The sequence below is a fragment of the Iodobacter fluviatilis genome, assembly GCF_900451195.1.
Classification (GTDB): Bacteria; Pseudomonadota; Gammaproteobacteria; order Burkholderiales; family Chitinibacteraceae; genus Iodobacter; species Iodobacter fluviatilis.
Genome location: NZ_UGHR01000001.1, coordinates 3,047,552 through 3,162,894, shown reverse-complemented (window position 1 = coordinate 3,162,894; position 115,343 = coordinate 3,047,552). Strand labels below are relative to the sequence as shown.

The following is a 115,343-nucleotide window of genomic DNA, read 5'->3' as shown; positions in this document are numbered from 1 at the left end:
AGGGCTTGAACATTGTCCGCATCGTTGTTCAGTGTGTAAGTCCACTTGCCATCGCTGCCCAGCGTCAACTTGCCGTAAGTGCCTGCGGCATCGGTTTGCGGCACAAAGCTCGCGCCGCCGGTAGCGGTGAGCGTGCCGGTGCTGCTTTGAACGGTGTCTTCTTGTACTGCGCCGTGGCCGACAGTGGCGGTTTCGTTGGTCCCGTTGACGGTCACAGTGATGGTGCTTTCTGTGCCGTCGACGGATTTAACGGTGAAGGTTTCAGTCTTCACATCGCCGTCTTTCAATGCCTGAACAACGGGATCGTTATTGTTCAGCGTGTAGGTCCACTTGCCATCGGTACCAATGCTGAACTTACCGTAAGTACCGTCGGTGTCAGTCTGAGCTTGGAAGCTGGATTGACCAGCGTCTTTATCATCCACCAGCAAGGTTCCGCCGGTAGTCAGAACGGTGTCTTCTTTCACTTGGCCCACATCGTCACCTGGCTTATTAGGTGTGATCACGGCTGCATCGTTTGTACCCACGATCGTCACAATCACATTCGAAGTTGTGCCATCAGCGGATTTAACGGTGAAGGTTTCAGTTTTTGTTTCGCCTTCAGCCAAGGCCTGAACATTAGCTGCTGCGTTATTCAGAACATAAGTCCACTTGCCATCCGCACCAATGCTGAATTTACCGTAAGTGCCATCGGTGTTGGTCTGTGCCTGGAAGCTGGATTGGCCAGCATCTTTGTCATTCACCAGCAAGGTTCCGCCGGTAGTCAGAACGGAGTCTTCCTTGACCTGGCCAGCATCGTCACCTGGCTTATTCGGTGTGATCACGGCTGCATCATTGGTGCCGACCACCGTCACAACCACATTCGAAGTCGTGCCGTCTGCAGACTTAACGGTGAAGGTTTCAGTCTTGGTTTCGCCCTCAGCCAAGGCCTGAACATTGGCCGCAGCGTTGTTCAGAGCATAAGTCCACTTGCCATCGGTACCAATGCTGAACTTACCGTAAGTGCCATCGGTGTTGGTCTGAGCCTGGAAGCGGGATTGGCCAGCGTCTTTATCATCCACCAGCAAGGTTCCGCCGGTAGTCAGAACGGAGTCTTCTTTCACCTGGCCAGCGTCATCGCCTGGCTTATTAGGTGTGATCACAGCTGCATCGTTTGTACCTAGGATCGTCACAACCACGTTGGAAGTCGTGCCATCAGCTGATTTAACAGTGAAGGTTTCAGTCTTGGTTTCGCCTTCAGCCAAGGCCTGAACATTAGCTGCTGCGTTATTCAGAACATAAGTCCACTTGCCATCTGTGCCAATGCTGAACTTGCCGTAAGTGCCATCGGTGTTGGTCTGTGCCTGGAAGCTGGATTGGCCCGCGTCTTTATCATCTACCAGCAAGGTTCCGCCGGTAGTCAGAACGGTGTCTTCCTTCACTTGGCCAGCATCGTCACCCGGTTTGCTTGGGGTGATGACAGCTTTGTCATCCAGACCTTGCACGTCGATGCTGATGGTGGTCTTTGTGCCGTCGCTCAGCGTGACGTTGAAGGATTCAGTCTTGAACTCGCCAGTTTTAAGGGCTTGCACATTGTCGGCATCGTTGTTCAGCGTGTAAGTCCACTTGCCATCGCTGCCCAGCGTCAACTTGCCGTAAGTGCCTGCGGCATCGGTTTGCGGCACAAAGCTCGCTCCGCCAGTGGCGGTGAGCGTGCCCGTGCTGCTTTGCACGGTGTCTTCCTGCACCGCGCCGTGGCCGACGGTGGCGGTTTCGTTGGTCCCGTTGACGGTCACAGTGATGGTGCTTTCCGTACCATCCGCCGATTTAACCGTGAAGGTTTCAGTTTTTACATCGCCATCTTTCAAAGCCTGAACAACCGGATCGTTATTGTTCAGCGTGTAAGTCCACTTGCCATCGGTGCCAATGCTGAACTTGCCGTAAGTACCGTCGGTATTAGTCTGAGCCTGGAAGCTGGATTGACCAGCGTCTTTATCGTTAACAAGTAAAGTGCCGCCGGTAGTCAGAACGGCGTCTTCCTTGACTTGGCCCGCATCGTCACCTGGTTTGCTAGGGGTGATGACGGCTGCATCGTTTGTACCCACGATCGTCACAACCACATTTGAAGTTGTGCCATCAGCTGATTTAACAGTGAAGGTTTCAGTCTTGGTTTCGCCTTCAGCCAAGGCCTGAACATTAGCTGCTGCGTTATTCAGAACATAAGTCCACTTGCCATCGGTGCCAATGCTGAACTTGCCGTAAGTGCCGTCGGTGTCGGTTTGTGCCTGGAAGCTGGATTGGCCTGCGTCTTTGTCGTTAACGAGCAGTGTGCCGCCGGTAGTCAGCGTTGTATCTTCTTTGACTGAGCCCGCATCGTCACCCGGCTTACTTGGGGTGATTTCGGCGGCATCATCTTTACCATTGATGGTGATGACGACATTGTGTTGTGTGCCGTCAAGCGACTCTACAAGGTAAGTTTTATTCAGGCTGTCTTTGTCGCTCAGGCTTTGCACTGCATTGGCTGAATTATCCAGCGTGAACGACCAAGTACCATCTTTTGCGATGCTGAAGGTGCCGTATTCGTTGGTCACCGTTTGTGGTTTCATTTCTGATTGACCAGCATCTTTATCAGCAACCGTCAGCTTGCCGTTGGCAATCAGTACGCCGTCTTCCTGCACGGTGCCCTGGTCATTGCCGCTGATATTTGCAGGGTCGTCAGTAGGGGTGACGCCCACATCGACGGTGATAATGGCCGTGCCGCCTTTGCCGTCATTTACGGTAACCGTAAAGCTGTCTTTGCCGTTGTAATCCGGAGCAGGAGTGTATTCGTAGCTGCCGTCTGGCTTAACGGTAACCGTACCGTGCGTTGGCTGATCTTTGGCTGTAAAGGTGAGCGGATCGCCGTCTTTATCTGTAGCCACCAGTTTACCGGTGATGGGCGTGTCTTCTGGGGTGGTGATGGTTTGATTTGTGCCAACGGGCGCGTCGTTTACCGGATCAACGGTTACATCAACAGTCAAGACCGTCGTGCCACCTTTGCCGTCATTGACGGTAACAGTAAAGCTGTCTTTGCCGTTGTAATCCGGAGCAGGAGTGTATTCGTAGCTGCCATCTGGTTTAACGGTAACTGTGCCGTGTGTTGGCTGATCTTTGGCTGTAAAGGTGAGCGGATCGCCGTCTTTATCTGTAGCCACCAGTTTGCCGGTGATGGGGGTGTCTTCTGGCGTGGTGATGACCTGATTTGTGCCAACAGGCGCATCGTTTACCGGATCAACGGTTACATCAACCGTGATCGTGGCAGTACCGCCTTTGCCGTCATTTACGGTAACCGTAAAGCTGTCTTTGCCGTTGTAATCTTGGGCTGGGGTGTATTCGTAGCTGCCGTCTGGCTTAACGGTAACCGTGCCGTGCGTTGGCTGATCTTTGGCTGTAAAGGTGAGCGAATCGCCGTCTTTATCTGTAGCCACTAGCTTGCCGGTGATGGGTGTGTCTTCTGGTGTGGTGATGACCTGATTTGTACCAACAGGCGCATCGTTTACCGGATCAACGGTTACATCAACCGTGATCGTGGCAGTACCACCTTTGCCATCATTTACGGTAACAGTAAAGCTGTCTTTGCCGTTGTAATCTGGGGCAGGGGTGTAGATATAGCTGCCGTCAGGATTAACCGTAACTGTGCCATGTGTGGGCTGATCTTTGGGGGTGAAGGTCAGCGTGTCACCATCGGGATCAGTAGCGGTTACTTTGCCTGCAATCGGGGTGTCTTCTTTGGTGCTGATTTGAACCGGTACTGCTAGGGGATTGCCGTTGATATCTGTAGGCTGAGGCAAATCATTAACCGGGGTAACAGTAACAGCAACCGTGGCCGTGCTGCTTGTACCGTTAGCATCGGTAATCGTGTAAGTAATTTGATCATTGCCATTGAAATTGGCATTGGGTTTGTAGCTTAAAGTGCCGTCCGGATTAATGCTGACCGTGCCATTATTAGCAACGGCGGTATTTACTTTTAAATTAGTGCCAATGTCATTGCCAAGCACATTGATGCGGCTTTCGCCGTCTTCTTCAAGGGTAACTGCATCATTTACGGCTTGAATGCCCGGCTGAACCGTGCCTGGATTTAGAGGTAAGTCTGTTGCTGCAAAGTTGTTATTGCCAAAATTAAAGGCCAGCGGTTCCACCCCTTCAGCAATCCGTAATAGTTGTACAAATGAGTGGCCTTCACTTGCACCTGCACCATTTAAACCGGCTGCGGTGGCTTCTAATTCAGTGCTTAAGTCTTGTCCATTTGAAATTGCAGCGGCAATTTTTGCGGTCGATTCGGCTAAATCGCTGATGGCTGCAGTGGCTGAATCGGCCGGAGAGGTGTTTAGTATCTGTGCATCGATTTGCACCGTGCGGGCCGGGCCGATATCAACGAGCTCGCCATTAGGCAGCTGTAGCTGAACATGGCCATCATTGGCCGTAACTAAAATCTGTTGTTCATCAATTTTCTGGCCGGGCAGGAGTGGGACAGTTTTTCCACTTTCATCGCGAAGATAAGCTTTACCGTCAATTTGAACGATTGTAGCGTGCGCTTTAGTGGTATTAGTCTGTTCAGCCATGAGGTATTAACCAGAAAATGAGGGAATTGGGTCAGCATATAGAGCTTTTGTAAGCTCTAATACTGTACTGAAGTACAGTGTCATGGCCTGCTGTGGCTGATATCACTCATGAACGCAGATTTTTTGGCATTAATTTATTATAAATAACGAAATTTATGCCATTTTTAATCAGAATTTTGTTTTGTAAGTTGCTGTTTTTATAGATGATTAAATGGGTTTTTCTGCAGTTTGTAAGTGCAGGGCAGCTGGGGGTAAAAAAAGCAGAGTAACCGTGATGGGGGCTCTGCTGGTGGCTTGTGCTCAAGCCTCAGTGATCAGCTCTTTAGCAATCTTGATGACCACTTTTTTGATCGTCATTGACTGATGACTTGCCCGGCAGGGCTTGTGTAACTCGCCAGGGTAAAAAATGGCAAACATGCCGGGGGTGAGATAAAGCCGGGATTCGCCTTCTATGGCCGATACAAAGGCAATGTCTCTTTCTAAAAGTTGATCGTGGGTTTTTGCCAGTGTCTCATTGGCCGGGGCGTAGCCGATCAGCTCTTCGCCTTCATATAAATACTGGATATCAAGATAGCGGGCATGAAACTCGGGTTTGCCTTCATCCCATGCTTGCGTAAGTGGTGTTTGTACCAAAGCAAACATCCTTTCACCATCAATAGGGTAACGGCCGGTTTCCATACAGGAGAAATCTGTGTTGCGCAGATATTGAAGTGCGGTTTCTATCGCGGCGGGCAGGGGCAAGCCAGCTTGATGCAAATGGCCCAGATACATGGTGTTCTCGTTGCTTTATGGAATGTGCGCATTATATCTGAGTGATTTTGCCCACGATGAGAATAAGGCAGATTGCAAGATGCTTAATCATGGCGTAATCTTTTTGGATGTGCATGTTTTGTGTCAGCTTAGTGTTGGATATTCACATGTTAAAAAACCTTTTTGGCCCCGATCTTTGCGCTAAAAGCGAATTTATGGCATAAGGCACACTGCTGTTTGCTTATACCGGACTTTGGAAAATGAAAACCCCGAAAAGATTAGAACCGCTTGTTCAGAATGGACTTGTTGATGAAGTACTCCGCCAGCTGATGAGTGGCAAAGAAGCCGTGGTTTACGTAGTGCGCTGTGGCGACGATGTGCGCTGCGCCAAGGTTTATAAAGAAGCGAACCAGCGTAGCTTTAAGCAAAACGCCGCGTACCAGGAAGGCCGTAAGGTTCGCGGCTCACGCGATGCCCGTGCCATGGAAAAAGGCAGTCGCTATGGCCGCAAAATGGCCGAAGAAGTCTGGCAAACCGCCGAGGTGGATGCCCTGCACCGCTTAGCTGCGGCAGGGGTGCGTGTGCCTCAGCCTTATAATTGCTTTGAAGGCGTGCTCCTGATGGAGCTGGTGACCGATGCCGCAGGCCATGCTGCCCCACGATTAAATGATGTTGTGCTGAGCCATTCAGTGGCTTTGGCTTATCACGCCATGCTGATTAAGCAAGTGGTATTAATGCTTTGTGCTGGTGTGATTCATGGCGATTTATCTGAATACAATATTCTGGTTGATGCAGATGGCCCGGTGATTATTGATTTGCCGCAAGCGGTGGATGCAGCAGGCAATAACAGCGCGTTTAGCATGCTGGAGCGTGATGTGGGTAATCTGGCCACTTACTTTGGCCAGTTTGCGCCAGAGTTACTAACAACAGATTACGCTTTTGAGATCTGGAGCCACTACGAGAAAGGCGAGCTGCATCCTGATGTGGCACTGACTGGCCGTGCCCGCCGCAGCGAGAAGAAAGCCGATGTACGTGGCCTGATGCGTGAAATTGACAGCGTGAAGGAAGAAGAGCTCAACCGTCGCCGCTTTCAGCTAGAAGAAGATTAATCAAGTCTTTGTAAATGGATTGTGGGTGCCTACCTTACCCTTGATGCGTTAAGTTAAGACAAAGTAAAGAAGTGATCTTTATAGGGTGTGCACGTTGTTTTTCTTGCGCACCGTTTTCTGCGCTCCGACTACGTCGTTGTGCACCCTATAAAAACTTGATGTAAAAACTGGGTGGGTTTCACCCGCCCTACAAAAAATGCATGGGCAAGGTTTAGCCATTGAACCAATGCCCCGTTGTTATGCCTACAGTAAATCCACCTGTTAAATCCCCTATGTCACTTCATTTTGTTATTTCTTATGCCGACTGGCCCGATTCGGATCAGTGCCGCTTTATTACCACCGGCCTAGATTTGCCCGCAGCGGCGCTACTGTGTGGCCGGGGCGAGCGCCTGCCTGCGCACAAGCAAACAGTAGAGGCATGGCTGGCAGGGCGGTTTGGTATGGCGCATTTGCCTTCCGCAGCTTTAACGCTGGGCTTAGATCAGCCAGCTGCAAAGGCGGGCTTTTGGCTCAGGGCCGATCCGGTACATCTTAAAATTGAGCGGGATGGGCTGCTGTTGTTTGATGCGCACCATTTTCAAATTGCTCAGGCCGAGGCCGATGCGCTGGTCGCCGGGCTGAATAGTGTCTTCGGCGAAGACGGCATGTTGTTTGTGGCCGCCACACCCACGCGCTGGTATTTGCGTTTACCCGCTGATCCACAGCTGGTATGGACATCACTTGATGCGGCCATTGGCCGCGATATCAATACTCTCTTGCCCAAGGGCAAGGATGCGTTGCAGTGGCACCGCTTGCTGAATGAAATTCAGATGTATCTCTATACCCATGCTGTGAATGATAAGCGCAGCGATGCACAAACCATCAATAGCCTCTGGCTGTGGGGGGGCTCTGATTACCCCGTGCTTGAAACGCCTGTCGTGCCCGGGTTACCCGTCTATGCGGATGATTTACTGCTGCGTGGCCTGATGCATATTGGTGGCGCTGATGTGCAGCCATTGCCCGCCAGTGCCGCAGCACTGCCTGATGGAGATGCATTGGTGATGCTCGATCACCTGCGGCTGGGGGCTTGCTATGGCAATGCTCACGATTGGCGGGAAGGCTGGCTTGCATTAGAAAAAAATTGGTTTGCACCGCTCTTGGCAGACTTAAAATCGGGCAAGCGTAAATCGCTGGCGATCACTTTCCCCGAGCTGGGCCTCGCCCTGCAAACAGACCGATCCTTACGCTGGAAAATCTGGCAAAAGCCGAAATTTCCCTGGGATTTTGCTCCTGGCTAAAAAGGTCTGTAGACACAGAGCAGATGAAGAACACAGAGCACATAGAGAAAATCGTAAGTGTTTAACCTTTTCAGGTTTTAATTTGAGTCTTAAAAGATTTTAAAGGATTCGTTCCCTATTGGAGGAAGGCAAACCTATTTACTTAAGCAAAATTAGTGAGGCATGATGTTTTCGTAGGTTGGGTTAGTTGATTTGTTCGCCCATTTTTGGCGAACAAATCAGCGTAACCCAACACTTAGGCTTAAAAGAATGTTGGGTTACGCGATAAAGCTGCTAACCCAAGCTACGAATTCCGTTTAAGTAAATAGGATTGGTTGAGGAATACCTTTTTTTTCTCTCTGTTCTGCTTTCAAACTCTGTGTTCTCTGTGCCCACAGAAGTTCGTTTTAGAAGTTTTTATACCCGTCACTTTGAGTCAGCCATGACCACCATTTCCCCCCGTATTGTCCCATCCGCTGCCGAATCTCTGCTTTGTGAGCAAGGCTTATCCCCGCTGGAGGCGCGTTTGTATGCGGCTCGCGGTATCAGCAGCCGCTCCGAGTTAGAGCACGAGCTGGCGCATTTGCTGCCTTTTCATGGCTTAAAAAATATCATTGGGGCAGGTAAGCGCCTGGCCGACGCGATTGCGGCAGGCGAGCGCATTCTGATCGTGGCCGATTACGATGCCGATGGCGCAACCGCCTGTGCGGTGGGGATGCGGGGCTTGGCGATGCTGGGGGCGGTGGTCGATTTTGTGGTGCCGAACCGATTTGAATATGGCTATGGCCTGACGCCAGAAATCGTCGAGCTGGCGGCGCAAAAATCGCCGGGTTTAATCTTAACGGTTGATAACGGCATCGCCAGTGTGGCGGGTGTGGCGGCTGCACAGGCACGCGGCATTGATGTGCTGATTACGGATCACCACTTACCTGGCGATGAATTACCCGCCACGCTGATTGTGAATCCTAATCAGCCGGGCTGCACGTTTGCCAGTAAAAACCTGGCCGGTGTGGGGGTGATGTTTTATGTGCTGATGGCGCTGCGGGCCGAGCTGCGCGAGCGGCAAGTTTTTGCAGGCATCAAAGAGCCAAATCTCGCCACCTTGCTGGATTTGGTGGCGCTGGGCACGGTGGCCGATGTGGTGAGGCTGGACGGCAATAATCGTATTCTGGTTGAGCAGGGCTTAAAGCGTATGCGGGCAGGGCGGGCCAGTGCGGGTGTGCTGGCTTTGTTTGCGGCTGCAGGGCGCTTGCCTTACAAGGCATCCTGTTTTGATCTGGGTTTTACCCTGGGGCCAAGGCTGAATGCGGCGGGGCGGTTGGATGATATGAGCCTCGGCATTGCTTGCCTGTTGGCCGATTCGGAAGCGGCTGCTACGCCTCTGGCCAAAGAGCTGGATGGTATGAATCGTGAGCGGCGCGAGATTGAAGTGGGCATGCGCGCCGAGGCCGAGGCGATTTTGGCAGGCATAGACGCAGAAGATGCTTACAGCATTAGTCTCTATCAGGGCGATTGGCATCAGGGCGTGGTGGGGATTATTGCCTCCAGAATGAAAGATAGATTTCATCGCCCCACCATTGTGTTTGCCGATGGGAACGATGATGAAATCAAGGGCTCGGGCCGCTCTATCCCCGGCCTGCATCTGCGCGATGCACTGGATTTGGTCTCTAAACGCCATCCTGATTTAATCCTGAAATTTGGCGGCCATGCCATGGCGGCCGGCCTAAGCCTGCGCCAGGCCGACTTTGCCCGCTTTAAAGCCGAGTTTGAAACCGTGTGTAAGGAGCTGATGGATGCAGGCACGCTGGAGCGAAAAATTGAGACCGACGGCGAGCTGGCCACCGAGTGCTTTGCGCTGGACGTGGCCGAAACGCTGGACAAGCAAGTATGGGGCCAGGGCTTTCCCGCGCCGGTGTTCCAGGGCGAATTCACCGTGGTTGAGCAGCGCCTTGTGGGCGAGCGGCACTTAAAACTCAAACTCGCTAACCCGCATGGTTTGGTGCTGGATGCCATGCGCTTTGGCCATGCCGATCCGCTGCCACCCAAAATCATGGCCGTGTACCGCATCGGCGTAAACGAGTTTCGCGGCAACCGCGTGGTGCAGCTGCAAATTGAACATGTGAGCGATTAGCAGTTTAGTGTTGGTGGTGTACTCCTTGTTAGGTGAGTAAGTCTTTATGCCCCCATTCTGATTCGCCATGATTCCCTGCCAGGCCATCGTCTGTTTGCTATGGTAAAGAGGGGGCGCAGCTATGCGCCAAAGCGTGTTTGGGTGTGAACAAGGGGCTGGCTGAATGAAACCAACTTTGTGGTATTTATGGTTGTTGGTCTTAATCAGTTTAACGGCCTGCGGAGGGGGAGGCGGCGGCTCTTCAGAGAGTGTGGTGCCAACGCCTGTTTCGCAAGTTGTAACCGCCACACCCATCCCAACAGCGATCCCCACCGCGCAGCCTACTGTTATTCCCAGTGTTACACCTACCGCTATTCCTACTGCCGCACCCCTGCCCACTGCGGTGCCCACTTTTTTACCCAGCTCCAGCCCCAGCCCTACATTAACGCCCACACTGGCCCCGGCTCCCAGCCCTTCGCCCAGCCCTGTTCCAACCGCTGTGCCGGTTACGGCCGCCAATGCGGGCCTGATCATCAGCGAAGTATCCACTAATGATTCGACCAATGCCGGTGCGTGGGTGGAGATCCATAATCCGGGCAGCAGCGCCGTTTCCCTTAGCGGTGTCAGCTTGCGTACCCGCTCTGGCCTACGTTCATCGCCATTTACCGTTTCCAGCTTGCCAGTCAGCTTTAGCCTGCCTGCTGTTACGCTGGCTGCGGGAGGGTATTTAGTGGTGATCGCTAAAATTGACGATAGCGTCAGTGACAGCAGCCAAGCGGTGTATGTCAGAAATGGCGAGGCTGTGCCTTTTTGGGATGCCAATGGCGCTGCAGAGCTGACTTTTGCAGGGGCTACTTTAGATTTTGTCCGCTTTGGCAACAGCAGCCATGCGCCACTAAGCAGCGGTGCATGGGCAGGCACCAATGTGGCCGCCATGCCAGCGACTTCGCTCGATTATGGCAAGTCTTTGGTACGGCCTTTTCCGCTGCAGGCCAATAGCAAGAGCGCCGCAGACTGGTTGCAGGTTTCTTTTGCTACGCCCGGCGGGCGCAACGATGTGCCCGCCACGGCGGTAGATAGCGATAACGATGGCATTCCTGATAGTGCGGAAGTAGCAGGGGGCACATTGGGTGGCTTAGATTTATTTGCAATGGGGGCAAGGGCAAATCAGCGCGATATCTTTGTACAAGTGGATCATATGATTTCCAGCGATGCCGGCATTACCCCGCGCAAAGAAGCGCTGCAAAAAGTAGTGGATGTATTTGCCGCCAGAGGTTTTAGTATTCATTTTGATACCGGCAGCCTGTATGCCGCCAGCTTTAACCCCGCCTTATTTAATTTGGGTGGCGGGCTTGCAGGCGGATCCAATGCCGTAAGCTATGCCCGTTGTTTAACTTTAGACAGCAAAACAGGCTGTGCCTCTTTATACAGTTATAAATCAGCAAGTTTAGATATCCGGCGCAAAACGATATTTCATTATCTGATTATGGCTAATTCCCAGGAATCAGACGGATCGGCAGGCTCTTCTGGCCTAGCAGAAATTAATGGCAATGATTCTATGGTGACATTAGGCAGCTGGGGGCTATCCAGCGGCTCAGGTAGTAATACTAATTTATTGCTCAATTATCAAGCCAGCACCATTATGCATGAATTAGGTCATAATTTTGGCTTAGAGCATGGTGGAAATGAATCTAATAATTACAAGCCCAATTACTATAGCGTGATGAATTACCTCTATCAATTACCAGGGCTGGGATCTGATCCTAAAACAAACAGCGCCGTGCAGCGCTATTACTTAAATAATAATGCGCTGGGGTTTAGCTGGGGAAATATTTGTAATATAGACGCTAGCCCATGTGGTACAGAATATAAAATGGATTATTCCGATGGCAGCGGTATCAGCTTAAATGAAAGCAGCCTGCTTGAATCCGCCATCATTGGCCGTGGAAATAATGGCGGGTTTTATGCTGATTGGAATACCAATGGCACACAAAATGCCAATGCCTATGCAAGAGATATTAATCAGGATTCTAGTTTTTCAGTATTAAGCGATTACAACGACTGGGCCAATCTCAATATTGCCTTTGCCCGGCAGAGCACGGGCAATAGCGGGGCCAGCCTCTTATCAAGGCGCGTATTTATCCCATCACGAGTGCTTAGCCAAGACAGGCAAACAACAGCAATTGAGCAGCGCCCTGCTTTAGAGATGATTAAAATGATAAATAGCCTTAAACAGAGGGCGCAGTAATTGTCTGGTTGGAGATTGATTACTTGTATGTAAGAAATTAAGCGGCTGATTCAGGCGAAGTGCATTCTTGAAAACGGTAGAGAAATGTTGTTTTGTGATGGTTTTAATTACTTACAAATACCAAAATTTTTTTGCTGCGGCGTGGCAAATCCGCAAGCAGCAAAATTTGCCCCTTAAAAGTGCTGATGAGCTTGCCTTTTTACTCGCCGCGTTAGAGTGGCAAGACCACCCCTCACTCTGCCGCCCGCATCACGCTTTGGGCTTTGCTCGCTTTTATTATGATAGCCCTTGCTTGGGCCTGCCTTGTCAAGATTGATATTGTGGCTGTGGAGCCTAGGTAGGAAGAGAAATTTCTAAGAATGCCAAAGTAGTAAATTTTAGGGTTCATTATTAAATAATGCATTGCACTGTTAGCTGGTGCCCTGTAAGCACGAACTTGACAGACATTGACATTAGCAAGATTTCAGGTCGCATTGAGTTATCCACGTTGAAACGATATGTCACATATGAGACATGTGACATCGGAATGACGTTTGGGCGACTTTTAGTTGTTTCCGCTGAGTCAACTTCGGAAGAAGGGCGTAAAGCAATCACGGGAAAAACTGTCTTCTAAAATTGTTGCAGGTGATTTTTTACTTATTCCAGTAAAAATCATATGAATTTAAGTGAGTGGCCGGCATGGGAATCTTCAGCAGAATAAAGAAGTTAATAGGCTTGGAGCAGCAGGAAGTGTTTCGTCGCTGGCCTGCTTCTGAACTTGAAGAAAAGAAGGTATATCTAGAGAATAAGCTTTCTGAAGAGTTCACGCCTGAAGATCACTATCTATCTGCAGAATGGATCATTCAGCGATACCTGCCAGAAGGTGACGATCCCACACCTGAGCAATGGTCTGAAATAATAGCTGATATTCGGCAGAAAATTGACATCAATCTAAAAAATGCTGCTGTTGGTGAGCTTGTTAAGATTGAGTATGTTCAACTAGAGCCATATGTTATAACCAAAGAAGACTTCTTGAAGGATGTTGTCCCTACCTTCTCAAGATTTGATCTGTTGCCCGACCCCTATCTGAAGGATAGTCAAGGAAGAGAGCTGTGGACTGTGCTCTTTGAATTTACTCAGCAATATTCATACAAGTATGGTGAAGCCAAAGATACGTTGATTTTCTTCTGTGATGCCTTCCAGGCAGAAAAGCTTGTTCATGATCTAGGGCGAACCTATACAGCACTACGATGCGCCCAGATTGAAGGTTCTGCAAAGTTGGAGGTAGTTTGCTCTAGTAAGCAATGCTCAGACTGTATGAGCTTGGATGGAAATAAGATGGCCGTTGAAGAGCTGCTTTCTGCCTTTAAAAATGAGGCTCCTTTATTTCCTCATCCATTGCATCTTGAAGATGAAGTTAGTTGGTGTCCTGCTCCATATCTATCACCAGAGATCCCATTGAGGATGGGGGATGACACTGAGTTTTATGAGGTGCTGATGAAAATCCTAGAGAGGTAGTATGTTGGCATGCAAGGTTGGGATAACGTTCTATTAGCCCAACATCTAATAAAGAAAACTTTATGCGATATTGAAGAAAAAATATAGTCAGAGCCATGTGTTTTTTACCTTCAACCTTGCTGATAGAAAAAGTACTTAATTGATTGATAAAAATGATTTTCATTTGGAATGCAATGCAAAAAATACGGGAATTTTATCCTTTAGGGCTTGTTGAAATTGGATTGTGAATGAAGTGATTTTATAAAATAAGGGCGTTTTTTTTATTCTTAGCAGGGAAGAGTAATTTGCCGATTTCGCATCCAATTGCTATAGGATGATCAGTAAAAACTTTAGGGTTTTTTAATCGGAGGTTGGCATATCAGTTGAGCTGTAAAGCAGGCATCTTTGTTTGCTTTTTATGTCTTTGGAATAATTCATATTCGTGGGATTAATCAACCATGAGCTTTTACTGTCATGGAACTAAGCATTGTTTGGGTTTTTATTTATTTTTAGTCAGTTTTTAGTAATTTTATATAAGAAAATGATTGGTTCGGTAATGACATTGGTGTAGGCTGCGCAAGCATTAGCAAATCCTTAAGCTTTGGCTGTGTTTTGTAGCCGCGTATGGGGATAGTGTCTTCTTTGACCAAGTCATTTTTGAGAAAGTAAATGAATAACGATCGTTTTCAGCAGTATGGCGTGCGTTTGGCAGGTTTAAGTTTGAGTGTGATATTAGCGGCTTGCGGTGGCGGAGGGGGAGATTCAGGCAGTGCATCCCCTGCTACGACATCTGTGCCAACGCAGCTTCCCACTTTAGTGCCGACGACAGTGCCGACGCCTGTTCCAACGGCTATTCCAACTTTGCCGCCCGTAAGCCTGTTGCCAACACCCACGCCTGCACCGGGGCCAACTTTAAGCTCAACATTACTTATTAGTGAGGTTTCAAGTAATTATGATTCTGGGAAGGGGGCGTGGTTAGAGATTTACAATAGCGGTGTTCAGGATGTATCTCTTAATGGGGTAAGTTTGCGTACTTCATCTTGGTCTGACTGGACGTCGTTTGATTTGCCAAAAACAGTGGTGATTAAGCCGGGTGCGTATTTTATTGTGGCAGGCAAAAGTGATGATGCCATGCAGAGTACAGACCAAATTGCTTATGTGAGTAATCAGTCTAAGGTGCCCAATTGGACTGGTAGCAGTGGTGCAATCGAATTAGTTAAAGGGGGCGTTACGCTTGATTTTGTTCGCTTTGGTAGTAGCCAGGCTCAGCCATTGTCGGCAGGCGCTTGGACAGGGGGAAGTGCTGTAAGTATGCCTGTTTGGGATTATGGCCATTCCCTAGCCCGTACGGGGCCGGTTAAAGGCAATACGCGCAGTGCGCAGGATTGGATAGTGGTGCCGTTTTCTACTCCCGGTGGCCCTAATGATGTGCCTGCTTATGCCACAGATAATGATCACGACGGTATCCCGGATAGCGCTGAAGTTGCAGGTGGCACCTTTGGGGGGATTGATTATTTTGCAATGGGGGCAAGAGCAAATCAGCCGGATATCTTTATTCAAATTGATCATATGAAGTCAATGGATTTAGGAATTACACCGACAAAAGAAGCGCTGCAAAAAGTGGTGGATGCTTTTAAATTACAAAATATTGCAGTGCATTTTGATGTGGGTAATTTATATAATGCAAAATTTAATCCGGTAGACTTTAATTTAGGCGGAAGTCGTTTAAATTCAAGAAATGAAGTGGCTTATAAAACCTGCTTAGGTATCGATTCATCGGAAGGTTGCGCATCTATCTATGACTACAAAAATCTGAGTATGGATATACGTCGCAAGCAAGCTTTTCATTATTTGTTGATGGGTAACTCACAAGAGCTTGATGGCAGATCTGGTTCTTCAGGTCGTGCTGAAGTTGTAGGTAATGATATTATTGTTACTTTAGGTTCTTGGGGCTTGAATGCAGATTCTGCGGGGGAGATTAATGAATTAATTAATTTTCAAGCAGGTACTATTATGCATGAATTAGGTCATAACTTAGGCTTGAAGCATGGTGGTAATGAAGATGTTAATAATAAGCCTAATTACTATAGTGTGATGAATTATCTATACCAAATGAAGGGTTTAGGTTCATCGCCTAAATCAATATCGGCCGTAGAGCGTTATTTTTCTAATAAAGAGGCAAATGGCTTTACTTGGGACTCCCGCTGCAAGCTTGAGGGTGGCCCATGCTCTAGTAGTTTCCGTATTGATTATTCCGATGGAACGGGCCGTACCTTAAATGAAAACAGCCTAAATGAAGCGGATTTAATTGGGCGTGGCGTGTTTACAGGTGTCTATGCAGATTGGGATTTAGACAATAAGCAAAGCGCGGTTAATTATGCTTTGGATCTGAATGATGACGGCACTAAAGGGCTTTTGCGTGATTACAATGATTGGGCTAATTTAAATTTAGCTTTTGCACGTGTAGAAAGTGGCAATAGCGGCGTATCCATGCAAAGGAGCAGTAAAGTGGCAGTTAATCCAATTCTGAACGATAAGCAGCGCTGGGCGGTAGAAGCCAAGCCATCGGCGGCCTTCTTTGCTGCGATGCGTCGTCGTGCCCGCTGACTGGGTTTGGGCCCTGCTGTGTGTGGCAGGGTTTGCTCAGGGGGCCGCGCTGCAGATCAGCGGGGCAAGCGCGATGAAGCCCCTTTCTGGTGAAGTGGAATCGGCCAGGCAGGAGGCGGGGGCGGCGTACTTTAAGCTGGCTGAGGGCGAGGCAGTGGTTGCGCCCTGGCCGCTGGCATGGCGTGCCTTGCCTGAAGGTACGCAGCTGCTGGCAGAGCGTGCGCCTCATCCTGCCGGGCCGGTTAGCCGTTTGCGATTGCTGAAAGGTGATCAGCCATGGCTGGAAATGATTGCGGGTGGCTATGCAGGCACCGTGGTGCAGGATGGCTGGCGGCTGGGGTTTAAAGAGGGCAAGGCCTTGCTAGTGCAAGGTGATGAAAGCCAGCCATTTTTACGCAGAATGCGAATGAAAGATCAGGCCGGAGTAAGCTGGTGTTTGCGCCTGCTGGCTACGCATGATGCGCCGAAGGTGGCCTCTGGCATGGCGCAGGAAGCGCAAATCAAGGCCGATTGGCTGCGCTATTTGCCACGCAAAGGGCGATGCGAGTGATGTGTGGGGTGATTTGCTGATTTAAATGCGGGGCGGGCACGATGTTGTGCCCGCCCCGCATTTTTCAGTGCCTAGGTTTTGTCCCCTAGCCTTAAATAAAGTAATTCAATACGCCGTCTAATCCCACCTGATTAATGCAATACGGCGCTTCGCGTTGTACAAGCGGTTTGGCATGGCAGGCTACGCCAAAGCCTGCTTCTTTAAGCATCGGTAAATCGTTTGCGCCATCGCCCATGGCCACCACCTGATCAATACTCAGGCCCAGCTCGGCCCGGTATTTGATCAGCTCAGATTTTTTGCGCTCTGCATCCACAATATCGCCAATGACTTTGCCAGTGAGTTTGCCGTTTTCAATTTCTAATACATTGGCAATCGTGCGGGTGAGGCCTAGCTTCGCTTGTAGTTTTTCGGTGAAAAAAGTAAATCCGCCCGAAATTAAAAGTGTCTTGGCGCCAGCATCATGAAAGCCTTTGAGCATGATCTCAGCGCCCGGCATCAGTTTAAGCCGCTCGGTATAAACGCGCTCCAGCGCACTTTCGTCTAATCCTGCCAGCAGGGCCACGCGGCGGGTAAGGCTTTCTTTAAAGTCAATTTCACCGCGCATGGCGCTGGCGGTAATGGCAGATACTTCGGCCTTAATGCCTTGCATATCGGCGATTTCATCGATGCATTCAATAGTAATCAGTGTGGAATCCATATCCATCACCACAAGGCCAATATCCTGTACGCGGGTGTCTTCTGGGATAAAAGCAAAATCCAGTTGATTGGATTCGCAAAAATCGGCTACGGCCTCTTCATTGCTGATATCGGCGCCTTGTAAACGAAACGCCTGTTGGTGAATCGCTTCTATGCTGTGCGCACCGGATAAACGGGCGAGTTGTTTTAAGTTTTGCGTAGCAATTTCTGGCGCTTGGATAACAAGACGGTACATATCAACTCTCTGCAGGGCTTGGGGCGAAGGGTTTGATTGTAACTAAACTTGCTGTTTGCCGCGAGAATAGGGGTGGAATAGCCGCTTTATTCCTGAGTCGTATTTTTAAATTGGCTGGATTCACGAACGATGGCTATGTTTTGCCATATGGCTTGGCTTAGCGTGGTTTTTTTGTTTTGAAATGAATAGGAAAAAGCCAGGAATAAATCGCTGATTAAAAAGGGTTGCGGCAGTTTTTCAATTTCTTTTGCATATTCAGGGTGGGTTTTAAGTGATCTGTCGCCCTGGCGCTCTTCTGCTACTGCAATTTGAATCAGCCCTACACTGAGTTTCCTGAATAAATCATCTACGGATTGTGAGCTGTCTTCGCTGGGGATTTGTCTTTGTTTTAATACGCTGGCGGCCATATACCCAGCTTGTACGCCGACTGAGCCATTCAGTGGGGAAAACTGCTTGCCATCCCAGTCATTGCTGCTGTCTTTGCGCCGGTAAACAGAGCGGGTGGTGGTTAGCAGGCGCTGTTCATGCAGAGGCTCTGCCTTGCTATTGAGCGGGTAGGCCGCAATGACCCGCCGCTCGGGTAAGTAGGCGATGCCTATTACGCCATCATAGTTGCCTGACTGTACTTCTTTCAGGCAGCGCTTCCAGGGAAGAGGGTGGTAAATAATATTGACATCAAGCCGGTCTGCCACGGTATTCAGCAGCAAAAAACTATAGCCCGTGCCATTTTTTAAGGTGCTGGGGTAGGCGTCTTCGTTATCAAAACAAAGTTTTACGGTTTCTTTGGCTGCACAGGGCAGCGTCAGGAGGAGGCAAGCAAGGAGGAGAAGGCGTTTCATGGTGCAAACTCACTAAAATCTATCTTTAGCATAGTGTGCCTCCTGCTCTTTGCTCGCTTATTCTTTGCTAATTATGCGCCGCAGCACTTTTTGAATTTCTTGCCACTGCCACAGCTGCAAGGATCATTGCGGCCGATTTTTGGGCCGTCGTTCACAATGGTTTCTACCTTGCCAAATTGTTGATTCAGCCACCAGTGCAATACGTCTTCGATCAGCCATGGCAGCTCGTCAATCAGGGCGTCACGGGCGCTGATGGTGAGCACTTGCTCTTCGTCATCCGGATGGTGGCCTAATTCTAAGGTCAGAATCTTGGCAACGACTTCGTACAAGTCTTCGTTTTCATCCAGCGTGTCTTGCCAGAGGTCTTCACGCAATAAAACACCGGCTCTGAAGCCCGAAGCCCAGTAAGCGCCCAGCGTTTCACGCCATTTTTCATCTATGCCTTCGTCTTGCAAAATGATAGGCACGTATAAAGGCGCTTCGGTTTCTTTATTACGCGCTTTAAGCGAGAAAGCGTCTTGGATGGCGGCGTGGTGGCGGCGGATTAAATCAATAATCTCGTCTTTTTCTGCCGCATCTTTAAATTCTGGTGCCTGGCCTTCAAAAATATGCGGCAGCCATTCTTCTTCCGGCGCTTGCTCCGGGCTGATGGCCAGTGCCACAAAGAAACCATCGATCATTTCCAGATCCATGGTCTCTGCGCCTGTGGCTTCAGACATTAAAAACGCATCTAGGCGTTCTAGTTCGGCTTGCTTTAGTGCTGACATACTCGTATTTCCAATAAGTGTAAAAAAATTCTAAAAATCTAAAAAGTCTGTGTGCACAGAGATCAGGGTAGAACACAGAGCACACAGAGAAAAACTTTATAGGGTGTACAACGACGCAGTCGTTGCGCACCAAGGGCGGTGCGCAAGAAAAGCGACTTTCACACCCTATAAAATCTGATTTTTTTTGCAGTTTACCCTTGGTTTGATCCCTCTGGGTTTGCGTAACTAAATACCTGCCGTGGTAAATCATGTGGGGTTACGCGATATATCGCTGAGTGAGGAAAACCTCACACGCAGCCCGCCAACCCAACCTACAAAACTGATCAATATTAAAGCAAAGAATTTACTTCGCTTTTCTCCGTGTGCTCTGTGTTCTCATTTAGCTCTGTGTCTACAGATTTAGGGTTTGAATGGGTTAATTCCCACCTCGCAGCAATCCCAACAATGCTGCCGTATCCATCTTGCCTGTGGCGTCGCCGCCTTCGAGTAGGCTGTCGGCGAGGTCGCGTTTTTCGGCGTGCAGGGCCAGTATTTGCTCTTCGATGGTGTCTTGCGCCACCAAGCGGTAAATGGTGACTGGTCTTTGCTGCCCCATACGGTGCGCTCGATCCGATGCTTGGTCTTCAACCGCTGGATTCCACCATGGGTCCAGATGAATCACATAATCGGCTGCGGTCAGGTTTAAGCCTGTGCCACCGGCTTTTAAGCTGATTAAGAACACATCACCGATCCCGGCTTGAAAAGCATCGACGCGTTTTTTGCGCTCCAGCACCGGCGTGCTGCCATCCAGATATTGGTAGCTGATGCCTTTTTGTTCCAGCCATTCACGCACAATCGCCAGATGATCGACAAACTGGCTGAAGACCAATGCTTTGTGTTTGTTTTCCAGCAGCTCTTCGGTGATGTCGGCAAAGGCGGCGAGTTTACTGCCTTCTAGGGTTGAATTGGGAAGCGTGAGCTTGGGATTGCAACAAAAGCGGCGTAAACGGGTGATTTCGGCCAGTACCCGCATGGCACGGTTTTCATCCCCGCCTGCGGCATCGAGTTTTTCTACCGCCTCTTGGCGTAGCGCTTCGTATAAATGGCGCTCGTCTTTGGATAATTCGACTTTCAGCGTGATCTCGGTGCGTGGCGGTAATTCGCTCAGCACCTGCGTCTTGGTGCGGCGCAGGATAAACGGTTGGATCAGTTTTTTCAAATGCTGTTTGGCGGTTTTATCACCGCGCTCGATCGGGCCGCTGAATTTGGCGGCAAAACGCTCTTTCGATCCTAGGAGGCCTGGGTTGATAAAGCGGAATAAATTCCATAACTCGCCAAGATGGTTTTCCACCGGCGTGCCACTGGCAATGACTTTAAAGTCGGCATTGAGCGCCATCGCAGCCTGGCTGCGTTTGGTGGCAGAATTCTTAATGGCCTGCGCTTCATCCAATACCACGCTATGCCAGTGCTGGGCGGCAAAGGCTTCGCTGTCTTGCTGCAACATGCCATAGCTGGCAATCACCAAGTCAAAAGGGCCTAAGTCGCTCAGATCACGGTTGCTGTGATAAGTCTGCACTTTAAGCGTAGGCGCAAAGCGCAGTGCTTCGGCCTGCCAGTTGAGCGCTACCGAAAGCGGGGCAATCACTAGGGCTGGGCCTTGTGGCGCGCGTGTGAGCAGCAGCGCCAGTGCTTGTACCGTTTTGCCCAAGCCCATATCGTCAGCGAGGCACGCCCCCACGCCCCAGCGTGCTAAACGGGATAACCATTGAAAGCCTTCCAACTGATAATCGCGCAAGGTGGCTTGCAGGGTGGAGGGCACTTCAGGCTGAAAGTCGGCCAGTGAATCCAGCTTGGCCACCTGCGCCTGCCACTCAGCATCGCTTTGTAAATCGCCCACTTCTCCTGCCAGCTCGGCTAAAAGCGGTGCGGTGAGTGCGCTGATTTTTAGCCCGTCTTTGCCCATCTCGGCCAGCACACGCAATTCATCTAAACGCTTTTTAAAGGCCTCGGTCAGCGCCAGGTAGTCGCCATCGCCCAGCGGCAGAAAGCGGCCTTCGGCCTTATCCATCATTTGCAGCAATTCTCTCAGCGCCAGCACGCGGCCATCGTCTAGCGTCAGCTCGCCACCTGCGACAAACCACTCGCCTTGTTTTTTAACCGTGAGCGACATTTGCGCAAGGCCGCGCGTGCTGTTTAAGCGGAAACGCTCGCCTTCAGGCCACACCAGTTGCAAGGTGTCTTCGCCAAAGGTTTTCAGCTCGGCCAGTAGCTCGAGGCATAGCTCGGGGTGGAAAAGCTCCCACTCAACGCCATTTTGCTCGGCTTGGCTGAGGGTCGGTGAGCCATCCACCACGCGTTTCAGGCGTTTCTTTTCTGCACTTAGATCGCGCACGGCCTGCACGGCACGGCCTTCGATTTCCCCGAGTACATTCACACTGCCTTTGGCAGGCGTCATCCAGCTGCCGTCAGCGAGCGGGCGCACCAAGAGCTGCATACGCAGGCCTTCTTGTAGTGGCAAAAGATGCGCATAAAGCGTGGCATCTGCGTCTATGGATTCCACATGCGCGGCCAGCTCGGGCAGGTCTGAGTGAATGGCGATATGCGGGGCAATCGCGGTAATGACATCCACTAGCTGCGCTTTGGCGGCAACGGGCACGGCCAGCCCTGTACCTAAAATACCGGCAATTTGTTTGATTTCGGGGCTGCTGCTGTAAATAACTAAGCGGGTTGGGGTTTCTTTTTTCCAGATCAGCGAGGCTTGGCTATCCATCTCTGGATCAAGTTGCAGGGTGATCTGGCCTTGTTTTTCTTTAAGCAGCAGCGCCACTTCACCCTTGGCAATATCGATACGCACATCGGGCGCATCAAACCAAAATAGCGCCGGGTGGCCAATTAAATGAGCAAGTGCTGCCTCGGCATCCAGCTCGTATTCGCTGCCGCCGTAGTAGTTGTTATATGATTTTCTGATACAGCTGGCGACGCGCTTATCCTGATCGCTCATGGCTGGCAAGGTGTCTTGCTCTTGCAGCATGCGGCGCAGCGCCACGGCGCGGCCCTTGCTCCAAATGCCTTTGGCGCTTTTCTTTTGCTCACGTGGATCAATACGAATATCGCCGTGACTGGTTTCAATCAGCCAGGCGATGCGGGCATCGCTGCTGCTGGCCGGTGTGCCTGCTTTAAGCTGGCTGAGTGCCACCAATGCGCGCTGCCAGCCTTCTTCTCGCTTAATCGCCGAAATCAGCGGTGTAAGCTGCTGCTGCGCGTGCCAGCCAGGGGAAAGCAGTGGCTTGCCAAATTGCTGGAAAAGCAGCACATCCAGCTCGGCGGCAATCCATTGATAGCCATTTTTTACTGCTTTGGCGCGGGCGGTGAGGAGCTTCTGGCACCAGCTATCATCGACATCGGCGTCTTGCCAGAACAATGCCAGCGCTTCAAACAGGCCATCGCAATCATTGGGTTGATAATGATAGCCGGGGCGTGCGCTGATCAGCGGCGTGCCTTGCGCTAGGTGGTCGACCAAAGAATGCAACGCAAAATAGCAGTTAGCGTGTTTTTGTTTATAGCCATCATCCACCTGCGCCTTAGCCAGCTTAATGCTGGCCGGTGTGTTCAAGCCCAGCAGTGCCACGGTATAGAGCAGGCCGTTGGTATCAGTTAGAAAATATTTACGCTTGCCGCTGGCCTGTTTCAGCGCTTTCAGTAGCGAGTCGTAAATTTCTACTGCAATGCTGTATTCACCGCGCAGGGTGGCCAGTGCCGCCAGATTTTCGGCTAAATACTGTGCGGGGGTTCTTCGCTGGATCAGTTTGAGCTGGGCAAAATCGCCCCGCAGCAGAGCATGGGCAGCCAACTGGGCTGATAGCTGCGGCCATTGATCAAAGCGCTGCTCAAAGCCACTGAGGGCGTACTGATACATGGCGTTGCAATCAGTCAGATACCAAGCGCTGCTTTGCAGGGCATCTAGCAATAACTGACATTGGATTTCTTCATCTAACAGCCCGAATAAAATCTGACCGCTTTCGCTGGCGAAAAAATGCTGCGCGACGCGATCGGCGAGGCCAGAGCGCTGTCGCCATTCATTAACGATTTCAATTTGCCCGCAAAATGCAGAAAACAGGATCTCGCGCTGGCAAAAGTCTTCTGGGTAGTTTTTCCATGGCGAGTATTCGTGCTGCTGGGTCAGCAGATCACGCACACTGCCCACCCAGCTGGGCAACCAGCCGCTTTGTTTTAGCTTTAGTAGGGCAGGGAAAACAAATTCGTTTTCCAGTACATAGCCCATGCCCGTTTGCAATGTCGCCATTTTTTGCAACATCAGCCTAGCTAGGCAGGCTTTGACCGCGGGCTGATCATAGGCTCTGCCATTGGCCATTTTTTCTTTACGCAGCTGCATCAGTGTAATCAGACGTACCTGGGGCATAGGCTCTTGAAACAGCGCCATGGCGTAGATGAGTGGCAGATCGTCGGGATGAATGGCTGAGAGTTTATGAGTCTGAGGCATAGAGGCTTATGAATGTGGAATGAGGCAGAATTAAAGTGAAGGCCAGAGCACAGCCTGGGCAACGATGACACTCTGACCATTGAACGTGGCCGAGGGCGAGCCATACAGCTGATAGCCCATATCTAGTGCTTCGCTAATTCTATGGCAAAAACTGGCGTCATCCGGGCCTGTGATTAAGCGGTAGCGGGGCAGATTATTGGGAGGTGAAGATGCGGATGCTGTATTCATTTGGGCTCTATATGCTTTTATAGGCGCGGTTTGAACCGCGAGAGTTTGCTGATGCGAATAGCCTAGGGTGGCTTAGGCCACCCTTGATGCTGATGAGCAGACTGATCCATTTCGGCCGTAACCCACCATCACGCTGCGGTGGCTTACGGCTAGGCGCTTGTTGTCTATTTATTTAATCTTCCAGTCTGCCTAACTCACCCTAAGGATAATCGGCACATCAATGTCTCAATGGCTTAACTCATGCAATAGCTCTTTTACTCTGACCACACGCAGGGTGCTTTCTGGCCAATTCCCTTCTACCCGCAATTTATCCTGGCCACTCATTTTGTAGTTCTTTTTGTTCTGGATGAGCTTAATGATTTTCATCGGCTCGATCACGGTATTAGTAGTAAAGCTGATGACGATAGCGTTGTCGGCAGCGTCGATTTTAGCAATGCCAAGGGTGCCTGCAATCATACGCAGGCGGTGGCAATCGAGTAGCACTTTGGCAGGCGCAGGTAAGAGGCCAAAGCGGTCGATCAGCTCTTGCATGATGTCATCCAGATCGTCATTGCTTTCACAATGGGCTAGGCGTTTATACAGGCTGAGCCGCTCGTTCACATCGGGGCAGTATTCGGCTGGCAGTAGGGCTGGGGCGCGCAAATTGATTTCGGTGGTCACGCCCAGTGGCTGGGATAAATCGGGCTCGATGCCTTTTTTGAGTGATTTAACCGCTTCTTTGAGCATCTGGCTGTAGAGCGAGAAGCCAATTTCTTGCATCTCGCCTGATTGCGAATCACCCAGCACTTCACCCGCACCACGGATTTCCAAATCGTGCATGGCCAGATAAAACCCTGCACCCAATTCATCCATCATCTGAATCGCTTCAAGGCGCTTTTTAGCGTCGCCGGACAGTGCTTCTGGCTCGGGAACCAGTAGATAGGCGTAAGCCTGGTGATGGCTGCGGCCAACGCGGCCACGCATCTGGTGTAATTGCGCCAAGCCAAATTTATCGGCGCGGTTCATCAAAATGGTATTGGCGTTGGGGATGTCGATCCCGGTTTCGATAATCGTGGTGCAAAGCAGAATATTGAAACGCTGCTGGGCAAAGTCACGCATCACATGCTCAAGATCTCGCTCCCGCATCTGGCCATGGGCCACGCCCACACGGGCTTCGGGCAAGAGCGCCGTGAGTTTTTCGCGCATATTGTCGATGGTATCGACTTCATTATGCAAAAAGAACACTTGGCCGCCGCGCTTTAGCTCGCGTAATACCGCTTCACGGATAATGCCGTCGCTGAATTTGGCGAGAAAGGTTTTAACCGCCAGACGTTTATTCGGTGCAGTGGCAATCACAGAAAAGTCACGCAAGCCTTCCAGACTCATCGCCAGTGTGCGAGGAATCGGTGTGGCGGTGAGGGTGAGTACGTCCACATCGGCGCGCAGCGCTTTAAGCTGCTCTTTTTGCCGCACCCCAAAGCGGTGTTCTTCGTCGATAATGACAAGACCCAGTCGGTTGAATTCCACATCCGGCTGCACCAGCTTATGCGTGCCGATCACAATGTCCACTGTGCCGTCGCTCATGCCTTTCATGGTGGCCGTGGCTTCCTTGGCGCTTCTAAAGCGCGAGATTTCGGCTACTTTAATTGGCCAGTCAGAAAAACGATCGCTAAAGGTTTGGAAGTGTTGCTCGGCTAATAGCGTGGTGGGCACCAGTACGGCCACCTGCTTGCCACCGGCTACCGCTGCAAAGGCGGCGCGCAGCGCCACTTCGGTTTTACCAAAGCCCACATCACCACAGACCAGCCTGTCCATCGGCTTATCAATACGCATATCCACCAGTACGGCTTCAATCGCTGCGGCCTGATCGGCAGTTTCGTCAAAGCCAAAGCCTGCGGCAAAGGCGGCGTAATCGTGGAAATCCCATTCAAAGGCATGGCCCTTACGCGCGGCGCGGCGGGCGTAAAGGTTAAGTAGCTCGGCAGCGGTGTCTCTGACTTGCTCGGCCGCTTTACGCTTGGATTTATCCCAGCTGCCGCTGCCCAGTTTATGTAAGGGTGCAGCGTCTGCGCTGCCACCAGAATAACGGCTGATGACGTGTAGCTGGCTGACAGGCACGTAGAGCTTATCGTTGCCTGCGTATTCGATGACCACCAGTTCGGTTTCACCCTCGCCCAGATCCATGCTGGTCAGGCCAGAGTAGCGGCCAATGCCGTGGCCTTCGTGTACCACGGCATCGCCAATTTTTAGCTCGGATAAATCACGCAACATCGCATCGGTATTGCTGCGTTTTTGCTGACGCTTGCCACGGCTTTGCGCTACCACCTCGTAAAGATTGGCTTCGGTGATAATGGCTAAGTGGTCGTTATCCAGAATAAAGCCGTGGTAAAAGGGGGCTGCGGCTAGCAGCACCTTATCTTTACTCGCTTTGATGTCGGACCAATTGTCGATCAGCTTGGGTTTTAGCCCGTATTCGGCAAAAAACTGTGCCATGGTTTCGCGGCGACCCAGGCTTTCGGCGCAGAGCAGGATACGGCCACTGTAGCTGGCAATAAAATCACTGAGCTTGCTGATCGGGTTGTCGCTGCGGCGGTCCACATTTAAAGCGGGCAGGGCGGTGGTTAACGTTGACTCACCGCTAATAAACTCGATACGACGGTGTTTTTTTAAGCCGCTAAATAGGGCATCAGGGCTGAGGTAAAGATCTTTAGGTGGCAGAATCGGCCGTTCTTTATCGCCGGATAAATTTCGGTAACGGTCGGCGGTTTCCGCCCAGAATTGCTCGGCAGCCTGCAATAACTCGCCATGCTGCACCAACACCGCGTCTTTGGGGAGGTAATCAAACAGCGTGGCGGTTTGCTCAAAAAACAGTGGCAGATAGTATTCAATCCCGGCCGGGGTGCTGCCGTTGCCAATTTCTTTATAAATACGCGCCTTGCTAGGGTCGCCTTCAAATACTTCCCTAAAGCGCTGCCTGAACTGGGTGCGTCCCTTTTCATCCAGCGGAAACTCACGCGCGGGCAGTAGGCGAATTTCGGGAACAGGATAAAGGCTACGCTGGGTGTCTACATCGAAAGTGCGGATGGTTTCGATCACATCGCCGAATAAATCCAGCCGGTAAGGCAGGGTAGAACCCATGGGGAATAAATCAATTAAGCCGCCACGAATCGAAAATTCACCCGGGCCATACACCTGGGTAACGTGGCTGTAACCTGCAAAGGCCATATCGGCACGCAGCTGATCTGCATCAAGCTTCTCTCCCTTATTCAGGAAGAAAGTGTAAGCCGCCAGATATTCTACCGGGGGTAAAACACCCATTGCCGTTTGTACCGGCACAATCACGACATCAGCCTGGTTTTGACGGATTTGCCATAAAGCCGCCAGACGCTCTGAAATTAAATCGTGGTGAGGGCTGAAATGATCGTAGGCCAGCGTTTCCCAATCAGGGAAAAGCACGATATTTTTTTCTGGGGCCAGAAAGCTGAGCTCTTCTTTTAAGCGGCTGGCCACCTGCGCATTGGATGTAAACACCACCAAAGGATGCGAAACATCGGCGTAATGGCTTAATGCCAAAGCATCGCCGGAGCCATGTAAGGCATTGATTTGGGTACGTTGGCCGTTCAGTGGAAGTGCAGGTAGTGTCATGGCAGATGGCATTCTTAGAAAGCGTAGTGGCGGATTATACCCGTCCTGCCTGATCTGTTTGAGAAAGCTGGGGCTTGATTTTTTTGGGTAACTATCTAATGATGCTTACCAAATATTAGATTTACCTGTTAGGTATCTAAAAAAATAATTAGTTTTGGGGAGAGCAATATTAATGCGTAGGCCATGGCTACAGCAGCTTCTTATTGCTTCAGTATATAGCCTGTCTGGGTTTCTTAGCTGGAAGTTGTCATCGGGGCAGCATTTATTTAACTTACATACCGGTGTGGGTGTTGCGGCATTATTATTATGCGGTTCACGTACTTTATTGACGATTGCATCCGTTTCGTGGCTGTTGCCAGCTTTACAAGGTTACCCTTTATGGGGTGTGGTGCAACTCTCTTTACTTGAGGTTTTGCAGCCTTTACTGATTGTTTCATTATTGCCGCGGTTTGTGCTGGATGGAGAGCTGAGGGTAAAAGACAGCTTGCGATTAATCCTTGCCGGCCCGTTGGTGGGGGCCTTTTTTGGGGCCAGTTGTGGCGTTTTGATTCAAAGTGTTTTCTTTCCCCTTCCTTCTGTTGCCCTTTTTTCTGACTGGGTTTCATGGTGGCTGGGCGACGCCTTATTTATTCTGATTGTTGTTCCTCTTTGCCTTGGTTTATTGCACCAAAAAGCCATTGTCTGGCCTGGGCGTTTGCCTGAAATGATGCTGATAGTGGCCATCGCCAGCTTTGGTGCCATTTTATTGCGACAGTTTCATGGCTATCAGGAGCTGATGTTTTTATTGTTTCCACTTATGATTTGGTCTGCCCTTCGTTTAGGCCATGTGGGTAATGGTGTGCTTGGGATTGTGGTCGGTTTACTGGCCATTTTTTCTCATTCTGGCTCGGTGTGGCCCGGCGGCTTGTTATCGAGCTTATTGCTGCTGCTTTCTGTCGTCGTAACGGGGGTGGTGCTGGCGGCTTCAAATCAGGAAGAATTTGTAGCCGCAAAAAGCACTCGCCTTGCTGCTCAGGTATTTGGCAATGCCAGTGAAGGCATTCTGATTACCGATGCCAACGCCAGAATTGTGGCGGTGAATCCGGCATTCAGCCGGATTACAGGTTTTGATTCTGCAGATGCCATTGGCCGTGTTTCTCGGATGTTTAATCAGCGCGGCAGCGGGCGGGCCGTTAATCAATCCATGCTCTCCGAGCTGCAGGCTTATGGGCATTGGCAGGGTGAGATGGAAGACCGGCGGAAAAATGGTGAAACCTATCCGGCTTGGCTGTCTATCAGCGCGGTGCGGGATGAGCAAGGTGGAATGAGTAATTACGTGGGTGTTTTTTCTGATTACACCCATAGAAAAGAAGCTGAACAGCGCTTGTTTCATCTGGCAAATCATGACCCGCTGACCGGCTTATATAATCGGATGGCCTTGCAGGATCAGCTGCACAGTGCGGTGCAGCGGGCAAAAGAGAGCCAGTTTGCGGTGCTCTTTATTGATCTGGATCGCTTTAAAACGATTAATGACACTCTGGGGCATGAAGTTGGCGATGCAATGCTGGTGATTGTGGCGCAGCGCTTACAAAATGCTTTAAATGAAAAGGATGTACTGGCCCGGATTGGCGGCGACGAATTTACTATCTTACTTGAAAATACGGTGTGCCTTGAGCAAGTGGGCCAAGTGGCGGAGCGTTTGCGCCAGGCCTTGATTCAGCCTTGTTTGATTAATGGCCAGGAATTATTTGTCAGTTGCTCCATCGGGATCAGCGTTTATCCAAGCGATGGTAAAACACCGGCTGCACTACTTAAAAATGCCGATGTGGCAATGTACAGGGCAAAAGAAACCGGCAAAAACAATGTGCAGTTTTTTGCAGCCAATATGAATGATATGGCACTAGAGCATCTGATGATGGAAAACGGCTTGCGTCATGCATTAGAGCGTAAGCAATTTTGTTTGCATTATCAGCCTAAAATTGATCTGGCAAGCGGGCAGTTAAGTGGCCTAGAAAGCCTGATCCGCTGGAATCATCCCAGCCTTGGTCTGGTGCCGCCAGTAAGTTTTATTCCGCTTGCAGAAGAAAATGGCCTGATTGTTGCCATTGGAGAATGGGTGTTGTTTGAGGCTTGCAGGCAAATGCGTGTCTGGCTGGATGCAGGTTTTAATATTCCTCATGTAGCAGTGAATTTATCGCCCCGCCAGTTTCAAAAAGCTAATCTGGTGCAGCAGGTAAAAATGGCGCTCACAAATACGGGCCTTGCTGCTTCCCGTTTAGAGCTTGAAATTACTGAAAGCATGATCATGCAGGATCCGCAACGCGCTGTGCAGACCTTGAATGAGCTGAAAGCCATGGGCGTGATGCTGGCCATTGATGATTTTGGTACGGGTTATTCATCGCTTTCAAACCTGAAACACTTCCCGATTGATAGCCTGAAAATTGACCGCTCCTTTGTAGAGGGGCTGCCGGAAGACACGGATAATGCGGCCATTACCGAGGCAATTATTGCCATGGCGCGAAAATTACGCCTTTCTGTGGTGGGTGAAGGCGTAGAAACGACGCAACAAATGTTATTCTTGCGCAAAAGTGGCTGCCAAAGTGTGCAGGGATATTTATATTCTCGTGCATTATCGGCAGATGATCTCGAGATTTATCTGGCCCGGCAAGGGCTGGTAACAGCCGACTCCATTTTATAATTCATTTTGAAATCGCCTGAAGAGCGGTTGATGATGGTGATCTATAAAGAGGGTCGGCGTTTTATTAGGTACAGAACTGATGCAAAAAAAATTAATTCACGGCTTTCATGCTGTGTCTTCCCGTGTAAAGCGTTTTCCAGACAGCGTTTTAGAATTGTTTTTTAATGGCAATCGCGCTGACCCACGCGCTAAAGAGCTGCTGAAATTAGCAGAGCAGCAGGGTGTGCATGTGATTATGGTGGATGCCGCCCGCTTGGATGGCATGACAGGGCACGCCCGCCATCAAGGCGTAGCGGCGATGATTGATGCGGGTAAATCCTATGTGGTGCTGGAAGACGTTCTGGAAGACTTGAGCGAGCCACCATTTTTGCTGATTCTGGATGGGATTACCGATCCGCATAATCTGGGCGCTTGCCTGCGCGTGGCGGATGCAATGGGCGTGCATGCTGTGATTGCACCTAAAGATAAATCGGTGAGCATTAACGCCACTGTATCTAAAGTGGCTTGCGGCGCTGCTGAAGTTATCCCTTACATCATGGTCACTAATTTGGCGCGTACTTTGCGTGATTTAAAAGACCAGAATGTCTGGATTGTGGGAACGGACGCCGATGCTAAAACCGACTTGCATCATTTTAACCAAACCGGCCCGCTGGCCTGGGTATTGGGTAATGAAGGCGAAGGCATGCGCCGCCTGACGCGTGAATCCTGCGATACCTTGGTATCTATCCCGATGTTTGGTTCGGTAGAAAGCTTGAATGTATCGGTTGCCAGCGGGATTATTCTTGCTGAAAGCCGCCGTCAGCGTGAAATGAATAAATAAAGATTGAAGCTCCCCTTGCCATGTTTTTTTATAGGTTTGGGGGAGTGCACTCTTTTGTTCTGAGCGGATTTTCCAAACACATAAATGGTCTACACTGGCATAAATTTGCAGTGGAGCTCTTATGTATAGACTGATTTTATTATTTCTTTCTGCTTCCGCCTGTGCCAATGAATGGCCCACGATTAATATCTGCGATGATGTTGCAGAGTGGCCGCCCTATACCTTTTATGAGCGTGAAAAGGGGGTTAAAACCCAGAGTGTTAAAGGGTTTTCTGTTGATGTTATACAGGCTGTCTTTGTAAAAAATAAAATTAAATATAAAATTGAATTATTGCCATGGAAACGATGTATGTTTGAAGTGGAGCAGGGTAAGCAATATCAGATGATATTAAATGCAACAAAAAACCCGGATCGTGAACGGGCATATCTCTTTTCTGATTCATTTTATCAAACACATTATTATTATTTTTACTCTAAAAAAACACACCCCACGGGGTTGAGTATTAAATCACAAGCTGATTTAAATAATTACACAATGGGGGGTATCAACGGCTATGCCTATTCAGCGCTGGTGGATGTAAATAAAGAAAAGATAAGCAGAACGGTAGATTACATTGCTTTAGTTAAAATGCTGCATGCAGGCCGGGTCGATGTTTTTGCTGAAGATATTGAAGCAATTACGGGAATGGGTGAGGTTGGGGCCTACGATTTTATAGGGGATGCCCAGCTGGGTATGGCGATATTGCCAGGCGTGGAAGAAAATAAATTCCATATGATCTTTACCAAAAAAGACCCGCTGGGCAAAGCGCTGAGAGATTTAATAAATAAAGAAATACAGCAAATGAAACGCTCTGGCGAACTCAATAAATTGTTAATAAAATACGTAAAATAAATAAGAGCTAAGAAGCTGTACGCCCTGCTAATAAGGTAAGCGGCCAGATGATGGTGATTTCAGTCTGCCATTCTTCAGCCAAAGCATTCCTGAGTGTATCAACGGGGTCATACCCTTCCTGCTGAATAAATAGTGCAGTGGCCGACCAGCTTTGCACATAGCCCAATAATTGCTCTAGCTGCCATTTTTCTCTAAGCTCAAAGTTTGGGCTGCATAGCTGGGAAAATGGAAAAGACAGACTGGCATAGCCATTTTCAACGTGTTTTCTCTCTGGTGGCCAATAAGCGCCCACGCCGTTTTGATAAAAGTCCTGGAATAGTTGATTAATATGCTCATCGCCAATGATGGGCGTGCCATAGCACCAAGCGGCAATCAGCCCCTCTTTTTTTAAAACTCGCTTTGCTTCCGTATAAAAAGCATCCAAATCAAACCAGTGCAGTGCCTGAGCAATGCAAATAAGATCCACGCTATTGGGCAGTAGATGGCTATCTGCTGCGCTGGTGCACCGGGTAAGTATCTTTGGATTTTTTGGGAGTAAATCAAGCTGTGCTTGGCTGATATCACTGGCCAGGACAGATTCAAAGTGTAAGGCTAAATCAGTGCTTGCCTGACCACTTCCCGCACCACAATCCCATGCCTGTTGCCGCTCAGGGCAGAGCCCAGCCAGCCACTCAAAAAGAGCTTTGGGGTAATGCGGTCTACTTGTGAAATAGTGTGCTGAAACCTGTGAAAAGTGATCCGACATGGCTTACTCCTGTGCTGGCCGGATCAGTTTCCAGGCCATCGCCCCCAATACCCCTACTGCCAAAACCAAAGCCGCCCATAGTCCATAGCTGCGAGCGGATGAGGGGGAACTGGCCAGAGCTGGTGCCGGAGCAGCTGTTTTAGTGAGCAGAGCGCCCGCTGTTGCTGACGCGGCTACGTTGCCGATGATTAGATCTGCAGTATTCAGTGCCGCGCTGCTTACCCGTGCATTGCCAAAGGCCAATACAAATGGCGCTTGCCCGCGGGCGACGAAGGCGATTTGCTGGGGTATCCAGCCCGCTTTCAGTTGCGGCAGGCCTTGGCCTAGCCCGCCACTGCTTTGATTCACACTTAAACGCCAGTAGCGATGGTTGTTGGGGCTGATGGATAGCGCAGGGCTGTGGGCTTCGCTGGATTTGCTTTGTAAGCGATAGAGCGTGGTGCTTTGCTCGCTCTGCCAGGGCTCGGCAGGGGTGGCGCGGCTGGCCAGCGATGCTTGCACCACGGTGTTGAGCTGCGGCAAGGTCAGCTCCAGCCTATCAATTGGGGCATGCACGCCCAGATCAAATTGATATTCTCCGGCTTGTTGACGTTGTGCGGTGACAGGCGCAAGCCATGCTCTTTTTGCCGGGGCAGATTGCGCTATGGATGATTGCAGGCGCACTTCTTTAAGTGTAAGCGGGGAGTCGCTGCTGATGCGCAGATATTTGGCGCGGATGCCGCCCAATTCCACTTTCGGCTGGCTGAGCGTTTGGCCTTGATAATCAAGCTGGATGATTTCTGTGCTGCCCAGCGCCCGCCATTGTTGCAAATCGTCACTGGCAGCTAGCCTGATCTGGCCCTGATAGTTGGCTTCCTGCCAGCTCAGAATCAGCGACTCTAGCTGCCCTTTGATTTGCGAGGCGTCAACAATATAGCTGAGCTCCTGCTGCTTGCTGACGGTATGGCTCTGTGCGTTGAGTTGTCCGTTGCTGCTGATTTGAATCGAAACATCACGCTGCTCAGTGCTGGACTTGCTGCCATAAGGAAAAAAACGCAGGGCGGTCTGGCTGAGCTGATTTTGTTGAGGTGCTGCGTTTGTTTCCAGCGCATAGGGCACCAGCTCGCCCGCCGCGTTGAAAACCCGTAAATCGCCTAAGTCGGCCCTCTGGCTAAATTGATATACCGTGACAGGCACACCCAGCCGGTAAAAGGGCGATGATTCACTTAATAACAAGGCTTGCTGATGGCTGAAAACAGCAGGTGTTAGCGGCGAAGGCAGCGGCGCTGCCGTGGGTTTTTTTGCCCAAACTAGGGGGCTGATACATAAGATCAGCGTGCAGATTAATCTCATGGCTCTTCCTTTTTGGGCGGCAGCGGTGATAAATAGCCAATGATAAGCAGTAAGACGCCCACACCAATAAAGCTGATGATGCGCTCGATGCCGCTGATTCTGGACAGATCAAGCATAAACAGCTTGCCGACCACGATGACGAGCAGTGCCGCGCCGCTAAACCAGAGTGATCTGTCGGTTTTTCGGGTGGCATAGAGCATTAAGCCAAAGGCAAGTAACGTCCAGAATATTGAAAGCGCAGCTTGCACCAGTGTCGATTGCAATAGTGGCCCCAGCTGATAGGGCACATCGCCCCAGTGATGCAAGGTGCGCAGCAATACGCCGTTCAGCCAGACAAACAGCGTGGCACCTGCGCCGATTTTTAGCCATTGCACTGGCAGCCCGCCGCGCAGCTTGTCCACTCGGTAGAGCCACAGCGCCAAGAGGGCAAAGATACCGATCTGAATTAAATCCAGCGGATTGATCAGCGGCCAGCGGCTGCCGGCCTGGCTGAGGTTGGCGTAGAAAGTCCATAGCCACATCACCAACATCACCGGTGCGCAGGCAATGGCCAGCAGGCGCAGCATGCTGTCCCGTTTGGCAAATTGCAGTGCCGCCAGTGAAAACAGCCCCCATGCCAGCATGAATATCTGTTGTAAGCTGCTGGAATGCAGTGCTTCTAATAAAGAAAACGGAAACGCCAGCAGGTGATGCAGGCCGCGCAGCAAGGCGCCGTTAAACCAGATAAATAAGGTAGCGAGGGCGGTGTAAGCCAGCCAGCTGGGTAGCTCGGCATCGGCGGAAGTCGATTTAAAATCACGCCATGCCAGATACAGCGCGCCAAGCACTGCGAGTTGTGCCAGCTCCAGTAAATTAAGCAGCGGCAGATAGCGAATATTGAGCAAGCTGCCATCGTTAAAGTTAGCCGCCAATAGCCATGCCCAAAGCACCAGTAATATGCCGCGTAGCGCATGGCGGCTTGCCACCGATGCGTAAGACGCCTCTGTGGCAAAGCGTTTCAGCATCAGGATGGCGATGATGGATGCGCTGCTCCAGAACAGCGCAAATACCGCTTGTATTCTGAGCGAATCAAGCAGCGTGCTCAGGCTGTAAATCTCATCGCCCCAATGGTGGAAGACTCTGAGTAATTCGGCGTTCAGCCATAAAAATCCCAGCGTCAGCAGAACAGGGGCTGTCCATTTGGATAGATCAAGCAGCTGCAGGCTTAGTAACTTTCGCTTCCAGGCTATGAGCGCCACTACACCTGATCCAAGGGCAATATCAAGCGGGTTAAGTAGCGGCAAATAAGGCAGCGGATCAGGATTGCCGTCGCTGCCCAGCGCAAACAGTGCCCACAGCAGTAAGCCAGCCGCCAGCGGAGCAGCGCCTGCAATAAAATAGCTTTGGGAAAAGCGGGCAATGGGCCAGCGTATTTTGCTGCCGTAGCTCGCCAGCAGCCAAAGCACGGCGGCGCAGATGATGGGCCATGCGGTAGCACGCCAAACGCCTTCAGGCACGGCTTGGCTAATCAGCCAAGCCAGCTCGGCGGCAATTAAAATACTGGCCAGCCAAATACCGACGGTGTGCAGGATGGGCAGCGCTTGCTGATCTTCGTCTTCATGCCGCCATAATAAATAAAGTGCCAGCGGCAGGGTCAGCGGCCATGCCAGCAAGCCCCAGCCTGCCAGTGGGTGAGTGTGCGTTGCCAGCACCGGCATGCTGATTAGCGCCAGCAGAGGAAACAGCGCCAGAGCGGGCAGGCGCAGCAGCGGCCATTGCCATTTTTTGCAAGCTAGGCTGGCAAGCAATGCGCTGAAAGCGGCAAATAGGGCGATGGCTGAGGACTGCTCTGTGTGGATAATAAATTGCCAGATTTCATTTAGGCCTGCGCCTGTCCACCACAGTAATCCCCACGCTGCGAGAAGGGGGGAAATCATTTTTCCAGGCCTAAACCAAGCCAGAGCCGCTTCTTTTTGCATTAAATAGCCACTGAATAAGCCCGATAGCGCCAGCATCAGGCCGCCGATATAGCCGCTGTTCAGGATGGCTAAGGCATTGTCGGCTAAGGGGCCGCTATGGTTAAAGAAGGCAATGCCTGCAATGATTTGCAAAGCCAGAGCGCAGCAGAGTGATCGCAGCCGCTCTTGGCGTAAGCTCACCCAGATAATCGCTGCTGCTTCAACGGCCCAGCTGGCGGCAGTGGTGCGGGCATCAAAGGCCAGTGGGATGGCCAGCGTGGCAAACAGCACGCCCAGCGCAAGTAAAGCTTCAAACAGCAAACGCAGCTCGTCGCGTTTTTTTGCCCTTAAAAACTGTGCAATCGACAGATAAAAAGCTGAAAGCACCACGGCGCTGCCAGCGAGCGCAAATTCAATATCATGGACCAGCGCAGCTTGCAGGCCAAAGGCGGCCAGCGGTGTGCCAAAAATCAGCGTGCCATCAACATAGCTTTTAAGTGCCACTTGTTGGCGCAGGGCGTAGAGCAGGGCAATGCCTACATAAAACAGGAAAAATAAAATTAAGAAGGGCTCGGTACTGGCGAGCAGCTCGGGCTTATATTTAAGCGCGCCCCAGCTGGTGGCAATCCCAAAGGTAAACACAAAGCCCAGTAAATTAAGCGGCCGCCATGTTTTATACCAGGCCATTGCAAAAATGCCGGCGTTAAGCAGGGCAAAATAGCTGAATAGTGCAATATGGCTGCCCTGGCCTGTTGACGTCAGGATGGGCGCTAAAAAGCCCCCCGTAATGCCCATCACCGCCAGCGATCTGGCATCTTGTTTGATGGCTAAAATAGCCGAAAACACACCGACCAGTATCAAAAATACCAGCGCAAATCCGGCAGGAATCACTGCAAATTTCAGCGCGGTAAAAGCGGTGAGGTACAGTACCCCTACGCCGCCGCCTTGCATAATCAAAGCATATTCGCGGCGCTTATCCCGTAATCGCCAACCAATCACCAGCAGCACAATCGCGCCGATGGCGGTGCCTGCAAAGCGTAACTCCACGGGCAGCATGCTGTTGTCGGCCGCAAACTTAAGTAAAAACGCTAGGCCAAAAAACAGAATCAGTATCCCGACCCGCACTACGGTATTTCCGCCCAAGAGCCAGTCTTTGCCCATTTGAAAAGCTTTGGATAATTGCACGCTGAGCCAGTCTGGCTCTGCGGGTTGCAGGGGGAGCGGTGGTGCAGGGCGGCTTGGCGCGGCTTGAGGGCTGGGGGGCGTGGCTGCTGCTTGGGGCTCGGTGGAAGAAAGGCCTGTTGAGTCGTGAGTTTCCTCGCTAAGGGTCTGTCTGCTGAGGGGGGGGAGCGCTGCGGCACTATCCGCTGTGCTGGTTTCAGAAGGCATGACCGCTGAAATATCGTTTATTTCCAGACTAAGCGGCGGGCTGCTGATTTCTGGTGTGATTTCCTGAGGTGGTGTTGGCAGGCTGCTTGCGGCCCAGCTGTTTTCTACTGGGTGAGCTGCTGAGATGGGCGTGCTGCTGGCTTCAAAAGCTGGGCTGATCTGGCTGTTGTTTTGTGCTTTAAGCTGCTGCATTTCGTTTTGCAGGGTGGCAAGCGATTGCTCCAGTTGCAGCACTCTTTGCTCAAGGCTCAGTGGGTCGGTGTGGGTCAGCGTATTGCCGGGGACGGGCTGGGCGGGTGAATGATCCCCGCTTGCAGAGGTTTCAGAATCTTGAACCGGAGCAGGGTTTTTTTTGCTTAATAAAATATAGGCAATAAAAGCCAGTAGGCCGGCACCAAATGCCCCGCCAGTACCAAATTGCAGCCCTCCCCAAATCATGGCAATCAGGATAATGATACTTGCTTTCATAGTGGCCTCAGAGTTGGGCTTATTGAGGGAACAAAGAGCCAGAGTCAGCAGAGGGCTCTGCTTTACCTGCTGAAGGGCTGCGTTGTTGTATTGGCCATCAATACAGGCAGCGCCTTCAGCGGATCAATTTAATGTGTTGTTTTTGTTCTGATCAATGAATGAAAAACCAGGGGCAGTACGTACAGCCTAGACGGAAAAAAGCGCACAGGATGTGCCGCGATTAAACCGTGCCCCTTCAGCTGTTTAGCGCCATGCGCCTGATTTTTTTACCGGCTTAACTGGCTTTGCTGCGGCTTTAGGGGGCTTTAAATCGTCACCTTCCTGATAGCTTTTTAAAATGCTTTCGGAAAGTTGCAGCACCGCTGTCGCATAGAGCGTACTTTTGTTGTAGCGGGTAATCACATAAAAATTATTAAAGCCAAGATAGTGGCTGGTAAAGCCGGGCTCGGTTTCAAGGGAAAATAACACGGCTTTGTCTTCCGTGTTGAGCTCACTGATGGGCACGACGCCTTTTTGCATCAGCTGGCCTACGGTGTAGTGCAGATTAAATTTATCAGCAAAGATATCGCTCATATCGGCATTGATATTGACTGCGGCATAGGCTGGTTGCCCTTTCTCCCAGCCATGTGCTTTTAAGTAATTTGCCACGCTGGCGATGGCGTCGTTGGGGTGATTCCAGATGTCACGATGGCCGTTCTGATCGTAATCGACGGCATACTGACGGAACGATGAAGGCATAAATTGTGGCCAGCCCATGGCTCCAGCGTAGGAGCCAGTAAAGTCCATGGGGTCTTCTTTTTCTTCACGGGCCAGTAAGAGGAATTCAGTTAGTTCTTTTTGAAAAAATTCGGCGCGGCGCGGGTAATCAAAAGCAATGGTGCTCAGTACATCTAAAATATGAAAGCTGCCGGTGTTTTTGCCGTAATTCGTTTCTGCCCCCAGAATAGCCACAATGACTTCAGGCTCTACCCCGTAGCGTTCGCTGATTTCTTTGATCGCAATCGCGTGCTCGCGCCAGAATTTAGCGCCTGCTAGGCTGCGTGCAGGATTTACAAAATTAACGCGGAAGGTATACCAGGGACGGGCGGTAGATGGGCGGTCTAAAATATCCAGCACATTGCTTTTATGCGTAGCCCGGCTTAGCGTTTGCACCAGTTCTTCTTCACTGAATTGATAAGTTGCTGCAGTAGCCTTGATATAAGCCTGCACATCTTCTCGCGCAACTAAAGCCTCGTCGGCGTGCGCCATGCCCATCAGGCTGACTAATAACAGGGGTAAAAATTTACGCATGATTTTCGCTTTTCTTAAAGTAACCCACATTATCTACGAAAGGCAGTGCAATGATGCGGGAATATTAAATAGGAATAACTGGCAAAAATGTCACAAAGAGAGTGCTGAGGATAAGAGCTGGGCGGTGATATCCACGATGGGAATCACCCTTTCATAATCCATGCGGGTGGGGCCAATTACCCCTAGTGTGCCAACAATTTCGCCATTGACGCGATAAGGCGCTGTGATTACTGAGCACTCGTCTAAGGGGGCTAGGCCCGATTCGCCGCCGATATATATTTTTACACCATCGGCATGGTTGCCTAAGTCCAGCAGTTGCAGCAGGGCGGTTTTTTGCTCGAAAAGGGCAAATAGCTGACGCATTCTGGCCACATTAGAGGATAAATCGCCTACCCCCAGCAGCTGGTGCTCGCCTGCAATCACCACAGAATCGCTGCGTTTGCTTAATTCTGCGCCCACTGCAACGGCGGCATTCATCAGGCTGACAATATCGCTTTTCAGGCTGACTAATTCCTTTTGTACAATGTGACTTAATGCCGCCAGTGTTTTACCCGAGCAATATTCATTTAAAAAGTGCGCGGCTTCAGTCAGCTCGCTTGCGGAATAAATGCGCTCGGTTTGTAAAATTCGATTTTGTACATCGCCATCGCTGGTCACCAGAATCAGCAAAACACGCCGTTCTGACAGCTGCATAAATTCAATTTGCTTAAGCAAAATATCATGGCGTCTGGGGCTTTGTACTAGGCCTGCAAATTGGGTGAGCTGTGATAAAACCTGTGAAGCCGCCGCAACGCTGCGTTGCGGGCTGTCTACCGGCAGCTGTAATTCGCTCAGGGTTGGGGAATCTAAAGTTTGCACCGTAAGCAATGAATCAACAAAAAGCCGGTAGCCCAGTACGGTGGGTATGCGGCCAGCCGAGGTGTGCGGGCTGGCCACAAAGCCCAGCGCTTCTAAATCAACCATGGTATTTCTGATCGTTGCAGAGCTGATATCCAGCCCTGAAAAATGCTGCAAGGCTTTGGAGCCAATAGGCTGGCCTTCAGCAATGTAGCGTTCGACGAGGGTTTTAAGTAGAATTTGAGAACGATCGTTCAGCATATTGGGTGATGGTGGTGAGCTATATTGCGAATCTTACTTCGTTTTACAAGGAGTTTCGCTTTCGGGCAAGCACTTGCCAGGTGAAAACACCTGCGAAGCACCTTAATTAACTGACTGCTGCTGTTATTTATTAAAAAATCGGGTCTAATGAGCTTATGCAAAGTCTACTGTTCAAAACCATCGCTGTTGTGGGGCGTACTGGCACACCCACTTTAGACGAACCCATTCGCCGCCTAGCTGCACTTTTGGCGGCAGCAGGTGTTAAAGTTTTGCTCGATCAAGCCACAGCAGAAGAGCATGGCATCACTGAACATCAGGATGTTAGCCGCGATAATATCGGCAAAGTAGCAGATTTAGTGATTGTGCTGGGCGGCGATGGCACCATGCTGGGTGTGGCGCGCCTGCTGGCTCCTTACCGTATTCCGCTGGTAGGGATTAATCAGGGCCGTCTGGGTTTTATGACCGATATCTCGGTTGATGAAATGGACGAGCTGGTGATGGCCATGCTGTATGGCGAATTTATCCCCGAAGAGCGCATTCTGCTGGAAACCACCGTGGTGCGTGATGGTCATGAAATTGACAACGCTTTAGCATTTAATGATGTGGTGTTCAGCCGGGGAAATACCGGCGCTATGATCGAATTTGAAATCTTTATCGATGGGCGCTTTGTATACAGCCAGCGCTCGGATGGTCTGATTATTTCAACACCCACCGGCTCCACTGCTTATGCACTTGCATCCGGCGGGCCGATTTTGCACCCCAGCCTGCCCGCGATTGCGCTGGTGCCCATTTGCCCGCAATCCTTATCAAATCGCCCGATTGTGGTGAATGACACCTGTGCCGTTGAGTTTTTGCTGACCCGGGCCCAGGATGCGCGGGTGTATTACGACAATCAGTCTCACTGTGATTTACAAGAAAAAGACCGGGTGCTGATTAGCCGCTACCGTAATACCTTAAGGGTGTTGCACCCGAATAGTTATCACTACTACGACACCCTGCGCGAAAAACTGCGCTGGGGCGAGCGCTTGTAAGTGATGCCTCTATTTAACTCAAAAACCAAATCTTGAATCTCAGAGAGCACGGAGGAGACTGTTTACACAGAGAAAACCATGAAACTTAAACTTTTCTCTGAGATCCTCCATGTTCTTTTTTATTCCGTGTTTTAAGATTTGGGTTTATCCGTGGCAACCGTAACCAAGGTGTAAAAAAGCGCCATGCTGCTTTCTATTTCGCTTAAATCCTTTGTCATTGTACAAGAGCTGTCTCTTGACTTTCGTTCGGGCCTGACCACCTTAACCGGTGAAACAGGGGCCGGTAAATCTATCGTGATTGATGCGCTAGGTTTGCTCTTGGGTGGGCGGGCAGAAAGTGCGGTGGTGCGCCACGGTGCTGAAAAAGCCGATTTACAAGCACGATTTGCCCCGCCTAAAAATGCGCGGGCTTGGCTTGAAGAAGAAGCTTTACTTGGGGACGAGCCAGAGGAATTACTGATTCGCCGCAGCATCGATAGCAATGGTAAATCTCGCGCCTGGATTAATGGCATTGCCGCGACGCTGACGCAGCTTAAATTACTGGGTGAGCAGCTGGTCGATATCCACGGCCAGCACGCGCCACAATCCTTGCTGCGCTCGGAAGTGCAACGCGAATTAGTCGATGGCTACGCAGAATGCACCGGCCTTGCAAAAGACGTAGCGGTACTTTTTAAAGATTGGAAAAACGTCGTTGATGAGCTGGCGATTGCCGAAAATAACGCTGAGGCTTTTGATGCCGAGCGCGAACGTTTGCAATGGCAGGTGGATGAAGTGGCCGCCTTGCAATTTACCGCCGCAGAATGGCCGGAGCTGCAAGCCGAGCACAAACGCCTGCACCATGCTGCTAGCCTAATTGAAGGCGTGCAAAGTGGCTTGCTGATGCTGGCCGATGGTGATGAAAATTGCCAGTCCTGGTTGGGATCGGTGGCGGGGCGCTTAGCCGGTCTGGCTGATTTTGATGCGGGTATCTCGGAAACACTGGAGCTGCTGGCCAGTGCCGAAGCGCAGCTGACCGAATCCGTGTATGCATTGCGCCGTTATGCCGATCACTTAGAGCTGGATCCGGCCCGCCTTGCCGATGTAGAAAGCCGCCTAGATGCCATCTTTCGCATGGCGCGTAAATATCGGGTAGAACCTGTTGAGTTGCCGGAAAAACTAGCCGCTTGGCAGCAGCGACTGGCCGAATTAGGCGGTAGTGCAGGGCTGGATGCGGTGCGCCGCCGCGCAGAAAAGCTGGAAGCGGACTATCGCAAGGCCGCTAAGCAATTGACGGCCAGCCGTAAAAGCGCCGCCGATAAGCTCTCAAAAATGGTGACTAAAGAATTGCAACTGCTGGCGTTGGTGGGCAGCCGTTTTGAAATTGCCCTGCACCCTCATGAAGCGCCTGCGAGCTTTGGTTTAGAAACGGTTGAGTTTATGGTGGCTAATCATCCAAGTACCCCAGCCAGAGCGATGGCTAAGGTAGCGTCGGGTGGTGAGCTATCGCGTATCAGCCTTGCCCTGCAAGTGATCACCAGTCAAGTTGCCAATGTGCCCACGCTGATTTTTGATGAGGTGGATGTGGGAATTGGTGGCCGTGTGGCCGAGATTGTTGGCCGCATGCTGGCGGACTTGGGTGCGGCGAGGCAGGTGCTGTGTATCACTCATCTGCCCCAAGTGGCCGCCTGCGGGTTTCAGCAGCTGCAGGTCAGCAAAACCCAGTCTAAATCCGGCGTATTAAGCACCATCCATATGCTGAGTGTGGAAGAGCGCATCGAAGAAATCGCCCGCATGCTGGGGGGGGTGGAAATCACCTCTACCACCCGCCAGCACGCGGCAGAAATGCTGGGTGTTGCTGCGGTTTAGTGATGGTGGTGTTTTACATTTGAACCCGAGTACTGAAACAAGTAGAACACAGAGTCTCACTGAGAAAATCACGATTGAATGGCCCATGGCTGAATGATAAATTTTGCAAGGTTTTCTCCGTGTTCTGCTTTACTCTGTGGTTTAAGATTTGGGTTTAATGTTTTTGTTTTTTTTGGGCTTGTATGAATGATTTAGATTTTATGAATGAGGCGCTTCAAGAGGCGCAGCGTGCGAAAGAGTTGGGTGAGGTGCCGGTTGGGGCGATTGTGGTGTATCGGGGCGAGATTATTGGCCGGGGTTGCAATCAGCCTATTTTGCGCCATGACCCAAGCGCCCATGCCGAGATGATGGCTATCCGCCAAGCCGCGCGTCATCTGGGTAATTACCGGCTGCCTGAGTGCGAGCTATATGTCACTTTAGAGCCGTGTATTATGTGTGCCGGGGCCATTTTGCACTCCCGTATCAGCCGGGTTGTGTATGCTGCAAAAGACCCTAAAACCGGCGCTGCAGGCAGTGTGATTAACCCTTTTGCAGATTGCCGTTTAAATCATCAGACACAATTGCTTGATGGGGTGATGGGCGAAGAGTCCTCAAGCTTACTAAAGGCTTTTTTTCGCGAACGGCGGCAGGCTGAAAAAGATCGCAAGAGAACTGTCGTATAAATTTCATTTGTTTGTGAAATATTTACATTGCAGTAAATAAAGTCGTAAACTGAATCCTCACACTTGATCGGGATGTGGGGATGAAAAAAATACTAATTGCCTTCGCCGCAGCATCATTACTAGGCGCATGTGCTTCAGCACCTTCAAAAAATACAGCAGCCTCAGCAGAGCCTGTTATTCCAACCGTTAAATCGCATAATAAGCAGGTTGTGGCTTATATTCGTACTTGGCCAATTGGCTCTACGCCAAAAGATATGGATATGGGACGCCGCTGGCGAGCCAGTGATATTCAGGGGAATCAGCTCACAACTTTAAACTTAAGCTTTGGTTTAATTCGTAATGGCACTGAGGTCTATATTAAAGATTTAGAGCCTCAGCCTAATTCGGATAAAACCGCTACTATCGCCCCATTTGCAAATATGTGGGACGAAGTTGCTAAATTGCAAAGTCAGTATCCGCATTTGAAAGTGAATGTTTCTATTGGTGGCTGGGGCGCAGATGGTTTTTCACAATTAGCCCGGACACCAGAATCACGCGAAAAATTTATTGCAAATGTGATTAAGCTAATTGATGAGCATAATCTGGCAGGAATTGATTACGATTGGGAATACCCAGTTGGCCCGGATTGGCTGCCAATTGCAAAAGACCCGAGTGATAAAGAAAACTATCCCCGCCTTTTAGAGGAAACAAAAGCGGCATTTAATAAGCACGGCGAAAAAACAGGAAAACAATATCAATTATCGGTTGCTGTGCCGGCAGCAGCTTGGTTTTTGCAAAATATTGATGTGGCACGCGTAGCCAAATCAGTTGATTTTATGAAAGTCATGGCGTATGACTTTGCCGGGTCATGGAGTAAAAAAACCAGCCACCATACCAATCTGTATCAGAACAAAGCAGATCCTGAAGGTGGCGGCTGGAGTACCGATCAGGCGATGAATTTGTATCTGGATGCTGGGGTTAAGCCAGAGAAGCTGCTCATGGGCAGTGCCTTTTATGGGCGCGCATGGCAAGGTGTGGCGGCTGCAAACAACGGCCTGTTTAATGCCTATAAGAAAGCGGCGTATGACGATGGCATCACTTGGCAGGATATTAAGGCTTTAAAAGCCAAGGGGGCGACACGCTATTGGGATCCGGTTGCCAAAGCGCCATGGTTGTTTGACGGTGATTTGATGGTGACGTATGAAGATCAGGAGAGCTTAAAATACAAAGCTCAGTACATTAAACAAAAGCGTCTTGGCGGCATCATGGTTTGGGAGTATGCCCATGATATGGATAGCGAACTGCCACGCGTGATAAATGAATCATTAATGTAATCGGTGTTGATCTGTTTAAAATAAAAAAGGCCACTTCAAGTGGCCTTTTTTATTGGGGTGTATAAAAATAGGCGATTTTTTTTTGCTATTTTTATGCAACTTTGTTGCTAATGACTTTGGGTGATATTTAAAAAATCTATTAATCAATATTGCGTGCTGTTTTAAACGCGAATGAGTGCTGTGAGATAGCTAGTCTTTTAATGGGTTTGTATTGGTGTATTCCCTGATGTTTAAACCCTAATAGGGTCTTGGTTTTTTTATTCTCTTGGAATTTTATTGCGTCATCTATACGAAAATAATTAGGGTTTTTTAAAAAAACATCAAATTGAAAAAAAACCTTGATGTTGATCAAGCTTTTTTCTAATGTTTAATAACAAAGCCGCAACTCAAATAAGTGGCTTGTAATTTATAGATCTATGGGGCGCATTTATTCCAGCGTTGACTTAATCCGAATTGCTATTACGCAGTTAAGCACTGCTGATTAGCTAGTCTGTGCCTGTCATTTATCCCCGGCAGATACCGGCGTTCATTGGGGAATATCCCCGCTAAACTTTAAAAGGGTCGCTAATAATGAAGCAAGCATTAAATCGCGTAGCACGTCCTCTGCTGATGGTCGTTTTATTAGCCGGAGCTTTCAATGCCATGGCCGCTGAACGAGTGGATCTGGAAAATTATGTTGCCCCTGCCGGGCTTACAACGCGTGGTCTGGCAGACGAGGGGGTGCATAACTTACTTGGCCTCAAGGCGGATGAATTACAAGCTGCTCGCAGTCAGACTTACCCAGATGGTAAGGTTGTTACCCGCTATCAGCAATTTCATCAAGGCGTGCCTGTCTGGGGCGAAGGCGTAGTTGAAAACCGCGCTGCGGGCTTGGCTCAACCCGCTTTGTCGGGTGCATTGCTGCGCGATTTGAGCAATGACCTGCCAAGCGCTAAACCAACGTACTCGCAAACACAGATTTTGAGCATTGCTAAAACACAGGCGAAAGCCATTAAAACCGACAATGAACAGGCTAAACTTTATGTGAAGCTGGGTTCTAATAATGTGGCTCAATTGATTTATGTGGTGTCGTTTATTAATGGCAGCGCAACTAAACCAAGCCGTCCGCATTTCATTATTGATGCCAATACCGGTGTGATCTTGGATCGTTGGGAAGGGATTGCTCATAAAGATGCAACAGGCCCTGGCGGTAATAACAAAACGGGTAAGTATGTTTATGGGACTAATTATGGCCCTTTAGTGGTTACTGACGATTGCAAAATGGTCAGCGCCAATGTGACAACGGTGAATTTAAATCACGGTACAACTGGCTCAACACCTTATCAGTTTACTTGCCCTAATAACCCGGGTATTGCCATCAATGGGGCGTTTTCACCACTGAATGATGCCCATTATTTTGGTAATGTTGTTTTTAATATGTATAAAGACTGGTTGAATTTACGTCCGATTTCTCAGAACTTGCTGATGCGGGTCCATTACAGCAATAACTACGAAAATGCTTTCTGGGATGGCTCTGCGATGCACTTTGGTGATGGTGCAAACACGTTTTATCCTTTAGTTTCCCTGGATGTTTCTGCTCACGAAGTCAGCCATGGCTTTACTGAGCAAAACTCGGGTCTGGTTTACGCTAAGCAATCAGGCGGGATGAACGAGGCTTTCTCTGATATGGCAGGGGAAGCGGCTGAGTTTTATATGAAGGGGGCGAATGATTTCTTGGTGGGGGCAGAAATCTTTAAGGCCAGCGGCGCATTACGTTATATGGCTGATCCTACCAAGGATGGCCGCTCTATTGGCCATGCCAGCCAGTATAACGATAGCCTTGATGTGCACTTAAGCAGTGGTGTGTACAACAAAGCTTTCTATTTACTGGCAACCAAGGCGGGCTGGAGTACACGTAAAGCGTTTGAAGTGATGGCGGATGCTAATCACCTTTACTGGACAGCAAACAGCACCTTTGACCAAGGCGCTTGCGGCGTGGAAAAAGCCGCAGCCAGCCGTGGTTATGCTGTTGCTGATGTGACATCCGCGTTTGAAGCGGTGGGTGTAAGTTGTATCGTTAAACCCCCTGTTGTCAAAGTGCTGACTAAGGGCGTGCCGGTAACTGGGCTTGCGCTTGCCAGCAATGCCACGGTCACTTACACCATTGTGGTGCCAGCAGGTGCGAGAAACCTGACATTTAAAACATCGGGTGGCACAGGTGATGCTGATATCTACGCTAAATTTGGCGCGGCACCAACAACAACTGTTTATGACGCTAAATCAGATGGTGGCACCAATACAGAAACCATTACTGTGGCAGCGCCTAAGGCAGGTACTTATTACCTGCTGCTGAAAGCGTATAACGCCTTTAGTAATGTCACTCTGGTGGGTAACTATCAGTAATTAAGTCAGCTCAGGCGGCTGTACCTGGCCGCATGCCCTGCTACGAATGCGAGCAGGGCTTTTTTTTGGATTTAATAAATTCAAAGGAACGTCATAATGAAACTGAAAGTGATCCCTCTACTTTTGTGCGGCGTCTTGCTGAGCGCTGCCGCAGATGCTGCACCCAAAAAAGTCTGGATAACACTGGGTGATGCGGCCTATTTACAGCTGCAAAAGCTGGCTCCACAAACTATTGCAAAAGAGAGTCGCGCTATTTTGCCCCAAGTGGGTTTGCTGGCGGCTGAGCGGGTGCATCTGGTTGAAGTGGATGAGCAGCAGTTGGCCCACTTATCTGCATCCGTGCATGAAGAACTGCATCGCTGCGGCGGCTTTATGTTTCATGCCAGTGAAGCGGCCGGGCGTCAGGCCTTAACGCCTGTCAGCAGCTTGCTGGCAGCGGCTCACCCCTCGTATGCGCTGGATAATCAGAGCGTCGTGAATGCTTTATTGCCACAAATGCAAGATAGTAATATCGCGCAAACCATTAATGATTTATCTGCTTTTACCAATCGCTACTACACCACGACACATGGTGTTAATGCATCCAACTGGCTGAAAACGCGCTGGCAGCAAATAGCGGCAGGCCGCAGTGATATTACGGTGGAGCAATTTAACCATTCATGGGCGCAAAAATCGGTGATTCTGACAATTAAGGGGACGGATAATCCATCTGAGGTGGTGGTACTGGGTGGGCATCTTGATTCAATTAATGGCCAGGGAACCAGTGAGAGTACGCGTGCGCCTGGTGCGGATGATGATGCATCCGGCATTGCCAGCATGACCGAGGTGCTGCGGGTGTTGGTGGCTGGCGGGTATAAGCCTCGCCGGACACTGAAACTGATGGGTTATGCCGCAGAAGAAGTGGGTTTGCGTGGCTCGCAGGACATTGCCAAAAGTTTTAAAGCGGCTAACACCAATGTGGTTGGGGTGATGCAGCTGGATATGACTAACTATAAAGGCTCAGATAAAGACATCTACCTTTACACTGATTACACCGATAACGCGCAAAACCAGTTTGTGGCTAATTTGCTGACAACTTATCTGCCAGCGATAAAGATTGGTTACGATAAATGCGGTTATGCCTGCTCAGATCATGCATCCTGGAGCGGGCAGGGCTATTTTGCCTCTATGCCTTTTGAATCTTCCTTTACCCAGGATAATCCTTATATCCATACGGCTAACGACACCTATGCCAATAGCGGCAATCAAGCCCAGCATGCCCTGAAGTTCTCTAAAATGGCGTTGGCATTTATGGTTGAGCTGGGAAGCGATGGCCCAGTAGGACCAGGGCCCGTGGATAAGGTGGAAAACTTTTCCGGCAAGCTGGCAGTGGGGCAAAAGCAAAGTTATGGCCCATTTAAAGTGGGCGCTGGCGGTGATTTTACTGCAGTACTGAGCGGCACGGGCGATGCGGATTTATATCTGCGCAAAGCCAGCGCACCCAGCACAACCGTGTTTGATTGCAAATCTGATGGCCCAAGCAGCACAGAAACCTGCGCATTAAACTTAAGCGCAAATGGCGACGTCTATTTGTTGCTGAATGGTTATTCAGCCGCAAATTACACCCTTAAAGTAACGTATCGCCCGCAATAAGCAGGATCAGGCCGTGCAGATTGTGCGGCTTGCCTGAATGGCATAAAGAAAGGTGTGGCGTGTATCTTTTAAAAAATGCGGCCTGATCAGCCGCATTTTTTGATTGCTAGGTGCTGCATTTCTTCGGTACGGGTGGTTTCAGCCTGTCTTGTAGTCTACGCGGCGGCTGGTTTAAATGGCCTGCTCGTTAATCTCGCCCGTGCGAATTCGTACTACGTATTCAACAGGGGTGACAAAGATTTTCCCGTCGCCAATTTTGCCGGTATTGGCCGCTTTAATAATGGCTTCAATGGCGGTTTCTACCTTGTCGTCTTCAAGCACGACTTCGATTTTAGCTTTAGGTAAAAAATCGACGACGTATTCAGCCCCTCGGTAAAGTTCGGTATGGCCTTTCTGCCTGCCAAATCCTTTCACTTCAGTCACAGTGAGACCGGATATGCCAAGCTCCGACAGGGCTTCGCGGACTTCATCCAGTTTAAAGGGTTTGATAATCGCTTCAATTTTTTTCATCTTTTTTCCTTTTCGCGGTGGCTTTCTGCTGGAGTATAGGGCGGGTGTTTATATGCCAAGTTTTAGTTCGCGCTGATCACCGTTTAACGGCATGCGATCCAGTAGTGGGGCAAAGAGGCTTTCTTTGCCGCTGGCTGCTTTAAGCTGGAGCGAGCCCTGCGGGCCGCGCTGAGGGTCCACTTTGCCTTGCCCTGAAATGGCCAGGGCCGCCCCACCAACGGGCGAAATTGTCCAGTTTAAATCAGGTTGTAATTTGATCTGATAGCTGCCAAAGGGGTTGGCCTGCGGGGTAACGAGCGAGCTGGCATTTTGCCAGAGTAAGCTGATTTCGCTGGTTTGTGGCTTGCTTATCCGGCTGGCTTCTAAGGTGAGCTGGCCGCCAAGCTGAAAAGGGGCCAGCTTTTTATCGAGCGCAAATAAAGGTGCGGCAGGCAGGGTGAGGCTGACCGATTCAAGGCGATTGCCACCCACGCCAAGGGCTAACCATGCTTTACCCGCCTGGCTGCCGTAGCGGGTATCAAGTTGCCACACCAGTTGCCCCTTGAAAAGCTTCAGAGGTTGCCATTGCCAGCGCACTTCATCCAGTAGCTGCTGGCCGCTAATGCCCAGCGGCGTTAGCCTACCAGACCAGATGGTGCCACTGACACCGCCTGATTGCACGGGGGCGGGGACAAATTTCAAAATGAAGGAAGCTGGAAATTGCAAAATTAAAAATAAAATCAGCAAGGGAATAATGAATTTGCTGCGGTGATAAAGATATTGCTTCATTGGCGTTCTACCTCTGCGCTCAGCTGCACAATGCCATTGTGTTCTGCTCCGCTGATTTGCAGGTGATTGATATGCGAGCCGGTTTCGCTGCGAAGTGCTGAAAGCAAAGGAAGCGCATCAGCAAAGCGGATTTGTGCGATTTTAATCTGTAGTTTGTCCGCCGTGAGTGCCTGAATGTCTGCGCTGGTGTTTCTGGCATCCAGACTGGCTTGCACTGCAGCGCGCAAATCGCCATTACGGCTTGGCCCCGCAGGTGTGGATTTGATTTGCGCGAGTTGTCTTTGCAGCTCTGCAAGTTGCATTTGCATCTGTGGCACCTGCTTACTGAGCTGTTCCCGGGAGGTATTAACCGGTTGCCACACTCCTGCATAGAGGATTGCAAAAAGGACAAACAGGCCGCAGCCGCTTAAATAGAGCCGCTCACGAGGCTTGCATTGTTGCCAGAATTCTTTCAGTTTGTTCATTTTTTCAGAGGCTCATTTTACGGCTTGGGCGCGGATCAAAACTTTCATGCGCCCTGTTGTTGCTGGCTGGGTTTCTGCAGATAATCCTGCTCCTTTGAGCTGAGACTGCAGGCTGCCTGCCTGGGATTCTGGTAATTCCATACTGAGCTGGCCGTTGGTGTAATCGAGTTGAGTCAGTTGCAGGCCATTACCGGCAATGCCGGCCACTTGCAGTAGTAAATCCAGCCCATCACCAGTGCCGCTGCGGAGCCCACCGCGATCACGCAGTTTGCTTTGTAGTTGCAATACAGGGTCAAAGACGGGCTCGCCAGGAAATGCCGCTGCATAGGTTTGGCGCATTTCACGTTGTAATGCCAGTTTGTTACTGCGTAATTGCCACCAGTCACCTATTTGCCCCGCTAAAATCAGTGCAAAAATAGCACTTAAAAGTAGTGCCGGGGTTTGCAGTATTTTCCAGTCAAAGCGCCACTGGCTGCGCTGGGCAAAATCACCTTGCAGTAAATTTGTGCCCGGTACGCTGTTTTGTATTAAATCAGCAAGGCTCAGATCTTGCCTTGATGCGTCACCAATCAGTGCCTCAACGATAAGGGCGTCATCAAGCTGGCTGTATTGTCCTTCTGGCGTACGCACGAGGAATGTTTGCTGATCGCTTGCAACGCACCAGCCTTCGCCATCAGGCAGAAAATCATAAAGACTCCAAATCGCAGAAGGGGTGATCTGGTGCTCGGTCAGTAAGCTCAGGTATTGCGTCAGCCATTTTCGGTCTGCTGCAATAATTTTATTATTCTGGTCATTTAGCCCAAAGTGCAGTGATGCAGCTGGGCTAAGCAGGCGATCCTCTAAAAGATGGGGCAAAAGTTTTTGCCGCCTTGCTAAAGATTGCTTTGGCAGCTCTGCGCGATAAATATTGGAGAGCGTCGCAGGAACAATAAGCTCGGTTCTTTGCGAGGGAGGAAGCGCGCTGAGCTGTGCTGAGCCAGATTGCTGGCCGGCAAACCAGCGAACTTCTGTCGTAGCAAGATCGCAAGCAGGAAGAATACGCAGGAGTGTATGTATATGATCGTTCACGGGAGGGGTGAAGTAAGAGTGTATAGGGTGAAAAGCTGTGCGGAGTATGACATAAACTTTTTATGGGCTGTATAGATTGCGATTATCTTACTGTTATATTAAAGATTTTCGTGTCTGTTGTGACGGTTGCTTAAATTATTTTGAAATATTTTCCAAATAAGGCTTGGCAAAGTGAAAACCTTCAACTAGAATGCGGGTCTTCCTTCGGTGCACAAGCAAACGCAGCGATGAGAAGTGGGGGGTTGGCGGAATTGGTAGACGCACTGGATTTAGGTTCCAGCGCCGTAAGGTGTAAGAGTTCGAGTCTCTTATCCCCCACCAAATATTCTGGAAAAAGCCGCAAGAGCATTGCTCTTGCGGCTTTTTTTATGGCTGAAATTCCGGCTGCATATCGCTTTTCTTGTTGAAAAATCGCACAAAGCATCCGTTTTTTTATTGGACGAAGCGTGTGGTCTAAGCCTTGTGGCTGCTGTGTTTTGGGTTGCACGGGCGCTGGTTAATAATTCTGTTTGGATTTGCGTGCCGTTGTGCGCTAAACTTACCGACTTTGTTGGTAAATCGCGGTGAGTGCTGCGTGCTGATCTGGTTTTTCTGTCTGTTTTGGCTTGTCTGGGACGGGGGAAACTGGCAAGGCCAAGATCATGACTGATGGTCTGCATATTGCTGCTGATGAGCTGGCTTTATCCCCTATTTATTAAGATGCGTGTACGCGCGTTGATCCCCCATAGGAATGGTTTGAAATGCAAGTACAACTAGAAACCCTGAATCAACTCGAACGTCGCCTGTCTATTTCTGTGCCACGCACAGAAATTACCGAGCAAGTTAACGCGCGTTTGAAGCATGTTGCTAAGACTGCAAAAATTGCAGGTTTTCGCCCAGGCAAAGCGCCGATGAAAATCGTTGCACAAAACTACGGCTTCCGTATCCAGGAAGAAGTATTGGGAGAAACGGTTGAAGTGAGCTTTGGTCAGGCCGTACAAGAGCAAAAGCTGCGTGTAGCAGGCTACCCACGTTTCGAGCCAAAAGATGCGGCAGAAGAAACAGGCGATTTCCAGTTCTCGGCTACTTTTGAAGTGTACCCGGAAGTTGTGATCGGTGATTTAGCTGCTGCTCAAATTGAAAAACCAGTGTTGGATTTGTCTGATGCTGAAGTAGAAAAGACTGTAGACATCCTGCGCCGCCAGCGTACTCGTTTTGAGCGTGTAGAGCGCGAAGCGGCTGATGGCGATCGCGTGATTGTAGATTTTAAAGGCTCAATCGACGGCGTATTGTTTGATGGTGGCTCTGCTGAAAACCACGCTTTCCTGCTGGGCAAAGGTCAGATGTTGCCAGGTTTTGAAGCCGGTGTGATCGGCATGAAAGAAGACGAAACCAAATCAGTAAGCGTTGATTTCCCTGCTGATTACCATGGTGCTGATGTTGCAGGCAAAACTGCAGTATTCGAAATCACGGTTAAAAACGTGGCAGCTGCTATCTTGCCGGAAGTGGATGCAGATTTCGCAAAAAGCCTTGGTATTGTTGATGGCGATGTAGAAAAAATGCGCGCTGAAGTACGTGGCAACCTGGAGCGCGAAGTACGTTTCCGTCTGAAAGCCCGTGCTAAAGAAAACGTGATGACTGCGCTGATTGCTGCTGCGCCGGTTGATTTGCCTAAGGCTTTAGTTCAATTGGAAATCGGTCGTTTGGCTGAAGGTGCGCTTGCAGACTTGAAAGCACGCGGTATCGACCCAAAGTATGTTCCGTTCTCGCCAGAAATGTTTGAAGCACAAGCACAGCGCCGTGTTCACCTTGGCTTAGCATTGGCTGAGCTGGTTAAGGGTAATGGCCTTGAAGCGAAAGCGGATCAGGTCAAAGCGGTTGTTGAAGATTTGGCGCAGAATTACGAAGATCCAAGCGAAGTTGTAGCTTGGTACTTTGAAGATCGTGAGCGTTTGGCTGGCCCGGAATCAATGGCATTGGAAGACAATGTGGTTGAATTCGTTCTGGCTAAGGCACAGGTAACTGAAAAAGGGATGTCCTTTGAAGAGCTGATGGGCCAGCAAGGCTAATCATTCTCGGTTACTGAGGTGCTACGATAAGGTGTCATCATGGGTGACACCTTATCGTTTGAATGACCATAAATTTCTGAGAGAAAAAGATGTCGAGACAAGAATTTGATCCGCAAAACCTTGGGTATATCCCGATGGTCGTTGAACAAAGCGGCCGGGGCGAGCGTTCTTATGATATCTACTCGCGCCTCTTAAAAGAGCGTGTTATTTTCTTGGTCGGCCCGGTAAACGATCAAAGCGCAAATCTGATTATTGCGCAGATGTTGTTTTTGGAATCCGAAAATCCAGATAAAGATATTCATTTATATATCAACTCCCCGGGTGGCTCTGTCACTGCAGGTCTGGCCATTTACGACACCATGAATTTTATTAAGCCGGATGTGTCGACGATGTGCGTGGGCATGGCGGCCAGCATGGGCGCTTTCTTGCTTTCCAGTGGTGCTAAAGGTAAACGCTATGCTTTGCCTAATTCACGAATTATGATTCACCAGCCCCTGATCGGTGGTTTGTCTGGCCAGGCTTCTGATGTTGAAATTCATGCGCGTGAATTAATTAAAACGAAACGTTCCCTGAATGAAATGCTGGCCAAACATACGGGTCAGAGCATCGAAGCAGTTGAGCGGGATACAGACAGAGATAACTTTATGAGTGCTGCAGAATCAAAAGACTATGGTCTGATTGATGATGTCTTGCAGTCTCGCAGCGCGGCAGCCGTTAAATAAGGCTGCGTCGGATCGTGACAATGCCGCCAGCGTGCCTGGCGGTTTTTTATTCTAGTGGCCTGTCAGGTTTACTGTTTTTAATCGGACAGGCTGCAATGGCCCGTTTTTTGGGGTGTAGGTTAGGCGATGTCAGAAAAACTCCTTTATTGTTCTTTTTGCGGTAAAAGCCAGCACGAAGTGGTTAAGCTGATTGCTGGGCCACAAGTTTTTATCTGCAACGAATGCATTGAGCTTTGTCGTGATGTGCTGAAAGACGAAGCCGCTGCTGTGATTGGCGAAACTGAGCAAGTTACAGATGCTAAGCGTGTGCCTACGCCGATGGAAATTCGGACCACGCTGGATTCCTATGTAATTGGGCAAGAGCGCGCTAAAAAGATTTTAGCGGTTGCGGTTTACAATCATTACAAGCGACTGACCAGCAATAAGTCCAGTGATAATGATGTGGAATTAGCCAAGTCAAATATCCTCTTAATCGGGCCTACTGGCTCGGGTAAGACTTTGCTTGCACAAACCATGGCCAAGCTCCTTGATGTGCCGTTTGTGATTGCAGATGCCACCACACTGACCGAAGCGGGCTATGTGGGTGAAGATGTCGAGCACATCATCGCCAAGCTGTTGGCGCAGTGTGATTACGATGTAGAGAAAGCCCAGCGAGGCATTATCTATATCGATGAGATCGATAAAATTGCCCGTAAATCTGAAAATCCTTCGATTACCCGTGATGTATCGGGCGAGGGTGTGCAGCAGGCGTTGCTGAAGCTGGTTGAGGGAACGGTTGCTTCCGTACCGCCTCAGGGGGGGCGTAAGCACCCTAATCAGGACATGCCGCAGGTGGATACCACCAATATTCTGTTTATTTGTGGTGGTGCGTTTGAAGGGCTCGACAAGATTATTCGTAATCGTTCAGTGAAGAGTGGTATTGGCTTCGGTGCTGAAGTTATGAGTAAAGATGAAAACACCAGTGTTGGCAAAATGTTACACACGGTTGAGCCTGACGATTTAATTCGTTTTGGTCTGATTCCTGAGTTTGTAGGCCGCTTGCCGGTCACTGCAACGCTGGAAGAGCTGGATGAAGCTGCGCTGGTATCTATCTTAACTGAGCCAAAAAATGCGCTGATCAAGCAGTACCAGAAGCTGTTCTCGCTGGAAGGGGTTGAGCTGGAAGTGGGTAAAGAAGCTTTGGCTTCGATTGCACACAAGGCCATGGAGCGTAAAATTGGTGCACGTGGTTTGCGCTCGATTGTTGAATCATCCCTGCTGGATATCATGTACGAGCTGCCTTCATTGAAGGGGGTTGAGCGTGTGGTTGTGGATGAATCTATGATTAAAAACGCCACTGCTCCAACGATTGTTTACGCAGATCCTGCTGCTGCTTAATGTGTGATGACACTTGCATGTAATGCATGCAAGTGTTTTTAAATTTAGAATATTTCATATTCCCTGGGGATATTTGAAATATTCAGGTCAGATTTTAGTTCTTGGGCATTGTATTTCCTTGCCTGCACCCCCATGATCTGGGGGATAAATCCATTATTGAGGACCCTTGTTGATGTCCCAAACTGTTGCGTTTGCTGACGATGTCCATTTGCCGCTGCTGCCGCTACGAGATGTGGTGGTGTTTCCGCATATGGTTATCCCGCTATTTGTGGGTCGCCCAAAGTCGATTCGTGCGCTTGAAGCCGCGATGGAAGATGGCCGCCATATCCTGCTGGTTGCGCAAAAAAACGCCCAGAAAGATGAGCCAGGCTTGGCCGATATTTATCCTGTAGGTACGATTGCCAGCATCTTGCAGATGCTGAAACTGCCCGATGGCACTGTTAAAGTGCTGGTGGAAGGCGGGCAGCGCGCTGAAGTGACTGATATTGATGAGGAGGCAGGATTTTACAGTGCCATTGCTCATCCGGTTGATGTCAGTGGCGAGCAGGGGCATGAAGTTGAAGCGATGCGCCGTGCTTTACTGACTCAATTTGATCAGTTCGTGAAGCTTAATAAAAAAATACCGCCTGAAATTCTGACGTCCCTTGCCGGAATTGAAGATGCTCACCGCCTTGCCGATACCATCGCTGCGCACCTGCCTTTAAAGCTGGAGCAAAAGCAATCTATTCTCGAAATGTTCGATCTGCGCCGCCGCATGGAGCAGCTGTTAAAACAGCTGGAATCCGAGCTGGACATCTTGCAGGTTGAAAAGCGTATTCGTGGCCGTGTAAAGCGCCAGATGGAAAAAAGCCAGCGCGAGTACTATCTGAATGAGCAGGTTAAGGCCATTCAGAAAGAGCTGGGTGAATTAGACGAAAACGCCGATATCGACGAGCTTGATAAAAAAATCAAGAACGCAGGTATGAGTAAAGAAGCGCGCGATAAGGCTGAATCAGAGCTTAAAAAACTTCGCATGATGTCGCCGATGTCGGCAGAAGCCACGGTGGTACGTAATTACATCGATACGCTGCTTGATTTGCCGTGGAAAAAGAAAACCAAAATCAGCAAGGAATTACCGGCTGCTGAGTTGGTACTCGATACTGATCATTACGGCCTTGAAAAGGTGAAAGAGCGCATTGTTGAGTACCTTGCGGTACAAAGCCGTGTTGAAAAGCTCAAAGCGCCGATTCTGTGCCTTGTAGGGCCGCCAGGGGTGGGTAAAACTTCCTTGGGTGAGTCGATTGCCCGTGCCACAAACCGCAAGTTTGTACGTATGGCCTTGGGTGGTGTGCGTGATGAATCTGAGATTCGTGGTCACCGCCGTACCTATATTGGCTCTATGCCAGGTAAGATTTTGCAGTCGATGACTAAAATTGGCGTGAAAAATCCGCTATTTTTACTCGATGAAGTCGATAAGATGGGGGCGGATTTCCGTGGCGATCCTTCTTCTGCCTTGCTGGAAGTCTTGGATCCGGAACAAAACCACGCATTTAGCGATCATTATCTTGAAGTCGATTTTGATTTGTCGGATGTGATGTTTGTTGCAACGGCTAATTCTTTGAATATTCCTCCTGCTTTGCTGGATCGGATGGAAGTTATTCGTTTGTCGGGCTATACCGAAGACGAAAAAGTGAATATTGCCCTCAAGTATCTGGTGCCTAAGCAGGTGAAGGCCAATGGGGTGCAAGAAGGTGAACTGGTGATCTCAGACACTGCGGTGCGTGATGTGGTGCGTTACTACACACGTGAGGCAGGTGTGCGTAGCTTGGACAGAGAGATCGCCCGTATCTGCCGTAAGGTAGTGAAAAGTCTTCTGATGAAACCAAGCGATAAAAAGATTACTGTTACGCCGAAAAACTTGGAAAAGTACTTGGGTGTACATCGTTTTGATTACGGTGTGGCCGAGCAAACCAACCAGGTGGGGCAGGTAACAGGTCTTGCATGGACCGAAGTCGGTGGCGAATTACTCACGATCGAAGCGGTAAAATTCCCAGGCAAGGGCAAAATGATTCAGACTGGTAAGCTCGGTGATGTGATGCAAGAGTCCATCCAAGCGGCCTTATCGGTTGTGCGCAGTCGTGCAAAAGCGTTGGGAATTGACCCTGATTTTTATCAGAAAATTGATATGCACATCCACTTCCCTGAAGGCGCAACGCCAAAAGATGGCCCGTCTGCAGGTATTGGTATTGCAACCGCAATGGTGTCGGTATTGTCGGGTATTCCGGTTCGCTGCGATGTTGCAATGACCGGTGAGATCACGCTGCGTGGCGAAGTATTGCCAATTGGTGGTTTAAAGGAGAAACTGCTTGCTGCTCACCGCGGTGGTATTAAGCAGGTGTTAATTCCTGAGGGCAATGTTAAGGATCTCGCCGAGATTCCTGACAATGTGAAGCGCGGACTAACCATTCACCCCGTTAAGTGGATCGACCAGGTGTTGGGGTTTGCCTTAGAGCGTTTGCCGGAGATTTTGCCGGAAGAAGTTGTGAGTGTGGAACCCGTTCTGCCGCAAGCTGGGGTGGAAGTGACCGGACAGCTTACAAAACATTAGTTGACACAAGATTTTGTGGCTTGCTATAAAGCTGTAGTCAATAGTTAATCGTATCAATCCAATCAGAATTGTAAGGGGACGTAAGTGAATAAATCGGAACTCATCAACGCCATCGCAGAATCCGCTGGTCTCTCCAAGGCTGATGCAGGTAAAGCTCTGGATGCAACAGTAGAAGCCGTAACGAACGCACTGAAGGGCGGCGACGAAGTAACGCTGGTCGGCTTTGGTTCTTTCTATGTGTCTGAGCGTGCTGAGCGCAGCGGCCGTAATCCACGTACCGGTGAGACTATTGCGATTGCTGCAGCGAAACAGCCTAAATTTAGGGCTGGTAAATCTCTGAAAGATGCAGTACAATAATCGTCTTACTTTGCTGACTAAGTCTTTTTTAGTACGGTAATGTGTCCTTAAGGTGATTTGCTCGGCTATCTGAGCTTTTGCCTTTCACACAAATAATTTGCGTAAGTTATATATATGCGGCCTTGTTTGTGTGAAATGGAAATGGGTGATTAGCTCAGTTGGTAGAGCGTCTGCCTTACACGCAGAATGTCGGCGGTTCGACCCCGTCATCACCCACCACTCGCTGTACGAAGAAGTGGTCGCATTGTGGAGTGGTAGTTCAGTTGGTTAGAATACCGGCCTGTCACGCCGGGGGTCGCGGGTTCGAGTCCCGTCCGCTCCGCCAATAAAGATTAAAACAAAAAGCCAAACAGAAATGTTTGGCTTTTTGTTTGTCTATTAGCTGCCTGAGGAAGACAGGCAGGCGTCAATCTGGCATTATATGCCGCGAATCACTCGCGGAGTTGCCTGTCTCATGTTTTCCTTTGTTGAAAAGAACAAAACCGCCGTTCAGGTGGTACTTGGCCTTGTGTCACTGGGTCTTGTTGTTGGTGTTGGCCTGACCGGCTATAGCGCTATGGAAGGTGGTGAATCATATCTGGCCAAAGTGGGTCAGACCAAGATCACACCCCGTGAACTCGCTCAGGCTATTGGTAACCGTGCCGTTCCCAATGAGATGAAGCCTATGGTGCTTGAACAGCTGGTTAAAAAACAGCTTTTGCTCGAGCAGGCTGGTCTGTTGCATCTGGATGTTTCTGACGATCAGATTCGTAATGCGATTGCTGCAATTCCTGATTTCCAGGAGAACGGTAAGTTCAGCGCTCAGCGCTATAAAGACCTGCTTGCAGCACAGCAAATGACCCCTCTCGATTTTCAGCAACGTGTTCGTGATGATATTGCGAGCAGTCATCTGCTTGCAGGCTTCTCCAGTGGCATTCAATCCACCGCAGTTGCTGATTATATGGCTGGTTTGCTGGGTGAAAAACGGGATGTGGCGATGCTGCAAATCTCGCCTGCAGCTTTTTTGCCACAAGTGACCGTGTCTGATGCTGAAGTAAAAAAATACTACGACACACATAGTGCTGAATTTAAACTTCCAGAAATGGCTCGTTTAGAATATCTGGTCTTCTCTCAGCAAGAATTGGCTAAAAGCATTTCAATCAGCCCTGATGAAGTCAAAAAATATTTTGAAGCACATCAGGCTCAGCTGACGGGAGAAGAGCGTAAAGCCAGCCATATCCTGATTGCTTTGGCTAAAGATGCAAAACCAGAAGCAAAAAAAGCCGCACAGGCTAAGGCTGAGGCTATTTTGCTCGAGCTGAAAGCAAATCCGGCACGCTTTGCTGATCTTGCCAAAAAAGAATCTCAAGATCCTGGTTCGGCTGCAAATGGTGGCGATTTGGGCTTTTTTGCCCATGGTGCAATGGTGAAACCTTTTGATGACGCGGCCTTTAAGCTGAAAAAAGGCGAGATCAGCGGCATTGTGGCCAGCGATTTTGGTTTGCACATTATTCGTCTTGATGATGTTCGCAGCAAAACATTTGCAGAAGTTCAGCCTGATGTTGAGCAAAAATTAAAGCTTGAAAAAGTAAGCCAGAGCTTCCAGAAGCAAGCGGAACGATTTAACGAGTTGGTTTATCAGCAGGCAGACAGCCTGAAGCCTGCAGCAGAGGCCTTTAAACTGCATGTGCAGCAAAGTGACTGGCTGACACGTGCTGCCGCTAAGGATGAGCTGCTGAACAACGAAAAGCTGCGTGAAGCGGCTTTTAGTGACGATGTGCTGAAAAAGAAACATAACTCCGAAGCGATTGAAGTGGCATCAGGTACGCTGGTGTCGGTCAGGGTGATTGAATCTAAACCGGCGCAATCGCAGAAGCTGGAAGCGGTGAGTGCAGACATCATTGCAAAGCTTAAGCAAGAGAAAGCGCTGAAGCTGGCCATTGAAGAGGGGACTAAAAAATTAGCCGATCTGAAAAAAGGCGGAGCAGATACCTTAACGTGGCCAGCTGCTCAGGCCATGGCGCGTATGGGACAATCTGCAGTTCCTGAAGCGCAGGTCAAAGAGATCTTCCGTGCTGCGGCTGATAAATTACCTGCTTATGCAGGGGCTGAAGTAAAGGGCCAAGGTTTTGCATTATTTAAGGTGGTGAAATCGACCGCCGCACCTGCGCTGGATGCCACAATGCGCCGCCAGCTTAATGAAAACATGGTGCAAATGTATGGCCAGGTTGAAGTGGCCAGCTACTTGCAGGCACTTAAGTCGCAAATTAAAGTGGACTATAAGCTGAAGGCGATGGCGGCTGAGTAAGCTTTGATGGAGGTATAAAAAGATGGCAAGGACCTGTGCCTTGCCATTTTTTATTTTATCGATTGAATTTTCTTACTGCTATGCCGATATTAAGAATAAGCAGAGACGCTAGATTTCTGTTTTAGCCCCGAGGAGATATTGCCATGATGACCGTATTCAATATGGAAGACGGAAGCACAGAGCTGGATAAGGTAGATATCCTCACTGTTGGGGATGATGTTTTGCACTATCCTTTGCCACGTTTGCAGCTGCTGACGGTTGCTGAGTCTGAATATGTTAGCCATTCTGCGGGGCCTCATCGCCATTTAGTTTTACCGCCCGGTTAATATGCCAAGATGGGGGGCGTTTGCCTAAATAAGCGGCGACCCCCTCTCTGGCTTCCTCATGGGTTCTGATATGAGCGATGCGGTGTGCGGTATCAGAGATCATTGCATCGTCTATAGGGCGATGGACAACCGAAGTAATCAGCCGCTTTGCTGCCGTCAGCGCATGCGGGCTGTTTTGTAGTAGCTCGTTGATCCAAGTTTGCACCTGATGATCCATTGCAGCTTCATCGGTTTTTACTTCATGCAATAAACCAAGTTGCAGGGCAGTGTGGCAGTCAAACTGTTCTGCCGTCAGCATAAAGCGTCTTGCAGCACTGATGCCGATCTTGCTGATGATATAAGGCCCTATAACAGCAGGGATCAGGCCAAGGCGGACTTCATTGATCCGAAACCAGGTGTTGCTGCTGGCTACGGCTAAATCACAACAGGCAATTAATCCCACTCCTCCGCCTAGTGCCGGCCCTTGTATACGTGCAATGGTAGGTACGGGCAGACGCTCTAGTGTCTGCATCAGCCGGGCTAATTTTAATGCATCCTCAAAGTTGCGGTGCTGATCAAATTGGGTGGCATGATGCATCCAGCTTAAATCTGCACCTGCGCTGAATGTGGATCCTTCGGCTGTGAGGACAACAACTCTTAAATCAGAGTTCTGGCCAAAGGCGGTGAGGGTTGCAGTTAGTTCGGCGATCAGCATATCGTCGAAGGCGTTACAGATTTCGGGTCTGTTAAGGGTAATTGTGGCGATACCGTGGCTAAAGTGTGTGTGTAATGTATCGCTCATACTCGCACCTTAATGAGGCTTGCATTGATTTGGAATCAGGATCAGGGCAATAAATCAGGGTAAGGTATTGCCGCAGGGGGAATGACAGGAATTTGCGAGTCAGTTTAGTCAAGCCCGGTGCTGTGTGTTAGAGTGCGCGCCACTCTGGGCTGATGGAAGGCAGTGAAAATATTGACTTCATCCATGCTTTGGATTAGATAAGTTTACTGTAATGTTGGCGTGTGACAGTGCTGAGATAGCGCGCTTTTTATTCTGGCAAAAGTTGTATGGAATGAAAATTCTGCCTGAGTAGGCAGGATATGTTTAAGTGTATGGCAGGGTGTTTTGTGTTTGCTCGGAAGGACAGCGGGCAAACTAAGACTTATCGTTTTGTTCTACGTTTGATTTATTAGATGCGATGCGAATTATTTACTGGCTTTACCTGCTTGGAGTGCTTGCTTTGCCTGCCTGGGCCGAGCGTGTCCTGATTCCTGGCGCTGAGATCATTTTATCTGCAAAATACTTACCCCCTCCTTTTCCAGACGCAGGCCCTGCGGCGGCGGTGCTTTTGCTGCACGGATGCAACGGCTTAAGCCACAGTAACGGGATTAACCCCCGCCCAGACCGGATGGCGGCTCTTTTGCAGGAGAAGGGCTATGCCGTGCTGATGCTGGATAGTTTTAGCGCTCGTGATTTACAAGAAATATGCAGTGTGCCATTAAGCAAACGCACACTCAGCCCCAGAATGCGTGCCGAAGACGCCCGCCATGCACTTGAATGGCTGAAAGCGCGTAAAGAGATTGATGGAGACCGTATCGGGGTGATCGGCTGGTCACATGGTGCAACTTCAGTGTTGGCTTTACTTGGGCAAAAACAACCATCGGTCCGGGTTGCCGTGGGTTTTTTTCCATCTTGCAGCTCTTATTTACTCCGGGACAAATACCAAGTAACCGCGCCACTTTTATTGTTGGTTGGTGAGGATGATGACTGGACGCCTGCAGAGCCTTGCCGGGCTTTAGTGGCACGCGCAGATCAGCCAACATTCCGCTTGATTACCTATCCTGATGCCTTGCACGATTTTGATAACATCAGCTTAAAACCAGATGAAACAAAACGGCTGACATTGGGCGCATCCAGTGTATCGATTGCATTTAATGCAGAGGCAAGCTCTGATGCATACCGGCGTACTTTCAAATGGCTGTCACCTTGGCTTGATTTAAATCGTATTCCCATTGCGCCGCCCGCATCGCGTCATGGTACAACGGGAGTAGGTAAAGCAGCGGTGCTTAATTAATCTGGCTGTATTTGGTATTAATTTTTCATGAATTGGCAAACTTATCGTGACCTGTGGCCCATCCGTGTTTACGCTGCAAGTGCATATTATTGATGAGTCTGTATGTACCCTGATTTATTAAGACAATAAAACAGGGGCCTGAAAATTAAATCACTTAACGCGTTCATGAGGTGTATTAAATGGCTTATTACATTGAAGATTTGCAGCCAGGTCTGATTGCTGAATATCGCAAAACCTTAACTGAGGCCGATATCGTTTTATTTGCCGGTATTTCTGGCGACAATAATCCCATGCATATTGATGAAGAGTACGCATCTGCAACACGCTTTGGCGGGCGGATTGTGCATGGCATGCTGAGTGCCAGCCTGATTTCCACCGTGATTGGTACCCGGCTGCCAGGGCCGGGGGCGATTTATATGGGGCAAAATCTGAAGTTTCTGAAACCGGTTAAAATCGGTGACACTGTCACTGCAAGGGTAACCGTCAGTGAAGTGCTGCCGGATAAACAGCGTGCCCGCTTGCTGACAGAGTGCTGGGTAAAAGATGAAAAAGTAATTGATGGCGATGCACTGGTCTGGGTGCCCCGTCGCCCGGCCTGAAGCCTGTAATTTAAAGATGACGTGTTAAAGGAGTTCTCTATGCAAGCAAATCTTGCCACTCTGCTGGCAACTATCCCGGAAATCAGCCTGTGCTCATCCGCAGATCTATATGGTGGGGAAGAGCCGGGCTTGCCTGTTTTGAAAATTCAGGGGGCATCGGGCAGTGCTGCAGTTGCTTTGCAGGGCGCTCATTTATTGTCATTTATTCCTGCGGGTGGGCGGGAGCTGCTCTGGCTGTCGCCCAAGGCTGTTTTTGCTGCTGATAAAGCAATCCGCGGGGGGATTCCCCTCTGTATGCCTTGGTTTGGCCGCCATCCTGAAGGCTTGCCTGCTCATGGTTTTGCGCGCTCAAGCAATTGGGATGTCAGTGAAGTCGAAATTTTGGGTAATGGTGATATCAAAGTCGTGCTCGTATTACATGATACAGCGGCAACACAGGCTTTATGGCCCCATGCGTTTGTATTTCGTCTGGCATTAACGGTGGGCCGTGAGTTAACGCTGGCGTTGAGTGTAGAAAACTTAAGCGATCAGCCTGCCCCCTTTTCGCAAGCCTTTCACAGCTACTTGGCCGTGCCTGATGTGACCGAAATTGCAATCAGTGGGCTGGATGGATGTACCTATGTTAATACGCTGCTGGAAGGTCATCCGCGTAAAGTGCAGGAAGGTGATTTGCATGTGCAGTCGCTTACTGATCGTGTTTACTTAAATGTACCTGCAAAACAAGTGATCAGCCACGGCTCAGGGCAAACCCATATCGTGAGTGATACTCACTCTGCTATTGTCTGGAATCCTTGGGAAGACGCTGCAAAACTGGCCGATGTGGGCCAGGGGAATTATCCGGGCTTTGTTTGTGTGGAGCGTGGGGACGTGCTGGATAACGCACTGACGATTGCCGCCGGTGGCGTTTACCGCGCCAGCATGACTTTGTCCGAGTAATGGTTGTTTTTGCCTGAGTTCTGTTTATGCAATACCGTGATTTACGTGATTTTATTGAGCAGCTGGAAAAACGCGGCGAGCTGAAGCGGGTGAAAATCCCTGTCTCGCCCTATCTCGAAATGACCGAAATTTGTGATCGTACTTTGCGATCAGAAGGCCCGGCCATTTTATTCGAGAATGTGCCTGGCCATAGCATGCCGGTGCTGGCGAACCTCTTTGGCACTCCAACAAGGGTGGCCAATGGTATGGGTGCGGCAGAGATTAGCGCGTTGCGCGAAATCGGTAAAACACTGGCCTATTTAAAAGAGCCGGAGCCACCCAAAGGCTTGCGCGATGCCTGGGATAAGCTGCCGCTGCTCAAGCAAGTCTTGAATATGTCGCCCAAAGAAGTCAAAAACGGCCCCTGTCAGGAAGTAGTCTGGGAAGGTGCTGATGTGGATCTGGCGCGTATTCCTATTCAGCACTGCTGGCCGGAAGACGCTGCCCCCTTGATCACTTGGGGCTTGGTGGTTACGCGTGGCCCGAATAAAAAGCGTCAGAATTTAGGCATTTATCGCCAGCAGGTGATCAGCCGCAATCAGGTGATTATGCGCTGGCTGGCGCATCGCGGCGGCGCTTTGGATTTTAGAGAGCACGCGCTGCAAAAGCCGGGCCAGCCTTTCCCGATTGCCGTGGTTTTGGGTTGCGATCCTGCCACTATTTTGGGGGCAGTCACCCCAGTTCCCGATACTTTGTCTGAATACCAGTTTGCGGGCTTATTACGCGGTTCCAAAACCGAGCTGGTCAAGTGCCTAGGCTCTGATTTGCAAGTACCTGCCCGTGCTGAGATTGTCCTTGAAGGGCATATTCAAGCTGCTGAGGCGGGCTTTAGCGGCGTGAGCGAAGCGGGCGTTCCACTGAAAGAAGTGGGGGCTATCTGTATGCGCTGGAAGGCCCATATGGCGATCATACCGGCTATTACAACGAGAAAGACTGGTTCCCCGTGTTTACGCTGGAGCGCATCACCACGCGTAAGAATCCGATTTACCACAGCACCTATACCGGCAAGCCGCCAGACGAGCCTGCGGTGCTGGGTGTGGCCTTAAATGAAGTGTTTGTGCCTATTTTGCAAAAGCAATTTAGCGAAATCGTTGATTTCTACTTGCCGCCTGAGGGCTGCAGCTATCGGATGGCGATTGTTTCAATCAAAAAATCCTACCCAGGCCACGCCAAGCGGGTGATGTTTGGTGTGTGGTCATTTTTGCGTCAGTTTATGTACACCAAATTTATTGTGGTGGTCGATGACGATATTGATATCCGGGACTGGAAAGAAGTGATTTGGGCCATTACCACCCGTATGGATCCGGTAAGGGATACCACCCTAGTAGAAAGCACACCCATTGATTATCTGGACTTTGCCTCACCCATTAGCGGGCTAGGCGGCAAGATGGGCTTGGACGCTACTAATAAATGGCCGGGTGAAACCAGCCGTGAATGGGGTAGAACCATTGCTATGAATAATGAAGTAAAAGCGCGGGTAGATGCTATTTGGTCTGATTTGGGGCTATAACACTATTCAGATGCTGTTTTTTTATTTGTCACGTTTGTTGATAAGAATTTGATTAAAGGATCCCCATGTTGCCAACGCCTTCTCGTGAATTTCAGTTTACGGAGCAAGACTTCGAAAAGGTGCGTAAGTTAATTTATAACTACGCAGGCATTGCTCTTTCCCCTGCGAAACAAGATATGGTTTATGGGCGTTTAGCCAAACGTCTGCGCGCTTTAGGTTTGCAATCATTTAATGATTATTTGCAGCTGTTAGAGCGAGGCAATAGTAAAGAATTTGAATTGTTTACTAATTCTTTAACGACCAATCTCACGTCTTTTTTTCGGGAAGCGCATCATTTCCCCATTCTGGCAGAGCATCTGCTGGCACATCGCAGTGCGGGTGCTTTACAGGTATGGTCGTCTGCTTCCAGTACGGGTGAAGAGCCTTATAGTATTGCCATGGCGGCTTGTGAAGCATTCGACAGCATGCGGCCTCCAGTTAAAATTACTGCCACAGATTTAGATACCAATGTGCTGGAAACGGGCCGGATCGGCATTTATGCTGGTGAAGAAGTTGAGCGTATGGGCCCGCAAAGGGTAAAGCGCTTTTTTGATAAGCTGGCTGATGGCCGCTATCAGGCCAAGCAGGAACTGCGCGATTTAATTACATTTAAGCGGCTAAATCTGGTGGAAGCCACATGGACCATTCGTGGACCGTTTGATGTGGTTTTTTGCCGTAATGTGATGATTTATTTTGATAAACCCACGCAGCTTAAAATTCTGGAACGCTTTGCGCCGCAAATGAAACCGTCGGGCTTATTGGTAGTTGGCCATTCTGAAAATCTTTACCACGCAGCACAATTATTTAAATTGCGCGGTAAAACGGTTTATGAATTAGTTTAAACCACATCTTTAAATGAAAGGCCCGCATGCAGAGTGCGGGCTTTTTGCTTTTTGCTTTTTGCTTTTTGCTTTTTGCTTTAGGCAAACAGCATTTCTTTACTCAGCTGCTGTGAAATAAGCTCTCCTTTAAGCTGGCGTACTAGCTCGAAAGCAAATGCGGCTGCTGTGCCGGGGCCGCGGGAGGTGGTGATCAAGCCATCCTTCACTACATCCTTCATCACAATATTTGCACCTGCCTCTGTTAAGGCCGCTTCGCAGCCAGGGTAGCAAATGGCATTGATCCCCTTGAGTAAATCTGCTTTGGCTAGCACCATGGGGGCAGCGCAAATTGCGGCTAGGGGTTTGCCTTGTGCAAGGTGCTGTTGCAGGCGGGTATGCAGTTCAGGGCAAGCCAGCATCGCCTGCGTACCAGGCCCGCCACCGGGTAGGACCAGCATCCGGGCCTTGTAATCGGTGGCCGCCATGGTCTGATCGGCCTGAATTGTGATTTGATGCGCGCCCGTGACAGCCAGCTCGCTGTGAATCGAGATCAGGCGGGTGCTGATATCAGCGCGGCGTAAAATATCCACGACCGTTACTAATTCTATTTCTTCAAAACCGGGTGCCAGGAAGAGATCGACTTGATTCATTTTGTTGCCTTTTTAATTAATTGAGAGCGTGATATATGCTGCCACGGATTGTGTTTTTAGACAGAGACTCTTTGCCGCTTACTTTACTCCCCTTAAAAGCGCCGCATCAATGGCAGGAATATGCCAATACAAGCGCGGATGAAGTAGCAGAGCGCCTGATCAATGCCGATATTGCAATTAGCAATAAAGTACCGCTTTCAGCAGCAACCATTGCGGCCTGCCCAAATCTTAAACTGATTGCCGTCGCGGCCACCGGCTATAACCAGATTGATCTGGCCGCTTGCAAAGCGCGTGGAATCCGCGTGTGCAATATTCGTGATTATGCGCTTGCCGGTGTGCCGGAGCATGCCCTGATGCTGATGCTGGCATTACGCCGCCAGTTATTGGCATACCGGGCAGATGTTGAGGCAGGTCAATGGCAGCAGGCCAAAAGTTTCTGCCATTTTGCCGTGCCTATTCATGATTTGGCAGGCAGCACGCTGACGTTAATCGGCTCAGGCGCACTGGGGCAGGCGATGGCGGGTCTGGCCCGTGCATTAGGGATGAACGTGCTTTTTGCAGAAAGAAAACACGCTGAAACAGTGCGCCAGGGTTATGTCGATTTTAACGAGGCGCTTTCCCGTGCCGATGTGCTGAGCCTGCATTGTCCTTTGAATGAGCAAACCCGCAATTTAATTGGTGCAGCAGAATTGGCGCTGATGAAAAAAGATGCGGTGCTGATTAATACGGCAAGAGGCGGTTTGGTCGATGAGGTGGCTTTATTGCATGCACTGCAGACGGGGCAGTTAGGCGGGGCAGGGCTGGATGTTTTAATTACAGAGCCCCCAAAGGATGGGAATGCGCTATTGGATGTCAGCCTGCCTAATCTGATTATCACCCCGCATATTGCATGGGCAGGACAATTTACCATGCAGCAATTAGCAGATCAGCTAATCCATAATATTGATGCATTTCTGGTAGGGAGCCCCAGAAATGTATTGATTTAAACGGTGGATGCAATTGCTGCTCAAGGTGCATGCAGGCGTCGTTTTAGGATGTGATATATAAGATCAGCGCAGATAAGCTGAGGCCGCATTGTTATGCGCCTCAGCAGGAAAAACATCAGTACTGGCTGCTGCTTTTTAAACGGCTTGTGCAAGTAAGTCTCTGGCTTCGGTCAGCGAGCCCAAAATTGGAATATTGAGGGCCAGTGAATGGCGCGATGGCGGGCGCAGATCAGGAATCATAATGATTTTGCAGCCAGCCTGATGCGCGGCTTGCACGCCAAAATCAGAATCTTCCAGCACAATGCAGGATTCTGGCGGCAGATGAAATGCGGCTGCGGCTTTTTGATAGATTTCAGGGGCGGGTTTGGGGTGGGTGACTTCATCACCACAAATGGCAAATTCAAACCGCGGCCAGATTCCAGCGGCGCGTAAATGATGCTCGGCAATGCTGCGGCGGGTCGAGGTGCATACCGCCTTGGGAATATGATGTGCTTCCAGCCAGTCCAGAATGTCTGTTAGCCCTGGGCGATGTGCGATGGGCTCCTGAGTGCGCTCCATATAGAGTGTATGGCAGGCGGCGCGTAATTCTGCAATGGGGGCGTGGCGGCCTAAGTGCTCTTGCAGATAAATATCTGTTTTCCCGGAATGCATGCCAATCATGCCAATAATTAAGGCTCTGGGCATATCTGTTCCGAGCGACGCCGCTGCAGCTGTCCAGCATTCAATGCCAATACTTTCTGTGTCCAGCATCAGCCCGTCCATATCAAACAAGGCAGCTTGCGGTTTTGATGTCAGATACATGGGTGAGCCCTTTGCAGAAAAGGGCTTCATTTTACGCCTGAGCGCATCGGGCGGGGCTGTGTATTATTACGGAGACATTTGCATGAAATAGACGCCGAGTTGAACGTCTGCAGCTTGCAAGATAGCTGGTTGCCGCTTGTTTAACGGTTGTTTTGAGCAGTAGCGTGCTATTTTTGCTGCAAATCAGGCCAAAAATACCCTGAGGCGGGAGATTTTTTGTATCCGCTGTTTAAATCCGGCAGGCTGCTAGTATGATGCGCCTGATCTTTATGTCAGTGTTTTAAGTGGGAGTTGTAAAGGTGAAAGAAGAGAATTGCCCCTGTGAGAGCGGACAACTTTACGCGAAATGTTGCGGCACTTTTCATCAGGGGCTTGCAGCAAAGACGGCAGAGCAATTAATGCGCTCACGCTACAGCGCGTTTGTTTTAAATTTGCACGATTACCTTTTGAAAACTTGGCATGTATCTACCCGCCCTGAAACGCTGGCCGATGAAGAGCCGGTGCGCTGGCTGGGCTTGAAAATCAAAGATGCGCAGTCTGACGAGCTGCATGCTGAAGTAGAGTTTATTGCGCGGTATAAAATTGCGGGCAAAGCTTGGAAATTACATGAAAGAAGCCGTTTTGTTTTTGAAGACGGATGTTGGTATTACATCGATGGCGATATTTTAGACAGCTAAACGCAAGCAATGTGTTGCATTGACAGGCGGAAAGTCTAGGGGTTTTCCGCTATTTTTACGTCTTGGCTTGACATGGACGTCAACTTCTTATAATTTCAAACGGTCGTTTGAAATTGTTTTAAATCAACTACACCCAGCAGGAGTCGTAACGTGGTCGAATCGGTCAAGGCGCAAGATACAGCAAACCGCATTTTAGATGCAGCAGAGCCACTTTTTGTAGAACACGGCTTTGATGCCACGTCCATGCGCATGATTACGCAATCGGCCCGGGTCAATATTGCAGCGGTTAATTACTATTACCATTCTAAAGATGGCCTGTTCCGGGCGGTATTTGAGCGCCGTGCAGAACCATTTGCCCGATTGCTTTTAGGTAAGCTTGAGGAATTAGAAAAAAGCGTTGCAAATCCAACTGCAGATCAGGTTGCAGAAGCGTTTGTAATGGCTTCTTTAGAAATGGGAAGAAATCCGGAATACGGCGGTTTGTTGTTTGTTCGTTTGGTTGCCCGAACTTTTGTTGAGCCGCATCCAGAATTAAAAGCAACCATGCCACAACGATATGGTGAATTAACCCGGCGATATTTAGCGGCATTGGGGCGGGCTTTGCCACATTTGTCTGAATTAGAAGTGCAATGGCGTTTTCATTTTTTATCCAGTGCTATGTTTAATGCATTCGCTGGTAATAATGTTTTACGTCTATTTACCGAAAGCTCACTCGTCAATGCTCGGGACCCTGCATTGGTGGTTCGAATGTTAATGCCTTTTATCCGTGCTGGCCTGAATGCGCCAGCTGCCCAATAACTGGAGACGGTCATGACTAACGTATTGCTGCATATATTGCCAATTTTTGGCGCGTTTTTGCTCCTCGCATACTGGCGCGCCCCGCTTTGGCTCAGCTCTGTATTGTTTTTAGCGGCGACTGCTATTGGGGTTAAAACCTCGGCGATGCCTGTCAGTATTTTGGTTGTGGTTGCTGTGCTGCTGGCGCTGATTAATATCAAGCCCATTCGCCGCGCCATTTTAACCGGCCCTATTTTTAGTGTGTTCCGTAAAATCACTCCAGCCATGTCGCAAACCGAGCAAGAAGCGGTTGATGCGGGCACGGTATGGTGGGATCGCGATTTGTTCTCGGGTAAGCCTGATTTCGATCGTCTGCATGCCATTCCGCAAGCTACTTTAACGGCTGAAGAGCAAGCCTTCCTTGAAGGCCCGACTGAGCAGCTGTGCGCGATGCTAGATGATTGGAAAATCTCTACCCAGCATAAAGATCTGCCGCCTGAAGCTTGGCAATTCATTAAAGACCAGGGCTTCTTGGGCATGATCATCAAGAAGAAGTATGGCGGTAAAGAATTCAGCAATACTGCTCACGCCCGTGTAGTTACCAAGATCGCTACGCGTTCGGGCTCTGCGGCTGTTTCTGTCATGGTGCCAAACTCACTCGGACCAGGTGAATTACTGCAACATTACGGTACCGATGAGCAAAAGAACTACTACCTTCCACGCCTTGCAAAAGGGATTGATATTCCTTGCTTTGCACTGACCAGCCCTGACGCCGGTTCAGATGCGGGTGGTATTCCTGACTTTGGTAAGGTTTGCCGTGGCAGCTATACCGATCCGCGTACCGGTGTGCATCACGACAATGTATTAGGTATTCGTCTGACCTGGGAAAAACGCTATATCACGCTGGGCCCGATCGCTACCGTGCTGGGTATGGCATTCAAGCTGTACGATCCTGAGCACCTCTTAAGCGATAAGGAAGACATTGGTATCACTTGTGCATTGATCCCGACTGAGCATGAAGGTGTGCATATCGGCCGCCGTCATTATCCTGGAACGGCTGTGTTTCAGAACGGCCCTAACTGGGGTAAGGATGTATTTATTCCGCTGGATTGGGTCATTGGCGGTAAAGATTATGTGGGTCAGGGCTGGCGCATGCTGGTTGAATGTTTGTCGGTAGGCCGTTGTATTTCTCTGCCTGCGATGTCGGTAGCGTCAGGCATGGTGTCGTCTTACACCACCGGTGCTTACTCACGGATTCGTAATCAGTTTGGTTTGTCGATCGGGCGCTTTGAAGGCGTGGATGAAGCTCTGGGCCGTATCGGTGGGATGACTTACCAGATGGATGCCGCACAGCGCTTGGCTTTATCAGGGCTGGATATGGGTGAAAAGCCATCGGTCTTGTCGGGTATCCTGAAGTATCACAACACCGAGCGTATGCGTAAGGTGATTAACGATGCAATGGATGTACACGGTGGTAAAGCAGTATGTACTGGCCCGCGTAACTATCTGGCTGGTGCATATGGCGCGATTCCGGTCGCCATTACGGTTGAAGGTGCAAACATCTTAACCCGCAGCATGATTATCTTCGGTCAGGGCGCAATTCGTTGCCATCCTTTTGTGCTGACTGAATTACGCGCTGCAATGAATAAAGATTTACCTGCTTTTGATACTGCAGTGATCGGCCATATTGGCTTTGCTGTATCTAATGCGGTGCGTGCTTTTGTGATGGGTTTGACCGGCGCAAAATTGGTTGGCTCGCCAAAATCTGGCGCAATGGCACAGCGTTATCGCAATGTGGTTCGTTTCTCTTCAGCCTTTGCTTTCCTCGCAGATATGGGGATGGCTTCATTGGGCGGCAGCCTGAAGTTCCGCGAAAAACTTTCGGCGCGTTTGGGCGATATGTTGTCAGGTCTTTATATTGCGACAGCTGCACTGAAAAAGTTTAACGATGACGGCGCACCTAAAGAAGACTTGCCACTCGTGGCTTGGGCAGTTGATTCGGCACTTTACGATTGTCAGGTCGCCATGGATGGCTTTATGGCCAATCACCCAAGCCGTGCACTGGCGTTCCTGATGCGTGCTCTGGTGTTCCCGCTTGGCTTAAGCTTAAAAGCAGCCACAGACAGCGATGGCACTAAGATTGCCCGTCTTCTGATGGAGCCATCGGTCGCACGCGATCGTCTGACTCAATATATGTATCGCTCTAAAGATGAGAACGATCCTGTGGGCGTGCTGGAGCATGCATTAAAAGCAGTGATTGATACTGAAGCATTGGAAGGCAAGTTGCGCAATGCGCAGCGTAAAGGCAGCTTAAAGAGCATTACCGCTTCTGAGCGCCTTGCTGAAGCACAAAGCACTGGGTTGATCTCCGCCGCTGAATTTGCTGCAGTAGAGCGGGCCCGCCGCTTACGCCGTGAAGTGATTATGGTGGATGATTTTGATTCAACCTTAAGCACTTCTGATGATAACGCCATTCATCGCGATATTTTGAATCAGCCTAAAGTCAGCGATGCCGCGGTATTGACTAAGGCCGCAGGTCAAGAAAGTGTAAAAATAGCAACAGAAACACGTCCAGTGTCATAAAAAGCAGGGGGATTTCATCCTTTGATGAAATCCCTAATGCGCCTAAACAGACGTTTGAATAAAAATAAGCTTGCGTTATATTTAAGACCTAAATTAAAACGGCCCAAGAAGTAAAGGTATGAGTAAGGCTATCTTACCTTCTTTGAAAGTACCAACAGAGTACTTGGGGTTTGTTGCAGATTGACTGCATAGGACTAAACCACAGGCCACTGGCCACAGTAGGAGATAGACGATGTCTGGAACTATTCGTATGGCAATTCGTACTTTAGGTGTGGCAAGCTTATTTTTTGCGGGTAATGCGCTTGCATCCGGTTATCACTTTGGTGTGCAAAGTGTCAGCTCGCAGGGGGTTGCCAATTCAAATGCTGCCGAGGCAGAGGACGCTTCTGTTTTGTTTTACAATCCGGCAGGGATGACCAATTTGCGGGGCACTAATATTTCGGGTGCTTTGGTGGTGGTCGATCCACACATCAGCTTCTCTAATCTGAATGCCACTAATAGCCGTGGTAAACCTGTATCAGGTAGTGATGGCGGTTCGCCAACGGATCCAGTGTTTGTACCGCAAACGTATATTACCCATCAGGTGAATGATCAGCTGTTTGTAGGGCTGGCGATGTTTGTGCCATTTGGTGATAAAACCAATTTTGATGATAAATGGATTGGTCGTTACAACGGTACTGATCTTGAACTCATGACTTTGGCTTTAAATCCTTCGGTGGCCTACAAAATCAATGAGCAGTTTTCTGTTGGCGCAGGTGTCACTGCGCAATATATGAAAGCACGCTTTAAGAAAATGATTGATTTGGGTGGTAAAGCCACCGTGGGTGGAAATCCTACTCCGGCTCTTGATGGATCGATGGACTATGAAGGTGACGATTGGGCATATGGCTTTAATCTGGGTGTCACCTGGAAGGTGGACGATAGCTTGCGCTTTGGTGCGGCATATCGCTCCAGTTTAAGCCACAGCTTGCAGGGTGATACCAAGTTTACCGTACCAAGCGTGTTCCCTCCGGGTGTGGCTATTGGGGCGAAGCTGCTTAATTCAAATGGTACAGTTGATTTAGATACGCCAGATTCATTGGCCATTAATTTCTATAAAAAATTAAATAGCCAATTTGCATTAACGGGTGACTGGACGCATACCTGGCATTCCAAGTTTCAAGATTTAATTCTGAAAACGGATGCAGGGTTTAATGCCGATATCGCACAAAAATGGCGTGATACTGATCGCTTCTCATTGGGTCTGAGCTATCAATACAATGATCCTTTGAAGTTGCGTGTGGGTCTGGCTTACGATCAATCTCCGGCTGATGCGGCAGAATATCGTATTGCTAATTTGCCAGACAGCGATCGCTATTGGTTCTCAACAGGGTTTAACTACGCAATTGATAAAAACATGTCGGTTGATGTGGCTTATACCTACGTTAAATTCAGAGATTCAAGCATGGCCAATGTGGACAGCAGCAATAGCGTAAAAACAAATGCTGATGTTTCAGCCCATGCCAATGTCTTTGGTGCGCAATTGAATTACCGTTTCTAATTCGTTTTATCCCTCCCTTGGGGGAGGGCTTTCGTGACTCTCGGGCGGCTTTCGCCGCCCCTCCTTTTCCTTTTAGCGAGGCTAAACATGGCCAATACCGTGCATATCCGTCAGGTTGCCGTTCTCGGCGCGGGCGTTATGGGAGCGCAAATTGCTGCCCATCTTGCCAATGCGGGAATTAAAACCGTTTTATTTGATTTGCCAGCAAAAGAAGGCGATGCAAATGGCATTGCAACAAAGGCGATTGCAAATCTTAAAAAAATGAAACCATCGCCATTAGCCTCGGCAATGCGCGCGGATCATATTGAGCCAGCTAATTACGGCTCTGATTTAGAAAAACTAAAAGATTGCGATTTAATTATTGAGGCCATTGCTGAACGCCTTGATTGGAAACTCGATCTTTACGCAAAAATTGCTCCTTTTGTAGCACCTCACGCTATTCTGGCTTCTAATACTTCCGGTCTGTCGATTAATTCGCTGGCAGGTGGTGTACCAGAGCAATTACGCAGCCGTTTCTGCGGTATTCATTTCTTTAATCCGCCACGCTATATGTATCTGGTTGAGTTGATTGCTGATTCCCAGACTAACCCTGCAATGATGGACGCGCTGGAAAGCTTCCTTGCTACCCGTATGGGCAAGGGCGTAGTACGCGCTAAAGATACCCCTAACTTTGTTGCCAACCGCATTGGTGTGTTCTCCATGCTGGCAACGATTTATCACGCCGAACGCCTCGGCATCCGTTTTGATGTGGTTGATGATCTGACTGGCCCGCGCTTAGGTCGTCCTAAATCAGCGACTTTCCGCACTGCTGACGTGGTTGGCTTAGATACTTTTGCTCATGTGGTTAAAACCATGACCGAGCAACTGGCAGCAGACCCTTGGCACAAATACTTTACCGTGCCGGCTTGGATGCAAAAGCTGATTGAAAACGGCGCTTTGGGCCAAAAAACCAAGGCGGGCGTATTCAAGAAAGTAGGCCGTGATGTGTTGATGCTTGACCCGACCACGGGCGAATATATTGCCGGCGGCCAGAAGGGTAGCGATGAAGTTAAAGCGCAGTTGAAAATCACTGATCCGGCTGCACGCTTTAAAGCATTACGCGAATCCGCTCATCCAGAAGCGCAATTCCTCTGGGCCTGCATGCGCGATGTATGGCATTACATTAGCTATCACCTCGATACCATTGCGGATAATGCCCGCGATGTAGATTTTGCGATTCGCTGGGGTTTCGGCTGGAATCAAGGCCCGTTTGAGCAGTGGCAAGCCGCTGGCTGGAAAGAGATCGCAGCGGCGATTGCTGCAGATTCAGCAGCTGGCCAGGCCATGAGCGATGTGGCGCTGCCCGCTTGGGTGGCTTCGCGTGATGCAGTGCACACGCCAGAAGGTTCGTTCAGCGCGGCAGACAATGCGCTGAAACAACGCTCTAACTTGCCAGTTTATAAGCGTCAGCTTTATCCGCCAACCGTGGTCGGCGATGCGGCACCCGTGTATGGCGAAACTATTTTTGAAAACGACGGCGTGCGCATGTGGGCTCAGCCAGGTGAAGACGTTGCCGTACTGAGCTTTAAAACTAAAGCGCATTGCATTGGCCCGGATGTATTGGCTGGTGTAAACCAAGCCGTAACGATCGCTGAAGAGCGCTACGCAGGTTTGGTGGTTTGGCATCCAGAAGCCCCATTCTCGGTGGGCGCAGATTTGATGAGCATGGGCCCGGCCTTTATGACTGGCGACTTTGCTTCGATCGAAAACATGGTGGCCGAGTTCCAAAAAGCCAGCATGCGTATTAAATATGCAGCGGTGCCGGTGGTTGGCGCAGCTCAGGGCTATGCCTTTGGCGGTGGTTGCGAATTCTTAATGCACTGCTCACGCGTTGTGGCTTGCCTTGAAACCTATATCGGCTTGGTTGAAGTCGGTGTGGGCCTCTTGCCTGCTGGCGGTGGTTGTAAAGAATTTGCACTGCGCGCCTCGATCGAGGCGAAGGGCGATATCGTTGCCGCTCTGAAAGATTACTACCTGTCAGTTGCCATGGCGAAAGTGGGCACCAGTGCAGAAGAAGGCCAGCAAATCGGCTATCTGCGCAGCTCCGATATTATTGTGTTTAACCCGAATGAATTGCTCTACGTGGCTAAAGCGCAAGTACGCGCCATGAGCGAATCAGGCTACAAAGCACCGGTTAAGCCTAAATCCTTTGCTGTAGCAGGCCGCGCAGGTGCTGCCACCATCAAGGGCCAGCTGATCAATATGCTGGAAGGCGGCTTTATCTCGAAGCACGACTACTTGATTGCCGGCCATATTGCCGAAATTATGACCGGTGGTGATGTTGATGCAGGCACGCTGGTGGATGAAGAGTGGATCCTGAAGCTGGAGCGTGAGCGCTTTATGAAGCTGCTAAAAACCGGCAAAACGCAAGAGCGCATCATGTATATGCTGGAAAACAACAAGCCGCTGCGTAACTAATTGACATCTAAAGCTGCAACACCCAAATCTTGAACCACGGAGAAAAGCAGGATGGCTTCCCTTTTATATTTTGAGTTGTTTCAGATATTTGGGTTTTCTCCTTTTCCTCTGTGTTGAAAGTTTATGGTTTTCAGGTTTGAGATGTTGTGGCGATCTAATACTTTAGGAGCTCAAAATGAGCAGACAGATTCAAGAAGCTTATATCGTTGCTGCTACGCGCAGCCCGGTTGGTAAAGCACCGCGCGGTATGTTGCGTAACGTTCGTCCGGATGATTTGCTGGCCCATGTATTAAAAAGTGCGTTGGCTCAAGTGCCTCAGCTTGATCCTAAGCTGATCGAAGACGTGATTGTTGGCTGCGCTATGCCAGAAGCCGAGCAGGGGATGAATATTGCCCGTATGGCTGTGCTGCTGGCGGGTTTGCCGGATACGGTAGGTGGTGTCACTATCAATCGTTTCTGCTCCTCAGGCGTGAACGCTATTGCGATGGCGGCGGATAAAATCCGTTTGGGCGAAGCCGATGTGATGATTGCGGCGGGTACAGAAAGCATGTCGCAAGTGCCAATGATGGGAAATAAAATCTCCCTCAATCCTGAGATTTTCACTAAAAACGAAAACCTCGGCATTGCGTTCGGTATGGGACTGACGGCAGAAAAAGTGGCCGATCAGTGGAATGTATCCCGTGAAGATCAAGATGCTTTCGCCGTTGAGTCTAATCGCCGTGCCCTGCATGCGATTGCCACAGGCGAATTCAAAGACGAAATCAGCCCGCTAGAAGTATTTGCCCGTACGCCAAATTTGGCGACTGGCGAAGTTGAAGTCACTAGCAAAATTTGTGATACCGACGAAGGCCCGCGTGCTGGCACCACCATGGAAGGTTTGGCTAAGCTCAAAACCGTATTCGCGGCTAAAGGCTCGGTGACTGCGGGTAATAGCTCGCAAATGTCCGATGGTGCAGGCGCGGTGATTCTGGTTTCTGAGCGCATTCTGAAGCAATTTAACCTCGTGCCTTTGGCGCGTTACGTGACCTTTGCCGTAAAAGGCGTTCCGGCACATATCATGGGTATTGGCCCGAAAGAAGCGATTCCGGCTGCGCTGAAGTTAGCTGGCCTTACGCTGGATGATCTGGGCTGGATTGAGCTGAACGAAGCCTTTGCTGCGCAAGCACTGGCCGTGGCGCGTGATCTTAACCTAGATATGAGCAAGGTTAATCCACTGGGCGGCGCAATTGCTTTAGGCCACCCGCTGGGTGCAACCGGCGCGATTCGTGCGGCAACCATCGTGCACGGTATGCGCCGTCACGGTATGGCTGGCAAATATGGCATGATTTCGATGTGTATCGGTACCGGCATGGGCGCGGCAGGGATTATTCAATCCTTGTAATTTTTATTCTCAGATCAAGGCTTTTGCCCACGGATTCAAATCCGTGGGTTTTTTTTCAAGGAAAAGAAAAAAATGAAAAAACTACTGATTGGTGCTTCCTTTGTGTTGGCAGCACAAAGCAGTATGGCGCTGGAAGTGGCTGGGGTGAATTTAGCTGATCGCGCTGAACTCTCTAGCCAGTCTTTGGCTCTCAACGGTGCAGGTGTGCGTAAAAAAGTATTCTTTGATGTGTATCTGGCTGCACTTTATCTGCCGGTAAAAAGCCAAGACGCCAGTGCTGTGGTGAATTCGCCCGTGCCACGCCGTATGGAGCTGCGCATGCTGCGTGAAGTTTCCGCCGCCGCCATGCATGAAGGTTTTGTGGATGGTTTGAAGTCCAATCAGAGTGAGGCCACGCTGGCAGCACTTGCGCCGAAAATTGCCGAGCTGGAGCAAATCTTTAAGCTGGTTAAAACCGCAGCTAAAGGGGATGTGATTGTGCTGGACTTTATGCCGGGCCAGGGTACGCGCGTTACAGTGCGTGGTAAGGTCTATGCGACCATAGCCGGTGATGATTTTGCTGCAGCCATGCTTTCAATCTGGCTGGGAAAAGCACCTATAAACGATTCATTAAAGTCGGCTTTATTGGGTAAGTGATCTGGATCACAACTAGGGTCTGGCGCTCGCCGATTGCTAAGGGGGTAGTGCAGGGGTGCAATCTTGCGCCTTTGCATGCTGCTTTTTTTGGTGTGGGTTTTAGCTGATTTTTTTGTATCTGTCTTTTCCTTTGCTTTTGTTTATCAAGCGGCCTTGTGCCGCTTTTTTATTGCAAACGGCCCCGAGCTTTGCAAGACTTTTGTGGCGGCCACTGGGTTTTCTTGCTTTGCAGGAGTGGCTGGCGGGCCCTGTTCGCTTTCGATTTATGTTGTGTAGTTAAATTACAGTATGGATTGTTATGTTTTTACTGTTAATACATTTCATGTTGTTGAATTCGTTAAGTATTTTTTGAAATGATGTAGTTGTATCTGTAAATTATTGTACTTATACAGGTAGTTTTATTACAAAAACACTTGCGATTGATATGTAGTTTTGCTAAAGTAGCGTCATTGCTTGATTGGGAACAGATCTCTGACCCAAACTTTTAAGGAGATGCAAATGCGTACCTTGCAAATTATTTTTAAGAACATCGAATCTGCTCAAAACCTGCTGTTGAAGTCTCAAGGTTTTATTGCAACTCGTTGATCTGGTGGTTTAGCTGTTTGTAAGTGTGGTAAGTAGTAAGTTGTTGTGTGTGTAGTATGTTTTGACTCTTCATCTGGTCTTTCTTGTTACCCGGCTCTGTGTTCTGCGTCTTTGGATGCGTATACGGACCGGGTTCTTTTTTGTCTGCTGCGCCTCCCATGCGGTAAAGTAGCGGCCTTGCCTCTTTTAAAATCATCCCTATGATTGTTCGGTCATTTTTCGTTTTTGTCATGGCTTTTCCTGTTCTGTCGCTGGCTGAAGAGCTGCCTGCTGCGGATGCAGAGCAAAGTGTCTATTTTCCCTATGTTTTGAATATTGAAGCGCCCGATGATTTGCAGGCGCTCTTAGAGAAACACTTGGATCTTGCTCGCTGGAAAACTGAAAAAAGGATGACCAAAGAGCAGCTTTCACGCCTGATCGATAATGCGCCGGATGCTGTAGCGGGTTTGCTGGCGACGGAAGGTTATTTTTCGCCCAAGGTTAAAGCAAGTCTGGATGAATCAACCGTTCCTGCGATTGTCTCTTTGGATGTGGATGCGGGGAAGCCCACCTTGGTGCGCAGTGTGGATGTGAATTATCTGGGCGATATTATCCCCGACGAAGTACGGATGAAGCGTTTGGAAGAGCGCCAAGAGCAAAACTGGCCCCTGCCTAAGGGAAGTATCTTTCGCCAGAGTGATTGGGATAGCGCCAAGCGTGGTGCGGTAAGCTCATTGCTCAATCGCCGTTACCCGGCGGCAAAATTAGTCCATGCCGAAGCCAGTGTTGACCCCGAAGCAAATACAGTGGATCTGACTGTTGATGTGGACAGCGGGCCAGCTTATTTCTATGGGCCGGTAAGTATCACTGGCTTATCCCGCTACCCTGATAAATTAATCCGCAACAATATTCAGTTTCATGAGGGCGCCGAATACCGCCGCAATGATTTATTAGAATTACAAACCTATTTACAGAATCTGCCGCATTTTTCTCTGGTTTTGGTGGATGTTGATTTGCCCCCCGACGCCCCCTTTATTGCGCCCGTAAAAGTAACAGTGCAAGAAGCACCTTTGAGCAAAATAAGTACAGGTTTGGGCTATAGCACCAATACCGGTATGCGCGGCTCGTTTGATTATCGTTATTTAAATCTGCTGGACCGGGGCTGGGTGCTGGATAGTGGCGTGCGCCTGCAGCAAAAAGAGCAGTCAGCAAGTGCTGGGATTACCTTCCCCCGCTTTGCATCAGGGTATGAGCACCGGGTCTATGCCAGCTATGTGAATGAAAATATTCAGGGCTTAGATACCAGTACATGGAAGACCGGGGTATCCCGCAGCAGCACCGAAAAAAATATTGACCGATTAATTGCGATTGAATATCAAATCGAGCGCCGCGAGCTAAATGACGGTACGGTTTCTGACCCTCAGTCTTTAACCGCAAAATATCAGTGGGTAAGGCGTGATGTAGACCGGCTCAGAAACCCGCGCTCGGGCAATGTGATTACCCTGGAAGGCGGCGGAGCACTTAAGGGCCTGCTGTCGGATGAAAGCTTTGTTCGCCTGTATGGGCGTGGCGTGCAGTTTTGGCCTGTGGGTGAAAAAAGCGTAGTAGTTGCCCGCCTAGAAGTGGGGGATACGTTTACGAAAGAATTTTTTAATGTGCCAAGTGACTGGTTGTTCCGGACCGGTGGCTCATCGTCGGTGCGTGGTTATGATTATCAGAGTTTAGGTTTATCGCTTGGGGGCTCGACCATTCCAGGCAGGGTGATGGCGGTCAGCTCCATAGAGTTTCAGACCCCCGTTTATAAAGACTGGCTTGGCGCGGTGTTTGTTGATCACGGTGGTGTAGGGGATCAGTGGAAAGACTGGCGTGGCTCGACCGGTGTGGGTGTGGGGGCGCGCTGGGTAAGCCCGGTGGGGGTAATTGGTTTAGATGTGGCGAGAGGCGTGGAAGAAAATCAGTTCCGTGTGCATTTCACCATGGGAGTGACTTTTTAAATGCAGACAAATCCAACGCCTGCTGCCGCAGAAACTCAGGCTGCCAAGCCTGTTGCACGTTATTCAAAATTTCGTCGTTTTATTGGCTGGCTGCTGTTTTTATTGGTAATCCCCGTTTTTTTACTGACCATTACGCTGGCCTTTTTTGATTCACAAATGGGGCGTGACTGGCTGGTAAAGCAAATCAACCAGAGTGGCGTGGCAAAGCTACGCGCAATTGATGGCTCTTTATGGTCTGATTTCGCCTTGCGTGGCCTCGTGCTGAATACTGCAGACATGGGGCTTTCAGTTGATAAAGTGAGGCTTGCATGGAGCCCGTACAGCTTGCTGGCGCGTGATTTATCGCTGGATGAATTAAGTATCGGGCATTTAGAAATCGATATTAAGCCCAGCCCGCCGGACAAGCCTGCCTCGCCTCCGCCTGAAAGTATCACTCTGCCAATCGGTCTGCATATCGATCAAGCACAGATTAAAAAGCTGAGTATTAAGGGTTCGCCTGACCTGGATGATATTCGTTTTAAATTAGCCAGTAATGGCCGTTTCCATCAAATCACTTTGGATCAGCTTAAGTTAAAGCTGCCACAGCTGGATGCCAGTTTAAAAGGGCATCTGGCGCTGGTAGGAGCACAGCCTTTTGTGACTTCGGGCCAGCTGTCGCTTGCGGGTAAAGTAGAAAATCAGCCCTTGCAATCCCAAATCATGCTTGATGGCGAGCTGCGTAAATTGCAATTAAAAGGCGACATCAAAAGCAATCAGCTCAACGCCATGATCAATGCACGGTTGGATCTGTTTGCCCCTTATACCTATCAGCTTTTAAGTGAAGGTCAGATTAAGTTGCAACAGCTTAATCCGGCAGTTCTTGTACAAGGCTTGCCCAAGGCGCTGATTGATGTGTCTTTATCTGTTGTTCCTTTAGGTGAAAACGCGGCCAGTGGCGCGTTGGAAATCCGTAATGCAATGCCTTTAACGATCGATCAGGGCGGGCTGCCATTTACGCAGATCAGTAGCAAGCTGGGGTATTTAAAAGAAACGGTTACGCTTAAATCTATGTCGCTGGATTTGCTGGGGCAAGGGCAAATCAAAGGTGCGGGACAATTAGATAAAGGTCAGCTGAAATTACAGCTGGATCTGGCCAAAATTGATCCGGCTAAGCTCTTTACGCGTCAGCCTCCAGCATCACTGGGTGGCACGATTGAGTTAAAAGGCCCGTGGCTGGCACCCGATGTGCAGGCTAATTTGGCCGATGCACAGCGTAATGTAGCGCTAGATCTGGATATGGGCTGGTTAAATCCCAAGCATGAGCGGCGGATTGTTTTGCGTGAGGCGCGCTTATCTAGGGCAAATAGCAGCGTGGCCCTGCAGGGTGAGTTGGGTTTGCTTGATGCAAAAGGCGTAGCAAAAAATGACTTTAAATTGTCGGGTGAATTTGCGGGTCTTAATCCTGCTGAATTTGTAGCCAGCCCGAAAGGATCACTGACAGGGCAATTTAAACTAGCCGGTGCTTTGCAGCCTGCTTTAAAAGCCAGTGTAGATTACAGCTTGAGTGACAGCCGTTTTAATGGCGAAGTGCTCAGTGGTAAAGGCCAGCTGAATGTAGAAGAAACCCGTGTTTCGAATGCAAATTTATGGCTGGCATTAGGTGCAAATCGCATCGATGCAGAGGGTGCGCTTGGCCTTGCCAGTGATGTGCTAAAACTGAAAATCAGCCTGCCGCAGTTACAACAATTTGGCCCGGGTTTTAGCGGCAAAATCAGCGGGGATGCGCAGTTAAAAGGTGCCATGCTCAGCCCGCAAATTGCCACCCAGTTGGCAGTTGCAGGCTTACAAACGCCCTTTGGTGTCTCGGTAAATCAAGCGGTGCTGGAGGCTCAGTTGCAGTCTGATTTAAAAGGGCCCATGCATATTCGTGCCGATATCTCGGATGCAAAAGCGGCAGGTGTGCAAGTTCAGGCGCTTAACTTTAAAGCGGATGGCAGCCGGGAAAAACACAGCGCCAGCTTGCAGTTAAAAGGCCAGCAGGATGAGCGTCTGATCGATGTCAGCTCCCGCTTTGAGGGAGGCTTAAGTGATCAGTGGGTCTGGCGCGGCAGCGTGCAGGGCCTGCAAGTGAATCAGCCGCTGGCTCTGAACTTGGCTGCGCCATTGTCGCTGGAGGCCGGTGCTAATCTGGTGCGGCTTGGCGATGCACGTCTTTTGATGGGCGAGACGCGGGTGCATATCGAAAAACTAAACTGGCAGGATGGCAATCTGGATACCGCAGGTGAGCTGGAGCAGGTGTCGGTTGGGCAATGGCTGACGCTGCTGGGGCAAAAAGAAGTCAGTGGCAATCTGATGCTGGGCGGGCGCTGGGCGCTTAAATCTGCGGGCAGCTTAGATGGCCAGCTGGAAATCCACCGGCAATCGGGCGATTTAAAGTATGTCACGCAAAACACAGCACCACAGAAGTTTGATTTGCAAGACTTTAGGCTGCAGGTGCTGGCGAAACAATCGGCACTGAATTTCAACGGTCATTTAAGCTCGGGCCGTTTTGGTCAGATGCAGGCGAATGGTACTGCGCTGCTGGATGCGGTGAATTGGCGTTTGGCAGAGCGTGCCCCGCTTGATGTATTTATCAAGGGGGATGTGCCTAAGCTTTCAATGTTTGGCCCGCTGCTTGGGCCGGATTTAACGCTGGCCGGGAGCGGGCGTTTTGAAGTACGGCACGCAGGGCTACCTAAAGAAAACGATTGGACCGGTTTTATCTACGGCGATGGGGTGTCGGTGCGGGATGCAGCAACGGGGCTGGCTTTGCAGGATGGGAAGGTGAGGGTGACATTGGATAAGCAGCAAATTCATTTGCAGCAATTCCAGTTTAAAGGTGGGCAGGGTACTTTAGATGCGAAAGGCTCATTTGATCTGGCTGGCCCAAGCCCCAGTGCCACGGCCCAGGTTACGGCCAATAAGCTGACGTTGATCAGCAAGGCCGATATGCTGGTGGTGATGTCCGGCCAAGGCAATATCATGCTGAAAGATAAGGCACTGAGTGTAAGTGGACAGATGAAGGCAGATGAAGGGGATATCCGTTTCCAGTCTAACGATGTGCCAAAGCTGTCGGATGATGTGGTGATTAAAGGCCGCAGTAAAGCGCCGGCTGATGCGGGACCCAAGCTGACCTTGCAGATGGATATTGATCTTGGCAAAAACTTCCGCTTCCGCGGGTATGGACTAGATGCAAGGCTGGCCGGTCTGCTGCGCTTGCGGGCACAAGCTAATCAGCCGCCTACTGCGCATGGTGTGGTGCAGGTGGCAGAAAATGAAGGCAATGCCCGCAGCACTTACAGCGCATACGGGCAAAAGCTGGATATTGAGCGCGGCGTGCTGGCGTTCCAGGGGCCGATTGATAATCCTGGGCTGGATGTGCTGGCCATGCGCCGGGGCCAGCAGGTAGAGGCGGGTGTGCAGGTCACAGGTACCGCCTTGCGGCCACGGGTGATGCTCTACTCCGAACCCAGTGTTCCGGATAGTGAAAAACTCAGCTGGCTCTTGTTTGGCCATGGCTCGGATAGCATGGAAAAATCAGACAGTGCTTTGATGCTGCAAGTGGCAAATGCCTTGCTCACCTCAGGGGATAATTCGAGCTTTAGCGAAGGACTTTTGGGTAAGGTTGGCCTTGATGATGTGGGTTTTAGTAGCCAGAAAGAAAAAGACGGCAGCTCTACCCAGGTGGTTTCGGTGGGCAAACAGTTAAGTAAGAATGTACGGGTATCACTGGAAAAAAGCGTGAATGGCTTGCGCGATGCGGTGAAGTTTACTTGGCAGCTGACTAAAGGCTGGTCTTTGGTTTCACGTATTGGAACAGATGAAACCACCGGGGATGCTTATTACACGTTCTCTTTTGATTAGGACGTAAAGCGCCGCCCTCGGGCGGCGTTTTTTTATATCTGAGTCTGAGTTGTTTTATTTAATTGAATATATTCCTGACTGCCCTTGATGTTTTCTACAATGGCTTCTCTTTCCATGCCTTTGCTTAATTGCGCTTTGTAATGATCAAACCCGCCACTGTCTGGTTTGCGTTTGAGTAAGTGCATAAAGGCGGCAAATAAAAAATCATCATCTTCCTGAATATCAATCAGGCCATCGTGCAGAGGCTTGCCTGTTTTGACGGCTTTTACATTAAACAGCCAGTCATCCACGGAATTCAGGCTTTTGATTGTGAAGCCTGCTTCATTTAAGGCGTTTTTAATGGTGATTTCGGTAAAGCCAATAAAATGGAAATCACCGTTATAGCATTGCGTACCAAATAGGCAGCGCAAAAGCTCTTCGTGTTTGGCCAGTGTTTGGTTTTCTGGTTTCTTTAAAAGATTTAACAAGCCAATGACATCAGGAATTTGCAATTCAAGTATGCCGCCATGGGCAAGCAGGCGGTTCCATTCCCTTAATGTGGTGCTGGTTTTTAATCTAGGGATGTGTTCGAGTATATCGTTGGCCAGAATATATTCGTAATAGGCAGAAGGTAGGCATTTGAGCTGGGTACAGTCGGCGACTAAATCGGGCTGGTGATATTCATTTAAATCAATATTCAGATAACCCCTTTTTAAATCATAACCACAGCCTATATTTATTTTTTTTGGATAATTTTGATATTCAAAATCCATAGGACCTCCCCGGTTTCTGCAGCAGAAAATAACTCATGGCTCTGGCAGCGCTTTTAAGCTTGTTTTGCCAGAGCCTGAGTATAGGAAAGAGCGGGCGATGATCCAAGTTTGTTTTGCTGCAATGCATCAGGGGCTGTTGATGCTTTATTTACGGCTGCGCAAGTTAAAAGACGCGTGGTGGGACGAGTGCCTTGAGCGTTCTTTAGCGCCGTGCAGTCCTTCATTGTGCGCGCGGTTGCTTTGCAAATGAAATAAATCAAACGTCAGCAGTGCCTATGGTTTCAGGATAAGGCTTAAGTCATCCCGGTCTGCGATCGCATCGTTGAATACTGCAAGTAAGGCGGCGTAGTCTTCCTCTCCCAGCGCGGCTTGCGCTTCCCTCGTGTTTTCCCATGTGATCTGGATCGGGCCTTCCAGATTGCCACTCAGCTCATCGTAAAGTGCATCTAGGTTGTTAATAAAATCGCTGGAAAAGTCCAGTTGCTCAGCCAGCTGCTGGTAAGCATCATTGAGCTTGTAAATATGCTGGAGTACAACGCGTTGGCTTATTGACATGCTGTCACCTCAGTAAAGGTTTGATAATGATCGACTGTAATAAAGCGTGGGCCATTTTTGCTGAATACAATGCGCTTTGCGCCGCGTTTCCCGCCCTGGTAGTCTAAATCTGCTTCTTGATACTGGCTGCGCGGCAGGCGGTTTTCACGGTTGCCAAAACGATCGCCACCGATGGATTTGCCCGGCAGGCTTTGCCATAGGCTGCTGCCAGGACGCCATCCTGCGGCCTGTGCTTCGCGTTTCGTGACAAATTTGGCGGGCAGGCGGCCTTGCTGATTTAGGCTGCTGAGTATTTCTGTCAGCTCGCTGGTATTGGTACCTGGGCGCAGCTGACGGTTTAATCCTTCTGCTACGCTCTGGCAAGATGCGGCCTGTGCCCAGCCGCTGGCAAGCAGCATCAGGGCGAGAAGTGGTCTGTGCATAGAGGTTTCCTTTCCTGTGGTATGGATGAGGTGTAATTTTTTTATTTAAACTACATCGGCATAAGTCTTGCTTACACGGTTGTGGCGAAAGGCCTTCTATGCTAGTTTCGAAGGTCCTGACTTTTCTAGACTATCGCCATGGCTCAGACACTTTATGACAAACTTTGGCATTCCCACGTTATTCGTACTGAAGACGATGGCACTTGCCTTATTTATATTGATCGTCACTTGGTGCATGAAGTCACCAGCCCGCAAGCCTTTGAAGGCTTGAAGTTAGCGGGCAGAATGCTATGGCGCAAGTCTTCGATTGTTTCGACTGCTGATCATAATACGCCAACTGATCATTGGGATAAGGGTATTCAAGACCCGATCTCACGGCTGCAGGTAGAAACACTGGATGCCAATATCAAAGAATTTGGCGCGCTGGCTTATTATCCCTTTAAAGATCAGAAGCAAGGGATTGTGCACGTGGTTGGCCCAGAAAACGGCGCAACCTTGCCGGGAATGACGGTGGTCTGTGGTGACAGTCACACTTCCACGCATGGTGCATTTGCTGCGCTTGCGCACGGCATAGGCACCTCTGAAGTTGAGCATGTGATGGCCACGCAAACACTGGTTGCCAAAAAATCGAAAGCCATGCTGATTCGCGTGGATGGCGTGTTGGGCCGGGGTGTAACGGCAAAAGATGTGGCGCTGGCCATTATTGGCAAAGTAGGCACGGCGGGTGGCACGGGCTATGCGATTGAATTTGGCGGCGAGGCGATTCGCTCGCTTTCTATCGAAGGGCGGATGACGTTGTGTAATATGGCGATTGAGGCAGGTGCCCGTGCAGGCATGGTGGCCGTTGATGAAAAAACCATTGATTACCTGAAAGGCCGGCCTTTTTCACCCAATGCAGCTCAATGGGATGCTGCGGTCGCGCACTGGAAAACACTGGTCTCTGATGAAGGCGCGGTATTTGATGCACTGGTTACACTGGATGCAGCAGAGATTGAGCCGCAGCTGACTTGGGGCACATCGCCTGAACAAGTTTTGGGTATCTCTGGCGCGGTGCCAGATCCTGCTGCAGAACCGGATCTGGTCAAACGTGGCAGTTATGAACGTGCGCTGCAGTATATGGGGCTGACCGCCAAAACACCGCTGACAGATATTCAGATTGATAAAGTGTTTATCGGCTCCTGTACTAACTCCCGCATTGAAGATTTGCGCGCTGCGGCAGGCATTGCCAAGGGTAAAACCAAGGCGGCTAATGTGAAACTGGTGCTGGTGGTGCCGGGTTCTGGTCTTGTCAAAGCGCAGGCTGAGGCCGAAGGCCTGGATAAAATTTTTATTGCGGCAGGTTTTGAATGGCGCGAGCCGGGTTGCTCCATGTGCCTTGCGATGAATGCGGATCGCTTAGAGCCGGGCGAGCGCTGTGCTTCTACCAGTAATCGTAATTTTGAAGGCCGTCAGGGCCAGGGCGGACGCACGCATTTATTAAGCCCAGAAATGGCTGCGGCTGCGGCGATTGCAGGCCACTTTGTTGATGTGCGCCAGTTCGCTTAAGGAGATCGGGATGAAAAAAATTGCAACGCTGACGCTGATGTTTCTGATGCTGGGGCTTACGGCCTGTAATACGGTGTCTGGCATGGGCAAAGATATTAAAAAAGGTGGCGAAGCCATCGAAAAGGCGGCCAATAAATGAAAGCATTCACTCAATTAAATGGCTTGGTGTGCCCATTGGATCGCGCTAATGTGGATACCGATGCCATTATCCCCAAGCAGTTTTTAAAGTCGATTAAGCGCTCTGGCTTTGGCCCGAATTTGTTTGATGAATGGCGTTATCTGGATCATGGCGAGCCGGGTATGGACAACAGCCAGCGCAAGTCTAATCCAGATTTTGTGCTGAACTACCCGCGTTATCAGGGGGCGGAAGTCTTACTGGCCAGAGACAACTTTGGCTGCGGCTCCAGCCGCGAGCATGCGCCGTGGGCAATTGAAGATTATGGCTTTCGTGTGGTGATTGCTCCCAGCTTTGCCGATATCTTTTTTAATAATTGTTATAAAAATGGGCTGCTACCGATTGTTTTGGATAGCGCCATTGTTGAACAGTTGTTTACAGAAAGCGTGGCTGCAGAAGGTTATCGCCTGAATGTAGATTTGCTGGCTCAAACAGTCACAACGCCTTCAGGCCAAGTGTTTGGTTTTGACATTACAGGCCATCGCAAGCATTGCCTGCAAAATGGTTTAGATGAAATTGGTTTGACTTTGCATCACGCAGAAGAGATTAAAGCTTTTGAAGCGCAGCGAAAAATCGGACAACCTTGGTTATTTTCCTGATTTTTTGTGCGGGATGTGGTTTGCATCAACAAATCTTATTCAGTTGACGTATAGTATCTAGGTTGTTTTACTTATTTCGGAATTCACACAATCATGATTTTACATAAATTCAAAGATCAAAATGAACTGAATCGCGTAGGTGCTGATTTATTACTATCTATTGTTCGCACCAAGCCTAATGCAATCCTCGGTATGGCAACAGGTAGCACCCCTGTTGGCATTTACCAGGAAATAGTAAAGACGTATCAGCAGGGGCTGGTGAGCTTTAAAGAAGTAACAACATTTAATCTGGATGAATACGCTGGCTTGCCAGTTACTCACCCGGAATCGTATCGCAGCTTTATGAATAGCCACTTGTTTAATCATATCGATATTCGCACCGAAAATACCTATGTGCCAAATGGCAATGCTGAAGATTTAGATGAAGAAGGTCGTCGTTATGATGAGCTGATTTATCAGAAAGGCCTTGTCGATATGCAAATTTTAGGTATCGGGCATAATGGCCATATTGGCTTTAATGAGCCTGATGAGGCCTTATCGCGCTTTACACATAAAGTGACTTTAAAGCCAGAAACACGCGAAGCCAATAAACGCTTTTTTAACAGCATTGATGAAGTGCCAACGCATGCATTAACCATGGGCATGGGTTCTATTTTGCATGCAAAATCAATTCTGCTGGTGGTTAAAGGCGCAGAAAAAGCTGAAATCCTTGATCGCACTTTAAATGGCCCAATTACCACTCAAGTGCCAGCTTCTTTCTTGCAGACACATCCTCGTGTGATTGTACTGACCGATTGCGATGTAGATTACAAGCGTTCGCACTCTTAACAGATTGCTGCCTTCTCTTGCAGAAGGCTGTTTTTGCAAAAAACACCGGAGGTTTTCCTTTGGTGTTTTTTTTTAATTAAATTAAACAAGCTAAGAGTAAATAATGCGGATTGTTTCTTGTACTTATGCACGGCACGCAGAGCAAATTCTCTATATATTCAATGAGGCGATTGAAAACTCAACGGCGCTTTATGATTACACCCCAAGGCCATTAGCCAGTATGGTGGATTGGTTTGCTGATAAAGAAGCCAGACAATTGCCAGTGCTGGGCTTTGAAAATGACGCAGGTGTTTTGTTGGGCTTTGCCAGCTACGGTGCATTCAGAGTGCGTCCGGCTTTTAAATATGCCATTGAACATTCAATTTATATCCACCCTGATTATCGAGGCCAGGGTTTGGGTAAAAAATTATTACTGCTTATTATTGAAAAAGCGCAGGAGCAGGGATATCACACCTTAATTGGTGGAATCGATGCTGAAAACACCGCGAGCATTGCGCTGCACCAGCAGCTTGGTTTTAGCCATGCAGGCACGATTAAACAATCAGGATTTAAATTTGGCCGCTGGCTGGATTTAGCTTTTTATCAATTGATTTTGCCTACGCCAGAAAACCCAGTGGATGGCTGAGCTTTATTAAAGGATTCAGATTGAGAAAGATTATTTTGCTGAGTATTTTGGTATTAAGCGCGTGCAGCTCCACGCCCACCCGCACCAAAGTGTCTTCACCTGCATCTAAATCCTTGAGTAATATTCAGGCAGCAGGGGCGGGGCGCGAGATTGTCATGTATGCGCTGGGCCTACTGGATGTCAGTTATCAGTTTGGGGGCAATAATCCTGAAGCGGGGCTGGATTGCAGTGGCATGGTGAGCTTTGTGTACAAAAATGCTGTAGGTGCGGTGCTGCCGCATAATGCGGCACAAATTGCCAGCCTAGCCCGGCCTGTTGCAAGTGATCAGTTGCAGGCAGGAGACCTTGTGTTTTTTAATACACTAGGGCGTTCGTTTTCGCACATGGGAATTTACTTGGGGGACGGGCGTTTCATTCATGCGCCGTCATCTAAAGGAAAAATAAGGGTTGAATCGCTATCTACCCCGTATTTTGCACAACGGTTTGAAGGCGGGCGCAGCCTGTTGGCCCTCAACCCTTAAGCTAAATCGCGCCTTTGGCCTTGCGGAAGCGAGGTAAGCTTGCCATCAGGAGCATAAAGCGGACGGCTGTGGCTGGCGTCTAAAATTTGCTGCATAAAGCCATTGATCAGCTGCTGGCGAGTTTCAATTAATTTGCCATTACTGCTGTTAAATGCGGATGCCTGACGGGTGATTTCTAAAAGTGTTTGCCACTGGCTTAGCGCATTAGGGTGCTGCTCTGTGATCCATGTATTGGCATCATGCTGTGGATCAATACCCTGGGCGCTAAAAAACAGGCTGAGTGCTTGCCCTGCTTGCTCAGCATTGATGGCTGAAGCCTGTTTCTCTGTGGTGAGCACCAGCAGTGGGTCCAGTTCATTGGCAATTAAATGACTTTGCTCTTTTTGAAGTAAGTCTAATAATATTTGCATGCTGCTGATGGCTTCAGTCAGCAGTGTGTTCAAAGGCGAGTCTATGGTCATTTCACTTGCCTAGAAGTTCTTGAGCGCTTTGAATGATTTTGCCAGCGATGGCCTCTGTACGCACGGTGAACCGCCCTTCGCTGATGGCTTTTTTGAGGGATTCAACACGTTCAGTATCAAAAGCAGGCTTTGAGTTCTGCTCGATCTGATTCAGCTTAGCTGCCAGTGGATTAATCGTTACGCTGTCTGTTTTAGAACGCTCCGTACTTGTGGCGGGTGTGCTCGTTGTACGCTCGCTGCTGCGGCTGGGCGTCGTATTCAGAGGCTTGTTTTGATCGATTTTCATGGTATGTCATCCTTCGTCACTGGCCAGTGTGACTTTATGTACTGTCATTATGCCAAGTATCGACCTGATTCGTAAAAACTTTAGTACTTCATTTATTTAAATAAGATGTATTTTATCATTCATCTCTGATTTCCTTTCATGTTCGGACAGCCTTGAGGCATTATATGCCACAGACTGGTATTCATTGATCTTAATGATTGTTTAATTGACTAAGCGGCCTGCTGCTTATTGATGAGGTATTAATGAAACAAAAGCTCGTGTTAACCATGATTGCTGCCTCTTTGGCAATGGGTGTACAAGCCGCACCCCTCGCCGGGCTTGATTTTGAGCATTTTGATCAAAGTGTCCGGGTGCAGGATGATTTATATCAGGCAGTCAATGGAACATGGTTGAAAAACACGGAAATACCCAGCGATAAGTCCTCTCACGGCGCATTTTTAATTTTACGTGATCGCGCTGAAGCCCAAGTGCGTGAAATTGTAGAAATGGCAGCACAAAATACGGCATCAGACTCGGCTGCAAAAAAAGTGGGCGATTTATATCAAAGCTATATAAATGAAAGCTTGATTGAGCAGCGTGGTTTAGCGCCTTTACAACCCATTTTTGCAGATATTGCCGCAATCAAAAATAGCAAGGCGTTGGCAGAGCAATTGGCCCTGTTGAGTAAGGCTGGGCTCTATGCACCACTGGGGATTTACGTGGGGCAGGATGAAAAGAATTCAACGGCCTATATCGTGAATGTGCATCAATCAGGTTTAAGCTTACCTGACCGCGATTTTTATTTAAAATCAGATGAAAAATTTATTGCTGCACGAAAAGCCTTGAGTGTTTATTTTGAAAATTTATTAAAACTATCAGGTGAAACAGAGGTCGATGTTGCATCCTTGCTGGCATTTGAAACTGAGTTGGCCAAAGTGCAATGGACAAAAGTAGATAATCGCGATCCGCAAAAAACCTATAATAAAAAATCACTGGTCGAGTTAAAAAGACTAGCTCCTGATTTTGCATGGGATGAATATTGGCATGCGATGGGTATAGCAGGTAAAGCAGGGCCTGTTATTGTTTCCCAGCCTAGCTATATCAGATCAATGAGTGAAACCTTGGCTAAAACACCATTAGCCACCGTAAAAGTATGGCTTAAATTTAAAGTTTTAGATCAATATGCTGATGCACTGCCCAAAGTATATACGGATTTATCTTTCGATTTTCACGGTAAGGCATTGTCTGGCGTGCCAGAGCAAAAGCCACGCTGGAAAAGAGCAATTGCAGCCACAAATGGCAGCTTAGGTGAGGCGGTGGGCGAATTATATGTTGCCAAGTATTTTACGCCAGCAGCAAAAGCTAAAATGGATGTGATGGTGAATAATCTATTAGCATCTTATCGCAGCTCAATTAAAGATTTAAGCTGGATGAGTGCTGCAACTAAGGTAAAAGCACAGGAAAAATTAGCCAAATTTACTGTGAAAATTGGCTATCCGGATCAATGGATTGATTACAGTAGCTTAGAGATTAAGGCAGATGATTTATTAGGCAATTTGCAACGTGCCAGGTTGTTCTCCAGCGCGCGTGAACTGAATCAATTAGGAAAACCCATTGATCGCAAAAAATGGGGAATGACACCGCAAACTGTTAATGCCTATTACAACCCCAGCATGAATGAAATTGTTTTCCCTGCGGCTATATTACAAGCACCATTCTTTGATCCTACGGCAGATGATGCCGTTAATTATGGCGCAATTGGCGGTGTAATTGGGCATGAAATATCCCATGGCTTTGATGACCAAGGTAGTCAGTATGATGGTGACGGCAATTTAAAAAATTGGTGGGGAAAGCAGGATAAAAAGGAATTTACTGCGCTGACCAGTAAATTAGTCGCTCAATATGATGCTTATGAAGCTATTCCGGGTAAGTACGTTAATGGCAAACTCACTCTTGGTGAGAATATTGCGGATTTATCAGGTTTGGCCGTGGCATATAAAGCCTATCAATTATCTTTAGGGGGCAAACCCGCCGAAAAAATAGATGGGCGCACCGGTGAGCAGCGCTTCTTTTTAGGCTGGAGCCAGGTATGGGCCAGCAAAATGCGCGAGCCCATGACCTTGCAATTACTCCTGACAGACCCCCACAGCCCCGGCCAATTCCGCGCCAATGGTGCAGCGGTTAATAGCGATGCATTTTATAAAGCTTTTAACGTAAAAGAAGGTGATGGCATGTATAAATCGGCTAAAGAGCGCATCCGTATCTGGTAAGAGTGGCTTTAAATAAGGCGTTGAGTGATCTCGGCGCCTTTTTTTTGCTAGGATTATACCGCTGCTATAATTAGCACTCATCCGGTGTTGTTACGGTAAAAAGGCACTTAAAGCGGGGTTATGTTAGGAAAAGTGCTGGCTAGGTGCTATCTTGGGGCGTCAAAAAACAGAGATAGCACTTTCCCACATATGGCCTCAATTATTCGTTTACAAAACAAAGATGGTTCTGTTTCTTATCAGGCGCAGGTGAGGCTTAAGCGGGGCGGCAAGCTGCTGTTAAACGAGTCCAGAAGCTTTCTTGCGGCAGGGGTGGGTCTTCGTGCTGAAGCACAGGCCAAGCGCCTAGCCGAGGAGTGGGCAGCACTGCTTACCGAGAAAATGCGTGAGCAAGGTGCAATTGCCCAGCGCAAATTAAAAGGCTTAACTCTTAAAGATTTAATCAGCAAATACATCGAGTTCTTTGAGAAAGACAAACACCTGTGGGCATCAAAGCGCAGCGTGCTGAATGTGCTGGCTCGCTCCCCCATGGCAGACGTGGCTATTTTGGAATTAACCGCCGATAAAATTATTGATCATGTCCGCCATCGCCGATCATTTGGCGTAAAGCCGCAATCTATTCAGCTGGATATTATTTATTTGGGCTGTGTATTAAAAGAAGCCAAATTATTTGCCAAATTAGATGTGGATATTGCCCAGTATTCATTGGCCAATGAATACTTAAAAGAAAAGGGCATGATTTGCGGCTCTGTTGAGCGCGAGAGGAGATTGCAAGATTCAGAATTGGGTTTGATTCTGGCTGGCGCAAAAGCCACCGAACATTTCAGGCAAATCCCTATCGCAGATCTGGTGCGCTTTGCGATTGAAACCACCATGCGCCGCAGTGAAATCACCCGCTTGCAATGGAGTGATTTAAACGAGAAAAACCGCACCATTCTGATCCGGGATAGGAAAGATCCAAAGAAGAAAATCGGCAATGATCAAACTGTGCCGCTGCTCGGTGCTTCTTTAGGCATCATTCAGGTGCAGCCGCGCACCAGCGACTTTATCTTTCCCTATAAATCCGAATCTGTTGGTGTGGCGTTTCGCGGCATTGTCAGCAAGGCCGGCATTCAAGACCTGCACTTTCACGACCTGCGCCATGAAGGCATCAGCCGGCTGTTTGAGCAAGGCTACCAAATCCAGGAAGTTGCCCTCGTCTCTGGCCATAAAAGCTGGAAAAACCTAAAACGCTATACCCAGCTAAGAGCCGTGGATTTGCACCGGGTTATTCCGCTGGTGGTAGCTATTGAGGGGAGGGGTGATAGGCGGTAATGAAATATTTATGTTTTTGGTTGTTGATAATGTTATGAGTAGTGGTGGGGGGGGCTTTTTTTGTCGGCCTAATGTAATTAGGAGGTTGTTTTATTAATATATTTATGAGCGTATTATTGGAGTTAAATATAAATAATTCTTGAGGTTTTTATGTTGGGAGATGAGCGTCTGGAGTTGTTATTTACGTTGATGTCTAAGCTGGATTGGATGCGAAAAGAAAGGTATAGGCATGGTGCTCTAAGCCTTTTGGGAGAGTGTGAAAGTTGCGATGATTTTTCAGTAATCGAGCATGTGTTAACCAAATTAAAGTATTGTACTTCCAGTGATCTTGTGAGCGCTGCATCAGTTATTGCTGAGGTTATTCAGACTATTTGGGTGCTTGATCCAAAGGATGCCTTGCTTGTTGGGGTCGCTGAGGATAGTAAGCCATGTGGGTCTTTGGGGTTTGTTCGTGCTATTCAGTCGGAGCTTCCACGGGAGTGGCTTGAAAGTATTTTTACTAATTTTAAGAAAGCTTTTGGTGCAAGAAATGGAAAGAAATCGATAGTTATTGCCGATGATTTTATTGGAACTGGTGAGAAGCTTAAGAAGAAAATAGACAGTTTAAAACGCAATCCTAAAACCTCCGATTATAAGATACATGTCGTGGCCTTTGCGGGAATGGAAGAGGGGATCAATGCTCTTTCTGCAGTTGTTGGTGGTGATATTTTCGTTGTAATGACATTGAAAAAATGTATCTCTTCGGGTGTTTCTGAAGATAAGGCAATTCGTTTTTCTGAAGGAATTCGTCTATTGGAAAGAAAGATATTTGATAATCCTGGTGTTTATAGTTTTGGTTATAAACAAAGTGAAGCATCTTTCTTTTTGGAAAGTTACAATATGCCAAATAATAATTTTCCATTTCTATGGTGGGATAAGTATGCAGATGGAAAACCTAGAGAAACACTTTTTACCAGAAGATGACTTGTTGGAAAAATATGAACAAGATGTTTTGGTTGTAGCGAGGAGAAGAGTTATTAAGGTTCTTTATGGCCTTAATGAGCCTATTTCTTTGGTAGACTTGATGGAGAGAGCAAATATATCAATTAATTCGTTAGCTGCTGTTTACTCTGAGCTTTGTATTGATGATATTTTAGTAATGGACGATTATAAATTTGAGTTAACAAATAAAGGTCGTTTGTGGGCGATTAAGAATAGAAAAAAGCTGTTTATGAGGAAAAATAAATTTATTTATAAAAATGTTTTGGAATTGAATTCCAAAGAAATTAGTGCGGAAAGATTCCCTTCTAAGTATTTGTTTTCTTGGGTTGACATCAAGAGGGCCTGAGAGGTAAGCTTCACCGTCCTTTTCTGTCAGCGAGGGTGTATCGCCCTTCGGTTTGACATGGGTTCATAATGATCATCATCTGAACGTGCAAAGTGCCGCACGCCCAGATGATGGCCACTCTGTGGCCAGTGGATAAATAAATTTATCCACGAAAGTCAAGTTTAAAAAATATCAAAGTCATAAACCTAAAGCTTCCTTTAAAGTGGCAGGAAAGGACCCTAGTGTGCTGAGTAACGCCGATCTGCTTGAACTAGTGAAAGCCAAGTATAAAACAGAAAAAAAAATAAACTTATATGCTGAGTATATTTCTAAGCTAGAAGAACGCAGTGTCCCGGTTATTTTTAGTTTCTATCATTTTTCTGATATTTTAGGCATTTCACCCAAGACCCTTAGGGCAATGTCTTTTGATACTCATTTGTTTTATAAAAGCTTTGAAATCCCTAAACGTAGTGGCGGAATTAGAAATATTTATGCACCATATCCATCGCTAGAAAGTGTTCAGCGCTGGATATTGACTAATATTTTAGAAAAAGCTTTTTGTGATTTCTTGCCGATGGTTGTTGGGTATCAAAAGAATAAGTCGATTAAAGATCATGTTTCCCCCCATGCCTCTTCAGAATGTATTTTGAAGTTTGATCTTAAGAATTTTTTTCCCTCTATTTTGTTTGATCATGTGTATTTAATATTTAAAAATATTGGATATTGCCATTCTGTTTCTAAAATTCTCAGTTCATTGGTTACATTCAATGGGTCTTTGCCTCAAGGTGCATCTACTAGCCCATGTTTAAGCAATATATACATGAAGATTTTTGATGCTGAATTGACTTTATATTGTGAGCAGAAGGGATTTTTTTGTACTCGCTATGCAGATGATATAGCAGTATCGGGCGGGGTTGAATTAATAAATTGTTTGAAATCCATTAAGAAATTATTTAATGATAATGGGTTAAGCCTGAATCATGCAAAAACTAAAGTTTATGATAGAGCGAAAGAGGTTAGGTTTCTAACTGGTTTGGTGGTTAATAAAGGAGTTGTTAGAATTCCAAAGGAAATGCGTAGGCGGATAAGAGCTCAATGCCATCTTTTTATTAAAGAAATTGATTGTTTAGTATCTAACTTGCCTCGGCCTGAGTATAAACTACCTTCTGAAAGTTGGAAAAATAAAGAGTTGGTTTTTGATCCTATTTTTCCTGAGCGAATTCTTGGAAAGCTAAATTTTTGGCTTTTCATTGAGCCTGATGACAAATATGCTTTGTCAATGAAAAAGATGATTGAAGAAAAATTGAATGAAATTGTTTAATTGAAGTCCACAGAGAAAACCGTAGAAAAAACCGGGGACAGACCACGGTTAATTGCCCATTTAATTACTGTTTTTATGACGTACTTATTTATAGTCTAGTGTGTAATGCGCCTAACATGGCATTCAAGCAGGCTGGCCGGAACGTGCGGCTTTTTTATTCAATTGCAGCGTAGGCCAGCGGCTTAATTTTGACGTTAGACATTTGCCCGCACTATTGGGACCTTGAAGAACTTGCTAGCTGCAAGAAAAGATAGAATGCCAAGCTCACTTCCTTCCATCATTTTTAAGTCCACTTTTGCCATTGTTCTTTTGGCATTGCTAGCCTTTGCGGTCGGCCTTGCGTGGAGCAATTCATTCCTAGGTGTCACTGTGATACGGGCGCTGGCTGTAGCGGCTGTGGGTCAAATAGCCTTGTCGCAAACTTGGTGTTTGGCGGCTTCATCTGTTCTCTACTCTCGGTATTCGTCGTATTGCCTGTCGGTGTCATCGCTGGCCTCGTAGCGGCGCTCTTTGTAAATCGCCGTGAGCGACAAACAGATGTCTAACCTTTCAATCGAGAGGACGTTTTCCGGCAAACCGGAAAACGCCTCTTATCTCAAACGTTAGGCGTTTCTCATGCACGAGCCGAAAGATTCCTTAGGCAAGGCGGTATCGGTTGGCGCGCGGGTGCGGCTACTCCTTGCTGCACCTGAGCTAATCAATGGCCTTCCTGAATCGGACCAAACAGCAATACAGTCGGTGGTTGGGAACGTGATGGTGGTCGAAGAATTCGATCAGTACGGTCATGCCGAGCTCATGTTTAATGATGAGCAAGGCCAAATCCATTTTATTTGGGTAAAACCTTCGGACCTAGAGGTGCTTTCGTGAGTGGCTATATTAAAGTGGCTACTCTCGAATTCATTTCTGAAGCAATACGCCAAACATGGCATTCAAGTAGACTGGCCGGAACGTGCGGCTTTTTTATCCAATTGCAGCGTAGGCCAGCTGCTTAATTTTACGTTATGCCTCACAAGGAGTTTCCCGTGACTGATGATTTTAAGAACCCCTTTAAGTTTCACAACCTTCTCCCCGGGATGGACGATCCCCGGTCTGTAATGGCCCGGGCGATTGTTCAACCAATGCCAATTGAAGTTCCTCGTATCGATGACGTAACAATCAATCCAGCCAAATGGATGTACGAGCGTCTTGCCAAATACATAAAGGACTTTGAGGAAAAGCTCGACCAAGATCATGAAATCGGCGCCCGCCTTGTTTCATTCGGAACGACCGTCACATTTCACATTGAAGATATGGGTTACTACGGCCCGGACATCATTTGTTTTCACGGGAAGAATGAGCAGGGTGTGAGGTAGCCTGAATTCCGTAGACACGCTTGTTTGGTAAACTTTGAGCCAACAGGAGTGAGAAATGAGCAAAAGAATAACGCAAAGCCATACGCCGGAATTTCGGGCGGAAGCGATCAAGCTGGTGTTTGAGCAGGGGTTTTCGGTAGCCGAGGCCGCAGCGCGACTGAATATGAAGCAGAGCACGCTGGCCTATTGGGTCACACAAGCCCGCAAAGCAGTCAAAAACCCTTCTACGCAGACCGAGATACCCAGTGCCGCTGACTTGATGGCCGAGGTACGGCAATTACGCAAAGAGCTAGCCGAAGCCCGAATGGAGCGCGATATCTTAAAAAATCGACGGCGTACTTTGCCAGGGAATCACTACCCGGTACGCGTTCGTGAAGCAATGGCAAGCTCAATATCCGATCAAGCTTTTGTGCCGGGTTTTGGCAGTATCTCGCGGTGGTTTTTACGCTTGGCAGAAGCGACCACCTTGTCGCCGTTCGCTAGAGAATGAGCGTTTACGGGTAGAGATTCGGGCCGCACACAACAAGACTCGCCGGACTTATAGCGCCAAGCGCTTGCAGGAGGAACTGGCAGAAGAAGGAATTAAAGCGGGTCGTGACCGGATCGCCCGGCTGCGACGTGAAGAAGGTATTCGTTGCATCCAAAAGCGTAAATTCAAAGCGACGACGAACTCAAACCACACTCTGCCGGTCGCAGATAACTTGCTAAATCAGGAATTTAAACCCACTGAGCCGAACCAAGTCTGGGTGAGTGACATCAGTGTGCCGCAGCAAGCGGCGTAAGAGATGAGGGTATGGCCCCTCGCCATCGGCTTGCAGGAGCAGGTGGCAAACCACCGTAAGCGGCACAAGTCAAAAGCTTGTGTCGTGAGCGTTACGGAAAAGGCGTCCGTTGAGGCGTCAGGTATGGATTAATGAAGGCGAACAACCGTGAACTGCCGTTCAAGTGTCGAAAGTGTTCAGATGACATCAAAACCGGGGAGTGATGTTGCTCCGGGATTAGCTTGGCCGTTACCTGCTTACGGGTCAAGCGGTGTCCGGCATAGAGGCAGCGTCAGCGTAATCCGGGCTCTTATGTTGAACTGCGGGAACCTTCGGTGGCGATGGCAAGCGAAAAGCACAAGCCGACAAGGCGAGGCTGATAGTAGCGATGCGCCACCAAGGGGCGGAGCAGCTCGTAGTAGTGATGAAACCGCTGTAATGGCGGTGGAGCGAAGGGGCTGCGTCATCCCGGTCTGGTTGGGTGTCAACCACGCAAGTGGGAGGAGTACTCGGCCATGACCAAGCCTTATGACATTCCCAAAGCGTTAATCTGGGGAGCTTTTCAACGTGTAAAAGCCAACGGCGGAGCCGCTGGCGTCGATCAGGAGTCGATTGCACAATTTGAGTCTAACTTGAGTGACAACCTGTATAAACTTTGGAATCGGCTTGGTTCGGGTAGTTATTTCCCGCCGGCAGTCAAAGGTGTTGCGATTCCCAAGAAATCAGGGGGAGTACGCATGCTGGGTATACCGACGGTGGCAGACCGGGTGGCGCAAACTGCGGCCAAGCTTTTGCTTGAGCCAGAGCTTGATCCACTATTTCACCCCAATTCCTATGGTTATCGTCCCGGGCGCTCAGCGCACGATGCGATTGCCTTGGTAAGGCGGCGAAATTGGGAGTACGACTGGGTTCTGGAGTTCGATATAAAAGGGCTTTTCGATAACATCGACCATGATTTACTCCTGCGTGCGCTTAAGAAGCACTGTAAAACGCCATGGATTTTACTGTATGTCGAGCGTTGGCTTAAAGCGCCGATGCAAACTGCAGACGGTCAAATTCTGGCGCGAACACGCGGTACACCGCAAGGTGGCGTAGTCAGTCCGCTGCTGGCCAACTTATTTTTGCATTACGCCTTTGATGTGTGGGTTAAACAGCATCTGCGCAGCGTACGGATTTGTCGTTACGCTGACGATGGCGTGGTGCATTGTAAGAGTTTGGCGCAAGCACAATTTGCGCTTGACAAGATTGGTGAGCGATTTCGACAGTGTGGGCTTGAATTACATCCAGAGAAAACCAAGATCGTTTACTGTCAGGATATTAATCGGCAGCAAGCGTTCGACTGCGTGCAGTTTACGTTTCTGGGTTATACGTTTCGACCGCGTAAGGCGGTGGATAAGTATGGCCGAGTTTATGTGAATTTCTCACCGGCAGTCAGTCGTGATGCTCTCAAAGCAATGCGACAGACGATACGGGGATGGCACTTGCAATTGAAATGTGATTGCAAACTCGACGACCTGTCGGCGATGTTTAACACAGTGTTGCGTGGCTGGCAGCGTTATTATGGTCGGTTTTATGCCTCGGCGATGTCGGCCATTTGGAAGCACATGAATAGCTATCTGGTGCGCTGGTTGATGCGCAAGTACAAGCATCTTGCCCGGCATAAAACTCGAGCATGGCGTGCACTTGGCCGACTTGCGCAGGCGTTTCCTAACGCATTTGTACATTGGGAAATGGGATTTGTGCCGAAGGCTGGATGATGGGAGCCGGATGAGTTGAGAGGCTCACGTCCGGTTCTGCGAGGGGCTGGGGGTGAAATTCCCCCGGTCTACTCACCCTTATATTCCGACGGGTGAAGGCTGGCTGTATTTGGCTGGTATCAAGGATGTCTTTACCTGTGAGATCGTCGGCTATGCCATGGGGTCACGTATGACTCAGGAATTGGTCGGCCAAGCGCTGTGGAAAGCAGTGAAATGGAAGCGGCCACAAGCCGGTTTAATCCTGCATTCAGATCGGGGTAGCCAGTATTGTTCGCATAGCTATCGGAAGCTGATTGAGCAGTTTGGTTTGCAGGCATCGATGTCGCGGCGAGGGAACTGCTACGACAATGCACCGATGGAAAGCTTTTGGGGTAGTTTGAAGAATGAGCTGGTGCATCATCACCGTTACGGCAGCCGGTTTGAGGCAGAAGCATCGATTCGGGAATACATCGAAATTTTTTACAATCGCCAGCGGCGCCACACGCGCTTGGGCAATCTATCCCCGCCCACGTTTGCACAAAAATTCAGCAGGCAAGCGGTCGGGATTTTAGTGAGGTGTGTCTACTGTTGTCAGGACAGGTCAGCCACCTAATCCCTTATGCGGGCGCACATCATGGTAAGTACAAAGCCATTGAATTGCAGTTGCTTAAAATAAGATAAAGTCTATTTAGATGATTTTATTGATAAGTTTTTTTTCGTTGATTAAGTCGTTTTTACACTTGGCTCTGCAGCCAGCTCTTTTGCGCGGCCGCTGCCTGATGGTCTATCCAGTTGGCCAGCTCTTCTACTCGTACAAAGCGTGGGGCTTTGTTGCTGTCGCTTAAGCGGATAGCGGGGAAGGGCAGGCGGTTGCGGGCGGCTTGCTCGTTGACTTCACGCTTGCCCAATCCTAGGTATTCGCTGCCGACTGTTTCCAGTGGGATCAGGGCGGATTTATAGCAGGCCATTAGTGCAAATGCGGTGTTCATGTTTATTCCTTTGAATTAGCCGTCAGGTTCAATCGTTGCCGCTAAAGTGGCGGGATTGAGCTGATGGTTATCGCGCATAGATTGGTTGCCTGCTGCTAATGCTTCTGCCGGGCCTGATGCGCTGATGATTAGTGTGACGATGTGCTTGGGTGATTTTGTTGCCGTGTAGTAGCGGATTTTCCACTGCTGATTTGTTGGCATAAGAGCCTCGGCTTGTTGGCTCAGTTTGGGCTCTGCTGTAGCATCTTCCTGGCAATAATTTCCGCTCCGTTACTACTAAAGCGCATGGTCCAGCCGGCTGCTTTTAGCGTGCTTAATTCATCAAGTGATTCGCTCAGTGTTGCGTAATTCAGTCTGATTTCTTGCATGGTTGTTTCCTGTAATAGTAGCGGCCTGTCTTGAGCGCGAATTGCTGCTGTTGATGCCGCAACTATACGAAAACGAATAAATCATGTCAATGCGAATTCGTATTCATTTATGCGTGTGTGTATTTTTTGGTGGTGTAAATCATGCAAAGACGTAAAAAAACCGCCAGATGGCGGTTTTTTGCGTTGGGTTGTATTGATTGTGGTGTGTGGCTTACAGCTCTCCGCCTTGCCATACGATGCGGCCAACAATCATAAATCGTTCTGCGTCATCAGAGGTGGCGACTGTTTCGTCAGGATAAAGCGTTTTATCGCCGTTATCACTGCGAACTATCCATTGATGGCTGTAATTTTTAAAGAGGCGTTTTACTCGGAAGTCCCCGTCGTGAAGGAGTGCATATACCTTGCCGCTTTCAAGTTTTCGCTGGCTTTTGTCGAGTAGTAGGACAGATCCTTCTCGGATTGTTGGCTCCATGCTTTGCCCTTGAGCATAGATAACGCTCAAGTTTTCTTCTTTTAGATTTAAGCGAGCCATCCAGTCTCGTTTAAAGGCCATGCCGCCTTTAATTTCAACGTGATCATTGAATAAGCCAGCCCCGCAGTCTGCACTACTACTGTATTGAGGGATAAGAGCGTAATCCTCTTCTGATGGTGCTTGTGGTTGTGGGTTAACAGTTTTCTGCTGATTTGGGCCTAGCATGAGCTGGTCGATAGAGATATCCATTGCTTTGGCAATCTTGCTTAGGGTATCCCCGCGAGGCGAGCCGGTAACGCCCAATAGAATTCTATTAATCGTGGGCTGGGGTACGTCTGCAATGCGGCCTAGCTCAGTTTGATCTAGGTTTTTTTCCCGCATCCATAGGCTGAGAGCAAGTTTTAGGTCCATAGGGTAATGATACGTAAACGTATCGAGTTAGTTAAATACGTTTTTGAATTGATAATTATACGTTTGCGTATTATCATGCGTTCATGAATACCTTTAATGCGAAAGACAAGCTCTTGTCACTGATTGAACGTGGGTTTACGGAACGCCAAATTTCCGAAGGAACCGGCATTCCTCAGCCAACGATTAACAGAATCAAAAATGGAAGAGAGCCGCGTGAGACTTATGTGCGCGTTATTGATACGTACTTTGCACAACAAAGGCGTGTTGATGTTTCGCATTCGAACCAGACTTCATTATGAATCCCAAATTTACTCTGCCACCCAATCCCCATTGGATGGTTTTGCCGATCCCCATCGGCTTTTTTATGCCGGCGCGTCTGCGCCTCCCCAATGAGTAATGTAACTGGATTCTTTCTCTTTCGATAAGAGAAAGCTGGCCAAGTTACTTAGAGGTTTAAACATGACTCCTGAATTATTAAACGACCGTTATCGAGCATTGAATGAAGCGGTGCAGCTGGCGACGACCCGAGTGGGGGTGCGTCGGTTTAGCGAGATCATTGATCGCGCTACTTCATCGGTGGCTAATTGCGCCAATCCTAATTTGCACTCGCAGCAGTATCTGGCGAATCACCTGTTCTCTCTGGTTGAAGAATCCAAGTGTGGGGCGCTGGTGCAGCAGATTGCGGCGCTGGCCGGTTATGTGGCTGTCCCCGTTTCGGTGGGTGGCTTGCTGCATGCAGATGGTCCGCAGCAGCTGGCAAATAAAGTGCTGGCGCAGTTTATGACTGAAACCTCACGGGCGGGGATGACGCTGGCCGGTGTGTTTGAGGATTGGAAGGTGGAACACCGCGAGCTGCTAGAGCTTGATGCGGCCTTGGATCAATTACAAACCATGATCAACGTGATTCGCAGTACTGCACACAGAGAGGCGGTATGAGGGAAGCGTTTTATACCTATCTGCAAACTGAGCTGGAGCTGCTTGAAGGGCTAAGCCCGGATTGCCAGCGTTTGTTTCTGATGTATTTAAAGCCACTGGCCAATTTTGAAACCGGCGAAGTAAGCAAGGTTTCCTTAGGTGGCTTAGCCACACGGATGGGCTATTTACCGCCTGCCGGATCACACGCTAAAGCCTTGAATTACAGCACCCGCCAAGTGCGCGAACTGCTGGACAAGCTGACCCGTGTGGGGCTAATTCAGCGCGACTCACAACATGGTGAGCACTATCGTTGCCTTAAAATTTTCCTCGTGTACAGCGCAAACGGCTTCATTCGTCCTGCAGAGGAGCGGAGGAGCATGGCAGGAGCAGCGCCGACCGAGCAAAGTCATACACAGCAAGGGCTTGGGGCTGAGGAAGGGCAAAGTATGGGCGGGGAGGAGCGGCACATAATCAATAGTTCACCAGTTCATAAAACCAAAACCTCTAAGTTCTTTTCATCATCTATGCGATCTCAAACAGTATTGGATGAGCCCAGTGTGAAAGATGATTTAAAGCCTGCCAACAAAATTGATGTGGCGATCCCAGAAGTGCCCAGCGAGATCTGGCAATGGCGGGTGATCACCATGAAGGCCGGTTTTTCAGCGGCCAGTGCAAAAAGCCCTAAGGCGATGGTGCAGTACCAAACTTGGCTGGCCGAGCAAGCCAGTCAGGCTGAGTTTAATCAGGCTTTATTTCAGGCCAAAGCCATTGTCGGCATGCCGACCAGCCCGCTGTATCTGGCGGCGATCATGCGGCAGCAACGCTTAAAACCGTCAGCAAAACAATCATTAGCCCAAGGCGGGCATAAAGGGCGCGCTCCAGCAGTGCGTTCCATCTTTGGATCATTTGAGGAGGGCCGACATGAACGTACAGTCAACGCTGAATACACAACGATTAACTGAAAGTCACGCCTTGCCACTGGCTTGGGTCGAGAAGATTTTTAGAAAGATGCACGGGCGCTTTGGTAACCAGTTTGTAGATAAATTCCGCTCTGGCGAAAGCTTTGAAGTCACGCTGATGGATGGCAATACCGAAGAGCGCGATACCGGCATTGAGAACGCAAAAACGGTGTGGGCCGAAGAGCTGGCAGGGTTTTCAGGAGAAGAGATTGCTCGCGGCATGGCCGCCAAGTTTTTATACGGAGCACCAGATTTGGATAAGTTTCAGGTGGCGTGCCGCCAAACCGTTGAGATCGATATCGAAGTGCGGATGCAGCTGGCGATTACCCAGATGAGCCGCCGCCGCCAATATCTGGAAGAAAGCTGGCCGGATAACCGCACCTTTTGGGCGGCACAACGTATCGGCAATGATTTGCTGATTCAAGAGCCTTGGCGTTTAAAAGCCAAATGGGTGGCCGCTTGGATGGATGCAGAGCGGGATAGTAACCGCACCATTCCGGATGCCAGCACCCAAGTGCTATTGCCTCCGCCAGCCAAACGAACGATGACTAAGGCGCAGGCCAATGAGCAAGCGGCTCAGCTTAAATTGGCGATCAGTGGCTTACGCAATGCCAAATCATGGCCGCATCAAATTGCCGAAACGGCTAAGCAGGCAGGCATGGTGCAAATCACTTCGGCAGTTCTCGCTTTACGCGGGCTGCGCGAAGAAGTGCCCAATAGCTTAATCCTGCGTGCCAGAGAATTAGGCTTGGGCCGGCAATTGGGCTTAGGGGAGTGATATGAGCAAAAATGCATGGAATCGCCCAGCCGGGGCGGATGGTTTTGTGCCGGTGATCGTCTTACGGCAGCGATTGGCGGCAATGTATGGCGCGAGATGGCAGGTTTTGTTTTCAGATGAGGCTGCCGTGATTGCTTGGCAAGATGAAGCCGCCGCCTATTTGTACGCCGAGGGCATCAAGTGGCAATGGATGCGGCTGGCTTTGGATCGTTTGCGCGGCCAGTTAAAGGCCGAATCATTACCGCCCAGCTTGGGGGAGCTGGCGGCAATGTGCAGGCCTGAAACAGATTATGCGATCGCTTTTGAAGAAGCCAAGCGCAATGCGCAATCACCTGATCCTTTGATGGCCAGCTGGAGCAGCCCGGAATTATATTGGGCGGCATTTGATTTTGGCTTTACCACGCTGCGCTCTGCTTTTTACCGCAGTAAAACCAAGGTGCGCTGGATTGAGGTTTATGCCCGGCGGCTGGAAGCAGCGCATTGCCCGGCGATTCCGGCAGCAGAGCCGGTAAAGATCTTTCAGCGGGCCACCCGCTTTGCTAGGGATGAAGCCATGGCCGCATTAAGAGCGCAAATGATCGTCGCTTAAGTACGCGCAGTACCAAAAATAAAGCCTGACAATGATCGGGCTAAGAGCCTCGGGGAATGATTGGGGACAATAATGCAATTCAAAAATATTAAAGCTTTACTGGCTTGGGCGTTTCAAATTGAGTGTTCGGCAGGCATTAAAATCGCGACTTATGGTGAACAAACTGGGGCAGGTTTTGGTGCCATGAGTATGGAAGATCAGCGCTATCAGGCCGCTATGGTGTTGGCTAAGGTGGGTAGGTTGTGTGTAGAAGAAAGGGCGGCTTTATGGGCGTTACATCTGCAGCGTGATACAGAAATGATTTACCTAGCGACAAAGCTGCCCAGTAAATTTGGGCGAAGTACTGATGTTGAACTGGTACGGAAGTGGGCTACAAGTGAAGGTCCTAGCTGCAGGGAGCTGGGCAAGCGCCATTTAGTTGGTCACGTTACTGCGTACCGATATGAAATTGAAGTATTTAAACGCTTGAATATGCTAATGCACGCAGCGTATGAACGGTTAGAAACTCAGCATAAATGTCTCCTTGAGCGCTGTATGTATGGCTCAGAGGAGTACTGTGAAGCTGTATAACAACCGGCTATGGGCAAATATATGAGGCTATTTCTTGACTTCGTAATGGAACAAAACTATCATATTTGCAGCGGATACAATTACGCCTAAAAAATACAAAGCCCTGAGAAATCGGGGCTTTTTTGTTGCCCGTCGTTTGAACCCATCGGCTTGATGGCCAGCCCCCAGATCCCCAATCGTACGCATTCAGCTTGAATGCGTTTTAGTGCTGGCCGTCAGCCCAATGGGTTTTTATATGCATTTCAAGCATTCAATCAGCAGCGTGCCAGGACATCAATATTTGATAACTCAATGGTCCTTACCGCATGCTGCTGATTGGGTGTTTTTTTATGAATGTGCTGATGATGGCCGTGTCAGTCACGGTCTGAATGGAGGTTTCAATTTACAGCCGGGGACCCTAGCACTTTCCGAGGCAGTACGGGGCCTAGGACTCGCAGCTTCTTCTTAGTGGCTGTCGGGTGAAGTTAGTGAAATTTCACCTCAGGTGAAATCGAGTGAAATCCTAAAATAATCGGTGAAAGCATGGACCCATATCTGAGCAAGAAGGCCTTTGCGGATTCGCAAGGCTGGTCGCCCAGCTATGTGACCAAGCTGTTAAAAACAGGCCGTTTAATTCTTTCCCCCGATGGTAAGAAAGTCGATGGTGCCGCTACCTTGGCGCTGATCGGTAAAACCATCGACCCCGCAAAAGAGGGCGTGCGGCAGCGGCATGAGCAGGCGCGGATCCAGCGCGATGTGTACGACGAAGTTCACGCCGACAGGCCGGTGCTGCCGGTTAAAACCGCTGCAGCGCCTTTGCCTGGCGAGCTGATGTTTACTGACTTTCAGGAAGCCCGTACCAGTCGTGAAGGCTATCTGGCTAAATTGGCCAAGGTGGAATACGAGCGTGTCTGCCAGCAAACGGTGGACCGGCAGGCGGTGCACGATGCTGCTCACCGCTATGGCCGTCTTTTGCGCGATACCTTACTGGGTGTACCCAAACAAATCTCGTCTGATCTCGCCGCGATCACTGATCCGTGGGTGCTGGAGCAGCTTTTAACTGAGCGCCTGCGTAAAACGCTGGAAGACGTTTCAAAACTGGGCAAGGACGATATGGACCGCGCCATGAGTTAAGGACCCCACGATGTATGCAGACGGATTTGCCACTTATCTTGAGGGCTTTGCCGCTGGGCTGATGCCCGATCCGGCTTTATGGATTGATGAATGGGCCGACAAATACCAGCGGATCCCCACCGATTCAGGGGCGGCAGAGCCGGGTAAGTATTTAACCCGTCGCACGCCGTATGCGCAGCAGGTGATGCGGGTGCTCTCTCCGACGCATCCTTGTCGCCGGGTTGTGGTGATGGGGGCATCGCAGATGCTGAAGACGCAGGTGTTTTTAAACTGGATGTGCGCAGTAATCCATATGGCACCCAGCAATATTCTGGCGCTGGAGCCGTCATTAAATCTGGCCAAGCGTTTGTCTGGGCGCATTGGTAAAAACATCGACGCCATTCCCGTGCTGCGCGAAAAAGTCGCCTCCCCACGGAGCCGTGACAGCCGCAATACCATCGATACCAAAGAATTTGCAGGCGGCACTTTAATGATTACCACCGCGGGCTCGGCTGCTAATCTGGCCGAAGTCAGTGCGCGCTATTTATACGGCGATGAGATTGATCGCTGGGAACGTAATGTGAATGAAGAAGGCGACCCGGTTGATTTGGCCGAGGCGCGCACCAGTACCTTTGGCCGTAACGCTAAAATTTATTATTCCAGTTCTCCCACGCTGGAAGGCTCCAGCCGGATTAACGATCTGTATCTGGAAGGCACGCAGCAGCGATTTTTTGTAGGCTGCCCGCATTGCGGTGAATTTCAGACGCTGGTGTTTGAGCAGTTGCGCTGGAATTCTGACCACAGCGAGGCCCACTATGTGTGCACCGCCAGCGGTTGCCTGATTGATGAACACCATAAAACAGCGATGCTGCCTGCCGGTGAGTGGCGGGCCGGTGCTGCGGGAGACGGGGAAACCGAATCCTTCCAGATTAATGCTTTAAATATGCCGCTTGGCTGGGTGTCCTGGGGCTCATTGTTGAAGCAATATGAAAAAGCCGCCATTGCATTACAGCGGGGAGACCCGGAGCCGATGCAGGTTTTTTACAATACACGGCTGGCGCAGGTCTGGGATAACGCGCAAGAGCGCACCCGAGGCAGCGAGCTGATGGCGCGGGCCGAGGACTACGCCTTACGCAGTCTTCCGCTGGGTGTGTTGATTCTGACGGCCTCCGTGGACGTGCAGGCCAACCGCTTGGAGCTGTTGATTAAAGGCTGGGGCGAAGGGCTAGAAAGCTGGACCATCGATCATCGGGTGATGATGTGTGATCCGGCCGAAGAGCGCTCATGGGAAATGCTGGATGAAGAATTAAAGAAGGAATTTATTCACCCGCATGGCCAGAGTATGGGGATTTCTGCGACGGCCATCGATACCGGGGGCCATCACACGCAGGAGGTGTATCAGTTCTGCCGGCTGCGCCGTTATCGGCATGTGCTGGCGATTAAAGGCGAGAGTAAGCGTGGCCGGCCGATTCTGGCGGCGCGGGCCAGCAAAGTGGATGTCACCTGGCGTGGAACCACCGATAAAGGCGGCTGTGAGCTGTGGATGATCGGAACCGACACCGCTAAAGACTGGATTTATAACCGCTTTAAGCTGCTCGACGGGCCGGGCGCTCAGCACTTTAGTAAAGATCTGCCCAGTGAGTACTACGATCAGCTGACAGTAGAGCGCAAGATTCGGCGCTTTATTAAAGGCCGTGAAATCACCGACTGGACCAAGGCCAAATCAGACCGTAATGAGGTACTGGATTTAACCGTATATAGCTTAGCGATGGCGCATTACATGGGCTTGCACCGTTTTCAGCAAGCCGATTGGAATGCGCTGAAGATGCGCTATGCGCAAACAGGCTTATTTGATGAGCCCAAACCGGCGCAAGCCCACGCATCATCCCGACGAGACCCCGCAACTGCGGGGTCTTTTGTTTTTGACCCTCACATTGCAGCTCGCCGAGTGGCGCGCTCTGGCTATTTGAAGCGACGTTAATATGGCATTTACTCAGCAAGATCTGGACGCAATCAATAAAGCCATCGCCCGGGGCGAGCGGGTGATTCAGTACGCAGACCGCCGGGTTGAATACCGCAATATTTCTGAGCTGATTGCGGCCAGGCATCTCGCGATCAGTGATCTGTCGGCACAAGCGGGCCATGCTAAAACGCGTCAGCACCGGATGTTTCATGCCGGAAAGGGGATCTGATGGCTTATTCAGCACTGGCTTCTAAGGGGTTTATCCTGCCGGCGCGTTTAAAAAATAGCTATGACGGGGCGGGGCAAGGGCGCCGGGCGGCCAACTGGCAACCCGGTGGCAACGGGCCAGTCAGCACCGGCAGTGCAGGCTTACAAACACTGCGAAATCGCAGCCGGGCGGCAGTTCGTAATGATCCTTACGCCGCCACGGCACTGGATAAGCTGGGCAGTAATCATATTGGCACCGGCATTGTGCCGATGCCTAAGCATTCGGACGCGACTATTCGCCGTGAATTACAGGATTTATGGGGTGATTGGTGCGAGGAATCGGATGCTGACGGCCAGCTGGATTTTTATGGTCAGCAGCTGCTGGCGGCTCGTTCGATGTTTGAGTCGGGCGAGTGCTTTGTACGCCTGCGGCCGCGTAGCCTGAAGGAAGGGTTGGCGGTGCCTTTGCAAATTCAGATTCTGGAGCCGGAGTTTATCCCGCATGACAAAAATGGCAAGGCGCTCAATGGCAATGATATTCGGCAGGGAATTGAATTTAATCAAACCGGCCAGCGCGTTGCCTATTGGATGTATCGCAGCCATCCGGGGGAGCGGGGGCTGGGCATTTATAACGATCTGATCCGCATCGAGGCCAGTCAGATCCTGCATATCTTTGAACCTACCCGACCGGGGCAGCTGCGGGGTGTGCCGCATCTGGCACCCGTTTTGCTGCGTATGAAAACGCTGGATGAATTCGATGATGCGGTGTTGTTCCGGCAAGAGGTGGCCAATCTGTTTGCTGGTTTTATCAGTAAGCCCAGTCCGGAAGGCGCGATGTTTCCCGGGATGCAGGCGTCGGAATCACAGGGCTTTTCGATGGTGGGTTTAGAGCCCGGCACCATGCAAGAGCTGGAGCCGGGCGAAGAAGTGGCGTTTTCTAAACCGCCGGATGCTGGCAATAACTATGACGAATTTATGCGCCAGCAACTGGCGGCGGTCGCGGCCGGGATTGGCTTGCCTTATGAACTGCTCTCTGGTGACTTACGCAATATCAGTGATCGAGTGATGCGCGTCATTTTGAATGAATTTCGCCGCAGGGTAGAGCAACGGCAGCACGGTGTTTTTGTGCATCAGTTGTGCAGGCCCACCCGCAATGCCTGGATGGATATGGCGGTGCTGTCGGGGGCGATTGTGTTGCCGGGCTATGCCAATCATCCGCGCGTTTATCGCCGCACTAATTGGGTGCCGCAAGGCTGGCCGTATTTGCACCCGGTACAAGACGTGCAAGCCGACCAAAAACTGGTGCGGGCTGGGTTTACCAGCCGCTCTGCCGTCATTCTTAAACGCGGTGAAGACCCTGAAACGATCGATCGTGAGATCGAAGAAGACAACGCCCGGGCAGACCGGATGAAGCTGCATTTTGATTCTGATGCCCGCCTTGTTGAGGCAGCAGACGGATCTCCTAAGGAAAATGATGAAGATTAAAAATAACGACCCGCGGCTGATGAATAGTGCCGCATCGGCTGGCGATGGCAGTGGCAGCAGCTGGTACAGCATTCGTAATGCGGCGGAAGGCAAGCCTGATGCACCGATCGAAGTGTTTTTATACGATCAGATCGGTGACTGGGGGATTCGTGCTGCCGATTTTATCCGTGATCTGAATGCGGCCGATGATGGCAAGCGGCCGGTGGTGGTGGCCATTAACAGCATCGGTGGCGATGTCTGGGATGGCCTCGCCATTCATAACGTGTTGCGCCGCATGGGGGATCGGGTGACGGCTCGGATTGATGGCCTTGCCGCCAGTATTGCCAGTGTAATTGCAATGGGCGCTCATAAAGTGGTGATGCCAGACAACGCCATGCTGATGATCCATAACCCAGCAACGGTGGCGATGGGGGAATCGGGTGATTTGCGTGCGGTGGCTGATTTTATGGATCAGGCCAAGCAATGCCTGATCGCTTGCTACCGTGTGAAAGCCAGCGGGATGGATGTGGATACGCTGTCCAAAATGATGAACGAAACCACATGGCTGACCGCGCAGGAGTCGCTTGCGCTGGGCTTTGCTGATGAGATTGCACCGACCGTCAATATGCAGGCCAGTGCAGCAATGACTGCGGCGGTGGGCCGGATGGGTAATGCGCCGGTGGCATTGATGGCGGCGCTAAAGGATTCGGCAGAGAGCGTGCCCCCTGATTTAACCTCTGAGCCTGAGCCGGTTATTCAAGCGGTTGATGCCGTGGCCATGGCTGCGCTGGCCGCTGAGTTATGTAATAGCGCTCAATTGCCCAGTGTCGCCGTGATGCGGGTGGTGGCGGTTTCGGCGCTGGCCAGCGAGCAGGCGGTGCGGAACAGCGTGAATGAAGCGATCGCCATTCGCGATATGACGCTCACGGCCAAGCTGCCAGAAATGGCGGCCAGCCTGATTGCCGCCGGGATCAGCATTGATGCAGCGCGGGAGCGATTATTTAACAAACTGGTGACGGCTGCGGGGGAAGAGCTGGATGCGACGCCACCCGATGAAACGCCGATTAAACCCACTGCTTGCGGCCCGAATGCCCACAGTATTTATGCACAGCGCCGCAGTCCGGCGGCTAATCCCATCACGATCCGAGGTTTATCATGAACGTCATTACCCAAAAGGCCCGCGCGGGTCAGTATTTATTGTCAACCGTCGGCACGCTGAGCGCCGATCTGGCGCAGCTGGCCGCCGGCCCTGCTTT

94 protein-coding genes, 3 tRNA genes and 3 pseudogenes (2 of these 100 running past the window's edge) are annotated in these 115,343 nt (G+C 49.5%); 69 read left to right on the top strand and 31 right to left on the bottom strand.

What is annotated here, in order from left to right:
- Together DYD62_RS14585 and DYD62_RS14575 are read right to left on the bottom strand one after the other, a co-directional pair.
- Positions 1 to 4,577, bottom strand: the 5' end (the start) of a protein-coding gene (locus DYD62_RS14585) for a retention module-containing protein (RefSeq protein WP_115228027.1). Its footprint begins 7,516 nt before the window's first position; the window shows 4,577 of its 12,093 coding nt (coding positions 1–4,577); it begins with the start codon at positions 4,575 to 4,577; the stop codon falls past the left edge of the window.
- A gap of 300 nt (positions 4,578 to 4,877) precedes the next feature.
- Complete coding sequence (locus DYD62_RS14575) at positions 4,878 to 5,348, bottom strand: NanQ anomerase/TabA/YiaL family protein (RefSeq protein WP_115228023.1); 471 nt, start codon at positions 5,346 to 5,348, stop codon at positions 4,878 to 4,880.
- Positions 5,349 to 5,587: 239 nt separating this feature from the next.
- Here DYD62_RS14575 and DYD62_RS14570 point away from each other — a divergent pair, with 239 nt between their 5' ends.
- The 7 genes from DYD62_RS14570 (at position 5,588) to DYD62_RS14535 (ending at position 16,683) form a co-directional block, all read left to right on the top strand.
- Positions 5,588 to 6,436: a PA4780 family RIO1-like protein kinase gene (locus DYD62_RS14570; RefSeq protein WP_115228021.1), complete on the top strand. Its 849-nt coding sequence runs from the start codon at positions 5,588 to 5,590 to the stop codon at positions 6,434 to 6,436.
- A 272-nt stretch (positions 6,437 to 6,708) separates the two neighbouring features.
- A complete protein-coding gene (locus tag DYD62_RS14565; RefSeq protein WP_115228019.1) occupies positions 6,709 to 7,713 on the top strand; it encodes a hypothetical protein in 1,005 nt (334 codons plus the stop codon).
- Positions 7,714 to 8,134: 421 nt separating this feature from the next.
- Positions 8,135 to 9,823 (top strand): single-stranded-DNA-specific exonuclease RecJ, encoded by a 1,689-nt coding sequence (gene recJ, locus DYD62_RS14560; protein WP_115228017.1) that lies wholly within the window; start codon positions 8,135 to 8,137, stop codon positions 9,821 to 9,823.
- A gap of 163 nt (positions 9,824 to 9,986) precedes the next feature.
- Positions 9,987 to 12,050 carry a lamin tail domain-containing protein gene (locus DYD62_RS14555; RefSeq protein ID WP_115228015.1) on the top strand — a complete coding sequence of 688 codons (2,064 nt, stop codon included), beginning with the start codon at positions 9,987 to 9,989 and terminating at the stop codon, positions 12,048 to 12,050.
- A gap of 678 nt (positions 12,051 to 12,728) precedes the next feature.
- Positions 12,729 to 13,547 carry a hypothetical protein gene (locus DYD62_RS14545; protein ID WP_115228010.1) on the top strand — a complete coding sequence of 273 codons (819 nt, stop codon included), beginning with the start codon at positions 12,729 to 12,731 and terminating at the stop codon, positions 13,545 to 13,547.
- Positions 13,548 to 14,195: 648 nt separating this feature from the next.
- Positions 14,196 to 16,133 carry a lamin tail domain-containing protein gene (locus tag DYD62_RS23460; RefSeq protein WP_132038709.1) on the top strand — a complete coding sequence of 646 codons (1,938 nt, stop codon included), beginning with the start codon at positions 14,196 to 14,198 and terminating at the stop codon, positions 16,131 to 16,133.
- A complete protein-coding gene (locus tag DYD62_RS14535) occupies positions 16,123 to 16,683 on the top strand; it encodes a hypothetical protein (RefSeq protein WP_115228008.1) in 561 nt (186 codons plus the stop codon). The genes DYD62_RS23460 and DYD62_RS14535 overlap by 11 nt, the downstream gene beginning before the upstream one ends.
- 91 nt (positions 16,684 to 16,774) lie before the next feature.
- Here the strand turns inward: DYD62_RS14535 and serB are convergent, their stop codons facing one another.
- From serB to mfd, 6 genes are all read right to left on the bottom strand, one after another.
- Complete coding sequence (gene serB, locus DYD62_RS14530; RefSeq protein ID WP_115228005.1) at positions 16,775 to 17,614, bottom strand: phosphoserine phosphatase SerB; 840 nt, start codon at positions 17,612 to 17,614, stop codon at positions 16,775 to 16,777.
- An 86-nt stretch (positions 17,615 to 17,700) separates the two neighbouring features.
- The gene (locus DYD62_RS14525) at positions 17,701 to 18,453 is read right to left on the bottom strand and encodes a substrate-binding periplasmic protein (protein ID WP_115228003.1); all 753 of its coding nucleotides are present in this window, start codon (positions 18,451 to 18,453) and stop codon (positions 17,701 to 17,703) included.
- Between the two features lie 71 nt (positions 18,454 to 18,524).
- Positions 18,525 to 19,220, bottom strand: a complete 696-nt coding sequence (locus tag DYD62_RS14520; protein ID WP_115228002.1) for a YecA/YgfB family protein — start codon at positions 19,218 to 19,220, stop codon at positions 18,525 to 18,527.
- 415 nt (positions 19,221 to 19,635) lie between these two features.
- Complete coding sequence (locus tag DYD62_RS14515) at positions 19,636 to 23,700, bottom strand: DEAD/DEAH box helicase (RefSeq protein ID WP_115227999.1); 4,065 nt, start codon at positions 23,698 to 23,700, stop codon at positions 19,636 to 19,638.
- A 30-nt stretch (positions 23,701 to 23,730) separates the two neighbouring features.
- The gene (locus tag DYD62_RS14510) at positions 23,731 to 23,928 is read right to left on the bottom strand and encodes a DUF1737 domain-containing protein (protein WP_115227997.1); all 198 of its coding nucleotides are present in this window, start codon (positions 23,926 to 23,928) and stop codon (positions 23,731 to 23,733) included.
- 225 nt (positions 23,929 to 24,153) lie between these two features.
- Positions 24,154 to 27,552 (bottom strand): transcription-repair coupling factor, encoded by a 3,399-nt coding sequence (gene mfd, locus DYD62_RS14505; RefSeq protein ID WP_115228313.1) that lies wholly within the window; start codon positions 27,550 to 27,552, stop codon positions 24,154 to 24,156.
- 172 nt (positions 27,553 to 27,724) lie between these two features.
- Between mfd and DYD62_RS14500 the strand changes: the two genes are divergently transcribed.
- The 3 genes from DYD62_RS14500 to DYD62_RS14490 all read left to right on the top strand — a co-directional run bounded on the left by DYD62_RS14500 (position 27,725) and on the right by DYD62_RS14490 (position 31,941).
- Positions 27,725 to 30,229, top strand: coding sequence for a bifunctional diguanylate cyclase/phosphodiesterase (locus tag DYD62_RS14500; RefSeq protein WP_115227995.1), 2,505 nt, complete (start codon positions 27,725 to 27,727; stop codon positions 30,227 to 30,229).
- Between the two features lie 76 nt (positions 30,230 to 30,305).
- Positions 30,306 to 31,049: a 23S rRNA (guanosine(2251)-2'-O)-methyltransferase RlmB gene (rlmB, locus tag DYD62_RS14495; protein WP_115227994.1), complete on the top strand. Its 744-nt coding sequence runs from the start codon at positions 30,306 to 30,308 to the stop codon at positions 31,047 to 31,049.
- Between the two features lie 121 nt (positions 31,050 to 31,170).
- A complete protein-coding gene (locus DYD62_RS14490; protein WP_115227993.1) occupies positions 31,171 to 31,941 on the top strand; it encodes a substrate-binding periplasmic protein in 771 nt (256 codons plus the stop codon).
- A 7-nt stretch (positions 31,942 to 31,948) separates the two neighbouring features.
- Here the strand turns inward: DYD62_RS14490 and DYD62_RS14485 are convergent, their stop codons facing one another.
- From DYD62_RS14485 to hrcA, 5 genes are all read right to left on the bottom strand, one after another.
- Positions 31,949 to 32,686, bottom strand: coding sequence for a class I SAM-dependent methyltransferase (locus DYD62_RS14485; RefSeq protein WP_115227992.1), 738 nt, complete (start codon positions 32,684 to 32,686; stop codon positions 31,949 to 31,951).
- Between the two features lie 3 nt (positions 32,687 to 32,689).
- A complete protein-coding gene (locus DYD62_RS14480; RefSeq protein WP_115227991.1) occupies positions 32,690 to 34,018 on the bottom strand; it encodes a DUF3999 domain-containing protein in 1,329 nt (442 codons plus the stop codon).
- Entirely contained in the window at positions 34,015 to 37,812 is a 3,798-nt protein-coding gene (locus DYD62_RS14475; protein WP_115227990.1) for a DUF2339 domain-containing protein, read from the bottom strand. Before DYD62_RS14475 ends, DYD62_RS14480 begins: the two co-directional genes overlap by 4 nt.
- A gap of 243 nt (positions 37,813 to 38,055) precedes the next feature.
- On the bottom strand, positions 38,056 to 39,102 hold the full coding sequence (gene mltB / locus DYD62_RS14470; protein WP_115227989.1) for a lytic murein transglycosylase B: 1,047 nt from the start codon (positions 39,100 to 39,102) through the stop codon (positions 38,056 to 38,058).
- A 90-nt stretch (positions 39,103 to 39,192) separates the two neighbouring features.
- Positions 39,193 to 40,200, bottom strand: coding sequence for a heat-inducible transcriptional repressor HrcA (hrcA, locus tag DYD62_RS14465; RefSeq protein ID WP_115227988.1), 1,008 nt, complete (start codon positions 40,198 to 40,200; stop codon positions 39,193 to 39,195).
- A 155-nt stretch (positions 40,201 to 40,355) separates the two neighbouring features.
- Here hrcA and DYD62_RS14460 point away from each other — a divergent pair, with 155 nt between their 5' ends.
- From DYD62_RS14460 to DYD62_RS14430, 6 genes are all read left to right on the top strand, one after another.
- The gene (locus tag DYD62_RS14460; protein WP_115227987.1) at positions 40,356 to 41,231 is read left to right on the top strand and encodes an NAD kinase; all 876 of its coding nucleotides are present in this window, start codon (positions 40,356 to 40,358) and stop codon (positions 41,229 to 41,231) included.
- Positions 41,232 to 41,414: 183 nt separating this feature from the next.
- Complete coding sequence (gene recN, locus DYD62_RS14455) at positions 41,415 to 43,076, top strand: DNA repair protein RecN (protein ID WP_115227986.1); 1,662 nt, start codon at positions 41,415 to 41,417, stop codon at positions 43,074 to 43,076.
- Between the two features lie 182 nt (positions 43,077 to 43,258).
- Positions 43,259 to 43,738 (top strand): tRNA adenosine(34) deaminase TadA, encoded by a 480-nt coding sequence (tadA, locus tag DYD62_RS14450; protein ID WP_115227985.1) that lies wholly within the window; start codon positions 43,259 to 43,261, stop codon positions 43,736 to 43,738.
- Positions 43,739 to 43,818: 80 nt separating this feature from the next.
- Positions 43,819 to 45,051 (top strand): glycoside hydrolase family 18 protein, encoded by a 1,233-nt coding sequence (locus DYD62_RS14445; RefSeq protein ID WP_115227984.1) that lies wholly within the window; start codon positions 43,819 to 43,821, stop codon positions 45,049 to 45,051.
- Positions 45,052 to 45,621: 570 nt separating this feature from the next.
- Positions 45,622 to 47,433 carry a M4 family metallopeptidase gene (locus DYD62_RS14435; RefSeq protein WP_115227982.1) on the top strand — a complete coding sequence of 604 codons (1,812 nt, stop codon included), beginning with the start codon at positions 45,622 to 45,624 and terminating at the stop codon, positions 47,431 to 47,433.
- Positions 47,434 to 47,529: 96 nt separating this feature from the next.
- Positions 47,530 to 49,065: a M28 family metallopeptidase gene (locus DYD62_RS14430; RefSeq protein ID WP_115227981.1), complete on the top strand. Its 1,536-nt coding sequence runs from the start codon at positions 47,530 to 47,532 to the stop codon at positions 49,063 to 49,065.
- A gap of 171 nt (positions 49,066 to 49,236) precedes the next feature.
- Here DYD62_RS14430 and DYD62_RS14425 read toward each other — a convergent pair whose 3' ends face one another.
- From DYD62_RS14425 to gspL, 4 genes are read right to left on the bottom strand one after another with little or no spacing between them, the layout of a single operon-like run.
- On the bottom strand, positions 49,237 to 49,575 hold the full coding sequence (locus DYD62_RS14425; protein ID WP_099396287.1) for a P-II family nitrogen regulator: 339 nt from the start codon (positions 49,573 to 49,575) through the stop codon (positions 49,237 to 49,239).
- A gap of 48 nt (positions 49,576 to 49,623) precedes the next feature.
- Positions 49,624 to 50,343, bottom strand: coding sequence for a type II secretion system protein N (gene gspN, locus DYD62_RS14420; RefSeq protein WP_115227980.1), 720 nt, complete (start codon positions 50,341 to 50,343; stop codon positions 49,624 to 49,626).
- The gene (locus DYD62_RS14415; protein WP_115227979.1) at positions 50,340 to 50,807 is read right to left on the bottom strand and encodes a type II secretion system protein M; all 468 of its coding nucleotides are present in this window, start codon (positions 50,805 to 50,807) and stop codon (positions 50,340 to 50,342) included. The genes gspN and DYD62_RS14415 overlap by 4 nt, the downstream gene beginning before the upstream one ends.
- Positions 50,808 to 50,819: 12 nt before the next feature.
- Entirely contained in the window at positions 50,820 to 51,875 is a 1,056-nt protein-coding gene (gene gspL / locus DYD62_RS14410) for a type II secretion system protein GspL (RefSeq protein ID WP_115227978.1), read from the bottom strand.
- 236 nt (positions 51,876 to 52,111) lie between these two features.
- On the opposite strand from gspL, the gene DYD62_RS14405 reads away from it, so the two are divergent.
- The 10 genes from DYD62_RS14405 (at position 52,112) to DYD62_RS23455 (ending at position 61,579) form a co-directional block, all read left to right on the top strand.
- Positions 52,112 to 52,196 (top strand) — tRNA-Leu (locus DYD62_RS14405).
- A 419-nt stretch (positions 52,197 to 52,615) separates the two neighbouring features.
- Positions 52,616 to 53,923, top strand: a complete 1,308-nt coding sequence (tig, locus tag DYD62_RS14395; RefSeq protein WP_115227976.1) for a trigger factor — start codon at positions 52,616 to 52,618, stop codon at positions 53,921 to 53,923.
- An 89-nt stretch (positions 53,924 to 54,012) separates the two neighbouring features.
- Entirely contained in the window at positions 54,013 to 54,645 is a 633-nt protein-coding gene (gene clpP / locus DYD62_RS14390) for an ATP-dependent Clp endopeptidase proteolytic subunit ClpP (RefSeq protein WP_115227975.1), read from the top strand.
- Between the two features lie 126 nt (positions 54,646 to 54,771).
- Positions 54,772 to 56,022: an ATP-dependent Clp protease ATP-binding subunit ClpX gene (clpX, locus tag DYD62_RS14385; RefSeq protein WP_115227974.1), complete on the top strand. Its 1,251-nt coding sequence runs from the start codon at positions 54,772 to 54,774 to the stop codon at positions 56,020 to 56,022.
- 172 nt (positions 56,023 to 56,194) lie between these two features.
- A complete protein-coding gene (lon, locus tag DYD62_RS14380; protein ID WP_172476501.1) occupies positions 56,195 to 58,609 on the top strand; it encodes an endopeptidase La in 2,415 nt (804 codons plus the stop codon).
- Between the two features lie 84 nt (positions 58,610 to 58,693).
- Positions 58,694 to 58,966, top strand: a complete 273-nt coding sequence (locus tag DYD62_RS14375; RefSeq protein WP_046352775.1) for an HU family DNA-binding protein — start codon at positions 58,694 to 58,696, stop codon at positions 58,964 to 58,966.
- 143 nt (positions 58,967 to 59,109) lie between these two features.
- A tRNA-Val gene (locus tag DYD62_RS14370) sits at positions 59,110 to 59,185 on the top strand.
- Positions 59,186 to 59,214: 29 nt separating this feature from the next.
- Positions 59,215 to 59,291, top strand: a tRNA-Asp gene (locus tag DYD62_RS14365).
- A 129-nt stretch (positions 59,292 to 59,420) separates the two neighbouring features.
- Positions 59,421 to 61,253, top strand: a complete 1,833-nt coding sequence (locus DYD62_RS14360; protein WP_165928744.1) for a SurA N-terminal domain-containing protein — start codon at positions 59,421 to 59,423, stop codon at positions 61,251 to 61,253.
- A 143-nt stretch (positions 61,254 to 61,396) separates the two neighbouring features.
- Complete coding sequence (locus DYD62_RS23455) at positions 61,397 to 61,579, top strand: hypothetical protein (RefSeq protein WP_132038710.1); 183 nt, start codon at positions 61,397 to 61,399, stop codon at positions 61,577 to 61,579.
- On the opposite strand, the gene DYD62_RS14350 is transcribed toward DYD62_RS23455, so the two are convergent.
- Positions 61,530 to 62,360: an enoyl-CoA hydratase/isomerase family protein gene (locus DYD62_RS14350; protein ID WP_115227970.1), complete on the bottom strand. Its 831-nt coding sequence runs from the start codon at positions 62,358 to 62,360 to the stop codon at positions 61,530 to 61,532. The genes DYD62_RS23455 and DYD62_RS14350 overlap by 50 nt on opposite strands.
- Positions 62,361 to 62,757: 397 nt before the next feature.
- Here DYD62_RS14350 and DYD62_RS14345 point away from each other — a divergent pair, with 397 nt between their 5' ends.
- The 5 genes and pseudogenes from DYD62_RS14345 to DYD62_RS14325 all read left to right on the top strand — a co-directional run bounded on the left by DYD62_RS14345 (position 62,758) and on the right by DYD62_RS14325 (position 67,598).
- Positions 62,758 to 63,633: a dienelactone hydrolase family protein gene (locus tag DYD62_RS14345; RefSeq protein ID WP_115227969.1), complete on the top strand. Its 876-nt coding sequence runs from the start codon at positions 62,758 to 62,760 to the stop codon at positions 63,631 to 63,633.
- Positions 63,634 to 63,812: 179 nt separating this feature from the next.
- A complete protein-coding gene (locus DYD62_RS14340; RefSeq protein WP_115227968.1) occupies positions 63,813 to 64,232 on the top strand; it encodes a MaoC family dehydratase in 420 nt (139 codons plus the stop codon).
- Between the two features lie 39 nt (positions 64,233 to 64,271).
- Complete coding sequence (locus DYD62_RS14335; protein ID WP_115227967.1) at positions 64,272 to 65,168, top strand: D-hexose-6-phosphate mutarotase; 897 nt, start codon at positions 64,272 to 64,274, stop codon at positions 65,166 to 65,168.
- A gap of 26 nt (positions 65,169 to 65,194) precedes the next feature.
- A pseudogene (gene ubiD / locus DYD62_RS14330) lies at positions 65,195 to 66,717 on the top strand (4-hydroxy-3-polyprenylbenzoate decarboxylase).
- A gap of 65 nt (positions 66,718 to 66,782) precedes the next feature.
- The gene (locus DYD62_RS14325) at positions 66,783 to 67,598 is read left to right on the top strand and encodes a CheR family methyltransferase (RefSeq protein WP_115227966.1); all 816 of its coding nucleotides are present in this window, start codon (positions 66,783 to 66,785) and stop codon (positions 67,596 to 67,598) included.
- A gap of 77 nt (positions 67,599 to 67,675) precedes the next feature.
- Here the strand turns inward: DYD62_RS14325 and DYD62_RS14320 are convergent, their stop codons facing one another.
- Positions 67,676 to 68,227, bottom strand: a complete 552-nt coding sequence (locus DYD62_RS14320) for a DJ-1 family glyoxalase III (protein WP_115227965.1) — start codon at positions 68,225 to 68,227, stop codon at positions 67,676 to 67,678.
- Between the two features lie 35 nt (positions 68,228 to 68,262).
- Between DYD62_RS14320 and DYD62_RS14315 the strand changes: the two genes are divergently transcribed.
- On the top strand, positions 68,263 to 69,213 hold the full coding sequence (locus DYD62_RS14315) for a D-2-hydroxyacid dehydrogenase (protein ID WP_115227964.1): 951 nt from the start codon (positions 68,263 to 68,265) through the stop codon (positions 69,211 to 69,213).
- A gap of 135 nt (positions 69,214 to 69,348) precedes the next feature.
- Here DYD62_RS14315 and DYD62_RS14310 read toward each other — a convergent pair whose 3' ends face one another.
- Complete coding sequence (locus tag DYD62_RS14310) at positions 69,349 to 70,044, bottom strand: HAD family hydrolase (RefSeq protein WP_115227963.1); 696 nt, start codon at positions 70,042 to 70,044, stop codon at positions 69,349 to 69,351.
- A 254-nt stretch (positions 70,045 to 70,298) separates the two neighbouring features.
- Here DYD62_RS14310 and DYD62_RS14305 point away from each other — a divergent pair, with 254 nt between their 5' ends.
- The 7 genes from DYD62_RS14305 (at position 70,299) to DYD62_RS14275 (ending at position 80,065) form a co-directional block, all read left to right on the top strand.
- The gene (locus DYD62_RS14305) at positions 70,299 to 70,691 is read left to right on the top strand and encodes a YchJ family protein (RefSeq protein ID WP_207916699.1); all 393 of its coding nucleotides are present in this window, start codon (positions 70,299 to 70,301) and stop codon (positions 70,689 to 70,691) included.
- Between the two features lie 150 nt (positions 70,692 to 70,841).
- Positions 70,842 to 71,489, top strand: a complete 648-nt coding sequence (locus DYD62_RS14300) for a TetR/AcrR family transcriptional regulator (RefSeq protein ID WP_115227961.1) — start codon at positions 70,842 to 70,844, stop codon at positions 71,487 to 71,489.
- A gap of 12 nt (positions 71,490 to 71,501) precedes the next feature.
- Positions 71,502 to 74,051 (top strand): acyl-CoA dehydrogenase, encoded by a 2,550-nt coding sequence (locus DYD62_RS14295; RefSeq protein WP_115227960.1) that lies wholly within the window; start codon positions 71,502 to 71,504, stop codon positions 74,049 to 74,051.
- Positions 74,052 to 74,283: 232 nt separating this feature from the next.
- Positions 74,284 to 75,591: an OmpP1/FadL family transporter gene (locus DYD62_RS14290; protein WP_115227959.1), complete on the top strand. Its 1,308-nt coding sequence runs from the start codon at positions 74,284 to 74,286 to the stop codon at positions 75,589 to 75,591.
- 87 nt (positions 75,592 to 75,678) lie between these two features.
- Positions 75,679 to 78,048, top strand: a complete 2,370-nt coding sequence (locus tag DYD62_RS14285) for a 3-hydroxyacyl-CoA dehydrogenase/enoyl-CoA hydratase family protein (RefSeq protein WP_115227958.1) — start codon at positions 75,679 to 75,681, stop codon at positions 78,046 to 78,048.
- Between the two features lie 175 nt (positions 78,049 to 78,223).
- The gene (locus DYD62_RS14280; RefSeq protein ID WP_115227957.1) at positions 78,224 to 79,429 is read left to right on the top strand and encodes an acetyl-CoA C-acyltransferase; all 1,206 of its coding nucleotides are present in this window, start codon (positions 78,224 to 78,226) and stop codon (positions 79,427 to 79,429) included.
- Between the two features lie 72 nt (positions 79,430 to 79,501).
- Positions 79,502 to 80,065 (top strand): chalcone isomerase family protein, encoded by a 564-nt coding sequence (locus DYD62_RS14275; protein WP_115227956.1) that lies wholly within the window; start codon positions 79,502 to 79,504, stop codon positions 80,063 to 80,065.
- 568 nt (positions 80,066 to 80,633) lie between these two features.
- On the opposite strand, the gene DYD62_RS23660 is transcribed toward DYD62_RS14275, so the two are convergent.
- The gene (locus DYD62_RS23660) at positions 80,634 to 80,882 is read right to left on the bottom strand and encodes a hypothetical protein (protein ID WP_165928746.1); all 249 of its coding nucleotides are present in this window, start codon (positions 80,880 to 80,882) and stop codon (positions 80,634 to 80,636) included.
- Here DYD62_RS23660 and DYD62_RS14260 point away from each other — a divergent pair.
- Together DYD62_RS14260 and DYD62_RS14255 are read left to right on the top strand one after the other, a co-directional pair.
- Positions 80,881 to 82,623, top strand: a complete 1,743-nt coding sequence (locus DYD62_RS14260; protein ID WP_165928747.1) for an autotransporter assembly complex protein TamA — start codon at positions 80,881 to 80,883, stop codon at positions 82,621 to 82,623. The genes DYD62_RS23660 and DYD62_RS14260 overlap by 2 nt on opposite strands.
- Positions 82,624 to 86,505 carry a translocation/assembly module TamB domain-containing protein gene (locus DYD62_RS14255; RefSeq protein WP_115227952.1) on the top strand — a complete coding sequence of 1,294 codons (3,882 nt, stop codon included), beginning with the start codon at positions 82,624 to 82,626 and terminating at the stop codon, positions 86,503 to 86,505.
- Positions 86,506 to 86,537: 32 nt separating this feature from the next.
- On the opposite strand, the gene DYD62_RS14250 is transcribed toward DYD62_RS14255, so the two are convergent.
- The 3 genes from DYD62_RS14250 to DYD62_RS14240 all read right to left on the bottom strand — a co-directional run bounded on the left by DYD62_RS14250 (position 86,538) and on the right by DYD62_RS14240 (position 88,234).
- Positions 86,538 to 87,257: a DUF4214 domain-containing protein gene (locus DYD62_RS14250; RefSeq protein WP_115227951.1), complete on the bottom strand. Its 720-nt coding sequence runs from the start codon at positions 87,255 to 87,257 to the stop codon at positions 86,538 to 86,540.
- Positions 87,258 to 87,530: 273 nt separating this feature from the next.
- Positions 87,531 to 87,812, bottom strand: a complete 282-nt coding sequence (locus DYD62_RS14245; protein WP_115227950.1) for a barstar family protein — start codon at positions 87,810 to 87,812, stop codon at positions 87,531 to 87,533.
- Complete coding sequence (locus DYD62_RS14240; protein ID WP_115227949.1) at positions 87,803 to 88,234, bottom strand: ribonuclease domain-containing protein; 432 nt, start codon at positions 88,232 to 88,234, stop codon at positions 87,803 to 87,805. The genes DYD62_RS14245 and DYD62_RS14240 overlap by 10 nt, the downstream gene beginning before the upstream one ends.
- Before the next feature lie 138 nt (positions 88,235 to 88,372).
- Between DYD62_RS14240 and leuC the strand changes: the two genes are divergently transcribed.
- The 6 genes from leuC (at position 88,373) to DYD62_RS14210 (ending at position 92,527) form a co-directional block, all read left to right on the top strand.
- Positions 88,373 to 89,779, top strand: a complete 1,407-nt coding sequence (leuC, locus tag DYD62_RS14235) for a 3-isopropylmalate dehydratase large subunit (protein ID WP_115227948.1) — start codon at positions 88,373 to 88,375, stop codon at positions 89,777 to 89,779.
- 10 nt (positions 89,780 to 89,789) lie between these two features.
- Complete coding sequence (locus DYD62_RS14230) at positions 89,790 to 89,918, top strand: entericidin A/B family lipoprotein (protein ID WP_115227947.1); 129 nt, start codon at positions 89,790 to 89,792, stop codon at positions 89,916 to 89,918.
- Entirely contained in the window at positions 89,915 to 90,553 is a 639-nt protein-coding gene (leuD, locus tag DYD62_RS14225; RefSeq protein ID WP_115227946.1) for a 3-isopropylmalate dehydratase small subunit, read from the top strand. Before DYD62_RS14230 ends, leuD begins: the two co-directional genes overlap by 4 nt.
- Positions 90,554 to 90,646: 93 nt before the next feature.
- Positions 90,647 to 91,381, top strand: a complete 735-nt coding sequence (nagB, locus tag DYD62_RS14220; RefSeq protein ID WP_099396242.1) for a glucosamine-6-phosphate deaminase — start codon at positions 90,647 to 90,649, stop codon at positions 91,379 to 91,381.
- A gap of 103 nt (positions 91,382 to 91,484) precedes the next feature.
- Positions 91,485 to 92,006, top strand: coding sequence for a GNAT family N-acetyltransferase (locus DYD62_RS14215; RefSeq protein ID WP_115227945.1), 522 nt, complete (start codon positions 91,485 to 91,487; stop codon positions 92,004 to 92,006).
- A gap of 20 nt (positions 92,007 to 92,026) precedes the next feature.
- Entirely contained in the window at positions 92,027 to 92,527 is a 501-nt protein-coding gene (locus DYD62_RS14210) for a C40 family peptidase (RefSeq protein ID WP_233702918.1), read from the top strand.
- Here DYD62_RS14210 and DYD62_RS14205 read toward each other — a convergent pair.
- A complete protein-coding gene (locus DYD62_RS14205) occupies positions 92,524 to 92,988 on the bottom strand; it encodes a flagella synthesis protein FlgN (protein ID WP_115227944.1) in 465 nt (154 codons plus the stop codon). The genes DYD62_RS14210 and DYD62_RS14205 overlap by 4 nt on opposite strands.
- Position 92,989: 1 nt before the next feature.
- Entirely contained in the window at positions 92,990 to 93,274 is a 285-nt protein-coding gene (gene flgM, locus DYD62_RS14200) for a flagellar biosynthesis anti-sigma factor FlgM (protein ID WP_115227943.1), read from the bottom strand.
- A 242-nt stretch (positions 93,275 to 93,516) separates the two neighbouring features.
- Between flgM and DYD62_RS14195 the strand changes: the two genes are divergently transcribed.
- The 5 genes from DYD62_RS14195 (at position 93,517) to DYD62_RS14175 (ending at position 99,461) form a co-directional block, all read left to right on the top strand.
- The gene (locus tag DYD62_RS14195; RefSeq protein WP_115227942.1) at positions 93,517 to 95,523 is read left to right on the top strand and encodes a M13 family metallopeptidase; all 2,007 of its coding nucleotides are present in this window, start codon (positions 93,517 to 93,519) and stop codon (positions 95,521 to 95,523) included.
- A 189-nt stretch (positions 95,524 to 95,712) separates the two neighbouring features.
- Positions 95,713 to 96,834 carry a site-specific integrase gene (locus DYD62_RS14190; protein ID WP_165928748.1) on the top strand — a complete coding sequence of 374 codons (1,122 nt, stop codon included), beginning with the start codon at positions 95,713 to 95,715 and terminating at the stop codon, positions 96,832 to 96,834.
- Positions 96,835 to 96,984: 150 nt separating this feature from the next.
- Positions 96,985 to 97,797, top strand: coding sequence for a phosphoribosyltransferase-like protein (locus tag DYD62_RS14185; protein WP_115227940.1), 813 nt, complete (start codon positions 96,985 to 96,987; stop codon positions 97,795 to 97,797).
- Positions 97,760 to 98,161 carry a hypothetical protein gene (locus DYD62_RS14180; protein WP_132038712.1) on the top strand — a complete coding sequence of 134 codons (402 nt, stop codon included), beginning with the start codon at positions 97,760 to 97,762 and terminating at the stop codon, positions 98,159 to 98,161. The genes DYD62_RS14185 and DYD62_RS14180 overlap by 38 nt, the downstream gene beginning before the upstream one ends.
- Positions 98,162 to 98,384: 223 nt before the next feature.
- Positions 98,385 to 99,461 carry a reverse transcriptase family protein gene (locus DYD62_RS14175; protein ID WP_115227938.1) on the top strand — a complete coding sequence of 359 codons (1,077 nt, stop codon included), beginning with the start codon at positions 98,385 to 98,387 and terminating at the stop codon, positions 99,459 to 99,461.
- Between the two features lie 449 nt (positions 99,462 to 99,910).
- Here DYD62_RS14175 and DYD62_RS24230 read toward each other — a convergent pair whose 3' ends face one another.
- Positions 99,911 to 100,036, bottom strand: a complete 126-nt coding sequence (locus DYD62_RS24230; RefSeq protein ID WP_267896121.1) for a hypothetical protein — start codon at positions 100,034 to 100,036, stop codon at positions 99,911 to 99,913.
- Positions 100,037 to 100,076: 40 nt separating this feature from the next.
- Here DYD62_RS24230 and DYD62_RS14170 point away from each other — a divergent pair, with 40 nt between their 5' ends.
- The 5 genes and pseudogenes from DYD62_RS14170 to DYD62_RS14140 all read left to right on the top strand — a co-directional run.
- The gene (locus tag DYD62_RS14170; RefSeq protein ID WP_115227937.1) at positions 100,077 to 100,328 is read left to right on the top strand and encodes a hypothetical protein; all 252 of its coding nucleotides are present in this window, start codon (positions 100,077 to 100,079) and stop codon (positions 100,326 to 100,328) included.
- Between the two features lie 155 nt (positions 100,329 to 100,483).
- Positions 100,484 to 100,813 carry a DUF6173 family protein gene (locus tag DYD62_RS14165; RefSeq protein WP_115227936.1) on the top strand — a complete coding sequence of 110 codons (330 nt, stop codon included), beginning with the start codon at positions 100,484 to 100,486 and terminating at the stop codon, positions 100,811 to 100,813.
- Positions 100,814 to 100,868: 55 nt separating this feature from the next.
- Positions 100,869 to 101,574 (top strand): annotated as a pseudogene (locus DYD62_RS24040) (IS3 family transposase); the annotation flags it as partial.
- Between the two features lie 515 nt (positions 101,575 to 102,089).
- Positions 102,090 to 103,331, top strand: coding sequence for a group II intron reverse transcriptase/maturase (ltrA, locus tag DYD62_RS14145; RefSeq protein ID WP_115226497.1), 1,242 nt, complete (start codon positions 102,090 to 102,092; stop codon positions 103,329 to 103,331).
- A gap of 79 nt (positions 103,332 to 103,410) precedes the next feature.
- Positions 103,411 to 103,923 (top strand): annotated as a pseudogene (locus DYD62_RS14140) (IS3 family transposase); the annotation flags it as partial.
- A gap of 121 nt (positions 103,924 to 104,044) precedes the next feature.
- Here DYD62_RS14140 and DYD62_RS14135 read toward each other — a convergent pair.
- The 4 genes from DYD62_RS14135 to DYD62_RS14125 all read right to left on the bottom strand — a co-directional run bounded on the left by DYD62_RS14135 (position 104,045) and on the right by DYD62_RS14125 (position 105,520).
- The gene (locus DYD62_RS14135; RefSeq protein ID WP_115227933.1) at positions 104,045 to 104,299 is read right to left on the bottom strand and encodes a pyocin activator PrtN family protein; all 255 of its coding nucleotides are present in this window, start codon (positions 104,297 to 104,299) and stop codon (positions 104,045 to 104,047) included.
- A 15-nt stretch (positions 104,300 to 104,314) separates the two neighbouring features.
- Positions 104,315 to 104,500: a hypothetical protein gene (locus DYD62_RS14130; protein WP_115227932.1), complete on the bottom strand. Its 186-nt coding sequence runs from the start codon at positions 104,498 to 104,500 to the stop codon at positions 104,315 to 104,317.
- A gap of 20 nt (positions 104,501 to 104,520) precedes the next feature.
- Positions 104,521 to 104,667, bottom strand: a complete 147-nt coding sequence (locus DYD62_RS23655) for a hypothetical protein (protein ID WP_165928801.1) — start codon at positions 104,665 to 104,667, stop codon at positions 104,521 to 104,523.
- 211 nt (positions 104,668 to 104,878) lie between these two features.
- On the bottom strand, positions 104,879 to 105,520 hold the full coding sequence (locus tag DYD62_RS14125) for a LexA family transcriptional regulator (protein WP_172476500.1): 642 nt from the start codon (positions 105,518 to 105,520) through the stop codon (positions 104,879 to 104,881).
- Positions 105,521 to 105,633: 113 nt separating this feature from the next.
- Between DYD62_RS14125 and DYD62_RS14120 the strand changes: the two genes are divergently transcribed.
- The 12 genes from DYD62_RS14120 to DYD62_RS14065 form a co-directional block, all read left to right on the top strand.
- Entirely contained in the window at positions 105,634 to 105,849 is a 216-nt protein-coding gene (locus tag DYD62_RS14120) for a helix-turn-helix domain-containing protein (RefSeq protein WP_115227930.1), read from the top strand.
- Between the two features lie 160 nt (positions 105,850 to 106,009).
- Positions 106,010 to 106,486, top strand: a complete 477-nt coding sequence (locus DYD62_RS14115) for a hypothetical protein (RefSeq protein ID WP_115227929.1) — start codon at positions 106,010 to 106,012, stop codon at positions 106,484 to 106,486.
- On the top strand, positions 106,483 to 107,427 hold the full coding sequence (locus tag DYD62_RS14110) for a hypothetical protein (RefSeq protein WP_115227928.1): 945 nt from the start codon (positions 106,483 to 106,485) through the stop codon (positions 107,425 to 107,427). The genes DYD62_RS14115 and DYD62_RS14110 overlap by 4 nt, the downstream gene beginning before the upstream one ends.
- Complete coding sequence (locus DYD62_RS14105; RefSeq protein ID WP_132038771.1) at positions 107,387 to 108,202, top strand: hypothetical protein; 816 nt, start codon at positions 107,387 to 107,389, stop codon at positions 108,200 to 108,202. Before DYD62_RS14110 ends, DYD62_RS14105 begins: the two co-directional genes overlap by 41 nt.
- A 1-nt stretch (position 108,203) precedes the next feature.
- Positions 108,204 to 108,791: a hypothetical protein gene (locus DYD62_RS14100; RefSeq protein WP_115227926.1), complete on the top strand. Its 588-nt coding sequence runs from the start codon at positions 108,204 to 108,206 to the stop codon at positions 108,789 to 108,791.
- 72 nt (positions 108,792 to 108,863) lie between these two features.
- Positions 108,864 to 109,361 carry a hypothetical protein gene (locus DYD62_RS14095; protein WP_115227925.1) on the top strand — a complete coding sequence of 166 codons (498 nt, stop codon included), beginning with the start codon at positions 108,864 to 108,866 and terminating at the stop codon, positions 109,359 to 109,361.
- 522 nt (positions 109,362 to 109,883) lie between these two features.
- On the top strand, positions 109,884 to 110,474 hold the full coding sequence (locus DYD62_RS14090) for a terminase small subunit (protein WP_115227924.1): 591 nt from the start codon (positions 109,884 to 109,886) through the stop codon (positions 110,472 to 110,474).
- Between the two features lie 10 nt (positions 110,475 to 110,484).
- Positions 110,485 to 112,434: a phage terminase large subunit family protein gene (locus DYD62_RS14085; RefSeq protein ID WP_115227923.1), complete on the top strand. Its 1,950-nt coding sequence runs from the start codon at positions 110,485 to 110,487 to the stop codon at positions 112,432 to 112,434.
- Position 112,435: 1 nt separating this feature from the next.
- Positions 112,436 to 112,645, top strand: a complete 210-nt coding sequence (locus DYD62_RS14080) for a phage head-tail joining protein (RefSeq protein WP_115227922.1) — start codon at positions 112,436 to 112,438, stop codon at positions 112,643 to 112,645.
- Entirely contained in the window at positions 112,645 to 114,108 is a 1,464-nt protein-coding gene (locus DYD62_RS14075; protein WP_115227921.1) for a phage portal protein, read from the top strand. The genes DYD62_RS14080 and DYD62_RS14075 overlap by 1 nt, the downstream gene beginning before the upstream one ends.
- Entirely contained in the window at positions 114,095 to 115,246 is a 1,152-nt protein-coding gene (locus DYD62_RS14070; RefSeq protein WP_165928800.1) for a head maturation protease, ClpP-related, read from the top strand. Before DYD62_RS14075 ends, DYD62_RS14070 begins: the two co-directional genes overlap by 14 nt.
- Positions 115,243 to 115,343 carry the 5' end (the start) of a head decoration protein gene (locus DYD62_RS14065; protein WP_115227919.1) on the top strand. It continues 247 nt past the right edge of the window, so only the first 101 of its 348 coding nucleotides appear in the window; the start codon lies at positions 115,243 to 115,245; its stop codon lies beyond the right edge, outside the window. Before DYD62_RS14070 ends, DYD62_RS14065 begins: the two co-directional genes overlap by 4 nt.

Coding starts and splice junctions, on each gene's coding strand:
- DYD62_RS14090 (WP_115227924.1), top strand. CDS start 109,884: ATGGACCCATATCTGAGCAAGAAGGCCTTTGCGGATTCGCAAGGCTGG.
- DYD62_RS14070 (WP_165928800.1), top strand. CDS start 114,095: ATGATGAAGATTAAAAATAACGACCCGCGGCTGATGAATAGTGCCGCA.
- DYD62_RS14460 (WP_115227987.1), top strand. CDS start 40,356: ATGCAAAGTCTACTGTTCAAAACCATCGCTGTTGTGGGGCGTACTGGC.
- DYD62_RS14575 (WP_115228023.1), bottom strand. CDS start 5,348: ATGTATCTGGGCCATTTGCATCAAGCTGGCTTGCCCCTGCCCGCCGCG.
- DYD62_RS14250 (WP_115227951.1), bottom strand. CDS start 87,257: ATGGATTTTGAATATCAAAATTATCCAAAAAAAATAAATATAGGCTGT.
- DYD62_RS14335 (WP_115227967.1), top strand. CDS start 64,272: ATGCAAGCAAATCTTGCCACTCTGCTGGCAACTATCCCGGAAATCAGC.
- DYD62_RS14425 (WP_099396287.1), bottom strand. CDS start 49,575: ATGAAAAAAATTGAAGCGATTATCAAACCCTTTAAACTGGATGAAGTC.
- DYD62_RS14185 (WP_115227940.1), top strand. CDS start 96,985: ATGTTGGGAGATGAGCGTCTGGAGTTGTTATTTACGTTGATGTCTAAG.
- DYD62_RS14435 (WP_115227982.1), top strand. CDS start 45,622: ATGAAGCAAGCATTAAATCGCGTAGCACGTCCTCTGCTGATGGTCGTT.
- DYD62_RS14215 (WP_115227945.1), top strand. CDS start 91,485: ATGCGGATTGTTTCTTGTACTTATGCACGGCACGCAGAGCAAATTCTC.
- DYD62_RS14280 (WP_115227957.1), top strand. CDS start 78,224: ATGAGCAGACAGATTCAAGAAGCTTATATCGTTGCTGCTACGCGCAGC.
- DYD62_RS14520 (WP_115228002.1), bottom strand. CDS start 19,220: ATGTCAGCACTAAAGCAAGCCGAACTAGAACGCCTAGATGCGTTTTTA.
- DYD62_RS14275 (WP_115227956.1), top strand. CDS start 79,502: ATGAAAAAACTACTGATTGGTGCTTCCTTTGTGTTGGCAGCACAAAGC.
- DYD62_RS14565 (WP_115228019.1), top strand. CDS start 6,709: ATGTCACTTCATTTTGTTATTTCTTATGCCGACTGGCCCGATTCGGAT.
- DYD62_RS14485 (WP_115227992.1), bottom strand. CDS start 32,686: ATGTCGGATCACTTTTCACAGGTTTCAGCACACTATTTCACAAGTAGA.
- recN (WP_115227986.1), top strand. CDS start 41,415: ATGCTGCTTTCTATTTCGCTTAAATCCTTTGTCATTGTACAAGAGCTG.
- DYD62_RS14125 (WP_172476500.1), bottom strand. CDS start 105,520: ATGCGGGAAAAAAACCTAGATCAAACTGAGCTAGGCCGCATTGCAGAC.
- DYD62_RS14260 (WP_165928747.1), top strand. CDS start 80,881: ATGGCTTTTCCTGTTCTGTCGCTGGCTGAAGAGCTGCCTGCTGCGGAT.
- DYD62_RS14195 (WP_115227942.1), top strand. CDS start 93,517: ATGAAACAAAAGCTCGTGTTAACCATGATTGCTGCCTCTTTGGCAATG.
- DYD62_RS14500 (WP_115227995.1), top strand. CDS start 27,725: ATGCGTAGGCCATGGCTACAGCAGCTTCTTATTGCTTCAGTATATAGC.
- DYD62_RS14230 (WP_115227947.1), top strand. CDS start 89,790: ATGAAAAAAATTGCAACGCTGACGCTGATGTTTCTGATGCTGGGGCTT.
- DYD62_RS14490 (WP_115227993.1), top strand. CDS start 31,171: ATGTATAGACTGATTTTATTATTTCTTTCTGCTTCCGCCTGTGCCAAT.
- DYD62_RS14115 (WP_115227929.1), top strand. CDS start 106,010: ATGACTCCTGAATTATTAAACGACCGTTATCGAGCATTGAATGAAGCG.
- DYD62_RS14120 (WP_115227930.1), top strand. CDS start 105,634: ATGAATACCTTTAATGCGAAAGACAAGCTCTTGTCACTGATTGAACGT.
- DYD62_RS23655 (WP_165928801.1), bottom strand. CDS start 104,667: ATGCAAGAAATCAGACTGAATTACGCAACACTGAGCGAATCACTTGAT.
- leuC (WP_115227948.1), top strand. CDS start 88,373: ATGGCTCAGACACTTTATGACAAACTTTGGCATTCCCACGTTATTCGT.
- mltB (WP_115227989.1), bottom strand. CDS start 39,102: ATGCGTAAATTTTTACCCCTGTTATTAGTCAGCCTGATGGGCATGGCG.
- ltrA (WP_115226497.1), top strand. CDS start 102,090: ATGACCAAGCCTTATGACATTCCCAAAGCGTTAATCTGGGGAGCTTTT.
- DYD62_RS14135 (WP_115227933.1), bottom strand. CDS start 104,299: ATGAACACCGCATTTGCACTAATGGCCTGCTATAAATCCGCCCTGATC.
- DYD62_RS23455 (WP_132038710.1), top strand. CDS start 61,397: ATGATGACCGTATTCAATATGGAAGACGGAAGCACAGAGCTGGATAAG.
- DYD62_RS14190 (WP_165928748.1), top strand. CDS start 95,713: ATGGCCTCAATTATTCGTTTACAAAACAAAGATGGTTCTGTTTCTTAT.
- flgM (WP_115227943.1), bottom strand. CDS start 93,274: ATGAAAATCGATCAAAACAAGCCTCTGAATACGACGCCCAGCCGCAGC.
- DYD62_RS14285 (WP_115227958.1), top strand. CDS start 75,679: ATGGCCAATACCGTGCATATCCGTCAGGTTGCCGTTCTCGGCGCGGGC.
- DYD62_RS14570 (WP_115228021.1), top strand. CDS start 5,588: ATGAAAACCCCGAAAAGATTAGAACCGCTTGTTCAGAATGGACTTGTT.
- DYD62_RS14310 (WP_115227963.1), bottom strand. CDS start 70,044: ATGAAGCCCTTTTCTGCAAAGGGCTCACCCATGTATCTGACATCAAAA.
- DYD62_RS14105 (WP_132038771.1), top strand. CDS start 107,387: ATGAACGTACAGTCAACGCTGAATACACAACGATTAACTGAAAGTCAC.
- leuD (WP_115227946.1), top strand. CDS start 89,915: ATGAAAGCATTCACTCAATTAAATGGCTTGGTGTGCCCATTGGATCGC.
- DYD62_RS14445 (WP_115227984.1), top strand. CDS start 43,819: ATGAAAAAAATACTAATTGCCTTCGCCGCAGCATCATTACTAGGCGCA.
- hrcA (WP_115227988.1), bottom strand. CDS start 40,200: ATGCTGAACGATCGTTCTCAAATTCTACTTAAAACCCTCGTCGAACGC.
- DYD62_RS23460 (WP_132038709.1), top strand. CDS start 14,196: ATGAATAACGATCGTTTTCAGCAGTATGGCGTGCGTTTGGCAGGTTTA.
- DYD62_RS14180 (WP_132038712.1), top strand. CDS start 97,760: ATGGAAAACCTAGAGAAACACTTTTTACCAGAAGATGACTTGTTGGAA.
- DYD62_RS14430 (WP_115227981.1), top strand. CDS start 47,530: ATGAAACTGAAAGTGATCCCTCTACTTTTGTGCGGCGTCTTGCTGAGC.
- DYD62_RS14350 (WP_115227970.1), bottom strand. CDS start 62,360: ATGAGCGATACATTACACACACACTTTAGCCACGGTATCGCCACAATT.
- clpP (WP_115227975.1), top strand. CDS start 54,013: ATGTCGAGACAAGAATTTGATCCGCAAAACCTTGGGTATATCCCGATG.
- nagB (WP_099396242.1), top strand. CDS start 90,647: ATGATTTTACATAAATTCAAAGATCAAAATGAACTGAATCGCGTAGGT.
- DYD62_RS14360 (WP_165928744.1), top strand. CDS start 59,421: ATGTTTTCCTTTGTTGAAAAGAACAAAACCGCCGTTCAGGTGGTACTT.
- DYD62_RS14080 (WP_115227922.1), top strand. CDS start 112,436: ATGGCATTTACTCAGCAAGATCTGGACGCAATCAATAAAGCCATCGCC.
- DYD62_RS14255 (WP_115227952.1), top strand. CDS start 82,624: ATGCAGACAAATCCAACGCCTGCTGCCGCAGAAACTCAGGCTGCCAAG.
- DYD62_RS14320 (WP_115227965.1), bottom strand. CDS start 68,227: ATGAATCAAGTCGATCTCTTCCTGGCACCCGGTTTTGAAGAAATAGAA.
- mfd (WP_115228313.1), bottom strand. CDS start 27,552: ATGACACTACCTGCACTTCCACTGAACGGCCAACGTACCCAAATCAAT.
- DYD62_RS14130 (WP_115227932.1), bottom strand. CDS start 104,500: ATGCCAACAAATCAGCAGTGGAAAATCCGCTACTACACGGCAACAAAA.
- DYD62_RS14295 (WP_115227960.1), top strand. CDS start 71,502: ATGACTAACGTATTGCTGCATATATTGCCAATTTTTGGCGCGTTTTTG.
- DYD62_RS14110 (WP_115227928.1), top strand. CDS start 106,483: ATGAGGGAAGCGTTTTATACCTATCTGCAAACTGAGCTGGAGCTGCTT.
- DYD62_RS14515 (WP_115227999.1), bottom strand. CDS start 23,700: ATGCCTCAGACTCATAAACTCTCAGCCATTCATCCCGACGATCTGCCA.
- DYD62_RS14075 (WP_115227921.1), top strand. CDS start 112,645: ATGGCTTATTCAGCACTGGCTTCTAAGGGGTTTATCCTGCCGGCGCGT.
- DYD62_RS14525 (WP_115228003.1), bottom strand. CDS start 18,453: ATGAAACGCCTTCTCCTCCTTGCTTGCCTCCTCCTGACGCTGCCCTGT.
- clpX (WP_115227974.1), top strand. CDS start 54,772: ATGTCAGAAAAACTCCTTTATTGTTCTTTTTGCGGTAAAAGCCAGCAC.
- tig (WP_115227976.1), top strand. CDS start 52,616: ATGCAAGTACAACTAGAAACCCTGAATCAACTCGAACGTCGCCTGTCT.
- DYD62_RS14290 (WP_115227959.1), top strand. CDS start 74,284: ATGTCTGGAACTATTCGTATGGCAATTCGTACTTTAGGTGTGGCAAGC.
- lon (WP_172476501.1), top strand. CDS start 56,195: ATGTCCCAAACTGTTGCGTTTGCTGACGATGTCCATTTGCCGCTGCTG.
- DYD62_RS14340 (WP_115227968.1), top strand. CDS start 63,813: ATGGCTTATTACATTGAAGATTTGCAGCCAGGTCTGATTGCTGAATAT.
- DYD62_RS14345 (WP_115227969.1), top strand. CDS start 62,758: ATGCGAATTATTTACTGGCTTTACCTGCTTGGAGTGCTTGCTTTGCCT.
- DYD62_RS14170 (WP_115227937.1), top strand. CDS start 100,077: ATGCACGAGCCGAAAGATTCCTTAGGCAAGGCGGTATCGGTTGGCGCG.
- DYD62_RS14245 (WP_115227950.1), bottom strand. CDS start 87,812: ATGTCAATAAGCCAACGCGTTGTACTCCAGCATATTTACAAGCTCAAT.
- serB (WP_115228005.1), bottom strand. CDS start 17,614: ATGTACCGTCTTGTTATCCAAGCGCCAGAAATTGCTACGCAAAACTTA.
- DYD62_RS14315 (WP_115227964.1), top strand. CDS start 68,263: ATGCTGCCACGGATTGTGTTTTTAGACAGAGACTCTTTGCCGCTTACT.
- DYD62_RS14480 (WP_115227991.1), bottom strand. CDS start 34,018: ATGAGATTAATCTGCACGCTGATCTTATGTATCAGCCCCCTAGTTTGG.
- DYD62_RS14555 (WP_115228015.1), top strand. CDS start 9,987: ATGAAACCAACTTTGTGGTATTTATGGTTGTTGGTCTTAATCAGTTTA.
- DYD62_RS14095 (WP_115227925.1), top strand. CDS start 108,864: ATGCAATTCAAAAATATTAAAGCTTTACTGGCTTGGGCGTTTCAAATT.
- DYD62_RS14545 (WP_115228010.1), top strand. CDS start 12,729: ATGGGAATCTTCAGCAGAATAAAGAAGTTAATAGGCTTGGAGCAGCAG.
- DYD62_RS14475 (WP_115227990.1), bottom strand. CDS start 37,812: ATGAAAGCAAGTATCATTATCCTGATTGCCATGATTTGGGGAGGGCTG.
- DYD62_RS14510 (WP_115227997.1), bottom strand. CDS start 23,928: ATGAATACAGCATCCGCATCTTCACCTCCCAATAATCTGCCCCGCTAC.
- gspN (WP_115227980.1), bottom strand. CDS start 50,343: ATGAAGCAATATCTTTATCACCGCAGCAAATTCATTATTCCCTTGCTG.
- DYD62_RS14085 (WP_115227923.1), top strand. CDS start 110,485: ATGTATGCAGACGGATTTGCCACTTATCTTGAGGGCTTTGCCGCTGGG.
- DYD62_RS14415 (WP_115227979.1), bottom strand. CDS start 50,807: ATGAACAAACTGAAAGAATTCTGGCAACAATGCAAGCCTCGTGAGCGG.
- recJ (WP_115228017.1), top strand. CDS start 8,135: ATGACCACCATTTCCCCCCGTATTGTCCCATCCGCTGCCGAATCTCTG.
- DYD62_RS14325 (WP_115227966.1), top strand. CDS start 66,783: ATGTTGCCAACGCCTTCTCGTGAATTTCAGTTTACGGAGCAAGACTTC.
- DYD62_RS14100 (WP_115227926.1), top strand. CDS start 108,204: ATGAGCAAAAATGCATGGAATCGCCCAGCCGGGGCGGATGGTTTTGTG.
- DYD62_RS14205 (WP_115227944.1), bottom strand. CDS start 92,988: ATGACCATAGACTCGCCTTTGAACACACTGCTGACTGAAGCCATCAGC.
- DYD62_RS23660 (WP_165928746.1), bottom strand. CDS start 80,882: ATGACAAAAACGAAAAATGACCGAACAATCATAGGGATGATTTTAAAA.
- DYD62_RS14240 (WP_115227949.1), bottom strand. CDS start 88,234: ATGCACAGACCACTTCTCGCCCTGATGCTGCTTGCCAGCGGCTGGGCA.
- tadA (WP_115227985.1), top strand. CDS start 43,259: ATGAATGATTTAGATTTTATGAATGAGGCGCTTCAAGAGGCGCAGCGT.